Origin of the sequence: Paraburkholderia strydomiana (genome assembly GCF_031456815.1) — a bacterium.
GTDB classification, from domain to species: domain Bacteria; phylum Pseudomonadota; class Gammaproteobacteria; order Burkholderiales; family Burkholderiaceae; genus Paraburkholderia; species Paraburkholderia caledonica.
The window spans coordinates 344021-457279 of record NZ_JAVDVL010000001.1; the positions used below are offsets into that span (position 1 = coordinate 344021).

Annotated in this window: 107 protein-coding genes and 3 pseudogenes (1 of these 110 running past the window's edge); 59 read left to right on the forward strand and 51 right to left on the reverse strand. The window is 61.6% G+C overall.

What is annotated here, in order from left to right; translation table 11 throughout:
* Positions 1 to 200 precede the first annotated feature (200 nt).
* Genes J2W46_RS01510 through J2W46_RS01525 form a run of 4 tightly spaced genes read left to right on the forward strand, consistent with a single transcriptional unit; the run spans position 201 to position 4446 of the window.
* Positions 201 to 1256 carry an ABC transporter ATP-binding protein gene (locus tag J2W46_RS01510; RefSeq protein WP_310350692.1) on the forward strand — a complete coding sequence of 352 codons (1056 nt, stop codon included), beginning with the start codon at positions 201 to 203 and terminating at the stop codon, positions 1254 to 1256.
* A gap of 44 nt (positions 1257 to 1300) precedes the next feature.
* Positions 1301 to 2602 (forward strand): ABC transporter substrate-binding protein, encoded by a 1302-nt coding sequence (locus J2W46_RS01515; protein WP_020067994.1) that lies wholly within the window; start codon positions 1301 to 1303, stop codon positions 2600 to 2602.
* A 31-nt stretch (positions 2603 to 2633) separates the two neighbouring features.
* On the forward strand, positions 2634 to 3548 hold the full coding sequence (locus J2W46_RS01520; RefSeq protein ID WP_214880269.1) for an ABC transporter permease: 915 nt from the start codon (positions 2634 to 2636) through the stop codon (positions 3546 to 3548).
* A gap of 1 nt (position 3549) precedes the next feature.
* Positions 3550 to 4446 (forward strand): ABC transporter permease, encoded by an 897-nt coding sequence (locus J2W46_RS01525; RefSeq protein WP_310350695.1) that lies wholly within the window; start codon positions 3550 to 3552, stop codon positions 4444 to 4446.
* A 42-nt stretch (positions 4447 to 4488) separates the two neighbouring features.
* Here the strand turns inward: J2W46_RS01525 and J2W46_RS01530 are convergent, their stop codons facing one another.
* The 5 genes from J2W46_RS01530 to J2W46_RS01550 form a co-directional block, all read right to left on the reverse strand.
* Entirely contained in the window at positions 4489 to 5202 is a 714-nt protein-coding gene (locus J2W46_RS01530) for a TetR family transcriptional regulator (protein WP_310350697.1), read from the reverse strand.
* A gap of 75 nt (positions 5203 to 5277) precedes the next feature.
* Entirely contained in the window at positions 5278 to 6195 is a 918-nt protein-coding gene (locus tag J2W46_RS01535; RefSeq protein ID WP_310350700.1) for an ABC transporter permease, read from the reverse strand.
* Positions 6192 to 7310 carry an ABC transporter permease gene (locus J2W46_RS01540; RefSeq protein WP_310350702.1) on the reverse strand — a complete coding sequence of 373 codons (1119 nt, stop codon included), beginning with the start codon at positions 7308 to 7310 and terminating at the stop codon, positions 6192 to 6194. Before J2W46_RS01540 ends, J2W46_RS01535 begins: the two co-directional genes overlap by 4 nt.
* Complete coding sequence (locus J2W46_RS01545; protein ID WP_310350705.1) at positions 7307 to 8887, reverse strand: ABC transporter ATP-binding protein; 1581 nt, start codon at positions 8885 to 8887, stop codon at positions 7307 to 7309. The genes J2W46_RS01540 and J2W46_RS01545 overlap by 4 nt, the downstream gene beginning before the upstream one ends.
* Positions 8884 to 9909: a BMP family protein gene (locus tag J2W46_RS01550; protein WP_088173768.1), complete on the reverse strand. Its 1026-nt coding sequence runs from the start codon at positions 9907 to 9909 to the stop codon at positions 8884 to 8886. Before J2W46_RS01550 ends, J2W46_RS01545 begins: the two co-directional genes overlap by 4 nt.
* 196 nt (positions 9910 to 10105) lie before the next feature.
* Between J2W46_RS01550 and J2W46_RS01555 the strand changes: the two genes are divergently transcribed.
* The 5 genes from J2W46_RS01555 to hpxZ are packed head-to-tail and all read left to right on the forward strand — an operon-like array spanning position 10106 to position 14058.
* A complete protein-coding gene (locus tag J2W46_RS01555) occupies positions 10106 to 10912 on the forward strand; it encodes a cysteine hydrolase (protein ID WP_087754913.1) in 807 nt (268 codons plus the stop codon).
* The gene (locus J2W46_RS01560) at positions 10909 to 12060 is read left to right on the forward strand and encodes an amidase (protein ID WP_310350709.1); all 1152 of its coding nucleotides are present in this window, start codon (positions 10909 to 10911) and stop codon (positions 12058 to 12060) included. Before J2W46_RS01555 ends, J2W46_RS01560 begins: the two co-directional genes overlap by 4 nt.
* Before the next feature lie 11 nt (positions 12061 to 12071).
* Positions 12072 to 12263, forward strand: a complete 192-nt coding sequence (locus J2W46_RS01565) for a DUF4089 domain-containing protein (protein WP_087754915.1) — start codon at positions 12072 to 12074, stop codon at positions 12261 to 12263.
* Positions 12260 to 13681 (forward strand): AtzE family amidohydrolase, encoded by a 1422-nt coding sequence (locus J2W46_RS01570; RefSeq protein WP_310350712.1) that lies wholly within the window; start codon positions 12260 to 12262, stop codon positions 13679 to 13681. The genes J2W46_RS01565 and J2W46_RS01570 overlap by 4 nt, the downstream gene beginning before the upstream one ends.
* The gene (hpxZ, locus tag J2W46_RS01575; protein ID WP_020068006.1) at positions 13678 to 14058 is read left to right on the forward strand and encodes an oxalurate catabolism protein HpxZ; all 381 of its coding nucleotides are present in this window, start codon (positions 13678 to 13680) and stop codon (positions 14056 to 14058) included. Before J2W46_RS01570 ends, hpxZ begins: the two co-directional genes overlap by 4 nt.
* A 123-nt stretch (positions 14059 to 14181) precedes the next feature.
* Here hpxZ and J2W46_RS01580 read toward each other — a convergent pair whose 3' ends face one another.
* The gene (locus tag J2W46_RS01580) at positions 14182 to 15369 is read right to left on the reverse strand and encodes a GGDEF domain-containing protein (RefSeq protein ID WP_051120965.1); all 1188 of its coding nucleotides are present in this window, start codon (positions 15367 to 15369) and stop codon (positions 14182 to 14184) included.
* Between the two features lie 186 nt (positions 15370 to 15555).
* Between J2W46_RS01580 and J2W46_RS01585 the strand changes: the two are divergent.
* From J2W46_RS01585 to J2W46_RS01595, 3 genes and pseudogenes are all read left to right on the forward strand, one after another.
* Positions 15556 to 15672, forward strand: a pseudogene (locus tag J2W46_RS01585) (ABC transporter substrate-binding protein); the annotation flags it as partial.
* A gap of 348 nt (positions 15673 to 16020) precedes the next feature.
* The gene (locus tag J2W46_RS01590; RefSeq protein WP_087754404.1) at positions 16021 to 16254 is read left to right on the forward strand and encodes a hypothetical protein; all 234 of its coding nucleotides are present in this window, start codon (positions 16021 to 16023) and stop codon (positions 16252 to 16254) included.
* Positions 16255 to 16379: 125 nt separating this feature from the next.
* Positions 16380 to 16613: a hypothetical protein gene (locus tag J2W46_RS01595; RefSeq protein WP_310350720.1), complete on the forward strand. Its 234-nt coding sequence runs from the start codon at positions 16380 to 16382 to the stop codon at positions 16611 to 16613.
* A gap of 298 nt (positions 16614 to 16911) precedes the next feature.
* On the opposite strand, the gene J2W46_RS01600 is transcribed toward J2W46_RS01595, so the two are convergent.
* Entirely contained in the window at positions 16912 to 17679 is a 768-nt protein-coding gene (locus tag J2W46_RS01600; RefSeq protein WP_310350722.1) for an SDR family NAD(P)-dependent oxidoreductase, read from the reverse strand.
* Between the two features lie 237 nt (positions 17680 to 17916).
* A complete protein-coding gene (locus J2W46_RS01605; RefSeq protein WP_310350724.1) occupies positions 17917 to 18711 on the reverse strand; it encodes an alpha/beta fold hydrolase in 795 nt (264 codons plus the stop codon).
* A 114-nt stretch (positions 18712 to 18825) separates the two neighbouring features.
* Here J2W46_RS01605 and J2W46_RS01610 point away from each other — a divergent pair, with 114 nt between their 5' ends.
* The 10 genes from J2W46_RS01610 (at position 18826) to J2W46_RS01655 (ending at position 26968) form a co-directional block, all read left to right on the forward strand.
* On the forward strand, positions 18826 to 19734 hold the full coding sequence (locus tag J2W46_RS01610; RefSeq protein ID WP_310352001.1) for a LysR family transcriptional regulator: 909 nt from the start codon (positions 18826 to 18828) through the stop codon (positions 19732 to 19734).
* A gap of 225 nt (positions 19735 to 19959) precedes the next feature.
* On the forward strand, positions 19960 to 20925 hold the full coding sequence (locus J2W46_RS01615) for an AraC family transcriptional regulator (RefSeq protein WP_310350726.1): 966 nt from the start codon (positions 19960 to 19962) through the stop codon (positions 20923 to 20925).
* A gap of 188 nt (positions 20926 to 21113) precedes the next feature.
* Positions 21114 to 21650 (forward strand): carboxymuconolactone decarboxylase family protein, encoded by a 537-nt coding sequence (locus J2W46_RS01620; RefSeq protein ID WP_131318671.1) that lies wholly within the window; start codon positions 21114 to 21116, stop codon positions 21648 to 21650.
* 47 nt (positions 21651 to 21697) lie between these two features.
* Entirely contained in the window at positions 21698 to 22522 is an 825-nt protein-coding gene (locus tag J2W46_RS01625; protein ID WP_310350728.1) for an isocitrate lyase/PEP mutase family protein, read from the forward strand.
* 40 nt (positions 22523 to 22562) lie between these two features.
* Complete coding sequence (locus J2W46_RS01630; RefSeq protein ID WP_087751211.1) at positions 22563 to 22955, forward strand: RidA family protein; 393 nt, start codon at positions 22563 to 22565, stop codon at positions 22953 to 22955.
* A 266-nt stretch (positions 22956 to 23221) separates the two neighbouring features.
* Positions 23222 to 24073 (forward strand): ABC transporter substrate-binding protein, encoded by an 852-nt coding sequence (locus tag J2W46_RS01635; protein ID WP_020070852.1) that lies wholly within the window; start codon positions 23222 to 23224, stop codon positions 24071 to 24073.
* Positions 24074 to 24086: 13 nt separating this feature from the next.
* Complete coding sequence (locus J2W46_RS01640; protein ID WP_310350732.1) at positions 24087 to 24803, forward strand: amino acid ABC transporter permease; 717 nt, start codon at positions 24087 to 24089, stop codon at positions 24801 to 24803.
* A gap of 10 nt (positions 24804 to 24813) precedes the next feature.
* Positions 24814 to 25458 (forward strand): amino acid ABC transporter permease, encoded by a 645-nt coding sequence (locus tag J2W46_RS01645; protein WP_131318667.1) that lies wholly within the window; start codon positions 24814 to 24816, stop codon positions 25456 to 25458.
* Positions 25455 to 26207 (forward strand): amino acid ABC transporter ATP-binding protein, encoded by a 753-nt coding sequence (locus J2W46_RS01650; RefSeq protein ID WP_310350735.1) that lies wholly within the window; start codon positions 25455 to 25457, stop codon positions 26205 to 26207. Before J2W46_RS01645 ends, J2W46_RS01650 begins: the two co-directional genes overlap by 4 nt.
* 11 nt (positions 26208 to 26218) lie before the next feature.
* Positions 26219 to 26968 carry an IclR family transcriptional regulator gene (locus tag J2W46_RS01655; RefSeq protein ID WP_310350738.1) on the forward strand — a complete coding sequence of 250 codons (750 nt, stop codon included), beginning with the start codon at positions 26219 to 26221 and terminating at the stop codon, positions 26966 to 26968.
* A 110-nt stretch (positions 26969 to 27078) separates the two neighbouring features.
* Here J2W46_RS01655 and J2W46_RS01660 read toward each other — a convergent pair whose 3' ends face one another.
* On the reverse strand, positions 27079 to 28539 hold the full coding sequence (locus J2W46_RS01660; RefSeq protein WP_310350740.1) for a TolC family protein: 1461 nt from the start codon (positions 28537 to 28539) through the stop codon (positions 27079 to 27081).
* 76 nt (positions 28540 to 28615) lie between these two features.
* On the opposite strand from J2W46_RS01660, the gene J2W46_RS01665 reads away from it, so the two are divergent.
* The 5 genes and pseudogenes from J2W46_RS01665 (at position 28616) to J2W46_RS01685 (ending at position 34340) form a co-directional block, all read left to right on the forward strand.
* Positions 28616 to 29236: a TetR/AcrR family transcriptional regulator gene (locus J2W46_RS01665; protein ID WP_020070858.1), complete on the forward strand. Its 621-nt coding sequence runs from the start codon at positions 28616 to 28618 to the stop codon at positions 29234 to 29236.
* Between the two features lie 83 nt (positions 29237 to 29319).
* The gene (locus J2W46_RS01670; protein ID WP_310350742.1) at positions 29320 to 30435 is read left to right on the forward strand and encodes an efflux RND transporter periplasmic adaptor subunit; all 1116 of its coding nucleotides are present in this window, start codon (positions 29320 to 29322) and stop codon (positions 30433 to 30435) included.
* Positions 30432 to 33569 (forward strand): efflux RND transporter permease subunit, encoded by a 3138-nt coding sequence (locus tag J2W46_RS01675; protein WP_310350744.1) that lies wholly within the window; start codon positions 30432 to 30434, stop codon positions 33567 to 33569. The genes J2W46_RS01670 and J2W46_RS01675 overlap by 4 nt, the downstream gene beginning before the upstream one ends.
* A 31-nt stretch (positions 33570 to 33600) precedes the next feature.
* Positions 33601 to 33732: pseudogene (locus tag J2W46_RS01680) on the forward strand (oxidoreductase); the annotation flags it as partial.
* A gap of 74 nt (positions 33733 to 33806) precedes the next feature.
* On the forward strand, positions 33807 to 34340 hold the full coding sequence (locus J2W46_RS01685; RefSeq protein WP_310350746.1) for a MarR family winged helix-turn-helix transcriptional regulator: 534 nt from the start codon (positions 33807 to 33809) through the stop codon (positions 34338 to 34340).
* Between the two features lie 71 nt (positions 34341 to 34411).
* Here J2W46_RS01685 and J2W46_RS01690 read toward each other — a convergent pair whose 3' ends face one another.
* From J2W46_RS01690 to J2W46_RS01700, 3 genes are all read right to left on the reverse strand, one after another.
* Positions 34412 to 35536 carry an aminotransferase gene (locus J2W46_RS01690; RefSeq protein ID WP_310350749.1) on the reverse strand — a complete coding sequence of 375 codons (1125 nt, stop codon included), beginning with the start codon at positions 35534 to 35536 and terminating at the stop codon, positions 34412 to 34414.
* A gap of 104 nt (positions 35537 to 35640) precedes the next feature.
* Complete coding sequence (locus J2W46_RS01695; protein ID WP_310350751.1) at positions 35641 to 36885, reverse strand: NAD(P)/FAD-dependent oxidoreductase; 1245 nt, start codon at positions 36883 to 36885, stop codon at positions 35641 to 35643.
* Between the two features lie 93 nt (positions 36886 to 36978).
* Positions 36979 to 37767, reverse strand: a complete 789-nt coding sequence (locus J2W46_RS01700; protein WP_027805069.1) for an ABC transporter substrate-binding protein — start codon at positions 37765 to 37767, stop codon at positions 36979 to 36981.
* Positions 37768 to 38003: 236 nt separating this feature from the next.
* Here J2W46_RS01700 and J2W46_RS01705 point away from each other — a divergent pair, with 236 nt between their 5' ends.
* Positions 38004 to 38975 carry an ornithine cyclodeaminase family protein gene (locus J2W46_RS01705; RefSeq protein ID WP_310350754.1) on the forward strand — a complete coding sequence of 324 codons (972 nt, stop codon included), beginning with the start codon at positions 38004 to 38006 and terminating at the stop codon, positions 38973 to 38975.
* 121 nt (positions 38976 to 39096) lie between these two features.
* Positions 39097 to 39741 carry a helix-turn-helix transcriptional regulator gene (locus J2W46_RS01710; protein ID WP_310350756.1) on the forward strand — a complete coding sequence of 215 codons (645 nt, stop codon included), beginning with the start codon at positions 39097 to 39099 and terminating at the stop codon, positions 39739 to 39741.
* Positions 39742 to 39781: 40 nt separating this feature from the next.
* On the opposite strand, the gene dhaK is transcribed toward J2W46_RS01710, so the two are convergent.
* The 12 genes from dhaK to J2W46_RS01770 all read right to left on the reverse strand — a co-directional run bounded on the left by dhaK (position 39782) and on the right by J2W46_RS01770 (position 49982).
* A complete protein-coding gene (gene dhaK, locus J2W46_RS01715) occupies positions 39782 to 40771 on the reverse strand; it encodes a dihydroxyacetone kinase subunit DhaK (protein WP_310350757.1) in 990 nt (329 codons plus the stop codon).
* Between the two features lie 2 nt (positions 40772 to 40773).
* Positions 40774 to 41415: a dihydroxyacetone kinase subunit DhaL gene (gene dhaL / locus J2W46_RS01720; RefSeq protein ID WP_088173794.1), complete on the reverse strand. Its 642-nt coding sequence runs from the start codon at positions 41413 to 41415 to the stop codon at positions 40774 to 40776.
* On the reverse strand, positions 41412 to 42449 hold the full coding sequence (locus J2W46_RS01725) for an ABC transporter ATP-binding protein (RefSeq protein ID WP_020070869.1): 1038 nt from the start codon (positions 42447 to 42449) through the stop codon (positions 41412 to 41414). The genes dhaL and J2W46_RS01725 overlap by 4 nt, the downstream gene beginning before the upstream one ends.
* The gene (locus J2W46_RS01730; protein WP_310350760.1) at positions 42442 to 43545 is read right to left on the reverse strand and encodes an ABC transporter ATP-binding protein; all 1104 of its coding nucleotides are present in this window, start codon (positions 43543 to 43545) and stop codon (positions 42442 to 42444) included. Before J2W46_RS01730 ends, J2W46_RS01725 begins: the two co-directional genes overlap by 8 nt.
* A gap of 4 nt (positions 43546 to 43549) precedes the next feature.
* A complete protein-coding gene (locus tag J2W46_RS01735) occupies positions 43550 to 43744 on the reverse strand; it encodes a hypothetical protein (RefSeq protein ID WP_020070871.1) in 195 nt (64 codons plus the stop codon).
* Positions 43741 to 44694, reverse strand: a complete 954-nt coding sequence (locus J2W46_RS01740; protein ID WP_027778467.1) for a carbohydrate ABC transporter permease — start codon at positions 44692 to 44694, stop codon at positions 43741 to 43743. Before J2W46_RS01740 ends, J2W46_RS01735 begins: the two co-directional genes overlap by 4 nt.
* On the reverse strand, positions 44691 to 45647 hold the full coding sequence (locus tag J2W46_RS01745) for a carbohydrate ABC transporter permease (RefSeq protein WP_027778466.1): 957 nt from the start codon (positions 45645 to 45647) through the stop codon (positions 44691 to 44693). Before J2W46_RS01745 ends, J2W46_RS01740 begins: the two co-directional genes overlap by 4 nt.
* Before the next feature lie 66 nt (positions 45648 to 45713).
* Entirely contained in the window at positions 45714 to 47045 is a 1332-nt protein-coding gene (locus tag J2W46_RS01750; protein ID WP_020070874.1) for an ABC transporter substrate-binding protein, read from the reverse strand.
* A gap of 113 nt (positions 47046 to 47158) precedes the next feature.
* Positions 47159 to 48178, reverse strand: coding sequence for a LacI family DNA-binding transcriptional regulator (locus J2W46_RS01755; RefSeq protein WP_214880210.1), 1020 nt, complete (start codon positions 48176 to 48178; stop codon positions 47159 to 47161).
* A gap of 224 nt (positions 48179 to 48402) precedes the next feature.
* On the reverse strand, positions 48403 to 48579 hold the full coding sequence (locus J2W46_RS01760; RefSeq protein WP_310350767.1) for a hypothetical protein: 177 nt from the start codon (positions 48577 to 48579) through the stop codon (positions 48403 to 48405).
* Complete coding sequence (locus J2W46_RS01765; protein ID WP_020070877.1) at positions 48576 to 49409, reverse strand: class I SAM-dependent methyltransferase; 834 nt, start codon at positions 49407 to 49409, stop codon at positions 48576 to 48578. The genes J2W46_RS01760 and J2W46_RS01765 overlap by 4 nt, the downstream gene beginning before the upstream one ends.
* A 138-nt stretch (positions 49410 to 49547) precedes the next feature.
* Positions 49548 to 49982 carry a GFA family protein gene (locus J2W46_RS01770; protein ID WP_310066729.1) on the reverse strand — a complete coding sequence of 145 codons (435 nt, stop codon included), beginning with the start codon at positions 49980 to 49982 and terminating at the stop codon, positions 49548 to 49550.
* A gap of 146 nt (positions 49983 to 50128) precedes the next feature.
* On the opposite strand from J2W46_RS01770, the gene J2W46_RS01775 reads away from it, so the two are divergent.
* On the forward strand, positions 50129 to 51211 hold the full coding sequence (locus tag J2W46_RS01775) for an AraC family transcriptional regulator (protein ID WP_310350769.1): 1083 nt from the start codon (positions 50129 to 50131) through the stop codon (positions 51209 to 51211).
* Positions 51212 to 51318: 107 nt separating this feature from the next.
* Here J2W46_RS01775 and J2W46_RS01780 read toward each other — a convergent pair whose 3' ends face one another.
* On the reverse strand, positions 51319 to 51894 hold the full coding sequence (locus J2W46_RS01780; protein ID WP_088173799.1) for a DUF308 domain-containing protein: 576 nt from the start codon (positions 51892 to 51894) through the stop codon (positions 51319 to 51321).
* A gap of 77 nt (positions 51895 to 51971) precedes the next feature.
* Positions 51972 to 52586, reverse strand: a complete 615-nt coding sequence (locus tag J2W46_RS01785; protein WP_020070881.1) for a hypothetical protein — start codon at positions 52584 to 52586, stop codon at positions 51972 to 51974.
* A gap of 154 nt (positions 52587 to 52740) precedes the next feature.
* Here J2W46_RS01785 and J2W46_RS01790 point away from each other — a divergent pair, with 154 nt between their 5' ends.
* Entirely contained in the window at positions 52741 to 54231 is a 1491-nt protein-coding gene (locus tag J2W46_RS01790; RefSeq protein ID WP_310350772.1) for an HD domain-containing phosphohydrolase, read from the forward strand.
* A 29-nt stretch (positions 54232 to 54260) separates the two neighbouring features.
* Here J2W46_RS01790 and J2W46_RS01795 read toward each other — a convergent pair whose 3' ends face one another.
* The 7 genes from J2W46_RS01795 to J2W46_RS01825 form a co-directional block, all read right to left on the reverse strand.
* On the reverse strand, positions 54261 to 54602 hold the full coding sequence (locus J2W46_RS01795) for a cupin domain-containing protein (RefSeq protein WP_310350776.1): 342 nt from the start codon (positions 54600 to 54602) through the stop codon (positions 54261 to 54263).
* A 151-nt stretch (positions 54603 to 54753) separates the two neighbouring features.
* A complete protein-coding gene (locus tag J2W46_RS01800; protein ID WP_310350778.1) occupies positions 54754 to 55602 on the reverse strand; it encodes an isocitrate lyase/PEP mutase family protein in 849 nt (282 codons plus the stop codon).
* A gap of 129 nt (positions 55603 to 55731) precedes the next feature.
* The gene (locus J2W46_RS01805) at positions 55732 to 56157 is read right to left on the reverse strand and encodes an OsmC family protein (RefSeq protein WP_020070885.1); all 426 of its coding nucleotides are present in this window, start codon (positions 56155 to 56157) and stop codon (positions 55732 to 55734) included.
* A 212-nt stretch (positions 56158 to 56369) separates the two neighbouring features.
* Complete coding sequence (locus J2W46_RS01810; protein ID WP_310350780.1) at positions 56370 to 56924, reverse strand: carboxymuconolactone decarboxylase family protein; 555 nt, start codon at positions 56922 to 56924, stop codon at positions 56370 to 56372.
* A gap of 61 nt (positions 56925 to 56985) precedes the next feature.
* On the reverse strand, positions 56986 to 58338 hold the full coding sequence (locus J2W46_RS01815; protein ID WP_310350782.1) for an aspartate aminotransferase family protein: 1353 nt from the start codon (positions 58336 to 58338) through the stop codon (positions 56986 to 56988).
* A gap of 145 nt (positions 58339 to 58483) precedes the next feature.
* A complete protein-coding gene (locus J2W46_RS01820; RefSeq protein WP_310350783.1) occupies positions 58484 to 59338 on the reverse strand; it encodes a MurR/RpiR family transcriptional regulator in 855 nt (284 codons plus the stop codon).
* Positions 59339 to 59635: 297 nt separating this feature from the next.
* The gene (locus tag J2W46_RS01825) at positions 59636 to 59845 is read right to left on the reverse strand and encodes a hypothetical protein (RefSeq protein ID WP_020070887.1); all 210 of its coding nucleotides are present in this window, start codon (positions 59843 to 59845) and stop codon (positions 59636 to 59638) included.
* A gap of 365 nt (positions 59846 to 60210) precedes the next feature.
* On the opposite strand from J2W46_RS01825, the pseudogene J2W46_RS01830 reads away from it, so the two are divergent.
* A pseudogene (locus tag J2W46_RS01830) lies at positions 60211 to 61370 on the forward strand (permease).
* Between the two features lie 248 nt (positions 61371 to 61618).
* Positions 61619 to 61966, forward strand: coding sequence for an H-NS histone family protein (locus tag J2W46_RS01835; protein ID WP_020070889.1), 348 nt, complete (start codon positions 61619 to 61621; stop codon positions 61964 to 61966).
* Between the two features lie 622 nt (positions 61967 to 62588).
* Here the strand turns inward: J2W46_RS01835 and J2W46_RS01840 are convergent.
* The gene (locus J2W46_RS01840; RefSeq protein WP_310350787.1) at positions 62589 to 62984 is read right to left on the reverse strand and encodes a DNA-binding transcriptional response regulator; all 396 of its coding nucleotides are present in this window, start codon (positions 62982 to 62984) and stop codon (positions 62589 to 62591) included.
* Between the two features lie 312 nt (positions 62985 to 63296).
* On the opposite strand from J2W46_RS01840, the gene J2W46_RS01845 reads away from it, so the two are divergent.
* A complete protein-coding gene (locus J2W46_RS01845) occupies positions 63297 to 63806 on the forward strand; it encodes a hypothetical protein (protein WP_088173807.1) in 510 nt (169 codons plus the stop codon).
* Positions 63807 to 64288: 482 nt separating this feature from the next.
* Here the strand turns inward: J2W46_RS01845 and J2W46_RS01850 are convergent, their stop codons facing one another.
* Positions 64289 to 64870, reverse strand: a complete 582-nt coding sequence (locus tag J2W46_RS01850) for a TetR/AcrR family transcriptional regulator (protein ID WP_310350792.1) — start codon at positions 64868 to 64870, stop codon at positions 64289 to 64291.
* A gap of 116 nt (positions 64871 to 64986) precedes the next feature.
* Here J2W46_RS01850 and J2W46_RS01855 point away from each other — a divergent pair, with 116 nt between their 5' ends.
* Positions 64987 to 65976 carry an SDR family NAD(P)-dependent oxidoreductase gene (locus tag J2W46_RS01855; RefSeq protein ID WP_310350794.1) on the forward strand — a complete coding sequence of 330 codons (990 nt, stop codon included), beginning with the start codon at positions 64987 to 64989 and terminating at the stop codon, positions 65974 to 65976.
* A gap of 1256 nt (positions 65977 to 67232) precedes the next feature.
* Here the strand turns inward: J2W46_RS01855 and J2W46_RS01860 are convergent.
* Positions 67233 to 67571 carry a hypothetical protein gene (locus tag J2W46_RS01860; protein ID WP_087751178.1) on the reverse strand — a complete coding sequence of 113 codons (339 nt, stop codon included), beginning with the start codon at positions 67569 to 67571 and terminating at the stop codon, positions 67233 to 67235.
* Positions 67572 to 67836: 265 nt separating this feature from the next.
* On the opposite strand from J2W46_RS01860, the gene J2W46_RS01865 reads away from it, so the two are divergent.
* Together J2W46_RS01865 and J2W46_RS01870 are read left to right on the forward strand one after the other, a co-directional pair.
* The gene (locus tag J2W46_RS01865; RefSeq protein WP_310350797.1) at positions 67837 to 68145 is read left to right on the forward strand and encodes a hypothetical protein; all 309 of its coding nucleotides are present in this window, start codon (positions 67837 to 67839) and stop codon (positions 68143 to 68145) included.
* Between the two features lie 52 nt (positions 68146 to 68197).
* Positions 68198 to 68449: a hypothetical protein gene (locus J2W46_RS01870; RefSeq protein ID WP_020070899.1), complete on the forward strand. Its 252-nt coding sequence runs from the start codon at positions 68198 to 68200 to the stop codon at positions 68447 to 68449.
* Positions 68450 to 68494: 45 nt separating this feature from the next.
* On the opposite strand, the gene J2W46_RS01875 is transcribed toward J2W46_RS01870, so the two are convergent.
* From J2W46_RS01875 to J2W46_RS01885, 3 genes are all read right to left on the reverse strand, one after another.
* On the reverse strand, positions 68495 to 69673 hold the full coding sequence (locus J2W46_RS01875; protein ID WP_310350800.1) for a fumarylacetoacetate hydrolase family protein: 1179 nt from the start codon (positions 69671 to 69673) through the stop codon (positions 68495 to 68497).
* A 78-nt stretch (positions 69674 to 69751) separates the two neighbouring features.
* Entirely contained in the window at positions 69752 to 71536 is a 1785-nt protein-coding gene (locus J2W46_RS01880; protein ID WP_310350802.1) for an IlvD/Edd family dehydratase, read from the reverse strand.
* A 197-nt stretch (positions 71537 to 71733) separates the two neighbouring features.
* On the reverse strand, positions 71734 to 72789 hold the full coding sequence (locus tag J2W46_RS01885; protein ID WP_310350805.1) for a LacI family DNA-binding transcriptional regulator: 1056 nt from the start codon (positions 72787 to 72789) through the stop codon (positions 71734 to 71736).
* A 256-nt stretch (positions 72790 to 73045) separates the two neighbouring features.
* On the opposite strand from J2W46_RS01885, the gene J2W46_RS01890 reads away from it, so the two are divergent.
* The gene (locus J2W46_RS01890) at positions 73046 to 74398 is read left to right on the forward strand and encodes an MFS transporter (protein WP_087751174.1); all 1353 of its coding nucleotides are present in this window, start codon (positions 73046 to 73048) and stop codon (positions 74396 to 74398) included.
* Between the two features lie 130 nt (positions 74399 to 74528).
* Here J2W46_RS01890 and J2W46_RS01895 read toward each other — a convergent pair whose 3' ends face one another.
* Both J2W46_RS01895 and J2W46_RS01900 read right to left on the reverse strand, forming a co-directional pair.
* Entirely contained in the window at positions 74529 to 74864 is a 336-nt protein-coding gene (locus J2W46_RS01895; protein ID WP_020070904.1) for a hypothetical protein, read from the reverse strand.
* Positions 74865 to 75252: 388 nt separating this feature from the next.
* Positions 75253 to 76038: an EAL domain-containing protein gene (locus J2W46_RS01900; protein WP_310350807.1), complete on the reverse strand. Its 786-nt coding sequence runs from the start codon at positions 76036 to 76038 to the stop codon at positions 75253 to 75255.
* Positions 76039 to 76380: 342 nt separating this feature from the next.
* On the opposite strand from J2W46_RS01900, the gene J2W46_RS01905 reads away from it, so the two are divergent.
* From J2W46_RS01905 to J2W46_RS01915, 3 genes are all read left to right on the forward strand, one after another.
* Positions 76381 to 78792: a putative bifunctional diguanylate cyclase/phosphodiesterase gene (locus J2W46_RS01905; protein WP_310350809.1), complete on the forward strand. Its 2412-nt coding sequence runs from the start codon at positions 76381 to 76383 to the stop codon at positions 78790 to 78792.
* A gap of 205 nt (positions 78793 to 78997) precedes the next feature.
* On the forward strand, positions 78998 to 80572 hold the full coding sequence (locus J2W46_RS01910) for a diguanylate cyclase domain-containing protein (protein WP_310350812.1): 1575 nt from the start codon (positions 78998 to 79000) through the stop codon (positions 80570 to 80572).
* 310 nt (positions 80573 to 80882) lie between these two features.
* A complete protein-coding gene (locus J2W46_RS01915; RefSeq protein WP_310350814.1) occupies positions 80883 to 81167 on the forward strand; it encodes a hypothetical protein in 285 nt (94 codons plus the stop codon).
* A gap of 88 nt (positions 81168 to 81255) precedes the next feature.
* Here J2W46_RS01915 and J2W46_RS01920 read toward each other — a convergent pair whose 3' ends face one another.
* The gene (locus tag J2W46_RS01920; protein ID WP_020070909.1) at positions 81256 to 83538 is read right to left on the reverse strand and encodes an amylo-alpha-1,6-glucosidase; all 2283 of its coding nucleotides are present in this window, start codon (positions 83536 to 83538) and stop codon (positions 81256 to 81258) included.
* Positions 83539 to 83948: 410 nt separating this feature from the next.
* On the opposite strand from J2W46_RS01920, the gene J2W46_RS01925 reads away from it, so the two are divergent.
* Positions 83949 to 84350 (forward strand): hypothetical protein, encoded by a 402-nt coding sequence (locus J2W46_RS01925; RefSeq protein ID WP_020070910.1) that lies wholly within the window; start codon positions 83949 to 83951, stop codon positions 84348 to 84350.
* Between the two features lie 25 nt (positions 84351 to 84375).
* On the opposite strand, the gene J2W46_RS01930 is transcribed toward J2W46_RS01925, so the two are convergent.
* The 3 genes from J2W46_RS01930 to J2W46_RS01940 form a co-directional block, all read right to left on the reverse strand.
* Positions 84376 to 85164 (reverse strand): alpha/beta fold hydrolase, encoded by a 789-nt coding sequence (locus J2W46_RS01930; RefSeq protein WP_310352004.1) that lies wholly within the window; start codon positions 85162 to 85164, stop codon positions 84376 to 84378.
* Between the two features lie 247 nt (positions 85165 to 85411).
* Positions 85412 to 86464: a rod shape-determining protein gene (gene mreB / locus J2W46_RS01935; RefSeq protein ID WP_020070913.1), complete on the reverse strand. Its 1053-nt coding sequence runs from the start codon at positions 86462 to 86464 to the stop codon at positions 85412 to 85414.
* Between the two features lie 224 nt (positions 86465 to 86688).
* Positions 86689 to 87348 (reverse strand): alpha/beta hydrolase, encoded by a 660-nt coding sequence (locus J2W46_RS01940; RefSeq protein ID WP_027805079.1) that lies wholly within the window; start codon positions 87346 to 87348, stop codon positions 86689 to 86691.
* 388 nt (positions 87349 to 87736) lie between these two features.
* Here J2W46_RS01940 and J2W46_RS01945 point away from each other — a divergent pair, with 388 nt between their 5' ends.
* A complete protein-coding gene (locus J2W46_RS01945) occupies positions 87737 to 89323 on the forward strand; it encodes a DHA2 family efflux MFS transporter permease subunit (protein ID WP_214880152.1) in 1587 nt (528 codons plus the stop codon).
* 105 nt (positions 89324 to 89428) lie between these two features.
* Positions 89429 to 90343: a glutaminase gene (locus tag J2W46_RS01950; RefSeq protein WP_131318608.1), complete on the forward strand. Its 915-nt coding sequence runs from the start codon at positions 89429 to 89431 to the stop codon at positions 90341 to 90343.
* Between the two features lie 126 nt (positions 90344 to 90469).
* Here J2W46_RS01950 and J2W46_RS01955 read toward each other — a convergent pair whose 3' ends face one another.
* Positions 90470 to 91339 carry an NmrA family NAD(P)-binding protein gene (locus J2W46_RS01955; RefSeq protein WP_310350818.1) on the reverse strand — a complete coding sequence of 290 codons (870 nt, stop codon included), beginning with the start codon at positions 91337 to 91339 and terminating at the stop codon, positions 90470 to 90472.
* Positions 91340 to 91624: 285 nt separating this feature from the next.
* On the opposite strand from J2W46_RS01955, the gene glmS reads away from it, so the two are divergent.
* The 7 genes from glmS to J2W46_RS01990 all read left to right on the forward strand — a co-directional run bounded on the left by glmS (position 91625) and on the right by J2W46_RS01990 (position 100015).
* Positions 91625 to 93454: a glutamine--fructose-6-phosphate transaminase (isomerizing) gene (gene glmS / locus J2W46_RS01960; protein ID WP_310350821.1), complete on the forward strand. Its 1830-nt coding sequence runs from the start codon at positions 91625 to 91627 to the stop codon at positions 93452 to 93454.
* Between the two features lie 132 nt (positions 93455 to 93586).
* Positions 93587 to 95113 carry a N,N-dimethylformamidase beta subunit family domain-containing protein gene (locus J2W46_RS01965; protein ID WP_310350823.1) on the forward strand — a complete coding sequence of 509 codons (1527 nt, stop codon included), beginning with the start codon at positions 93587 to 93589 and terminating at the stop codon, positions 95111 to 95113.
* 477 nt (positions 95114 to 95590) lie between these two features.
* Positions 95591 to 96331: a helix-turn-helix domain-containing protein gene (locus J2W46_RS01970; RefSeq protein WP_087751163.1), complete on the forward strand. Its 741-nt coding sequence runs from the start codon at positions 95591 to 95593 to the stop codon at positions 96329 to 96331.
* A 12-nt stretch (positions 96332 to 96343) separates the two neighbouring features.
* Positions 96344 to 96556: a hypothetical protein gene (locus J2W46_RS01975; protein ID WP_020070922.1), complete on the forward strand. Its 213-nt coding sequence runs from the start codon at positions 96344 to 96346 to the stop codon at positions 96554 to 96556.
* A 158-nt stretch (positions 96557 to 96714) separates the two neighbouring features.
* On the forward strand, positions 96715 to 97668 hold the full coding sequence (locus J2W46_RS01980) for a GlxA family transcriptional regulator (RefSeq protein WP_020070923.1): 954 nt from the start codon (positions 96715 to 96717) through the stop codon (positions 97666 to 97668).
* Between the two features lie 46 nt (positions 97669 to 97714).
* Positions 97715 to 99019, forward strand: coding sequence for a flippase (locus J2W46_RS01985; protein WP_310350826.1), 1305 nt, complete (start codon positions 97715 to 97717; stop codon positions 99017 to 99019).
* Between the two features lie 36 nt (positions 99020 to 99055).
* Positions 99056 to 100015, forward strand: coding sequence for a glycosyltransferase family 2 protein (locus tag J2W46_RS01990; protein ID WP_020070925.1), 960 nt, complete (start codon positions 99056 to 99058; stop codon positions 100013 to 100015).
* Positions 100016 to 100115: 100 nt separating this feature from the next.
* On the opposite strand, the gene J2W46_RS01995 is transcribed toward J2W46_RS01990, so the two are convergent.
* A complete protein-coding gene (locus J2W46_RS01995) occupies positions 100116 to 100967 on the reverse strand; it encodes a LysR substrate-binding domain-containing protein (protein ID WP_020070926.1) in 852 nt (283 codons plus the stop codon).
* A gap of 104 nt (positions 100968 to 101071) precedes the next feature.
* Here J2W46_RS01995 and J2W46_RS02000 point away from each other — a divergent pair, with 104 nt between their 5' ends.
* Positions 101072 to 101998: a DMT family transporter gene (locus tag J2W46_RS02000; RefSeq protein ID WP_310350828.1), complete on the forward strand. Its 927-nt coding sequence runs from the start codon at positions 101072 to 101074 to the stop codon at positions 101996 to 101998.
* Here the strand turns inward: J2W46_RS02000 and J2W46_RS02005 are convergent.
* Complete coding sequence (locus J2W46_RS02005) at positions 101979 to 102779, reverse strand: FadR/GntR family transcriptional regulator (protein WP_310350830.1); 801 nt, start codon at positions 102777 to 102779, stop codon at positions 101979 to 101981. The two genes, J2W46_RS02000 and J2W46_RS02005, sit on opposite strands and share 20 nt — an antisense overlap.
* Positions 102780 to 103172: 393 nt before the next feature.
* Here J2W46_RS02005 and J2W46_RS02010 point away from each other — a divergent pair, with 393 nt between their 5' ends.
* Genes J2W46_RS02010 through J2W46_RS02035 form a run of 6 tightly spaced genes read left to right on the forward strand, consistent with a single transcriptional unit; the run spans position 103173 to position 109617 of the window.
* The gene (locus J2W46_RS02010; protein WP_087751159.1) at positions 103173 to 104210 is read left to right on the forward strand and encodes an ABC transporter substrate-binding protein; all 1038 of its coding nucleotides are present in this window, start codon (positions 103173 to 103175) and stop codon (positions 104208 to 104210) included.
* A gap of 40 nt (positions 104211 to 104250) precedes the next feature.
* A complete protein-coding gene (locus tag J2W46_RS02015; RefSeq protein WP_310350831.1) occupies positions 104251 to 105735 on the forward strand; it encodes a sugar ABC transporter ATP-binding protein in 1485 nt (494 codons plus the stop codon).
* Positions 105732 to 106667 (forward strand): ABC transporter permease, encoded by a 936-nt coding sequence (locus J2W46_RS02020; protein WP_310350833.1) that lies wholly within the window; start codon positions 105732 to 105734, stop codon positions 106665 to 106667. The genes J2W46_RS02015 and J2W46_RS02020 overlap by 4 nt, the downstream gene beginning before the upstream one ends.
* Positions 106664 to 107635, forward strand: coding sequence for an ABC transporter permease (locus tag J2W46_RS02025; protein WP_310350835.1), 972 nt, complete (start codon positions 106664 to 106666; stop codon positions 107633 to 107635). The genes J2W46_RS02020 and J2W46_RS02025 overlap by 4 nt, the downstream gene beginning before the upstream one ends.
* 28 nt (positions 107636 to 107663) lie before the next feature.
* Positions 107664 to 108572, forward strand: a complete 909-nt coding sequence (locus J2W46_RS02030) for an SMP-30/gluconolactonase/LRE family protein (protein ID WP_310350838.1) — start codon at positions 107664 to 107666, stop codon at positions 108570 to 108572.
* A gap of 58 nt (positions 108573 to 108630) precedes the next feature.
* Positions 108631 to 109617 carry an ABC transporter substrate-binding protein gene (locus J2W46_RS02035; RefSeq protein WP_310352006.1) on the forward strand — a complete coding sequence of 329 codons (987 nt, stop codon included), beginning with the start codon at positions 108631 to 108633 and terminating at the stop codon, positions 109615 to 109617.
* Between the two features lie 77 nt (positions 109618 to 109694).
* Here J2W46_RS02035 and J2W46_RS02040 read toward each other — a convergent pair whose 3' ends face one another.
* The gene (locus J2W46_RS02040; RefSeq protein WP_310350841.1) at positions 109695 to 110408 is read right to left on the reverse strand and encodes an SDR family NAD(P)-dependent oxidoreductase; all 714 of its coding nucleotides are present in this window, start codon (positions 110406 to 110408) and stop codon (positions 109695 to 109697) included.
* Positions 110409 to 110539: 131 nt separating this feature from the next.
* Between J2W46_RS02040 and J2W46_RS02045 the strand changes: the two genes are divergently transcribed.
* Positions 110540 to 111481, forward strand: a complete 942-nt coding sequence (locus tag J2W46_RS02045; protein WP_310350843.1) for a LysR family transcriptional regulator — start codon at positions 110540 to 110542, stop codon at positions 111479 to 111481.
* A gap of 156 nt (positions 111482 to 111637) precedes the next feature.
* On the opposite strand, the gene J2W46_RS02050 is transcribed toward J2W46_RS02045, so the two are convergent.
* Both J2W46_RS02050 and J2W46_RS02055 read right to left on the reverse strand, forming a co-directional pair.
* Positions 111638 to 112570, reverse strand: a complete 933-nt coding sequence (locus tag J2W46_RS02050; protein WP_310350846.1) for an amidohydrolase family protein — start codon at positions 112568 to 112570, stop codon at positions 111638 to 111640.
* A gap of 2 nt (positions 112571 to 112572) precedes the next feature.
* Positions 112573 to 113259, reverse strand: the 3' portion of a protein-coding gene (locus J2W46_RS02055; RefSeq protein WP_310350849.1) for an MFS transporter. The gene runs 636 nt beyond the window's last position; the window shows 687 of its 1323 coding nt (coding positions 637-1323); its start codon lies beyond the right edge, outside the window — the gene reads right to left on this strand; it ends in the stop codon at positions 112573 to 112575.

Here is a 113259-nt window from a genome sequence, read left to right on the forward strand (position 1 = left end):
GGGCCTGCGATCGTGTGCAATATGCGCGCCAACGTGTCGACACATGCGGTCAGCAGGCACGTTGGCGCTCGCTGTTGGTCTCGCGCGCGGTCGACACCATCGCGAATGGCATACGACTTGCAAAAGCCCCCGGGCTGCATGCGCCGTGCCCCTGCACGCTCGCCGTATTCCACTCGTGTCTACACTCAGGACAAACCTTCATGGTTCAGCCGGCATCCACTGTGGTTCATGCAAGCCCAGCCGACATTGAGCTCGTGCATGTATCGAAGCGCTATGGCGATTCGCTCGCCGTCGACGCCATCGACCTGCGCATTCCCGGTGGCGCTTACTGCTGCCTGCTCGGTCCGTCAGGTTGCGGCAAGACCTCGACCTTGCGCATGATCGCGGGTCACGAGTCGGTGTCCGACGGCGACGTGCTGATCGGCGGCCGCAATGTCACTCGCGAGCCGCCTGCCTCGCGCGGCACGGCAATGGTGTTTCAGAGCTATGCGCTGTTTCCGCATCTGTCCGCACTCGACAACGTCGCGTTCAGCCTCAAGATGCGCGGCGTCGCCAAAGAGGTGCGCAGAAACCGCGCCGGCGAACTCCTCGAACTCGTCGAGATGTCGGCCTACGCGCACCGCAGGCCCGCCGAGCTTTCGGGCGGCCAGCAGCAGCGCGTCGCACTCGCGCGCGCGTTGCTCAACGAACCGCGCTGCCTCCTGCTCGACGAACCGCTCTCGGCGCTCGACCCGTTCCTGCGCGTGCAGATGCGAGCCGAACTGAAACGCTGGCAGAAGGAGCTCGGCATTACCTTCGTGCACGTCACGCATTCACAGGAAGAAGCGATGGCGCTCGCCGATCTCGTGGTGGTGATGAGTCACGGCCATATCGAACAGACGGGCACACCGTTCGAGGTCTTCAACCAGCCGCGCACGGAATTCGTCGCGCGCTTTCTCGGCGGCCATAACGTGCTCGGCGCGAACGGCCGGCTCTTCACTGTACGGGCCGACCGTCTGCGCATCGCGCCGCAAGGCGTCACGCCCGGCACGAGTGCGAGCGAAAGCGGCTTGAGCCGCATCGGCGGGCTCGCGTGCACGGTGCGCGAAGCGGAGTACCAGGGCACGCACCTGCGCATCACGCTCGATCCGCTGGATGGTTCTCCCGCGCTGGTCTCGCTGATGAGCGACGCCGACTACGACCCGCAACGTCTCGGACCGGACGCGCGCGTGACTGTCTGGTGGGACGAGCAGAACGCCCATCCGCTCGCGGCGTAATGCCCAAAATCACAACCCAACGATAATCCTTCGAGGAGAAAGCAATGAACGACGACAAGCTGGCAGCACCCGCGCAACACGTTGAAGAAGAGACCGTCAGCAAGGGCATGTCACGCCGCACGTTCGTCAAGGGCGCCGTCGCGGCGGCGGGCATCGCGGGTTTTCCGTATGTGCACGCACAAGAAAAAATCACGCTGCGCTACCTGGGCACGGCCGTCAACCAGAGCGCGGAGATTGCCAAGAAGTTCAAGGCAGACACGGGCATCGAGATTCAATACATCCCCGTGACTACCGACGACGTCACCAAGCGCATCATCACGCAACCCAATTCATTCGATATCGTCGACACCGAGTACTTCGCGCTCAGGAAACTCATTCCCGCCGGCACGCTCGCGGGCATGGACGCGAAGCGCATCAAGCTCGCCGACAAGATCACCCCCGTGCTCACGAAGGGTGAAGTGGACGGCAAGAAGATCGGCGATCAGGGCACCGCGCCGAAGAAGGTGATGTTCCTCAAGGGCGCGCGCTCCACGGAGTTTTCCACCACGCCGACGGAATGGATGACGCTCATCCCGACCACGTACAACGCCGACACGCTCGGCATTCGCCCTGATCTGATCGCCCGTCCCGTGACGAGCTGGGCAGACCTGCTCAATCCGCAATTCAAGGGCAAGGCGGCGCTGCTGAACATTCCCGCCATCGGCATCATGGATGCGGCCATGGCGATCGAAGCGACGGGCCGCGTGAAGTACGGCGACAAGGGCAACATGACCAAAGCCGAAATCGACCAGACCATCAAGATACTGATCGAAGCGAAGCGCGCCGGCCAGTTCCGCGCATTCTGGCGCGACTTCAACGAGAGCGTGAACCTGATGGCCTCGGGCGAAGTCGTGATCCAGTCGATGTGGTCGCCCGCCGTCACGAAAGTGCGCACGATGGGCATCGCCTGCAAGTTCCAGCCGCTCAAGGAAGGCTATCGTTCATGGGCATCGGGCTTTGGCTTTCCACGCTCGCTGCAAGGCAAGAAGCTCGACGCGGCGTATGAGTTCGTCAACTGGTTTCAGGACGGCTGGGCGGGCGCCTATCTGATGCGCCAGGGCTACTACCCCGGCGTCACGGAAACGGCAAAGTCGCATATGCAGGCCTACGAATGGGACTACTGGATGGAAGGCAAGCCCGCCGCGCAGGACATCAAGGCACCCGACGGACAGTTGCTCGAAAAGGCGGGCAGCGTGCGCGATGGCGGCTCGTACAACCAGCGCATGGGCGCCATTGCGTGCTGGAACGCCGTGATGGACGAGAACATCTACATGGTGCAGAAGTGGAACGAATTCATCGCGGCATGACGGTCCTCACGCATCAGCCCGGAGTGTAACGATGGCCTCGGTCGACTATCTGCAGCAAACGAAGCGAATGCCCGCGCGCCATCGACGCGTGAGCGCCTGGCTGCAAGCCACGCCGCTCACGCTGACGTTCGCGTTCTTCTTCATCGTGCCGCTCTTGATCACGTTGATCGTGAGCTTCTGGGACTTCAACGAGTATCAGATCATCCCGGCCTTCACGTTGAAGAATTACGCGGCGATATTCGACGGTTGCGGCTCGCTGACGGATGTGTGCGTCACCTTCAAGACCTACTGGTCGACGCTCAGGTTCTGCGCGATCGTCTGGGCGGTGACGCTCGTGCTCGGCTTCGCGATCGCGTATTTCCTCGCGTTTCACGTTCGCACGACCGCGATGCAGACGGTGCTGTTTCTCGTCTGCACCATTCCTTTCTGGACCTCCAACGTGATCCGCATGATCTCGTGGATTCCGCTGCTCGGCCGCAACGGGCTCGTCAATCAGGCGCTGATGTCCGCGCATCTCGTCGATCAGCCGCTCGACTGGCTGCTGTATTCCAGCTTCTCCGTCGTGCTCGCGTTCGTGCATCTGTACACGTTCTTCATGATCGTGCCGATCTTCAACGCAATGATGCGCATCGACCGCTCGTTGTTCGAAGCCGCGCGCGACGGCGGTGCGAGCAGCTGGCAGGTGATCCGCGACGTGGTGTTGCCGCTGTCGAAGACAGGCATCGTGATCGGCTCCATTTTCGTCGTCACGATCGTGATGGGCGACTTCCTCACCGTCGGGGTCATGGGTGGACAACAGATCGCTTCGGTGGGCAAGATCATCCAGGTGCAAACGGGATATCTGCAATTCCCCGCCGCGGCAGCCAACGCGATCATTTTGCTCGCCGTCGTGCTCATGATCGTATGGACGCTGACGCGCGCCGTCGACATCAGAAAGGAACTGTGACATGCGACTTCTCGCCCGCCACCGCGAGCAGCGGCCCGCGAGCTTCTACTGGCTCGCCCTGCTCTTCGGGCTCTTCGTGCTGTTTCTGTACGGCCCGGTCATCACGATCTTCATTCTGTCTTTTCAGGGTCCGGAGGGCGGCTTGACCTTTCCAATGCGCGGTGTGTCGCTACACTGGTTCGCCGTCTTGCGCGACGGCGTCGGCGATGTCGATATCTGGGCCGCATTCGGGCGTTCAGTCAAACTCGCTCTTGCCGTCACCGTGTTGACGGTCCTGTTCTCGGTGAGCGCGGGCCTCGCATTCAGGCGCCGCTTTCGCGGCGACACGGCGGTTTTTTACGTGTCGGTCGCGAGTCTGATCATGCCGTCGATCATCGTGTCGCTCGGCATCGGGCTGACGTTCCGTCTGCTCGACACGCTCATCAAGTATCTGGCGAACGCGTGGGGCTTCCCGTCGTTCGCAGACGGCTGGACGACGTCGATGGGTCTCTACACGTCCGCGCTCGGCGCGCATCTCACCTGGACCCTGCCGTTCGGCCTGCTCGTGATGTTCGCCGTGTTCAACCGCTTCAATCCCGCATTCGAAGAAGCCGCGCGCGATCTCGGGGCCTCGCCGTGGCAATCGTTCAAGAATGTCGTGCTTCCCATCATCGGGCCCTCCGTCATCGGCGTCGCGATGTTCGGCTTTACGCTGTCCTGGGACGAAATCGCCCGCACCTCGCAGGCAATCGGCGATCAGAACACGTTGCCGCTGGAATTGCAGGGCTTGACGACATCGGTGACCACCCCCGTCATTTACGCGCTCGGCACGATGACGACCCTGATCTCGCTGCTGGTAATGATTGGCGGGCTGCTCATCGCGAGGTCGATCGCGCGCAAGCGGGCAAGCGTTCGTTGAAGCGCGCCGCACGCAACCTGCGGCATCCGCTCAGGCATCCGCTCAGGCATGCGCCGCCAGTTCCGGCACGTGTGCGCCGGCGAGAAACGCGCGCACCAGTTCGTGCGCCTGCGCCTTGTGCGCAGCCTGCCATGAAGGCTCGAGCATTTCCGTCGCGAACATGCGCGAGAGCGTGTACGCATTGGACTTGTGAAAGTACGCGAGACTCACGAGCGTCACGTACATGTGCAGCGGGTCGATCCCCTTGCGCAGCGTGCGCGCGGCCTCGCCGCGCTTGAGCAGCGTGCGCAGCTTGTCGAGCACGGGCGACGACATCTCCGGAATGGCCTTCGAACGTTTCAGGTAGCGCGCGCGGTTGAGGTTCTCCCACGACAGCAGACACAGCAGTTCGGGGTGCGCGGCGAAGTGTCCTTCGATGAAATCGTAAAGCTGGACGATGCCCGCTACGGGTTCGACCGTCTGCACATCCGGCGCAACGGCGAGCTCGGCTTCGCGCAGCCGCTCGAGCACATGCTCCAGCACTTCGACGTACAGCATCTCCTTGCCGCCGAAGTAGTGATAGATCATGCGGATGTTGACCTTCGCGCGGCTCGCGATGCCTTCCACGCGCGCGCCGCTGAAGCCTTTGTCGGCGAACTCCTTGATCGCGATCCGGAAGATGCGCTCGCGTGTCTTCGCCGCAAGCTGCTGGCGACGCGTTGGCGCTTCCTTCGTGTCCCGGGAGCGTGCGCTGGATGCAGGGGCGTTGCGTGGCATGGTATCGATCAAAGTGGGAAGATGGCGCGGCGAATCGCTATGGTACTCCGCCGCGCCCCGAGCGCTCGCGCCGTGTCAGCGCCGGAACGGCTGGGTGAGCGCGGGCGGCGCGGACTGGCGGCCAATCAGGCCGGCCACGGCCACCAGCGCGAGCAGATACGGCAGCATGATCAGCAGCGCCGTCGGCACATGCAGGCCGAACATCGGCAGCTGGAATTGCATGGCCGTCGCCGCCCCGAATAGCAGGCACGCAAGCGCCGTGCGGCCGACCTTCCAGTTGCCGAAGATGATCGCGGCAATCGCCAGATATCCTGCGCCGTTGGTCATGCCTTCCGTGAACGTGTGAATGTCGCCGATCGACAGAAAGCAGCCCGCCGCCGCCGACATCACGCCCGAAAACACCACGGCGCCGTAGCGGAGCCGCGCGACGCCGAGTCCCGACTGATCCACCGCACGAGGCGCGACGCCGGTCGCATGCAGCGCGACGCCCAACGCCGTGCGCCGCATCACGACGGATGTGCCGATCAGCACGGCAAGCCCCGCATACAGCAGCCAGACCTGCCCGAAGACCGGCTCGCCGAGTACGGGAATCTTGCCGAGCACGGGCGGCGACCAATGCGCGAGCCCCGGGATCACCGCGCTCGACCGTTCGCCGAATATCATCCGGTACGCGAGCGTGGTGCCGCCGAGCGCCAGAATGTTGATGCCGATGCCCGTCACGATCTGGTTCGCGCGCATCGTCACACTGAGAAAGGCCTGCAGCAGCGCGAGCGGAATCACGCCGAGCATGCCGCACAACAAGCCGATGACGGGATTGCCCGTGAGCCACGAAAACGTCGCGCCGAGAAACGCGCCCGTCAGCATCATGCCTTCGACGCTCATGTTGAGCACGCCCGCGCGCTCGCTCACGAGTTCGCCCGTCGAGGCGAGCATCATCGGCGCAGCAAGGCGGATCGACGCGCCCGCGAATACCGCGAGAAGTTCGAGATTCATTGCCGTGCGTCTCCCCTGTCGAGCCACATCGCGCCGCCCGCGAGCGCGATCGTGACGATGCCCTGCACGATCAGCACGAGCGCCGACGGCACCTGCGCGATCATCTCCATGTTGATGCCGCCCGAGCGCAGAAAGCCGAACAGCAGCGCCGCCGCGAACACGCCTGTGATCGAACCGCGCGCGAGCAGGCCGACCACCAGGCCGTCGAAGCCGTAGCCCGACGAGAAGCCTGCTTTCAGCGAGTACTGGTCGCCTTGCAGCATCAGTGCGCCGGCGAGGCCGCTGAACGCACCAGCGAGCGCGAGCGCGCCCACGATCGACGAGGTGATCGGCAAGCCCGCGCGTTTAGCCGCGATCGCGTTGAGGCCCGCGGCGCGCAGTGACAGTCCGAAGCGTGTGCGCGTGAGAAGAATCGCGGAAGCGAACGCGAGCGCGACGCTCACCGGCAGGCCGATATTGAGGTTCATTCCGCTCGCGGCGAAGATCGCCGGGAGCTTGGTCAAGTCGGGGATTTCGAGCGATTCGGGCAAGGTCGCCGCGTTGCTCATCGGCTGGCGCAGCAAGGCTTCGCTCTGCACGCACCAGTAGAGCAGCCACACGGCGATGAACGACAGCAACAAGGTGCTGATCACTTCATTGGTGCCGGCCTTCGCTTTCAGCACGCCGGGCACGCCGCCCCACACCGCGCCCGCCATCGCCGCGCCCAGCATCGGCACGATGAACGACAGGCCCAGCGGCAGGTGCGAGCAACCGCCGTAAAGACTCAATGCTGTCGCGACGATGCCGCCAATCGCGATCTGTCCTTCGCCGCCCACGTTGGTGAGCTTCGCGCGGTTTGCAATCACAAAGCCCGTGCCGACGAGCGCGAACGCGAGGCTGCGATTGATCGACGCGCCGATCGCATACGGCGAGCCCCATGCGCCGTCGGCAAAGGCCGCGAGTGCATCGCCGACGGGCACGCCCATCAGCGCGATCAACAGCAGCGCGGCAAGCATCGCGACCGCCACGGCCGCTGCGATCACGCCGGCGACGCGCCAATGCGGCAAACGCGTGCGCCAGCCTTGCGCGCCGTGCGCGGCGCCAAACAAGGTCTGCGACTTCATATGCGGATTCATGAAGGTTCTCCCGCGCCCGCCATCCATGCGCCGATGCGGCCGCGATTGCTCGCCTCGGGCGTGCAGGTGCCCATGATGCGGCCGCGATACAGCACGACGATGCGATCGGCGACGCTCATCAGTTCGTCGAGTTCCGAGGAAATCAGCAACACGCCCACGCCGCGATCGCGCGCGGCGCGAATGTGCGAGTACACGGCGGCGACCGCGCCGACATCGAGTCCGCGCGTCGGCTGCGCGGCGAGCAGGAACAGCAGCGGATCGAGTGTCAGCTCGCGCGCCAGCACGGCCTTCTGCTGATTGCCGCCGGACAGCCCGCCGAACAGCGCGTCGGGCCCGCTTGCCCGCACGTCGAACCGCTGCATCAGATCCAGCGCGGCGGCGCGCATCGCACGGCGGCGCAAAAAACCGGCGCGCGTGTAGCGATCCAGATGATTGAGCAGCAGGTTGTCGACGACACTCATGCCCGTCACGCAACCCACCGCGTGACGGTCTTCCGGCACGATGCCCACGCCCGCCTGCGTGAGTTCGCGCGGGCTCGCATGCGTCATGTCTTGCCCCGCAACGAAGAAGCGCCCCGCAGATGCGCTCGCCATGCCCGCCAGCACCGCACCGAGTTCGCTTTGCCCGTTGCCCTCCACGCCCGCTATGCCGACGATCTCGCCGCGATTCACGACGAGCGTGCAATGCTCAAGACGCGTGACGCCTTCGGCATCGCGCGCGCTCAGTCCGTCGATCTGCAGCACTTCTTCCGTCAGCGGTCGCGAATACGGCGAGCGCGATTCCGCAAGCGACAGGCGGCTTGCCATATCGTCGTCCGTCTCGCCAAGCTCGTGATCCGGACGATGAATCATCGCGTGCACGAGCCGGTCGATCTCCGCCGATGGCGCCGCCGAACGCGCGACCACCCGGCCCGACTGCAACACCGTCGCATGCGTGGCGATCCGGCAGATCTCCTTCAGCTTGTGTGTGACCAGCACCACGGCGCAGCCCCGCTTCGCGACACGCTCACAGGTATCGAGCAAGGCGTCGATCTCGGCAGGCAGCAGCACCGCTGTCGGCTCGTCGAGCAGCAGAAGACGCGGTTCGCGCATCAGGCACTTGACGATTTCGATGCGCTGCCGCTCGCCCACCGACAGATCCGCGACCTTCGCATCGAGCTGCAACGTCAGCCCGACGCTCTCCAGCACTTCGCGCAGCCGCGCCGCCTCGCGCTGACGGTTGAGCCAGCCGCGCGCCTGCCCGAGCAGCAGGTTGTCGAGCACGCTCGCGTCGTCGACGAGACTGAAATGCTGATGCACCATCGCGATGCCGTGCGACAGCGCCTCGCGCGGATTCTTCGGGCGATAGGGCGTGCCATTCACATGCATCGCGCCCGCATCCGGCTGATGAACGCCGAAGATCACGTTGCACAGCGTCGACTTGCCCGCGCCGTTTTCGCCGAGCAGGCAGTGCACATCGCCCGGCATCAGGTCGAGCGACACGCCTTCGAGCGCGGTAAACGAGCCAAAGTGCTTGCCGATATCCGTCAGGGAGAGAATCGGCTCCGCGCGCGCGGCGGCGGCAGGGAGCGCGCTCATCCTTCGGAGACCTTGATCTTGCCGCTCAGGATGTCTTCTTCGATCTGCTTGAGCTTCGCATCCATCGCGGGTGTGGATTTGCAGATCACCATGCCGGATGCCTTGGGACCCATCGCGAGGCCGAACGCCTTGTAGCCCGGCTGCCATTGCCCTTTCTCGAGCTGCTCGATCGCGTACTGCGCCTGATAGCCGACACCCGTGATGCTGTACGCGACGTACAGCGGATCGCTGCCGCAACGGTCCGTATAGCTGCCGATGATATGCGTGTTCTTCTCCTTGGCCGCCTGCTCCAGCCCGCGCAAACCGAGATTGAGAATGTGGTAATGCACGTCGGCGCCCTGCGCGACCGCAGCGGCGGTTGCTTCACGCGCTTTCGCGACGTTGTCGAAGTCGCCGGTATAGCTCTCAAAGTACTTCACCTTCGGGTTCACGTAGTGCGCGCCGTTGCCGAACTCCTTGCCTGCGTTGACGATAGACGGAATCTCCATGCCGCCTACATAGCTCACCGCGCCGTTCTTCGACAGCATCGCGGCGGCAGCGCCCGCGACGAATGCGATTTCAGCCTGCTTCACGTCGTACCCGGCCACGTTCGGCGGCATGTTGTCGCCCTTGTTGCCGCCGACGATCGAGAACTTCACATTGGGAAAGCGCTTCGCGATCTTCAGCACGGCGGCCTGCGTCTGTCCGCCGATGCCGATCACCAGTTGATTCCGGCTCGCGAGATTCGTGAGCGCCTGCTCCATGTCCGCGTAGTTGATGTTCTCGATGACCTGGGTCTTCAGCTTCGGGCCGAACTCTTTCTGCGCGGCCACGACGCCGTCATAACCCGATTCCATCCAGCCCTTGTCGGTCTTCGAACCGGGAATCAGCACGCCGACGCGCATCGCGTCATCGGCGGCGTGCGCGGCGGGAATGAAGAACGAAGGCGCGGCGAGCGCGACGATCCCTGCCGTGACGAGGCAGCGGGACACGAGATGGCGGCGCAGTCTCGCACGCGACGCCTGTTGTGAACTGACCATCATTGGCACTCCTTTTGCGTTGAATTTCGGTAAGTAGGTTATTCATGACTGAAATGCACGTTGCAACTTCGATGCCAATGCGCGATCCGTCTCGCCCGAAACGCCAGGCGCCCGCCGTCTGGTTGATCGGGTGGACTCCGTGCAAGGCAATCGTCGACCGACGTTCGAACAACACCCGCAAGACGCTCCGGAGAACTCCATGAACCTCGCTGCAAACCCAGACCTGGCAAGCACGGAAGGCACACTCGGCGCCTTCGCTCACACGCGCTGGACCGCGACCGGCACGCTCGTCGACATGGCTGCGCCGACGCCCGCGCCGCGCATTGGCGTGCTCGATTCCGAACCGCAAAAAGTGCGCTTCGACATCGGCAAATCGGCGCTCGTGATCATCGACATGCAGAACGACTTCTGCACCAAAGGCGGCTGGGTCGATCACATCGGGGGCGATTTCGGTGCGGATCGTGCGCCGATTGCACCGTTGCAGCGCCTGCTTCCCGTGGTGCGCAACAGTGGCGTGCCGGTGATCTGGGTCAATTGGGGCAACCGGCCCGATCTCGCCAACATGCCGCCGAACCAGCTTCATCTCTACAAGCCGACAGGCACCGGCATCGGCCTCGGCGAGCCGTTGCCGGAGCATGGCGCGAGGGTGCTCGAGAAAGATTCGTGGGCCGCCGCCGTGGTCGACGAACTGAAGATCGAGCCGCAGGACATCTGCGTGGACAAGTACCGCATCAGCGGCTTCTGGGACACGCCGCTCGACAGCATCCTGCGTAATCTCGGCACGCGTACGGTGTTCTTCGCGGGCGTCAATACCGATCAGTGCGTGATGCACACCCTCACCGACGCCAACTTCCTCGGCTATGGTTGCGTGATGCTGAGCGATTGCTGCGCGACCTCGTCGCCCGCGTTCTGCACGGAGGCGAGCATCTGGAACGTGAAGAAGTGCTTCGGCTTCGTCGCGGATTCGCTGCAATTCGGCGCTGCGCTCGAAGGGGCCGCCGCATGAGCGCGTTCATTCCAGGCACGCGTTTGCAGGTTGGCGCGACGATGAGCGGTCCGCTCGACGGCTTGCGTTTTGCCGTCAAGGATCTGATCGACGTTGCGGGTGCAACGACCGGCGGCGGCAATCCCGACTGGCTCGCCACCCATGGGCCCGCGCCGCGTCACGCGCGCTGCGTCGCCCGGCTGCTGGCAGCGGGCGCCAGCGTGGACGGCAAGACCATCACGGACGAACTCGCCTACAGCCTCGAAGGCGTGAACGCGCATTACGGCACGCCGCTCAATCCGCGCTGGCCGCACGCGTTGCCGGGAGGCTCGTCGAGCGGCTCGGCGTCAGCCGTCGCGAGCGCCGATGTGGACTTCGCGCTCGGCACGGACACAGGCGGCTCGGTGCGCGTGCCTGCCGCGTTCTGCGGGCTCTGGGGTATCCGGCCGTCCTACGATGCCGTGGCGCTCGAAGGCGTGTTGCCGTTTGCGCCGCGCTTCGACACGGTCGGCTGGTTCGCGCGCACGGGCGAGATGCTCGCGCGTGTCGCGGACGTATTGCTCGATGGAGCGCCTGCTGTGGAGGTGCCTTTGTCCCTCGTACATTGCAAGGAAGCATTCGAGGCCCGCGCAGCTAACGAGCCGGGCGATGCACAGCGCCTGCGCGATCTCTTCCCCACGCGCGACGAGGTCGAAGTCTTCGCGGGTGAGCGATCGCACTGGCTGCATGTGTACCAGCAACTGCAGGACGATTCGATCGCGGCGTCGCTGGGCGCGTGGATCGACGCTAACGCGCCGCGCTTCGGCGCCGACATTGCGGCACGCTTCGCGCGCCTCAAAACGCTTGACGCCGCCGAAGTCGAACGCTGTCGCGCGATGCGCGAAGCGTTCGCGCAACGCATCGAGCGAATCGTGGGCGATGCGCTGATCGTGCTGCCGACCACACCACGTTCGCTGCTGAGCAAACAGGAAAGGCCTGAACTAATCGACTCGTTCTATCGCGACGCGCTCACCATGAACACGATCGCCGCGTTTGCTGGCTTGCCTCAAGTCAGCGTGCCCGTCGCGAACGACAGCGAACGTCCGCTTGCGCTGTCGCTGATCGGGCCTCGCGGCAGCGACCGTGCGTTAATCGCTCGCGCGCGCGAACTCTTCCCCACTCTTTCCTGAACGGATACGTCATGTCCTCTTCTTTCGACACCGCACTCGAGCGCTACGTCGACGCCGCGCTCGCACTGCATTTCCCGGTGCTTCCCGCCGAAGCCGCCGCGCAGGTGAAAGCCCAGTTCGCGCGCATCGCGCAGCTTGCAGCGCCTGTCCTCGCCTATCCCGTCGACACGAATGACGAACCCGCTCCGGTATATCGCCCATGACACCCTCTAGCAGCGGCGCCGAAAGCGCCCTCTCCATTGCGCGGGCGTATGCCCAAGGTGCGTTCAGCGCACGCGAGCTGATCGAAGCGACGCTTGCGCGTATCGACGCCTACGACACGCAGGTCAACGCATTCACCACCGTCACGCGTGAACGCGCACTCGCCGAAGCCGACGCGCTCGATGCCCGCCGCGCCAGCGGCCACAACTTGCCGCCGCTGGCAGGCGTTCCGTTTGCGGCGAAGAATCTGTTCGACATCTCTGGGGTGACGACGCTTGCCGGTTCGCGCGTGCTGGCCGGCGCACCGCCCGCCGCGGCAGATGCGACTCTCGTCGAACGCCTCTGCGCGCAGGGGGCGATCCTCGTCGGCGCGCTCAATATGGACGAGTTCGCATACGGCTTCACGACCGAGAACCATCACGCTGGACCGTGCCGCAATCCGCACGACCTGACGCGCACGGCGGGCGGGTCGTCGGGCGGCAGCGCGGCGGCTGTCGCGGCAGGGTTCGTGCCGCTCACGCTCGGCACCGACACAAACGGCTCAGTGCGCGTGCCCGCTTCGCTGTGCGGCGTGTTCGGCGTCAAGCCCACCTATGGCCGCCTGTCGCGGCACGGCACATGGCCGTTCGTCGCGAGCCTCGATCACATGGGCGCTTTCGCGCGCACCGTGGACGACCTCGCGGCCGTCTACGATGCGCTGCAAGGCACGGACGCGCTCGACCCGGCCTGTGCGCAGCGCGGCTTCGAATCCGTTGACACCCGTCCGGGCCCGCTCCGCGTTGCGCGTCTCGGCGGCTATTTCGACACCTACGCAAACGATGATGCGCGCGAAGCCTCGCATGCCTCCGCGAATGCGCTGTCGGCCACGCATACCGTCGAGTATCCGGACGCCGACGCGGCACGCGGTGCAGCGTTCCTGATCACTGCCGCGGAAGGCGGTCAACTGCACATGGAAAACCTGCGCACGCACTATGGCGCTCGCGAGCCGTTATCGCGCGATCGGCTGATAGCGGGTGCGCTGCTGCCCGCCGCGTGGATCGTGCAGGCGCAGCGCGTGCGCGCGGCGTTGCGGCGCCGCGTGCTCGAACTCTTCGAGCGTTATGACGTGCTGATCGCACCGGCCACGCCTGTCGTTGCGCCACGCATCGGCGACGAGTTCATGGAGGTCAACGGCGAGCGGCTCGCGGTGAGGCCCAATCTGGGCATGTTGACGCAGCCTGTTTCATGTCTGGGCTTGCCTGTCGTTGCGGCCCCAATGCGAACCCGCGGCGGACTGCCTGTCGGCGTGCAACTGATCGCCGCGCCCTGGCGCGAAGATCTCGCTTTCGAAGCGGCGCGGCGTCTCGAAGACGCACAGCTTGCCGTGTCTCCTCCGCCGCCGTTCAGCGAGTTGGCCGCCCATGCGGGAGCGCAGCGATGAACGACATCAACCGGCCCGACGTGCTCGCCGAAGTCAACGCGGCCTTTGACATCTATGAGCAGGCTCTCGTCACCAATGACGTCGCCATGCTCGACACGCTGTTCTTCGATTCGCCGCACACGCTCCGATACGGCGCGACGGAAAACCTGTACGGATACGACGCGATCCGTGCATTTCGCGCCGCGCGCCCCGGCAAGGGGCTCGCGCGGACTGTCGTGGCGCGTGTCGTCACTACGTATGGCGATTCGTTTGCGGTCGCCAACATCGAGTTTCGGCGCGATAACGAGCCGCGTGTCGGCAGGCAGAGCCAGACCTGGATCAGAACGCAGGACGGATGGCGCGTGGTGAGCGCACATGTCAGCTGGATGGACGCGTAGCTGTTGCAGGGAGCCGGCTTCGTGATCGACTGGCGCGAGATGTTGCCGACTCCTGCCCCTCGGCGGGGTGTTTGGCCGTAGCTGGGTCCGATGCCGCCCATCCGTGAGCGACAGAAGCACCCTCTAAACCGGACGCCTGCCCCTTCCGTCAAGCAAACTATCCGCCTGAATGTTGTTCCGCCCTTCTGTCTTCGCACGATATAGCAGCTTGTCCGCAGCAGCGATGATGGCTTCTTCTGTGACCTCTGCGTCACCGGATGTGAGATCCACCGCCAGTACCCCGAAGCTCGCCGTGACTGCAACGCTCTGTCCGCCAACTTCGATCGGCGTTTGCGCGCAAGAAAGCCTCAAGCGCTCGGCAAGACGCACCGCGTCCGTCTTGTCCATTTCAGGCAGCAACAGCAAGAACTCCTCGCCACCGTAGCGAACGACGCAATCGACCTGCCGACGAACACAGTTGTGGAGGACCGCAGAGCAATTCTGTAAAACAGCGTCTCCGCACAGGTGGCCGAACGTGTCGTTGATGGATTTGAAGTGGTCGATGTCGCACAGGATGACGGCGAACGAAAGCCTGTGGCGCTGTGCCCGCTTGAGTTCGGTCGGAAGAAGAACATCATGCAAATGGCGCCGGTTATAGCACCCGGTCAGATGGTCCTTCATTGCCTGATCAGTCAAAAGCGCTCTCACGCGATATTCATCCCGCCACAGTCGATGGTAACGGCGCGCCGCCACCAGCCCGAAGCTGTTTGTCAGCAGAAGCAACATGGACATGGTCAGCATGTCGGAGAACCTGAGCGTCAACATGCTCGAAACGACGATGATGAAAAGCGCCGTCGCGGAAAAGGCAATGGTCTGCGAGACGATCAGCCGGTTCGGGATGAAGACATAGACAACGATCAGCATGATGCTGAAGGACATCGCATGCCAGGGTATCTCGCCGGGCCGATGCTGCACGATGAGCATGAACGTACCCATCCCGACGATCTCAGCGGCAGTTGCGGCGAGCTGAAGCACGGCACTCGATGCCGGCCGCGTGCGCGCCAGATACAGCCCGGTCATCGCGGTGACCGCGACGAACATCCGGGCGAAAAACAACAGCAGCGTCTCGCTCGTATAACCGAGAACACTGGCATCGGTCAGAGCGAACGCCAGGTAGAAGAAGGAACAAAAAACAAGCGTCGTACGCAATGTTGCCTGATTGCGTGGCAAGTGATGAGCCTGGAAATTCCGTTCGACATCTTTGTTTCGAAACTCCACTCGCAGCGGGTGAATATCGAATTCAGCCGGTAATGGGGCAATGATATTTTTCATGTCTTTTTACTTACCGATGGCGCGATAGCACTTTAAGGCATTTTGCCGATCGCCGTCGGGCGGATTCGGAAAGCTTTGCCCACTCGCTACAGCCCCGCGGCGAGCGCTATCGAACACGCGAGGCAGCGCTTGCATCTGCTCGAACTGCCCGAACGTGAGCGCAACGAAAAAGCGTCTGAAGCAACGGCGGCGTTAGCGCTGCGTGACTTCGTCGAGGACATGAAGGCGTCGGGGTTCGTTGCGGATGCGCTCGCGCGGTGCGGGATTGCGGGAGCATCGGTTGCGCCGGCGTGCGGCTCGTGAATGTCGTCCTCCCACCACGATCGGCAAACGCAAATGTCCCTTGTGTGCCGTCGGGGCTGACGAGTGCCCGTCATTCGAACGAATAAGCTGCCTGAATCCGCGGCCGTTCACTCAAGGCAGACACTCAGCCAAAACCTGTTTGCTATCCCACGACACCTTTTGCTGCCTCACGCCCCGCAACCGCATGAAAAGCTTGCGGACGATTCTATTTTTTTCTTTATATTCATCGACTTAGTGAGTGTTGGTAACTCAGCAGGTTCACGTTGGCACACCCTATGCGAATACCCCTGTGAGCGCGACAAATAGTGCTCTTCCATCCAGACCGAAGACCTTCACAGGAGATTTACCATGAGCTCGCTGACCATCAAAGACATCGCCCACACCGAAGAACTGTCCGCCAAGGCTCTGTCCGCTGTACGCGGCGGCAGCAACTACAACGCAGGAAACCTCAACCTTGCCTACGGTGGCGGCTTCGCCAGCCCGGGCGTCGTGGTCGCACCCGTCACGCAGACGGACACGTACACGAAGGTCGAGATCCCGACGATCCAGAACTTCGGCGGCCTGCAGTTTGCCAAGGCGTAAGTTAAGCGCCGCGGAGAGTCGTGCTGACAGCGGATGCCGTTCGATCCCGTCGAGGTGCGCTCTCCCCGCTTGCACGTCGAACCACACTCGTTAAACCGAACTGAAACAGCTCCAGGAGACCTACCATGACCTCACTGACCATCAAAGATATCGCCCATACCGAAGAACTGTCCGTCAAGGCCTTGTCCGCTGTACGCGGCGGCAGCAACTACAACTTCGGCAACGCCAATGTTGCCTATGGCGGCGGCTTCGCCAGCCCGGGCGTCGTAGTGGCACCCGTCACGCAGACTGACACGTACACGAAAGTCGAGATCCCCACGATCCAGAATTTCGGCGGCCTGCAGCTTGCCAAGGCGTGAGTCCACGGATCGGGAGTCGTAATCCCGGATCGCATGACGGATGCACTGCAGTGTCTGACAGCTTCATACGAGGGAAGCGCAGTGGCAAGACCAGGCGGTTGGTCCAGCCATTGTAGTTCGTTATCCTTCCGAATCTTCCGGACTTGTCACCGAGGTTCGGATCTCGGAGCCCGCCGGCCACTCCGCCCGGCGGGCTCTTTTCACGCACTTTCAGTCAGCACGCGTTGGCACTCTTACCCGTTCGACGCTTTCCGAAATGCACGCGACATTCGAATAGCACTCAGCTTGGCAGCCCGGTTCAGGCAATCCATCCACCGTCGACCGTCAGGCTCTCGCCGGTCGTATAACCTGCTTCCGGACTGGCAAGATAAGCTACGGCCGCCGCGATTTCCGCCGGCTTGCCGAAACGGCCCACGCTTGCGAGCTTCGTCATCGTTGCGTGGTCTTCCGTGCCGGGCTGCGGAGCAAGTTCTGTGTCGATCGGACCAGGCTGCACGGCGTTCACGGTCACGCCGTACTTGCCGACTTCGCGGGACAACCCGCGAGTGAAGCCTCTGAGAGCGAACTTCGACGCTATGTAGAGCGTCACGCCAGGTAGCGGCGCGGCTTCGCCAAAGGCCGAGCCCACGTTGATAATGCGTCCCCAGCCCGCCGCCACCATTCGTGCCGCCGCGTCTTTTGCCAGCTCAATCGGCGCACGAACATTCAGGTTGAAGTGCGTGTCGTACGACGTTTCGGAAGACTCGAGAAACGGTCCATACTCGACCGTGCCTGCGTTATTCACGAGGATGTCGAGCCGCCCCTCAAAGCGGCCACCGAACGCACCGTTCAACGAATCGATCAGTGTTTTGACGCCTTCCGGCTCCGACAGGTTGGCGCCCACAGCTTCAGCCTCGCCGCCGGCATCGCGGATCTCCTTGACGACCGCTTCGGCCCGCGCCTGACTTGACGCATAGTGAACGATCACCGATGCGCCGTCATGCGCAAGACGTGCCGCAATGGCTGCGCCGATTCCGCGCGAAGCGCCCGTAACGAGGGCGAGTTTGCCTTTCAGAGCTTGGGTCATGGTTTTCCTCAACAGATAGGTTTGGAAGCGATCCTCTCGCCTGGGCGGCCGAAAGGTACTGCTGCATGAGAGCCAATGATTTCGTGCATTGGTTGATGCGTATCCTCCGCTTGCGCGACCTCACGCGGAAGTAGCGGGCGGGGAATAGCTCCTATTCCTGCTGCGAGGGAAAGACCGTGAGCGCCGACGCCTTCGTGGTCGTCGTGATGCTGTTCCCGTCAATCGTCGTCGACACGGTCACACGACAAGCTCATCTACGACTGCCTTAACGAATCCGGCAATGATTTGCGCTACCTCTTTCGGAGCTTCCAGAGGCGACAAATGCCCGGTTGCGGGGATAACCTGCATGGCCGCATGGGGGATGCGAGTGAGCAGTTCAGCCTGCAACGTTGCGATGCGATCGACCTGGTCAAGCTCGCCCGAAATGACAACCGTCGGCACGTTGATCGACGCGACTTCTTTTGTAATGTCTTCGCTCATGGCGACGTTGGGCCATGCCGCCTTCGCCTGCGGCGCGCCTCTCAGGCTATCGTCAATCACCTGTGCCCGGAGTTCCTCATCAATCCTCCTGGAGGTGAGCACATGATCGATTACAAACTCGACTGACTCACGGGATTGATACGCGCCTGCCAAAGTTGCACGCGCCTCTTCGGTAAGCAAAGTTGGAGACGGAGGCGACGGCGCAACGAGGACCAGACCTATCAGCCCGGCTGGCCGTCTGGACGCGATGAGTTGCGCTACCTTGCCGCCCATCGAATGTCCGACCAACACATAACGCTGCAGGCCTAACGCCGCAATTACACCCTCGGCGTCGTCGGCAAGGTCTGCGATCCGGTAACCGGTTGCTGGTGCAGAGGAACGGCCCCAGCCGCGGTGATCAGGCGCGACGACACGGTACTGATCCGACAATTCGTCAGCAACCCGATCCCATGTCCGGGATGAGCCGCCGTAGTAATGCAGGAAAATCAGCGCCACGTTGCCACTGCCACGCAGCGACACATGAATCCGCGTGCCGTTCGTTTCGATTTCCATGTTCGAACCTTTTTCTGTTTGGGAATGTACGAATCGTAGATTCAAACCCGCAGCTTGATAATTCCCGGTTCCGTACGTACAGTCGATAACCTGATTATCGAATTGGAATGGCGAATGGACCGATTGACCAGTCTTGGTGTTTTCGTTGCCGCCGTGGAGGACGGCAGCTTCGCCGCAGCCGCGAGACGTTTCGGACTATCGGCAGCCATGGCGGGAAAGCATGTCAGTGCGCTGGAGACGGAACTGAACGCGCGGCTGTTTCATCGCACAACGCGCCGCCTGAGTCTTACCGATACGGGGCAGACATACTACGAACGCTGTAAGCACATTCTCGAGTCTTTCGACGAAGCAAACCGGGAGGCAAGTGACTCACAAGTCGCTGCGCGAGGCGTGCTGCGCGTTGCGGCTCCCGTCACTTTTGGCGCGATGCATTTGGGTGCGGTCGTCGGACGCTACCTGGACGATCATCCCGAAGTGAATGTGGAAATACAGCTTGAAGATCGTTATATCGATCTCATCGATGCCGGCGTTGACGTGGCGATCCGTATCGGACGCCTGCGCGACGAGGGTCTTGTGGTGCGGCGTCTCGCGCCCTGCAAAATGGTCGTGTGTGCTTCGCCTGACTACCTGGAACGACACGGAACGCCGCGGACACCCGATGATCTTCGTCGCGCGCAGCGCCTTGCATTCAGCGAAGCTGTGTCGACAGGTGACTGGACTTTGTTCGACGCAAAGAAACGCGCGCATTTGATCGATGGGCCTTGCAGAATGGCTGCCAACAACACTCAAATGCTGCTCGCCACCGCAGTTGCAGGAACTGGAATCGCGTACGGCCCCACGTTTGTGTTTGGCGAGCATATCCGCCGGGGCGAACTGGTCGCGCTCTTACCGAAATATCATGCTGCTGAACTTGCAATCCAGGCGGTGTACCCGAGCGCGCGGCGCATACCGGAGAAAGTGCGCCGCTTTGTCGATTATCTGGCAGAAGCGTTCGGCGATGAGCCACCTTGGGATCAGCGATGAAGGAATTAGCCCTAAGGCGAGTTCTCGATGGGATCGCCGGACTGGTTAGGAAGAGCCGAACCTAAGACACTACTACCTTGACATTGCTCGGTTACATACGCTGATGCCAGTAGCCGAAAAACGAGCGTTGAATGGCTCGTGCGCGTCGGGTTCAGCGCTGCAGTCGTGCGACAATCCGTCATCGCCTTCCAGCTTTGGCCGGCATTGCCGCGTTCTTTCGAACGAATGTCCATCTCAACGCCCTTGTCGTCGTTCGCGCGCATCAGCGCAGCACACCTCGATGAACTCATCGCGCTGCTCGAGATTCGCGTCCTTGGCCTGTCCGAGTGTCTCGTCAGCGAGGGGTTCGTGCTCGAACTCGACGGCAACGAAGCGCCCGGGATCCACTACATTCTTTCGGGCAGCGGGCTTCTACACATCGGAGGCGCCGATCCGGTACCCCTTACGCCGCACACGCTGCTGATCGTCCCACCGCGGCATCCGCTGAAGCTCGAGGTGCCCGCAAACCGGGCGGGCATCGCGCCGGTCGTCGTATCCGGCCGCGAGCATAAGCGTGTCGTCGATTCCATCAACCGGTTCCGCGCCGGATCGACTGAGCCCATGACCGTGATGATCTGCGGTTACTTCACAGCGGCTTTCGGCGCCTCGATCAATCTCTTCGAAATGCTCTCGACGCCGATCGTCGAACAATTCGATCCGTCCGACCGGCTCGACGTCTATCTGCGCACGGCTTTCGAGGAGTTGATGGCACAGGAAATCGGCGCCGGTGCAATGTCGGGCGCGCTGCTCAAGCAGGTGATCGTTGCGCTCGTGCGCCGCTCGCTCAAAACAAGCGCGCTGTGGATGGAACGCTTTGCACTGCTCGGTGACCCCCAGATTGCGCGCGCGTTCGCCGACATGACCGCAAGGCCTTCCGCGCCGCACACTGTCGAAAGTCTTGCGCAGATCGCCTGTCTGAGCCGCTCCGCGTTCATGGCGCGCTTCTCGGCGGCCTTCGGCCAGGCGCCGATGCAGGTGCTTCGCGACATCCGTATGCGCCAGGCCGCCGCCCAGTTGCGCGCCGGGGATCTCGCGCTCGACCAGGTGGCGCACAACGCCGGCTACGCGAGCCGCGGAGCTTTCATACGCGCCTTCCGCGAAATTTATGGCGCGGCGCCCGCCGAGTATCGGGCAACACCTTCCTCATCCTGATCCGCGCCACGCGGATCGACTCGCCCGCTCGACGCCCGAAGCGCTGACTGGCGACCCGCGAGCCGGACTTTTGCGCACATTTGCCGGATCCTGTGCACGGCGATCGCTCCTAGACTGCTTCTCAATGCAGGAACACCTGTTCCCGCAGCCATCATCCGCAGTTCGAACCGAACCCAAGGAGCAGTACTATGAGCCGCATCGCAATTCCGCAGAATATTCCCGCCGAGTCCAAGGCCGTCGTCGACGCCGTGTCGCGACAACTCAAGCTCACGCCGAACCTCTTCCGCATCATGGCGCAAAGCCCCCAGGCGCTGAACGGGTGGGCCGGCCTGCAGGGCGCGCTCTCCAAAACACTCGACATGAAAACGCGCGATGGCATTGCACTGGCCGTGTCGCAGGTCAACGGCTGCCATTACTGCCTCAGCGCCCACAGCTACGTAGCCACCGAATTTGCCGGTCTTTCCAGCGATGAAGTTCGCCGCAACAGACTCGGTGAGTCAGACGTGCCCCGCGTGGCGGCCGCAGTGGCGTTCGCGCGCAAGCTGATACAAACGAGCGGCAAAGTAGCGACGGGCGACCTCGACGCGGTGCGAGCCGCCGGGTACACCGATGCCAATATCGTCGAGATCATCGCGCTGAGTGCGCAGTTCATGCTGACGAATTTCGTCAATAACGTGTTCGACACGGAGATCGACTTCCCGGTGGTCGAAAAGGAAATCGCCTGACGCGTTTGGAAGCCCGCCAGGGCTTCCCCCACTTCCTGGAGTTCGCCATGCCACGCACCACTGCCGAAAAGCGCGCCGCGTTCCGGGCGCTACACGAATCCGGTTGTTTCACGCTGCCGAACCCTTGGGACGCCGGCAGCGCACGTTATCTCGCGAGCCTCGGCTTCCAGGCTATCGCGACCACGAGTTCCGGCTATGCGTGGTCGACCGGCCGCGCCGACAACCAGGTAAGCCGCGACGACATCCTCGCGCACTTGCGCGCGATGGTCGAAGCCACCGATCTGCCGGTCAATGCAGATTTCGAAAGCGGCTTTGGCGACGATGCGGCCGGCGTTGCCGGGAGCGTGAAACTCGCGGTCGCCACCGGTGTGGCTGGCCTGTCGATCGAAGATGCGACCGGCGACGCCGCCGCGCCTCTGTTGCCGATAGAGATCGCCGTGACGCGGATCGCAGCGGCGCGGCAAGCGATCGACGATAGCGGAGGCGATACGCTGCTGATCGGCCGCGCGGAGAATTTTTTCGTGGGTGTGCCCGACCTGAACGACACGCTCGAGCGTCTGAAAGCTTACGCAGCGGCCGGCGCGGACTGCCTGTACGCCCCAGGCATCCGGACGCGCGAGCAGATCGAGGCCGTCGTCGCGGCGGTCTCGCCCAAACCGGTGAACGTACTGGTTGGCGCGAACTCGCTCCTGACATTGCCGGAACTGGCAGCGCTGGGCGTGCGGCGCGTCAGCGTGGGCGGCGCACTCGCGCGGAGCGCCTGGAGCGGCCTCATGCGCTCCGCCCAGGCGCTTTCGGAAGGACGTTTCGACGGCTTCGCAGATGCCCCATCGGGTTCGGAACTCAATGCGCTGTTCGCTGGCGACGCCTGACGCGCGCCATTAACATCGATCTTCACTCAAGGAGAAGCACATGGCTCGCGAAATCATCCGTGTCGAACCATTGTCCAGCTGGCTCGAGCGTTGGAAGGCCCCCACCTCCGTTGCCACGCGTCACGGCGACACGCTTTACGTGTCGGGCTTGCCGCCATTCGATCCGCAGACCGGCGAGGTGCTGGATGCGCCGATCGAACAGCAAACTCGACGCGTGCTGGAGCAACTGAAGCTCTGTGTCGAGACGGGCGGATCGTCGCTCGACCAGGTGCTCAAGTGCAACGTCTACTGCACATCCGTCGAGATGTTCCCGATCGTCAATGAAATCTATGCAGAGTTCTTTGGCCCGCAGCCACCGGCACGGATCTTCGTGAACGTGCCGGCATGGCCCGGCCGTTTCGATATCGAAATAGATTGCATTGCAGCGGTTTGAGCCGTCAGTCGATCTATCTGCCGTAGCGCCCGCTCATGGACAAACGCGCGAACGCGATGGTTAGCTAGCCCGACAAAATTCCAGAAGCAATAAGGGTTCGGGCCGCTTGCGCGGCCCTTTTTAGCGTCCAACACTGGGCCATCAATCCGGCTCGCCAGATAACTGTCCGATATATCGGACAACCTAGTGCTTCGACGGTAAATGTCGCGAACGCGAGGCCACGCTGGGAGCGGTTCTCAGACCAACCCCTCGATCAGGACCTGAACATGAAGCTCGCCACCAAAGGCGCCAAGGCCGCCTTGCTGTTTGCCGCAACCGCTGTGAGCGGACTGCTCGCGCTCTCCGCCTGCACGAAAGTGGCGACGCCCGAGCAAGGTCCAGCGGCGGCGGCGCCTGCATCGACGCTTCAAGCCGTGCTTCAGCGCGGCACGCTGCGCGTCGGCGACTGCCTTACGTTCGCGCCGTTCGGCTTCTACGACAAAGACGGCAATGCGGACGGCTACGACGTCGACCTCGCCAAGGAACTGGCGAAGCAAATGGGCGTGAAGCTCGAAGTCGTGAACACGACTAGCGCGAACCGCATCCCGAACCTGCAGACCGCCAAGGTCGATGTCGTGTTCTGCAACTTCACGCGCAACCTCGAACGGGCGAAGGTCGTCGAATTCACGTCGCCGTACGTTGTGGCGAGCGAAGCGATGCTCGTGAAGAAGAGCAGCGGCATCCAGTCGGCGAAGGACATGAACGGGCGCACCATCGCCACGGTGAAAGGCTCGACCAACGGCGACGAAGTCCGCTCGATGGGCATCCCGGTCAAGATTCAGGAATACGACAGTTCGCAGGCGGCCATTCTCGCCGTCAAGCAGGGCCAGGCCGATGCGATGATCGAGGACAACAACTTCCTTGCGTATCAGGCGAAGCTCGATCCGGAACTGACCGTGACGAACGAAGCTCTCGTGCCGCTCGAGTACAACGCGTTCGGCGTGAAGGCGGGCGACCAGGCGTGGCTCAACTATCTGAACCTGTTCCTGTTCAACATCAATGCATCGAAGCTGAATGCGCAGTTGTACAAGAAGTGGTTCGGCGTCGATCCGAGATATCCGCTCAATCCGCAGTTCTGAAGCGGAGGCGCAGATGAACTATCAATGGCTGACGCTATGGGGCTACGTCCCCGAGTTTCTGAAGGCCGGCTGGCTGACCTTGCAGGTCACGTTGCTGTCGTTCGTGCTGGCGCTCGCGCTCGGTCTGATCGCGGCGCTTGCCAGCATGTCGCCGTCGGCCATCGTGCGGTTCATCGCGAGAGCTTACGTCGAAGCCATTCGCAATACGCCGGTGCTGCTGCAGATTTTCATCGTGTTCTTCGGCTTGCCGTCGATGGGCATTGCGCTCGATGCATATTGGGCCGGTGTCATCGCGCTGGGCGTGAACGTGGGCGCGTATCTGTCGGAAGTGTTTCGCGCGGGCATGCAATCGGTGCCGCGCGGACAGATTGAAGCAGCCGGCATTCTTGGGCTGGAACGCGGGCAGATTTTCAAGGAGATCGTGATGCCGCAGGCAGCGCGTGCGGTGTATCCGGCCATCGTCAATTATCTGATTCAGTTGTTGCTCGGCACTTCGCTGTTGTCGGCAATTGCGTTGCCCGAACTCACCGGCACCGCCACCGTGATCAATTCGCGCACGCTCCTGTACGTCCAGACGTTTGCGGTCGTGCTCGTCGCGTATCTGGTGCTGAGCAATGTGCTGTCCTGGATCGCCAGTCAACTCGGCGCACGCATGTTTCATCCGCCGCTCATCGTGAGGCCGGGTGCGCGTTGGACCGGCTTCACGCTGCGTCGTGCGAATCGTGCATGAGGATTGAGTCATGTCACTCGAACTGCTGAAAAACAGTCTGTCGATTTTGCTGCAAGGTCTCGTGACGACGCTGCTCCTATCGATCGCGGCGATCGTCGGTAGCACGCTCATCGGCCTGCTCGCTGCGGTGTTGCGCTCGTTCGGGCCGTGGGGCACGGACCGGATCGCGAAGCTCTATACGGAGTTGTTTCGCGGTACGCCCGTGCTCATCACGCTGATGTTCATCTACTTCGGCGTCTCGTACTTCGGCTATGCAATCGATGTCTTTGCCGCGGGCGTGATCGGGTTGAGCGTGTATCAGGGCGCGTATATCGCGGAAGTTTTTCGCGCGGGCATCGAGTCAGTGCCGAAGGGACAGTGGGAAGTCTCGCAGATTCTCGGCTTATCGCGCACACAGACCTTCACTTCGGTCGTGTTACCGCAGACCGGACGCATCGTGTTGCCGCCGCTCGTCGGGCAGTATTTGTCGCTCATCAAGGATACGTCGATCGTCAGCATGATCGGCATGTCCGAACTGATGCACGGTGGCCAGGCGATCGTGGATCGCGTCGGCAAGCCGGTCGAGATTTACGGACTCGTCGCGCTGATCTATTTCGTCGTGTGCTTCCCGCTTTCGCAATGGGTGCGCCATCATGACCGCCGGAGACTTACGTGAGCGATTCCATTCAGAACAAACCCCTCATTTCGCTGTCGGGCGTGAGCAAGTCATTCGGCGCGACGCGCGTTCTCAACGACATCAATCTCGACGTGCGCGCAGGCGAAGTACTCGTGTTGATCGGCGCATCCGGTTCGGGCAAGAGCACGGTGCTGCGCATCATGGCCGGACTGGAGACGACGGACTCCGGCGAAGTGTGGGTCAACGAAGTGCCCCTGCACGATCCGAAGCGCGCGCGCGAAATTCGCGGGCACGTCGGCATGGTGTTTCAGCAATTCAACTTGTTCCCGCATAAGACCGCGCTCGGCAATGTCACCCTTGCGCTGATCAAGGCGCGCGGCATGTCGCCCGCCGATGCCCGCAAACGCGCAATGGATTCGCTCGACCGCGTGGGGCTCGCGGATCGCGCATCGCATTATCCGAGCCAGTTGTCGGGCGGACAGCAGCAGCGTGTCGCGATTGCGCGGGCGCTGGCGGTCGAACCCGGCATCATGTTCTTCGATGAAGCCACGTCCGCACTCGATCCCGAACTCGTCGGCGAAGTGACGGAAGTGATGCGCGGCCTCGCGCGCGACGGCATGACGATGGTCGTCGTGACCCATGAAATGGGCTTTGCGCGCAAGACGGCGGATCGCGTCCTGTTCATGGACAAGGGCGTAATTGCAGAGCAAGGCGACCCGGAGCAAATCTTCGTCAACCCGTCGAACGAACGCACGCGGCAGTTTCTCAGCCGTGTGCTCGATCATTGAAGGGTGAACGAATGGCAGTAACGGAATCGTCGCGCGCGCGAGGCGTGGAGCGTGTCATCGATATCTTCAGGAAGCTGCATCAGGCGCAGCGGCCCATGACCATGCGCGAGCTGATCGAAGCGACCGGTTCGCCGCGTTCAAGCATCTACGAACTCGTTGCCATTCTCACCGAAGTGGGCTGGCTCGAAACATCGGCGGATGGCAATGTGTTCTTCGGGCGCGAGATGCATTACTACGGCTCGGACTACGCGACGCACAACGACCTCATCAGCCGCGCGCACCAGTCTATTCTCGCGCTCGTTCGCAAGTACGACGAGACCACGCAGTTGTGCATGCTCGAAGGGAACAAGTACTCGGTCGTGTTATCGGAGAACAGTGCGCGGCCGTTCAACATCAGCTCGGATATCGGCGTGCGCGTGCCGATTCCGTGGACCGCGACGGGACGCCTGCTGCTCGGTCACATGAGCGCCGACGCCATCCGCACCCTCATTCCTGCAGATGACTTCGTGCTCGACAACGGTGTGCGCATCGATTTCGATGAATTCATGCGCGATGTGCAGAACGCGAAAACACTTGGCTATTGCTGCACGGAAGGCCTGTCCAACGCGTTCCGGCTTTGCATGGCCGCGCCCGTTCGCGACCGCGCGGGCATACCGATCGCGGCGCTGTGCTTCATGACCGGCCGCGACACAGACCCCGACCGCCGTCAGTCGATGCTGGAGGATCTACTTCAGTCGGCGCAGGCGCTTTCGCATCGCTGACATGGATACACAGCTTCAACTTATCGGTGAGTTGGAACACGAGAACGCGGCGCTCAAGGAGGCCTTTTGCAAACGGAAGTGCCGACTGCAGCCCGCTAGCAGCGGTAGTCCTATCGGCTTGCAACGGCCGCCGGATCGGTAGGTTGCCACCCTCCTCCGAGCGCCTTGAACGCGGCAACCGCTGCGCGTGCCGATTCAGTTTGCGCCTGCACCCGCGCATCCGACGCGCGTAGCAGGTTGTCGTCGGCCTGCAGGACCTCGATCAGGCTGACGACACCTTTTTGGTAGGCCGCAAACGAGGCGGCTCGCGCACGGCCGAGCGAGTTCACACCCTGCGCGAGAACGGCGGCCTGCTCCTCGCGCTTCACGAGTGCAGAGAAAGAATTTTCGACGTCCTCGGTAGCGTGCAATGCGGCAAGCCGATATGCAGCGAGCAACTCGGCGTCCTGTCCTTTGGCTGCATTGATCTGCGCATTGATGCGGCCGAAATCGAACAGACGCCAGCGCAGGCCCAGCACGCCGGCGCCCTGACTGGCGCCGCCACTGAACAGGTTGCCGCTGGCGACCGAGGTGGCGCTCCCAATCAGTCCACTGAGCGACAGCTTGGGGTAATACTCAGCGATTGCCACGCCGATACGCGCGTTCGATGCAGCGAGGCGCCGCTCGGCCACGATCAGATCGGGGCGACGCCTGAGCAACTCGCCTGGCGATCCGGTGCCTGCGATTCGCGGAGCGGCCGGGATATCGCCGCCTTCGAGGAGTTCCGCCCGATGCGTGCCGGGCTGTGCACCCAGCATCACGTCCAGCGCGTTCATGGCCGCATCGAGACCGGCCTCCAGCACCGGGATGGATGCCTTCACCTGCGCCAGCGCGCCTTCTGCCTGGCTCACCTGAAGATCGGCCGCAAGCCCCTTTCCGTACAAAAGGTTGATGGTCGAGAGCAAATCCTGCTGCGTCTGCAACTGCTTGCGGGCCACCTGCAGACGAGCCTGCAATCCGCGAATCGTGATGTAAATGTCGGCGGTCTGTGCTGCCACAGCCAGGCGCGTGGCCGCTTCGCCCGCCTCTGAAGCCTGATAGTCGGCAAGTGCCGCTTCCCGCCCGCGGCGCAGGCCGCCAAACACATCCAGTTCCCAGCTCGCGCTGAGATTGGCTTCGTAGTCGTTGCCGTAGCGATCGAATCCGGGCGTTGAATTCAGGACACGTCCCAGCGGAGTTTCAACCGACTGGTAGACCCGGGCCGCCTGGCCGCTGACATTGCCAGAAGGCAGCAGCGCCGCATTCGCTGCCCCGAGTCCCGCGCGCGCCTGCGAGACGCGCGCGGCGGCTTGCGCGAGGTCCAGGTTCTGCTCCAGCGCGAGCGTAATGAATCGTGCGAGTTGCGGATCGCCGAAACCCGTCCACCACGTGATCAAGTCTGCACTCCCGGCTGCCTGGCGGTGATCTACCGCGGCCTGGCCCAGGAAATGGTCCGGCATGGCTACATCAGGCCGGCTATAGTCGGGACCGACAGCGCAGCCCGCCGACAGGCTGGCAGCAATGAGCGCGGCGAGGAGATGTTTGGGTAGCATGAGCGTCTCTGCGTGATTCTGACTGTGACTATAATACCAAATAGTCACTAGTTGTCCATTCCTGTATGCTTAGTCCATGAAAAACACTCCCACGCCTTCCGCAGTTCCCGCGCGCGGCCCGGCTGATCACGAAGTACGGGACCAGATCGTTGCCGCCGCTACCGAGCACTTCAGCCGGTATGGCTACGAGAAAACAACGGTCTCCGACCTTGCCAAGGCAATCGGTTTTTCCAAGGCCTATATCTACAAGTTCTTCGAGTCCAAGCAGGCCATTGGCGAGATGATCTGCATCAACTGCCTGCGCGAAATCGAAAGCGAGGTGCGTGCAGCCGTCGCAGAGACCGATCTGCCGCCTGAGAAGTTACGACGGATCTTCAAAGTCTTTACCGATGCGAGCCTCAGGCTGTTTTTCCGGGACCGCAAGCTCTATGACATCGCGGCGTCGGCCGCCACGGAAAACTGGCAGGCCGTGCAAGCCTATGAAGCACGCGTCCAGCAGTTGCTCCAGGAAATTCTGCAGGAAGGCAGGCAAAGCGGAGACTTCGAGCGCAAGACACCATTGGACGAAACCGCGATGGCGATCTACCTGGTATTGCGCCCTTATCTCAACCCGTTGCTTCTGCAGTACAACCGCGACACCACCGATGTCGCGCCTGCACAGCTGTCCAGTCTGGTACTGCGAAGTCTGTCGCCCTGACGCGATCGCTAGTTGTGACTCTTGACTTAATTGGTCACTAGAACCAGAATGAAGTCCTTCATCACCTCACCGATGGGACTTTCATGTTCTCGCGTCGCCTCGCCACTTCCGCACTCGCCTGTGCGCTCCCGTTTGCGCTAGCGGCCTGCGGCGAAAAAGCACCGCCCGACCCGCGCACCGAGGTGCCGCTGGTGCGCACCGCCATCGTCCAGCGCGCCGTGCCCGCGTCCCGCTCATTCACGGGGACCGTCGCGGCACGCGTCCAAAGCGACCTGGGTTTCCGTGTTTCCGGCAAGGTGCTGGAGAGACGGGTGGACGCCGGCCAAACGGTCAGGCGCGGCCAGCTGCTGATGCGCCTCGACCCCATCGATCTCAAGCTGGCCGCAAAGGCCCGGCAGGAGGCGGTCACCGCTGCGCGGGCGCGAGCGCAGCAGACCGCGCAGGACGAGGCGCGGTATCGAGACCTGCGCGGCACGGGTGCGATTTCGGCTTCGGCCTACGACCAGACCAAGGCGGCCGCCGACGCAGCCAAGGCGCAGCTCAGCGCGGCCGAGGCTGACGCCGACGTGGCGCGCAATGCGACGGGCTACGCCGATCTGGTGGCGGACGGCGATGGCGTCGTGATGGAAACGCTGGCCGAACCGGGCCAGGTCGTCAGCGCCGGACAGCCCGTGGTGCGACTGGCCCACGCGGGCCGCCGCGAGGCTGTGATCCAGCTTCCGGAAACTCTGCGTCCCGTCATCGGGTCGGTCGCCCAGGCGGCCCTGTTCAGCGACAGCGGCGCCAGCGTGCCAGCCACGCTGCGCCAGCTTTCTGATACGGCAGATCCGCGTACCCGCACCTTCGAAGCGCGTTACGTGTTGCAGGGTGCGCTGGCCGACGGGCCGCTAGGCGCGACCGTCACGATCGAGATACCGGACGCACGTGTGGCGCTCCAGGACGGCATGCAGGTGCCGATCGGCGCGGTGCTCGACGCGGGCAAAGGGTCTGGCGTGTGGGTCGTCAACGGCGAGCCGGCCAAGGTTGCATGGCGGCCGGTGACGGTCCTTCATCTGGGCGACGACAGTGCGCGCGTGTCCGGTAAGTTGGAGCAAGGCGATCGCGTCATTGCCCTCGGTGCCCATTTGCTGCGCGAAGGCGAGCAGGTCCGCGTGTCCGGACAGGCCGTAGCGATGGCGAACGAAGGAGCACGTCCGTGAGCGAAGGCCGATTCAATCTCTCGGCGCTCGCCGTGCGCGAGCGTTCCATCACCCTGTTCCTGATCTGCCTGATATCGCTGGCCGGGCTCCTGTCGTTCTTCAAGCTGGGCCGCGCCGAAGACCCGGCGTTCACCATCAAGGTGATGACCATCGTCAGTGTATGGCCGGGCGCCACCGCTCAGGAGATGCACGATCAGGTCGCCGAGAAAATCGAAAAGCGCATGCAGGAGCTGCGCTGGTACGACCGGACCGAGACCTACACGCGGCCCGGCCTGGCGTTCACAACGCTGACGTTGCTCGACAGCACACCTCCGGCGGAAGTGCAGGAGGAGTTCTACCAGGCCCGGAAAAAAATCGGCGACGAGGCAGCCAACCTTCCCGCTGGCGTGATCGGCCCGATGGTCAACGACGAATACGCGGATGTCACGTTTGCGCTTTTTGCACTGAAGGCGCGGGGCGAACCGCAACGGCTGCTCGTGCGCGATGGCGAGACGCTGCGCCAGCGGTTGCTCCACGTGCCGGGGGTGAAGAAGGTCAACATCATTGGCGAGCAGGCCGAGCGCATCTACGTCCAGTTCTCGCATGACCGGCTGGCAACGCTCGGGGTCAGCCCGCAGGACGTGTTCGCCGCGCTCAATGGCCAGAACGCGCTGACGCCGGCCGGCTCGGTGGAGACCAAAGGTCCGGAAGTGTTCATTCGCCTCGACGGCGCCTTCGACAACCTGCAGAAGATCCGCGACACGCCGGTCGTCGTGCAGGGCCGCACGCTGAAGCTGTCGGACATTGCCACCGTCGAGCGCGGTTATGAAGATCCGGCGACATTCCTGATCCGCAACAACGGCGAACCCGCGCTGCTGCTCGGCATCGTCATGCGCGACGGCTGGAACGGGCTCGATCTCGGCAAGGCACTGGACAGCGAGGTCGGCGCAATCAACGGCGGACTGCCGCTGGGCATGAGTCTGACGAAGGTCACCGATCAGGCCGTCAACATTCATTCGGCGGTCGACGAGTTCATGCTCAAGTTTTTCGTCGCCCTGCTAGTGGTCATGTTCGTGAGCTTCGTGAGCATGGGCTGGCGCGCGGGCCTCGTGGTTGCCGCCGCCGTGCCGTTGACGCTGGCCGTCGTGTTCGTGGTGATGGCCGCGACCGGCAAGAACTTCGACCGCATCACCCTGGGGTCCCTGATTCTGGCGTTGGGCCTGCTGGTGGACGACGCGATCATCGCTATTGAAATGATGGTGGTGAAAATGGAGGAAGGCTACAGCCGTGTGGCCGCCTCCGCCTATGCCTGGAGCCATACTGCCGCACCCATGCTGTCGGGCACGCTGGTGACGGCGGTCGGCTTCATGCCCAACGGCTTCGCGAGGTCCACCGCAGGCGAATACACGAGCAACATGTTCTGGATCGTCGGCATTGCGCTGATCGCATCCTGGGTCGTGGCCGTGGTCTTCACGCCCTATCTCGGCGTGAAGATGCTGCCCGACTTCAAAAAGGTCGATGGCGGGCACGACGCAATCTATGACACGCCGCGCTACAACCGCTTCCGTCAGGTGCTCACGCGCGTCATCGCACGCAAATGGCTGGTCGCCGGTTCGGTCGTTGCCCTCTTCGCCCTGGCCATCCTCGGCATGGGCGTGGTCAAGAAGCAGTTCTTCCCGATCTCCGACCGTCCCGAAGTGCTGGTTGAAGTGCAAATGCCCTACGGCACAGCGATTTCACAGACCAGCGCCGCCTCGCAAAAGGTGGAGGCATGGTTGTCCGGACAGAAGGAAGCCAGGATCGTCACGGCTTACGTCGGGCAAGGTGCGCCGCGCTTTTTCCTGGCCATGGGACCGGAACTGCCCGATCCATCGTTCGCGAAAATCGTGATCCGCACTGACAGTCAGGAGGAACGCGATGCATTGAAGGCGCGACTGCGGCGAGCCATCGCCGACGGTCTTGTTCCCGAAGCACGCGTGCGCGTCACGCAACTCGTGTTCGGGCCGTATTCGCCGTTTCCGGTCGCCTATCGCGTCACCGGCCCGGACCCGGACAAGCTGCGTGGAATCGCGGCTGAAGTTGAGCGGGTGATGCAGGCAAGTCCGATGATGCGCACGGTCAATACCGACTGGGGCACGCGCTCACCAGCGTTGCATTTCGTCTTGCAACAGGACCGCTTGCAGGCGGTGGGACTGACGTCCAGCGCCGTCGCACAACAGTTGCAGTTCCTGCTCACCGGCACACCTGTCACTGCGGTGCGTGAAGATATCCGTACCGTGCAGGTGATCGCCCGTTCGGCCGGCGATGTGCGTCTCGACCCTGCCCGGCTCGGCGACTTCACGCTGGCCGGCGCGAACGGGCAGCGTATTCCGCTGTCGCAGGTGGGTAAAGTCGATGTACGCATGGAGGAGCCGATCTCGCGTTGGCGAGACCGTGTGCCGACAATCACGGTACGCGGCGACATTGCCGACAACCTGCAGCCACCGGACGTCTCAACGGCTATCACCACGCAGCTTCAGCCGATCATCGCGAAGCTTCCGAGCGGCTATCGCATCGAGCAGGCGGGCTCCATCGAGGAATCGGCCAAGGCAACGACCGCCATGTTGCCGCTGTTTCCGATCATGCTGGCGATCACGCTGGTCATCATCATCTTTCAGGTGCGTTCGATCTCTGCGATGGTGATGGTGTTCATGACGAGCCCACTCGGCCTGATCGGCGTAGTGCCGACACTGATCCTGTTCGGGCAGCCGTTCGGCATCAACGCACTGGTCGGACTCATTGCGCTCTCGGGCATCCTGATGCGCAACACGCTGATCCTGATCGGGCAGATTCACCAGAACGAAAATGCCGGACTCGATCCGTTCAATGCGGTCGTCGAAGCCACTGTGCAGCGTGCACGCCCGGTGATCCTCACGGCGATGGCGGCGATCCTGGCCTTCATCCCGCTGACGCATTCGGTGTTCTGGGGAACCCTCGCTTACACGCTAATCGGCGGCACGTTCGCCGGGACGATTCTCACACTCGTGTTCCTGCCGGCCATGTTCGCGATCTGGTTCAAGATCCGCCCCGGCAGCCCTGCGAGTGCGCACAAGAGCCGGGATCACCTGTCATCGCGTTATGAACCGATAACGCAGGATGTAGTCGACGCGCGTTAAACAACCATCAGTTCACCAAATGGAGTTGTTCATGTCGAATTCCACGGTTGTCGTTGTGACCGGCGTGTCATCGGGTATCGGACGCGTCGCCGCCGGAAAGTTTGCGAGGCGAGATTGCCGCGTGTTCGGCCCAGTGCGCCGCTTCATGCCCTCCGGCCCCGTCGATGCAAGCTTGAGGAAGACTTTCGGGCTCGCGTGATGTCCTCTTTTTGTCGCAAGATGGCCGGAATCGCAGATATGGAAAGTCAGAATTGCGAGTCGTCGATGCCCGCAATCGCAGAGATCTCCGCGCTCGCGCTCAATCACTTTTTCGCCCAGCGGGCAATGCGCGCATTCGGGGCTCATATCGACGAAGCACTGCGGCATACGGACGTCAACGCATCCCAGTTCTGCATGCTCGCTTTGCTACATCTGCGCGAATCACTCGTTTTCGGCGACATGGCAGCGCAACTGGAAATGGACCGATCGAATCTCTCGGCCAATCTGACGCCGTTGTTCCGCCGCGGTCTTATCGCCGCTATCGGCCACGAAGGAGATCGACGCAAACGCCAGCTCGTCGTGACGAGCGAAGGCCGACAAGCCGTGGCTTCAGCAATGATCCCCTGGATGCGTGCCTATCAGGACACCTTTGCGTTTGTGCGACTGATCGATCTCGATTCAATGCGCGAACTTTTTCACGTGATTCGGGATATGAAAAGGCTCGACAACGTGAACGACGCCAGCCGCGCTTCTGCCTGCCCGGAACCTCGACTGCTGCTGCGCATTGACTAGCCCGGTCATTCAGGCTCGCATGTCATGGGGCCCCGCGGTCACCGAGGTGCGATCTAGCGCACCTCGCCAACTCAATGACTCTGACCAGCGAGAAATTCCGACAACCTACCGAGCCCCGCTTCTAGCACGCTGCGGTTATTGGCGTAGCCAAGCCGCACGTAGCCTTCCATATCGAGCGCACTGCCAGGTGTCAGCATTACACCCGTCTGCTCGATCAACGCGGTGCAAAACTCGCGTGACGACATGGGCAGGTCATACTTCAGAAGTGCAGTTGTTCCCGACCTCGGCTTTAGATAACTGATAGCAGGTTCTTTTGCGATCCACGCATCCACGATAGCAAGGTTCGTCCGCACGATGTCCTGGTTGCGGGCAAGAATGGCCGCGCGATTCTCCAGCGCGATCGATGCAAAATGATCATCGATCATCCCCACACTAATGGTGTTGTAGTCCCGATGTATCGCTACCGCGCGGATAAGATCCTTCGGCCCGGCGATCCAGCCGAGACGCAGTCCGGCGAGCGAATACGTCTTCGACATACTGCCCGTGCTGATGCCGCGCTCGTAGAGGTCGGCCATCGACGCCGTATAGCCGCTGCCTTGCTGATCCGTGCCGCGATAAACCTCATCGCACAAAACATACGCGCCGCACGAGCGCGCGATGTTTCCCACCTCTGTTAGAAATTTCTCGTCCATCAACGAACCGGTGGGGTTGTTAGGATTGTTGATAGCTATCAGCCGTGTCCTGTCATTCACCAGACTGCGCAGTTCCGCGAGATCAGGAAGAAAACCGTTCTCTTCGCGCAGCTTCAAAATGCGTACATCAGCACCGTAGCTTTCCGGAATCGAGTAGTGCTGCTGATAGGTGGGCAGCACTGAAATCACGGTGTCCCCCGGTTCGACCAGCGTCTCGTACACCAACGCGTTTCCGCCAATCGCGCCATGCGTCACTATCACATTCTCGGGCGACTGACGGTCGTACATTGTCGAAATTGCTTCGCGCAAGCGCGCCGATCCTTCAATCGCGCCATAGGTGAGCTTCAGCGAGCGCAACTCGCCCAGGATGCTGTCCTGCTTGTGTGCGAGCGTGAGCAACTGATCGACCGTCAGCGACTCGACGCACGTCTCCGCAAGGTTATAGGTGCATTTCGTTTCATACTCATCCATCCAACGCTCAACCCCGAAATCCTTGATCTTCATCTCACACTCCCAGGACATACATGGAATAGCCGTTTCACCGAAAGCGGTAAAACGATCAGGACATCTCGCCACGCTGCCCGTCGCAGCGAAGCGTTTCCATAGCGCTAACGACTGAACCGTTCGACACGGAACGGATGCGGATCTGCAAATGTCGGTTCCCCGGTCATCATTTCCGCTAGCAATCGCCCAGTCGCGGGCCCGAGCGTCAGCCCGTGGTGGTTGTGTCCGAAGGCAAACCAGAGCCCGGTGTGACGCGGTGCGCGTCCGATCACAGGACGCATGTCGGGCGTGCAAGGCCGCAGGCCGAGCCATGGACTGTCATCGAGCCGCTCACCGAGACCGAAGCTCGGCCGCACAAAACGTTCCGCCCTTCCAAGCTGGATGCCTGTCGGTTCCGCGTCGCGCCGCGCGATCTCCACTCCGGTGGTCAGCCGCAGACGCCCTTCCATCGGCGCCACTACATAACCCTGCTCTGCGTCGACGATCGGCATCGAGAGCATGGGCCGGGTCGGGCGGTAATGCATGTGATAGCCGCGCTTCACGCGAAGGGGGATGCGATAGCCAAGCGGCGCGAACACGCAGTCCGACCACGGACCGAGCGCCACCACGGCTTCCTTCGCGCTAATTCGCCCCGACGTTGTCTGGACCGTCCATGCGCCCGCTCGTCCGATTAACGTGGCAGCGTCTCCAGTAAGGACCACTCCGCCGCTCGCTTCGAAAAGGCGTGCGTAGCCCTTTGTCAACGCGCCGGGATTGACGACGCTCATTGGGTCCTGCCAATGCAGTGCGCCACAAAATCCGCCAACCGCGCCCGGTTCCCGCGCGGCGAGCGTCGCACCATCGAGTACTGAAACGCGCAAACCGTAACTACCGGCCGTGGCCTCGGCCGCCGCCGCCTCGCGCGCCAATCTTGCTGGCGTGCGATAGGCGTCGATCCAGCCCGTAGCGCGCACGAGATGTTGAAGCTCTGCACGCTTGATCAAGCGCTCATGTTCCGTGACGCTTCGCTCAATCAACGGCAACATGTCCCGCGCGGCAGCCATCAATCGCTCGGCGGAAGACTCCCACCAGAAACGCGCAAGCCACGTCGCGAAATGCGGCACGGCACGATAATCCCAGTACAGGTCGGTCGAACGATTTTTTGCAAAGCGCAGCAACGTTCTCAGGTCCCGCGGGAAACCGTACGGAACCACGGCGGCCCTCTCAATCAGCCCCGCATTGCCGAAGCTGGTCTCTTCGCCGGGAGCGCGCCGGTCTACGAGTGCCACGCGGCGGCCGCGGTCCTGAAGATGTAGCGCGCACGACACGCCCACTATCCCCCCGCCCAGCACGATGACGTCGAAATCCATAGAGTTGCTTTCGTGTCCCTGACGGCGCACGGCGAAAGATTCGTGCGTCTGGCAGCGGGCTGCGCGATGACCTTCCGCCGGCTCGTCGATGCGTTATCTGGCGATGATGTCCTGCTTGAAGTACTTCTGCGAAAGACTGCTCAACGTGCCGTCTTTCTTCAGCGCATCAAGCGCGGCATCGACTTTCGCGACCAACACCTTGTCGCCCTTGCGAAGGCCCCAACCGGTGCCTTCTCCCAGAGTAGCAGGATCGCTCAGCGGCTTGCCGACGATCGCATACTCGTGGCCTGCGGGCTTTACGAGAAATCCATCCTGCACCGTTTGTGCTTCCTGAACCGCGGCGTCGAGGCGTCCGGCAACGAGATCGGCGTAGACCTGATCCTGGTCCGCATACGGAACGACGGTCACGCCGGCAGGCGCCCAATGACGCTTCAGGAAGTCTTCCTGTGAGGAGGCCTGCAGCACGCCAACACGTTTGCCCTGCAGACTCTTCACGTCCGGCAGCAGGCCGGAGGCACGTCGGGCCACCATCACGATCGGCACTACGTAGATTGGTTTCGTGAATTCAATCGACTGCTTGCGCTTCTCAGTGATGTTCATCGCCGAATTGATCACATCGAATTTTCGCGCTTGCAATGCCGGGATCAGTCCATCGAACGCGTTCTCGACCCACACACACTTCATGCCCAGCTTTGCACACACTGCGTTGCCCACATCGACGTCGAAGCCTTGCAGTTGACCAGTGGGGGACTTGCTTTCAAACGGCGGATAGGCCGCCTCTATGCCAAAGCGCAGGGTTTCCTGGCTCTGGGTGGTAACGGTGCTCAGAGAAGCTGCGGTGGCAGCGACAAGGAGAAGTGAGAGCTGGAGCTTCCGGAACATGAGAGGTCCCCTGTGTGGTCGGGCGGCGACGGTTGACTGCATGGACAACGGCCGATAGGCCTGGTTTGAGACATCGGATGAAGCGGCAGGATCGTCGCCTCACACTTGCTCTGGAATGACAGTCTATTCTGGACAAACAGAAAATCAAGTGTTTTCTAAAATAAAAGTCCAGTCTGGACGTTTTGACTTAGAATGCCTTCATCGCCGACCCCGGCAACATTGCGGAGCGCAAGTCAATGAGCATGTCAGATAGAGGGTTACCCCTGATCGTCGATCAACACGCAGTGCTGGAAGCACTGCCTTATCTCGACGTGCGCAACGTGCTTGCACGCATGTTTCGCGCGCTTGGCAGTGACATGGCCGTGCAACCGGAGCAGACGCTGACTCCGTTTCCGCAAGGCGCCGGTGACTTCATTACCTACCTCGGCGTGATGGCGGATGCGAAGGTGTTCGGTGCAAAGCTCTCGCCGTACATCGTCACGCAGGGGAAGCCCGTCATCACCGCATGGACGGCCCTGATGTCCATGGATACGGGACAACCGCTGATGTGGTGTGACTCGGGCCTGCTGACGGTGGAGCGCACAGCCGGCGCAACGGCACTGGCTGTCGAACAGCTTGCCAGCGGCACGGCGACACGCCTTGCGATCATTGGTTCGGGCGCGGTAGGACAGGCTCATTTGCGCCATCTCGCACCGGTCAGGCCGTGGGAGTCGATCCGGATCTTTTCGCCGGAGCTTGCCAGCGACACAACGAAGTGTGCGCAGTCGGCGGCGCTCGATCACAGAGTCGCCATTTGTGAACGAATTCAGGAGTGTGTCGCTGCCGCTGACGTGATTGCGCTGTGTACATCCTCCGGCACACCGGTTCTGCACGAAAGCATGCTGGACAAGCCAGCGCTTATCACGTCTATCAGTACCAACGTGGCGAACGCTCACGAAGTCCCACCCGCCTGGCTTGCCAGCATGGACGTCTACTGCGACTACCGCAACACCACACCCTCGAGCGCGGGCGAGATGAAACTCGCCGCGGAACACCATGGCTGGCGCGCCGAATCGATTGTGGGTGATCTCGCGGAACTGATGTGTGGCAAGGCGGCCAAGCCATCGTACCGAAAGCATGCGTTCTTCCGCTCGATCGGTCTGGGCCTTGAAGACGTCGCCATTGCCTATGAACTCTTTACGTACCTGAATAAGCGAGCTCGCGTGTAAGTGGCTGCCAAATGAAGACGATGAAGGCACCTGCTCGCTGGAATGATGGGGGCGCCCATCGTGGCAAAATGCGGACTCTGTGCCCGTGCGAATCTTGAGAAAATTGCGAGCAGTCACCCAAATGCGAAAACCTAAGACAACGGCCAGCCGTCGGCTACTCCTCGACCGATACAGTCGCGTTGCTGATGGCATTGCCCTACTGTTCTTTCCATACGTCGAGATCGCGATCCACGACCTCGCTAGCCAGACGGTCGCCTACATCGCCAATAACCTTTCAAAGCGCGAACTGGGCGACGACTCTGCACTGGAAGAAATCGATCACTCGGCGGACTCCGGTACGGTCGGTCCCTACGAGAAAACCAATTGGGACGGACGGCGGATGCGCTGCGTGAGCACCGTCCTGTTCGACGACGCCGGAACTGCTGTTGGCATGATGTGCGTGAACTACAACATCTCGGTGTTCGAAGACGTCAAGAGTGTCATAGATCGCGTGATTTCCGGCGCCGGCGTGGTTAAACAGCCCGAAGAGCTATTCAAGGACGACTGGCAGGAACGCATCAACACTTTCCTTCACGCGTGGCTTCAGGAGCGTCAGCTGGCACTCAATTCCCTGACTCGAGATCATCGCCGCGAGATCGTCGAGGCGCTTTGGGCGGAAGGCGCTTTCAAAGGTAAAAGCGCGGCCAACTACGTCGCGAATGTGCTGGGAATGGGACGCGCTACCGTCTACCAACATATCAGGGACTTGCGAGGCGCGGCGGCTTGAAGCGACAACAAGGCGCGGCGGCTCACGCCGCCGCCTTGTGTTACACGCCCCACCTCAGCGCCGGCGTATGCACCGCGCTGTCCCAGTGCTTCGTCATCTGTTCGTCGAGCATGCAAAGCGTGATTGAAGCGCCGGCCATCTCGAGCGACGTGGTCAGCGACCCAACCTGCACACGGGCGATTTTCAGATCCCGCTTTTCGAGCCACGCGCGCGTCGAATTGAAGAGCAGATAAAGCTCGCCAAGCGGCGTGCCGCCAAGGCCGTTCACCAGCACCAGCAAGCCCGCGCCCGCAGCCGGCTTCAAATCGTCGACTATCGCGGTGAGCAACTCCGCCGCGATCGTATCAGCGGACGCAAATTTCGCACGCCGCCTGCCCGGCTCGCCATGTATGCCGACACCGACTTCGATTTCATCGTCGCCGATCTTGAAGGTCAGCGTGCCGGCTGCCGGCACTGTGCAACTGGAGAACGCAACGCCCATCGAAGCCGTACGTTTGTTGATGCGATCACCAAACGCCTTGCATTCGTCGAGGCTCGCGCCGCTTTCCGCGAGGCTGCCCACCAGCTTCTCGACGATGACCGCGCCCGCGACCCCACGGCGCCCGGTCGTATAGCTGGAGTTCTCCACCGCGACGTCGTCGTTGATCAGGACCATCGCGTTGGGCACCTCGGACATCTCCGAGGCCATTTCGAAGTTCATCAGATCGCCCGAATAGTTCTTCACGATGAACAGCACGCCCGCGCCGGTATCGACGGCCTTGGCGGCAGCCATCATCTGGTCGGGTGTCGGCGACGTGAAAATCTGGCCTGGGCACGCGGCGTCGAGCATGCCGTGGCCGACAAATCCCGAATGCAGCGGTTCGTGCCCGGAGCCGCCGCCCGAGACAAGCGCGACCTTTCCCGGCTTCAGGTCCTTACGCCGCACGAACACCGGTTCACGATTGAGTACGACCAGGTCGCTATGCGCCGCGGCGAATCCCGCCAGGCTCTCGGCGAGAAAATCGTCCACATGATTGATGAATTTTTTCATCGTCATGCTCCTTGTCCGTTGTGTTGCGCGAGTCGCGCGCATACCGAGGCAATCATGATCTGGCTGGAGCGCGCGCCCGGATCGATATGCCCGCGGGAGCGCTCTCCGAGAAACGATGCGCGTCCCTTGGTTGCCAGCATGTCGCGCGTTGCCAGCATGTTTTCCTCGGCGACTCGCGGCAAGGTGTCGAGCACCGTTCGCGCCGCTGCGTTTTCTGCCGCCAACTGCTCGAAGCGCTGCGCGACCGGTATCAACACGTCCATCATCGTCTTGCTGCCGACGCCGGTCTTGCCTCGTTGCCCAACGGCCTCCACCCCCGCCGCAAAGATGCGAGCGAAGCCAGCCACATCCATTGCATTGTTCGCGGACGCTTTCGCCATACCGTTGAGCAATGAGAAGAACAATGGACCCGACGATCCGCCCACCGTGGACAGCACCTTGGACGCCGCGATCTCGAGCGCGGGGCCGAGAGGTTGCGCCGCGATCTCCGCGCGCACCGCAAGGAGCGCTTCCATGCCGCGCAGCAGATTGAAAATGTGATCTCCATCGCCGATCTGCTGGTCGAGCGACGCAATCTCGTCGGTGTGCTCCTTCAACGCCGCATACGCGGCGTCGATGCACGCCATGACCGTTTCGCCGTTCATGTCGGGATCCTCCTGCCGTCGGCATGGAAATATAAAAGGCTGCGTGGAGGCAATGACACGCCGACCCGTTGCCCCGGTGAGAAACTGCGCTCAGTGACGGTCGTGGCGACCACGGCGGTTCCGGCGCGATCCAGAATCAGCAGATGACGCAGCGGCGAATATTCGAGCACCGTGAGATCGAGTGCATCCTGTGCGCCGCTCGCGTGACCTTCAGCCGGGTCGTGCAGCACGATGTCTTCGGGACGAATCCCGACGGTCGCCGTGCCCGCCGGCATGTGTGCCGAGTCGAACAGTGTGGGCGGCAACAGGTTGATCGGCGGAGAGCCGAGCCGTTGCGCGGCGCTCAGCGAGACCGGATTGCCATACACCTCGCGCGGCGTGCCGAGTTGCACGAGACGACCATGATCGAGAATACCGATGCGATCCGCGAGCGTAGTCGCTTCGACCTGATCGTGCGTGACATAGACGATGGTGGCACCAATCGTACGATGCAGGCGCTTCAGTTCGATGCGCAACTCCTCACGCAGCTTCGCATCGAGCGACGACAGCGGCTCGTCCATCAGAAACGCCTTGGGCTGCCGCACGAGCGCGCGCCCAATCGCCACACGCTGCATCTCCCCGCCGGACAAATGTGTGGCCATGTTGTCGAGTTTCGCTTCCATATGCAGCATTTCCGCGACCGCGTGAACCCGCGCACGCACATCCGCCTCGCTGCTGCGCCGTCTCGGCGAGCGCAGCGGAAACGCGAGGTTGCCGAACACGGTCAGGTGCGGATAAAGCGAGTACTGCTGGAAGATAAAGGCAACATCGCGATCGGACGGATGCACACCCGTCGCAATCGTCCCGTCGATCAGCACGTCGCCCGCGTCGGGCCGCTCGAGTCCGGCGATCAGACGCAGCGTCGTGGTCTTGCCCGCGCCGCTCGGTCCGAGCAGCACCACGAACTCGCCGTCGGCCACGTCGATCGAAATATCGTCCACCGCCGCGATGTCGCCGAAGCGTTTGGACACGTTGCGCAACTGGATTTCAGCCATGAGCTTCTCCATGTGCAGGAATCGTGCGAGCGGCGCCCGGCAGCAACCGGCCGCTCTGCGCGTCGTACAGCAGCGTGCGATCCTTGCGGAATGACAAACCGACCGGCGATCCGGCCGGCAAGCCATCGTCTTTGCCGACTCGCACCCGCACGACGCCCAGCGCGGTTTCCACCACCAGCACCTGATGCGAACCGAGGTATTCGTCGGCAATGACCTTGCCGCGCAGCGGGCCGTGCTCATCGATCGTCACATGCTCGGGACGAATGCCCAGCAGCACGCGTTCAGCGCCAGCCTCCGAGCGCGGCACCGGCACTGCTGCGCCGTGCAGCAGGACTTGTTCGTCGCCCGCGTCCACACCGCCATCTGCCGCGAGGAAATTCATGGGCGGACTGCCGATAAAATTGCCGACGAACACCGTCGCCGGAAAGTGGTAGATCTCGTGAGGGGGTCCGGCTTGCAGTAACTCGCCTTTGTTCATCACGACAATGTCGTCGGCCATCGCCATCGCTTCGCTCTGATCGTGCGTGACATAAACGGTCGTCGCGCCCAGTGCGTTATGTAGCTTGCGCAACTCGAGACACATCAGTTCGCGGAAATCCGCATCGAGCGTGCCGAGTGGTTCGTCCATCAGAAACGCTTTCGGCTGCCGAACGATCGCCCGGCCCAGCGCCACGCGTTGCCGGTCGCCGCCGGACAGGCCGCCTGTTTTGCGATCGAGAATGTTCTCGATGCGCAGCATGTGCGCGGCGGCATCCACACGCGCCGCGATCTCCTTGCGCGACACATGCTCGTTCCTGAGCGGAAAAGCGATGTTGTTACGCACGGTCATATGCGGATAGAGCGCGAACATCTGGAACACAAATGCAATGTCGCGTTGACGCGCGCGCAATTGCGTCACGTCGTCACCGTCTATCAGGATCTGGCCGGAGGTGGGCAACTCCAGGCCCGCTATCATGCGCAGCGTCGTAGTTTTGCCGCAGCCCGACGGACCCAGCAACACGACGAAGCGCCCCGCGCCAATAGTCAAACTGGTGTCGCGCACAGCGACGAAGTCGTCGAAACGCTTGTGAAGGTTGGCAAGAACGATCGTCGACATGGCGTCAGTCCGGGAAATGACTGGTCACGACAAACGCCAGGGCACCGACCAGGACCACGGGAAACGACCACGTGAACAGTGTCAGCGAAAACGGCTGCACCAGCATTGCCATGCCGAGACCGATCAGTGCGGTCGACACTGCCTCGCTGTAACCGCGGCGCAGATAGTGTCTTTGTGGCAGAACGGACTCTCGTTTCATTTGCGCACCGCTCCAAAGGTGATGCCGCGCAGCAGGTGCTTGCGCAACACGACAGTGAAGATGAGGATAGGCACCACGAAAAGCGTCGTCGCGGCCGCGACGGCCGGCCAGTCCTGACCGCCCTCGCCAATAATGAACGGAATGAACGGCGGCATGGTCTGGGCATCGCCGCTCGTGAGTAGCGACGCGAATGCGTACTCGTTCCACGCGAAGATCAGGCAAAAGATGGCGGTCGCGGCAATGCCCGTAATGGCCTGCGGCAGCACGACCTTAACGAACGCCTGAAGCCGCGTGTAGCCATCCACGAGCGCGGCCTCTTCGTACTCGCGCGGAATCTCGTCCATGAAGCCCTTCAGGAGCCAGACCGCCAGCGATACATTGACCGCTGTATAGAGCACGATCATGCCGACGTAACTGTCGCTCAGGCCGAGAGCCCGATACATCAGGTAAATCGGAATGGCGACTGCAATCGGCGGCATCATGCGCGTCGACAGAATGAAAAACAGCAGGTCGTCGGCAAGCGGCACCTTGAAACGGGAGAACGCATAGGCCGCCAATGTGCCGAGAAATACCGCGAGAAAAGTCGAGCCAAAACCGATCACCAACGAATTGACGAAGCGCGGCAATACTTTGGACGGGCCGGCAATCACCATGTTTCGCTTGCGTACGTCGCGCTCATACCAGGTCTGCGCGGGCGGAAGACTCGCAATGAATTCCGGCGTTTGCCGCGAACGGATCGTGAACAGATTCACATAGCCTTCCATCGACGGTTGAAACAACACGACAGGTGGATAGGCAATGGCATCTTCCTGCGTCTTGAAGCTGGTCAGGCAGATCCACAGAATCGGCAAGATCGCGATCAATGCGTAAGTGATGACAATCGCAGCGGCAAAGCGCTTGCCGCGTGGCGAAGAAGCCACCACCGAATGTTGAGCGGTAGTCGGTCTCATCGCTGTTTCACCCGGTTGAGCGCCTTGACGTAAATATTCGCCGCACCGAATACCGTCACGAACAGAATGATTGCCAATGCGGATGAGTAGCCTGTCTGCCATTTCTCGAAGGCAGCGCGCTTCAGTGTGATCGATACGGTTTCGGTTACTGAACCGGGTCCGCCCGAAGTCAGCAGGTTCACCATGTCGAACATCTTGAAGTTCTCGATACCGCGAAACAGCACGGCCAGCATCAGGAACGGCAATGTCATCGGCAACGTGATCGACCAGAACTGCCGCCACGGTGTGGCGCGATCCACCTCGGCGGCTTCGTAGATATAGTCGGGAATCGAGCGCAGGCCCGCTAGGCAGATGAGCATCACGTACGGCGTCCACATCCATGTATCGACCATCACGATGGTCCACGGCGCGAGCGACACGTCGCCGATCATCTGAAACGAGCCCGGCGCAATGCCGGTGAAGAAGCCGACGATATCGTTGAACAACCCCGTTTGCGGTTGCAGCAGAAAGGTCCAGAAGTTACCGACCACCGCCGGCGACAGCATCATCGGCAGCAGGATCAGCGTGGTCCAGAAGCTGTGGCCGCGGAACTGCCGGTTGATGAGCAACGCGAGGCCGAAACCCAATAGCACTTCGAGACCGACCGACCAGAACACGAAACGCGCCGTTACCTGCATTGCGTACCAGATGTCTTCGTCGGTGAGAATGTCGACGTAGTTGTCGATTCCGACAAAGCGCGCCGGCACGCTCGGCATGTTCGACTTGAAGTTCGTGAACGACAGACGCAATGCCCAGATCAACGGAAAGATGTTGATCGCGAGCAGCAGCAGGATTGTTGGAAGAATGAACAGCCACGCAATGGTCCTGTCCGACAATCCAGTCAGACGCGTGTGCGCGCGCGCCGCCGCCGGCGACTTCATTCCCGCCGACGAAAAAGGCTTGTTTGCCAGCATGCCTCGCTCCTTTAAAGGCATCGGCGGCATCCGTGCAGGCGCCGCCGGTCCCGTCCTCGATACGCGCTAGTTCTTGCCTTCCGCCTTGAAGACCTTGTTCCAGTCTTTGACGAGCAAGTCCAGCGCTTCCTTGGCCGTGCCCTTGTCGGCCACCACGTAGTCGTGCACCCGCTTCTGCATGTCGAGCAGGAGTTCCGCATAAGTGGGCTCGGCCCAGAAGTCTTTGACGATCGACATCGACTTCAGGAACGCCGGCGCAAAGGGCGCGCTTTTCGGAAAGTCGGGCGCATCGACCACTGATTTCGCCGCCGAATAACCGCCAAGCTGCCACCACTTCTTCTGGACGTCCGGTTGCGCGAACCACTTGATGTACTCGAGCGCATCGTCTTTATGATCCGAATAAGCGACGACAGAAATGCCCTGTCCGCCGAGCTGCGTGTACTGCTTCGTTTCGCGCGGGTTGACGAAGAAACCGATCTTGTCGCCGCCCACATTCGGGTCTTTGTAGAGTCCGGGGAAGAATGCAAACCAGTTCATTTGCATGGCCACCTGGCCGGACTTGAAGGCATCCAGCCCTTCCTGCATGTACGCGTTGGTCATGCCCGGCGCCGTGCAGCACTTGTAAAGCGCCTTGTAGTACTCCAATCCCTTGACCGCGCCCGGCGAGTTGACGAAGCCGTCGAGGTGGTACGGCTTCTTCGGGTCCTGATACTCGAAGCCGAAGTTGTAAAGCGCATTGGTCACGCCCATTGTGATGCCTTCGGAACCGCGCTCCGTGAAGATGTAGACACCGTAGACCGTCTTGCCGTCTATCTTGCGGCCCTGGAAGAACTCCGCGGTTTGCTTGAGTTCGTCCAGTGTGGTGGGCGGTTCGAGTTCGCGTTTATATTTCTGCTTGAATTCGGCACGCAGTTCAGGACGAGCGAACCAGTCCTTTCGATACGTCCAGCCCACTGCGTCCGCCATGGCCGGCAACGCCCAGTAATTAGGCGTGTTCTTCGGCCACTCCGCGTATCCCACTACAGTCGCCGGCACGAAGTCGTTCATCGAAATCTTGTTCTTCGCGAAGAAATCGTTGAGCTTCACATAGTGCCCGTTGACTGCCGCGCCGCCGATCCATTGGCTGTCGCCGATGATCAGGTCACATAGTTTGCCATGCGAATTAAGTTCGTTAATGAAGCGATCCGCGTAACTCGTCCACGGCACGAACTCGAACTTCATTTTGATGCCGGTTTTCGTGGTGAAATCTTTCGACAATTCGACGAGTGCATTGGCCGGGTCCCATGCTGCCCAGCATAGCGTCAACTGCTTGTCCTGTGCCTGCGCGCCCGGTGCCATGCCGAGTCCCAACGCAATGATGCCCGCCGCTATTACCCTTGCTGACGTAAGACGTAACATTTGTCTTCTCCTTGTCTTTCCCGGGTCTCCAACCTGCTGTGGAACAGCGCCCATGCGCCGGGTGCTGTATTTGAGCTCAGCGGATTCGCACTGCAATCCGCGTGTCGCGAGCTTCAGGCATGCGCATTCTCACGAAGATAGATTCTGGTTTCCGGCGTTGGAATGGCGAGCGCGCCACGCACGTCGTTAAGACAATTGATCGCAACGAGGCCCGACCAGTGGACGATGCCGCGCACGTCCTGATCGAGGATCACGTCGATAGCACGTTCTGATAACTGCGTGCGCGTCGCCGCAGTGCATTGATGGCCGACCAACACGAGGCGAGCCTTGTCGCCGGATTCCTGCAATGCTTTCGCGATGCCCGAAATGCCGCCGCCCGTTGCATAAACGCCAACCAGATCCGGGTGACGCGCAATGAGACCTTGCGCGGCGAGGCCCGCGCCGTCGTCGTCTTCGGTGAAGTCCGGTTCGGCGATCCAGCGCAGATTGCGGAAGTCTTCTTCGAGCACCTGTGAAAACCCGGTGCGCCGTTCGAGTTGATCGTGCAGGCGCGATGAGCCCGACAGGACCGCCACCGTGCCGATGCGCGCACCGAGAAAGCGGCCCATCAACGCACCGGCCATGCGTCCTGCGATCCGGTTATCGACGCCGACATATGCTGCGCGACGGCTGGCGGGCAAATCGGAGAAGACCGTGACAACGGGCACGCCTGCATCGCTCGTGTCTTCGATAAGACGTTCGACCGCTGGATAGTCAAGCGGCACGAGTACCAGCGCGTCGTAGTCGATGACCTGCTGCGCGAAAGCAATGGTGTCGCGATGAGATGAGAAGTCGCACCGGTAAAACGACGGAATGATCCGGTGCTCGCGGAAGAAGCTCGCGGACAGTGCGATGTCACGCTCGACGTGATCGAGAAAGCGCGAATTGACTTGAGGGAGAACGAAGGCGACGCGATAGGAATTGAGCTTGGCGGGACGACCGCGACTCGCGCGGTCGTCCCGCAGCGCCGCGAGTGCCAGATGCACGCGCTCTGCCGTTTCGGGACGCACGGCCTGGTCGTCGCGCAACACACGATCGACCGTGGCAACGCTCACGCCCGCGCGACGCGCAATCATCATACGTGTAGCCGGCATGTGTCTCCTCCGCTGCCGAGCCCGAACTGCTTTGTTTAATCAAGGTAGTTTTTCCCGCGTGAAATGCAAGTTTTTTCGCAGCAGTAAACGCATCATTTTTGACAGCACGAATGCGCTGCGTCTCCCCATGAGCGTCATGCGTGGCGCGCGTGGTATGAGGAAATGAATTGAGCTTTACCGCGCACGAAGGCGCGGTAAAGCAGCAGATTGCAATGAAGCGGCAGTCAAGCCGCAAGACCCAACACCGTCAGGACGAACCGAAGACCGAAAAAGCACGCCGACGAGCACAGTGGCAACGCAATCATCACCGAACCGTGCCGGAGACCGATCACGCAAGCGATCGACCAGAGGCGCGAGGCGGATCCGAGCAGGACGGCGACGCTGCGCTCGACGCCGTTCATGATCGTTCCACCACCACTTCGAGATACTCACTCGGCAGCACGAGCGTCGCGTCGCCGGACCGGTTGCGGCTCTTTATCAAGGTCATCAGATCGCTGAGAAGCGCTGCTTGCCGCTCGCCGTCGAGTGCGCCAAATGCCTTGTTCACCGGTCCATAAAACGTGCGGAAGACTTCGACGAAATGTTCTGGGGAGCGGTAACGGAACGTGAAATGGCGGCTGTTCGCGTCGATCTTCCGGGTCTTCCCTTCGAACAGTGTTTCCAGCCGCGCCTTCGTGCCCCACAGCGCAGGCGATGCTACGCCCACGGGTGGCGGAATGTGCATGCCGATTGTCTTGAACACCTGTCCGATGAAGCTATCCGGTGTCCAGTTCGCGAGGCCGATGCGGCCGCCCGGTTTGCACACACGCGCCAGTTCAGCCGCTGCCTTCTCCTGGTCCGGAGCGAACATCACACCGAACGTCGACATGACGATATCGAACGAGGCGTCCGGGAACGGCAGCGCTTCCGCGTCCGCTTCCTGAAACTTGACGGCAAGACCCTCTGCTTGTGCCCGGGCACGGCCGGCGTCCAGCAGTGAGGCGACATAGTCAGTGGAGGTGACATCGCACCAGCGGCGCGCGGCCGCCAACGTTGCATTGCCATTGCCTGCTGCAACGTCGAGCACGCTCGAACCGGCGCGTAGGTCTAGCGCTTCGCACAGAGTTTCACCGACGATCTGCAGCGTCGTGCCGACGACAGCATAATTGCCGGTCGACCACGCGGCCTGTTGACGGACCTTGACGGCAGCGAAATCTGCGACGGGCGAAAAAGAAGAATCGACTGCGGACATAAACGACTCCTGAGAACCAAGGGCAGCGGTGAGTCAATGCTCGAAGTTGCTGCCATTCAGATGACGCCGCGAACTTGCACTGCGAGAAGGCCCGCGCGACGATCGGGCGAATCGAACCTGAACCGCGAGGTGCAATGGTTATTCGGCGACGCTGATACCCGAGCCGCCCATTTCCCCCGGCAGATCTTTTTGCTTGGGCAGACCGTCTTGCATTCGAAGGCGCGACTCCGTGTAATGAACGTGCACACCGGGTTCATATGGGAAGTCGGCGATGACCGCGGCGTACACGTCGATCAGTTCGAGCCCGGGATGTTCGGTAAAGAGATGTCCACCACATGACTTGCACCACTTGCGGTAGCTATGCGGCGTCTTGTTGTAAGTGCCGATATCATCGGCGCCGCGAGTAACGTTCAGCGCCTCGGGCTTCCACAGCGTGAACGCATTGACGGGCGCCGCCGACCAGCTTCGGCACGACTCGCAATGGCAATAGCCCATGCCCGCGGGCTCCCCGGTTACGGTGAATTGCACTGCGCCGCAAAAGCATTGACCGCGATAGGTCTCTGGGTAACTCATGTCGTTCTCCTGATGGTGTAATTCGACGCTCTACCGTTCGTTGTTGCGGATTCGCGTGAGTGCTAGTATCGGGACGCAAGCCATATCGGTGAATGACCGGTCGTCCAGATGTTTTGCGCAGGACGCCGAAACTGATGGACAACACCATGGATGCTCTTTCCGACGTACTTCGCCTCGTGCATCTAAGTGGAGCGGTGTATCTAAGCGCAGACTTCACTGCACCCTGGTGTGTTTTCGGCGAGGCGACCCGGGAGTTGTGCGTGTCGTTTCTTCCGCGTGCGGAGCGCATCGTCTCCTATCACCTCATCACCGAAGGAAGCTGTCGCGCACGACTCGTCGACGACCCCTCATCCGCTATCTGCGTCGATGCCGGAGAACTTCTCGTGGTACCGCAGGGTGAAGCGCATCTAATGGGCAGCTCTCTAGAACTCGAACCGGCGCCCTCTCACCAGATGCTGTCGCAGTATCTGGAAACCACACCGGGCGACGTGATCAGGTTGAGTTACGGTGGGGGCGGTGCGAAAACGCGGCTCATTTGCGGCTTCCTCGCCTGCGACGACACGCTGACCAATCCGGTGCTGTCGGCATTGCCCCGTATGTTCAAGATCGACATGCGCAACGACGCGAGATCCGCGTGGCTGGAGTCATCGTTGAAACTCGCGGCTTTGGAAGCAGCCGAATGGCGCGTCGGCAGCGCGATCGTGCTCGGTCGTTTGTCAGAACTGCTTTTCGTGGAGGCGGTACGGCGTTGTGTCGATTCGCTGCCCGCAGACCGCAAAGGATGGCTGGCCGGCGTCAGCGATCGTTTCGTGGGACGATCGCTCGCGTTGATGCACGCGCAACCGGCGCATGGCTGGACGGTCGATGAACTTGCCCGCAAAGCGGGCCTCTCGCGTTCGGCGCTCGCACAGCGCTTTACTCAATTGCTCGGCCAGCCACCGATGCAATATCTGGCGCGCTGGCGTCTGCAAATCGCGGCACAGGCGTTACGTGACGGAGCGCAGTCGCTTACGGCTATTGCGGAGCGGGTCGGCTACGAGTCGGAGGCGGCGTTTAATCGCGCATTCAAGCGTGAATTCGGTTTGCCGCCCGCCAGTTGGCGACGCAGCCACTTGACGACGGACGGCCACGATTCGATGTCCGACTCGGCCGATGCGGGTTTTCTCTCAGGCGAACGTTCGCCCGACGTCGGCGGCAAGGCCGGCGTCAGCGGAATCTCGCCTCTATAAAGCGGTTCTAGGTGCGGCGGAAAAAGAACATCCGGCCAATATCGAACGACTCATGAAGCACATGCAGAGCGAATGGCGTCGTGAGAATGGCCAGTTCTTTCCGCCGTTCAGGCGACCTTGCGGCGCAGCCGGCGTGCATAGAGCCAAACAGCGGAAACCAGATAATAGATTGCGCCCACCGCGGCGTATCCCGCTATGCGTGAGATAGCCGGGGGCATCGCCACTCCGGCTTGCACGATGAAGTAAGCACCTGCGAGCGCCGATTGCGCGCCGCTCAGAACCATCGCCCATTGCGCGGAAGAGCGCTTCCAGCGGCGCAACGCAGTTCCGAGTTGCAGGAGCCCTGACAGTATCGCCCACGCCCCGAAGACGCCAAGCACCCAGCTCATACTGGTTCTCAACGCCAGAATTACCGCGATCGCCGTGATGACGCTGATGACAATGTTGATTGCCTGCGTGCGGCTTTCCGCCATTCCGCCGCTGCGCGACATGTCGAAGTAATTGGCCAGCGCGTCCCACGCGGGATAGACGAGAAGCAGAGCCGCTGTCGCCTCCGGTGAGCGTTGCCCGACCGAAAAAGCAAGTGCGACCCAAACCGCTGAAAACGCGGTCCGCATAAAGTAGTAACGCGTTAGCCAGTGTTCTTCTCGAACGCTATTGGCATTCATGGGATGTTCATTCATTGCAATTCCTTTTCTGATCTCCGCTACGGTGGCGCCTCGTCAGCGGCTTTCATACGTAACCCTCGTGACGGCCCAACTTACATCGGGGGCGCCACTCCGTCCTTCTCCACGACGATCTGCAGCCCTTTGTAGGCGGCACCTGCGCCGTGGCTCGCCACGACGAACACCCGCTTGCCCGAGGTCAGTTCGTCGCGTGTAGCGGGAATGAGCGTGACGACCGGCGCGTTCGCGGGCACCGTAACGGTGTTATTGCCGCCCTTGTACGAAAGCTTGAGGTCGCGACCGCTGGTACCCTGCACGACCGTATCGACGTTCGCGTTTGTCATCGAGCTGTTCGCGCCCAAGTCCCAGGCATAGTGACCTTCGGCAGTTCCTCGCGCGGCCTCGGGAAACACGAGCACTTCCTTCGCCACGAGCTTGCCGTCGGCGCCTGGCATTGCGGCGGCCCCTACGTAAGTACCGGGTTTGATATCCGAAAGCTGTACGGCTTTCACCGCATTCAGGCCGGTCGAATCGTCTACTGCGATGCTGACCGTTTCGCCGCTGCGCCGGTGTACCTGGAGCGTGCCGGCCGAATACGACTGGATGGTGCCCCTGATCCGTTCGGGCTTGTCCGCCGAGGGTTGAGCGAACGAGGCGTTAGCGAGCGTGAGGGCAATCGCCGAAACGACGAGTTGAAGTCGGAAGGACATGGATACTCCGTGTGTAGTCGGGTCTGATCGGTGGTAACAATCGCATGACAGCATCGCATTTCGCGCTCTTCGGCGGCATCGGTCAGATGACCGACCCTTCTTCAAAACGCGGGATCGCATATAGTTACCAGTCGTTCCCAAAGTGATTGTTCACATGACCCCAACGATCGACGACGATGCTGGTCACACGCCGCTGCGCGTATTCGATTCCGTGAAGGCGCTCGCCTTCATCGGCGATCTGAGCATGGGCCAGCCAACCGACCATTCGCTGCGCACGGGGTGGCTCGCAGCGCGCCTTGCCGAGGCCGCCGGCATCGACGCGACGGCATGCGACACCGTCCGCGAGGCGTCGATGCTGCGCTGGTCAGGGTGCACCGCGAACGCCGCGGGCTTCGCAGACGTTTTCGGCGACGACATCACAAGCCGCGTCGCCATGCTCGAAGGTCGCGTCGACTGGATCGAGCCGCTCGAGGCGCTAGGCGGCGTTGCCGCGGTGCTCACGCCGCTCGCGCAAATTCATTGCGAGGTGTCGGGCGAAATCGCGCGCATGCTGGGCCTCGCACCCGCAACCGAAACTACATTGCGGCACATCTTCGAAACGTGGGACGGCAACGGGCTCCCCGCGCGTCTGGAGGGAGCGGCGGTGCCGGTTCCGGTGTACGTAATCGGGCTCGCCGGCGATCTGGAGGTCTTCGCCCGCACGTATGGTGTGGAACGGGCGCTCGGGCTGCTTGCACAACGCGCCGACACCCGCTATCCGGCGCGGCTCGTCGACACCGCCGCGCGCCAAGCGCCCTCCTGGCTGACGGAACTGGATCAGCTCTCCCCTGCCGATCTCGACGCCGCGTTGACGACGTCGCGAATGCAACAGGCGACGTCGGCGGAATTGATCGCCGACGTGATCGACCTGAAGCTGCCGTGGATGACCGGCTTCTCGCGCGCAGTGGCCGCGACGGCAGCTGCTGGCTGTGCGCGGCTCACTCCGGACGAAGCGACGCACCGGCGCGTCTATCGCGCGGGTTTGATTCACGGTATTGGCCGCGCGGCGGTTCCGAACAATGTGTGGAACATGGCCCGAGGCCTGCCGCCGAGCGCCTGGGAAAAAGTGCGCCTCGTCCCTTACTGGACATGGCGCGCAGGCCAGCAGGCCGGGGCGCTCGGCGAAGCGGCCGAGCTTGCGTCGCATGCGTACGAACGGCTGGACGGCTCCGGCTATTTTCGTGCGGCCCGCAATGCGGCGTTATCGCTCGAGGCGCGGATACTGGCGGCGTCGGTGGTGTGGGTGGCGTTGCGCTCGGCGCGTCCGTGGCGTGCGGCATTCTCCGCCGACGCAGCGGCGAAGCAGTTGCGTGACGAGGCGGCAAGCGGCCGGCTGGATGGCCACGCGGTGGAGGCAGTGCTGGGTGACGGCGCGGCCGTCGCCCGACGCGCCCCCAGCGGCACGTCTCAAGGCGCACGCCTCTCTGCCCGCGAGATCGACGTGCTGCGCGCCATTTCGCGAGGCGCGAGCAACAAGGAAGTCGCGCAGGAGTTGGGGCTCAGCCCGAGCACGGTGCGCACGCACGTGGAGAGCGTGTTTCGCAAGCTCGAATGCTCAACGCGCGCGGTAGCCACGCTCAGGGCATCGGCAATGGGCTTGCTGTGATCGCTCGACCCGTGCAGCGGCTCCGACGCTCAACCTGGAGCCGCGGCTAGCACGATGTCCGGGGCGCCTCCCGCCTGAACCATGATGTAGACGACATCTTCTTCCGTCTCGTTCTTGACGTGATGAACGACACCCGGATCGACGTTGAAGAAATCACGCACTTTTGTGCTCTTGACCAGGCCGCCGATTTTCGTCTCCACAGTCAGCACTCCGCTGACTACGAGAAAGCGGTCACTGACGTTGCTGTGGTGATGCCATTGCGTCTCGCCGCCCGCGCGGACAGTCGTTTTAGCGACGGTGTAGCCGTTCTCCCGTAGCAAGGTTTGATATGCGACGTTGCTATTGGCAAGAGGAATGTCCTTATCGTCCATCCTGATGGTTCCGTGAAGAGTTAGAAGAGAATGCGAGCGCGGCGGCAACGGCAAAAGGATCTCATGTCAACAACCGCGGCGGTACCGGTCAAACGACCGATAACTTCCGCATTGCCGTTACGCTGACTGTCAATCAGGGACAGCAGCGCGCCTAGCCCGGCGTCGGCCACTTTTCTTCGGCCTTGGCGAAAAGCTGGTTGAGTTCGTTGCCGCTCGCCGCGTCTTTCGTGTAACCGAAGGTGCCGTGATCGCGTATCTCATGCGCGGCGCGCAGTAGCGCGCCGAGGGCCGCGCGCGCGAGCGAGCCGCCGACGCTCACGCGCCGCACGCCCATCGCGCGCAATTCGTCGACGCTGAGCAGAACGCCCTGCAAACCCATCAACACGTTGACGGGACGCTTCAGCGCGCCGACCACGGCGGCGATTTCCTCGCGCGTCTTGAGGCCTGGCGCGTACAGCACGTCGGCGCCGACGGCCTCGTAGGCCTGCAGGCGGCGAATCGTGTCGTCGAGATCCGGACGGCCAGCGAGGTAGTTCTCCGCGCGGGCGGTCAGCGTGAAAGGAAAAGACTGTGCGCGGGCCGCTTCGACGGCGGCGCGCACGCGTTCGACAGCGGCCTCGAATGGGTAGATCGGTTCGTCGGCGCGACCGGTCGCGTCTTCGATCGAGCCTCCCACCACGCCTGCCCGGGCCGCCTGGCGGATGGTTTCCGCGCAGTCTTCCGGCGCATCGCCAAAACCGTTTTCCAGATCGGCGCTGACCGGCAAATCGGTCGCGGCCACGATTTCAGCGAGGTGAATCATCATCTGCGCGCGGCCCACGGCGTTATCCGGCAAGCCGCGCGAGAACGCGTAGCCTGCGCTGCTGGTCGCGAGCGCCTTGAAGCCGGCCAGCGCGAGGAGCCGCGCCGAACCGATGTCCCACGGGTTGGGAATAACGAACGCGTCCTGCGCTGCATGCAGCGCCTGGAATTGCGCTGCTTTTTCGGCCTGGGTTGTCATGGCGATGCCATTGGAGAAGCGCCGCGCCGGCGACAGATGCCGGCACTGCGGCGTGGGTTGCGCGGAAGTTTCGATGCGCGGCGAACAATGCAGGGCAGCATTGCGCACCGCCGGTTGCCGATGCCCGGCTCAGGTTTCGAGCTTCGCGTCCATTGTGATGGTGGCGTTCAGCACCTTCGACACCGGACAACCCGCCTTGGCGTCCGCGGTGGCTTTGTCGAACGCAGCCTTGTCGCCGCCAGGAATTTTCACCGCTACGTCCAGATGCACGGCGGTGATCGTGAAGCCACCGCCGTCTTTGTCGAGCGTGACCGTTGCAGTGGTGCCGATGCGTTCCGGCGAAATGCCCGCCTTACCCAACTCCGCCGAAAGCGCCATCGAAAAGCAGCCCGCGTGCGCAGCCGCGATCAACTCTTCCGGATTCGTGCCGATGCCGTCCGCGAAACGCGTGGAAAACGAATATTGAGTCTCCTTGAGGACGCCGCTGTCGGTGGAAATGGAGCCCTTGCCGTCCTGGAGACCGCCTTGCCAGACTGCTGATGCCTTGCGCTTCATCGTTCTCTCCTGTTGTGCCCTGCTTCACGCGCTGCACGACTGATCGCAATGCCCGCCGCAACGGTCCCGCCCGGATGTTCCGCGGCTTTGGCATGGGTCGCGAGTGCGGCGCTGCGTGACAGGCGCGGACGTGGACCGACCTTCATGATAGGCGCTTCCGTGTGCCAATGCCGTGACGGTGACATACGCCGCCGCGCCGCGGCCGTTGAAGGCTACTCGGCGAACGGCAGGCTTTGCTGGCCGATGGCGCGCATGCCGAACACGTTCAACGTCATCGCGACGAGCGCGTAGTAGCCGAGCAGCCCGACGAGGTTGATCACCACCGTGTGCCCGAAACGCTCGACCGCCTTTGCATAGGTCGCGTCCGACACGCGCCTGGTGTCGTACAGCTCGCTTGCGAAGTCGTGAATCAGCGCGTCGTCCGGGTTCGCGAAATCGGGCCGCCGGCCTGCGCGGATCGCCTCGGCGTCCGCTTCGCTAACGCCCGCTTCCAAGGCGATCGGATAGTGGATGTACCACTCGGCCTGCGCCTGCCAACGAGCCGCCGTCACGAGAATGGCGAGTTCCGAAAGGCGCAGCGGCAGGCCGGTCCGATAACGGCAGAACGCGCCGAGACGCTGCGCCTGCTGCGCGAGTTCTGGGCTATGAATCCAGCCGAGAAACGGTCCGTTCAGATTGCCGCGCGGACCGGACAAAATCTCGTCGAGAACGGCCTTCTGTTCGGGCGTGGCAGCGCCGACATCGAAAGGGGGCAAACGCTCGGTCATTGTCGGTCTCGCAAGTTGAGGTGAATGGCTGAGATGGTCAACGGCGGATCGCCGCGTACGGTTATCGCGCGACGGGAGCAACGGCCAACGCGGCAACCAACGCAGCATCGATCGCATCGGCCAGCCGGCTGACGATCTCGTCGATATCGCTCGCGGTGCAGATAAACGGCGGCGCGAGCAACACATGATCGCCGATCTTGCCGTCCACCGTGCCGCCCATCGGATAGACCATCAAGCCGCGCGCGAACGCCTCGCGCCGGATTGCGGCATGCACTTTCAGGCTCGCGTCGAAAGGCGTGTTGCTGCCCCGCTCCCGAACCAGTTCGACGCCGACGAAGAGCCCGCGGCCGCGCACATCGCCGATATGCGGATGTCGTGCATAAGTCTCGCGCAACAGCCCACGCAGTTGTTCGCCGCGGGCCAGCACGTTGGGGAGCAGGTTTTCGTCGGCGATCACGCGCTGTACTTCGAGCGCTGCCGCGCACGCGCTTGCGTGCCCGATATACGTGTGGCCATGCTGAAAGAAACCCGATCCGCCGACGATGGTCTGATAAATCCGGTCGCTTACGAGCGTCGCGCCGATTGGCTGGTAGCCCGCGCCCAATCCCTTGGCGATGGTCAGGATGTCCGGCGCGACGCCGTCCTCTTCGCATGCGTACAGATAGCCTGTGCGGCCCATGCCCGACATGATTTCGTCGAGAATCAGCAGCACGCCATGGCGATCGCACACCGCGCGAATCTTGCGGAAATATTCGCGCACCGGCGGCACCGCACCCGCGGTCGCCCCGACCACCGTTTCGGCGACGAAAGCAGCAACCGTATCCGAGCCGAGTTCGATGATCTTCTGTTCCAGTTCGTCGGCAAGACGCTGCGCAAATTCGGTCTCGCTTTCGTCGGCGCGCTGTTCGCGATACGCATAACACGGGCTCACGTGATGCGCTTCGATCAGCATCGGCAGGAAGGGCTCGCGCCGCCACGCGTTGCCGCCGATTGCCAGCGCACCGAGCGTGTTCCCATGATAGCTCTGCCGCCGGGCGATGAAATGGCGCCGCCGCGGTTCGTCCTTCTCCACGAAATATTGACGCGCTAACTTAAGCGCGGCCTCTACCGCCTCCGAACCGCCCGACACGAAATACACGTGTTCGAGGCCCTGCGGCGCGCTCGCAACGAGCCGGTCGGCGAGTTCCTCGGCGGGCTGGGTCGTGAAGAACGAAGTGTGCGCGTACGGCAACTGTTGCGCCTGCCGTTTAATGGCGTCGATTACGCGCTGGTTGCTGTGTCCGAGGCACGACACGGCGGCGCCGCCCGAAGCGTCGATATAACGTTTGCCCGTCGAGTCGATAATCTCGATGCCGTCGCCAGCAACGGCAACCGGTAACGACTGCTTTGGTGAGCGATGAAATACGGTGGACATGGCCTTCACCTGTAGTGGACGGCGGCGGCCGCTCAAGCTGCGCCGTGCGCTCGATCAACAACCGATACATATTTATACCGCTCAACAACATTTGTTGTCAAACGATGCGTAACCGCACCACTGGCAATTCCACAAAGGGTTCCCATCAAGGCACGTACACGCCTTTCGCGTGCAGCGACTGCTCGGCGATGCTCAACTGTTCGACGGCGTCCGCGCCTTCCAGTGCAAGAAGATGCGCAACGAGCGATTCTGCGATCGCCGTGGCCGCGACTAGCGATGGAAAGAAAGACGGGCTTTCGTGCGCGAAGATCAGCACCTTGTCCGCGTTCAGTGCAATCGGCGAAACGGCGCTGTCGGTAATGGCAATGAGCTTGCTGCCTTTTTCGAGCGCGGCTTCCGCGACGCGCGCGGCTTCGACCGAATACGGCGCGAAGCTGATGACAATGGTGGCGCTATCTCGCTCCACCGTGCGAAGTTGCATTTCGAGCGTGCCGGCCTCGCCGTTGAGCAGCGACACCGACGAGCGGAAAAACCGGTAGCCGTACACTAGTCCGAACGCGACCGGATAGCACGAGCGGAAACCGGCAACATGAACGTGCGGCGCACGCCGCAGCAAGCGCGCTGCCTCCACGATCACGCGGCCGTTGTGTGCCGCGGTGACTTCGAGATTGTGTTGCTGTGCGACGAGAAGATCGTGGGCAAGCGCGTCCTTCGATTTGACCAGCGAGCGAGCGCGGCTCGTGAGCGGTTCGGGCCGCGTGCGCACGCGCGCGACGAACAGGTTGCGCAGTTCGTTCCAGCCGGGAAAGCCGAGTTGCTGTGACAGGCGTACGAGCGACGCCGGTTGCACTTGCGCTCGCTCGGCGACCTTGCGCATCGACGAGACCGCGACCTCGTCCGGATGGTCAAGCAGGAATGCCGCGCCCATCTGAAATTGCGGACTCAGTTCGGAAAAGCGCGCCCGGATCAGGGCGGCGAGCTGGTCGAAACTGTCTGGCATGCGATGGCCCGGAGCAGAGTTGAGAAAGCGGGATGCGTGACAACAAATGTTACCACCTGGGGTGGGCCGGTTTTTGTGGTGCGTGATGCAATGGTGGCTCGCAAACAATACCTGTGCTGTCGCAATTCGACTTGTCCCAGCAAAACTTCGCAAATCAAGCTGGCCTAGGGTTCGCTAGACCAGACCAAGATTCGAAGTTCAAACTGGCCTGGGGAGCCGTAGCCCGTTGATTCGAAAGCACGCCTTCCGGGCGGAGGGAGAAGTTTCCGCAAGAGCCTGATGCATCGAGTGCGCCAACTACTCTTCCGGCCCGTCCTGGAAGCCGTTCGCCGCGTCCGGGGCTATGCCAAGCATGCGAAGCGTGTCTTCTATGAGGTCGACCTCCGCCTGCATGCGCTCCATAGACCCAACCGGAAGGTCCTCTGGCATCATCTTCCCTTGCGCCTTCCGAATGGCGTCGACGGTGACGCAGAATGCGAAGGCCGCCAGATAATCGTTGTCCTCCACGTCTTCTCTCTGTCAGTAAATACAACAGGCTAAATATCGACCAAATTTCGTCTTTCTTGATGGCACTGGAACGTCTACTCGAAAAGGTGCGGCAATTCCCCGCTCTCGGGCGATATCCGCCTTCCTCATAGACGGCATCCGGGCGTCCTCCAGTGCGCCGTACTTCAATGTGACCATGTCGGTGTCAGCATCCACCCTTCTGGCCTCTCAATCGCTGAGGGGTTTCGAAGACATCTGCGAAGCTGACGGCATGAACATCACGGCATTTACTTCTATAACCGGGCGCCGTTGGTATAGATGTCTACCAGGAGGTTGCGATGCAGATTGTCACTGCCTTGGGTCATGCGCTGTGGATGGCCTTCACGATGTTGTGGCAGATTTTCTGGGGATTGAGTCTCGGCTTCCTGTTCTCTGCCGTGATTGAAGTTGTTGTCTCGAAGTCCGAGATGTCGAAGCTTCTGCCTGACGCGTCGCCTCGCTCGCTGACGGTCGCCAGCCTCCTCGGTGCCGCGTCCTCATCATGTTCTTATGCGGCCGTCGCGATGGCCCGCTCCATTGTGCGTAAGGGGGCGACTTCACCTCCGCAATGGCGTTCCAGTTTGCAGCCACGAATCTGGTGCTCGAACTTGGCGTGCTGATGTGGGTGCTGATTTCCTGGCAGTTCGCCGCTGCTGAATTCATCGGCGGCCCCATCATGATTATCGTGCTAGTGCTGCTCTTCCGTTTCTTTCTCAGGCAGTCGCTGAAGAAGGAAGCTATTGAGCAAGCAGATAAGGGCATCGCGGGCAGTATGGAGGGGCATGCGGCCATGTCGATGGGCGAACAGCACGGCACCTGGAAGGAACGTCTCTCATCGCGAGACGGGTGGATAGCAATCAGCCATAGTTACGTGATGAACTGGGCGATGCTGTGGCGCGACATCGGGATCGGGTTGCTCATCGCTGGCGCACTCGGCGCCTGGGTGCCGGACAGCTTCTGGCAGAAATTCTTCCTTGTCAGTCATCCGACGGTGGCAATGATTTGGGGCGCTTTTGTCGGCCCCTTTATTGCGGTTGCGTCGTTCACCTGCTCCGTTGGAAATGTGCCGCTCGCTGCAGTGCTGTGGAATGGCGGTATCAGCTTCGGCGGTGTCGCCTCTTTCATCTTTGGCGACCTCATCATCCTTCCTATTCTCAACATCTACCGGAAATACTACGGCGGCCGGATGACGGTGTTCCTCGCTGTGACCTTCTATCTTGCGATGGTCTCAGCGGCCCTCGTGGTCGAAGCACTGTTCCAGTCACTCGGATGGGTCCCGACGGAACGGCATACAGCAGTCGTGGACGCAGCAATTACCTTCAACTACACCACCGTGCTGAACATCGTTTTCGGCATCGTATTCATCGCTCTCGGCATTGTCTTTTTCAGAACCGGCGGTCCCCGCATGATGCGCATGATGGAGGGAGGCGAGCACGAACACGGCGCTCATGGGCATCACGCCGCTCATGACAACGCGCATCACCATCATCACGACCCGTCCAACTGATTTCACTGCAAGTGAGCTTCAGTATGAAAACTTACGTTTTCTCAACGCAATGTCCGTCTGTGCTGGCCATGCGTTCGATTACTCACGAAATCACTTCAAGCGATCGCTATGGTTGTCGGGCTGGCGACACCGCTGCCCTCTTTTCGTATCGCTCGACCGTATCACGTGCGGGCATCTAAACCGCCTATACTTGCAAACCATCCGCCGAAATCGATCGACGGGGAAATCGGCAACAGAGTTCAGAACATATGGCATATCAGGGTATTGAAATCGCTCAACTGCGCGCGCAACAAGAAGCATTGGACAAGCAACTGGCTGAAGCCAGGGAACGAGAGACCCTCCTCGTGTTGAACGAAATCGTGCAAAAGATGGGTGAGTATGGCATCACCGTCTCCGAGCTGACGGGGCGCAAGGTAGGCGTTCAGGCAAATGAGCTGGAAGCAAAGTACCGCGACCCCATAAGCGGCTCGACGTGGAGCGGCCGTGGGCGAGCACCCGCTTGGATTGCAGGCAAGGATCGCAATGAGTTCTTAACGGACAAGAAAGCCGCTTCGCACGCCAGCGCGCAAGGCGTGCTGTTTTCTGAAGGGCATTGAACAAGTCGCGTTGCTTTACCGTTTCGTCTGGGGTTGTAGCCTCTGGATACGCCGACGTATCGCTTCGCTGACGCAGGGACGTCGCTGCGCACGGAGCGCAACTCGGGGCGTGGACAACATCAATTTGCGCTTCGCAAATTGCGCGATTGGGTGCAGCCAACGCGCACCGCGTTGTCGCTTCGCAACTTGGAGCGCGCTGCCTCGCCGCCCACGCCGCGAAGCCGTCAAGCGGACGTCGTCTCAGCAGGCAGCGCCGTCGCGCCCTGTCATTTCTTGGCGCGTCTCCATCGGCGGTCAAGCCGGGATTTCGCGTAAGACACGGCGTATTCGCATGCGGCTTTTTCGGTAGGAAAGCGTTTCAGCGGCCCATAGGCGCGCTGTTTGCCGAGGCTGGTGGTAACGATGGCAATCGCGGCATAACCGTTCCCGGATAGGGACGCCACGGGCACTATGGTTGCGCCCGCGTACTCGACCGGCGTTGCGTGCATGGCTAGGTACCTCCCAAGTCTGCAAGGCTAGCAATGGGTGGCGGCGAATTATGTGCGCACCCTCACAAACTCGTCCGGCACTCACCAGCGAGTTCGCATTACGACAACAAAGCCCACACGATCATCCGCAGACTTCAGCGTGATCTGATGTCGATACTGCTGTCGGAACTCAAATTCTGTCTCTCTATTGTCAGTTGCGAAACCAGCGATAGCAACTGCTGAACATCCACCGGCTTTTGAACGTAGGCGTCGACAAGGGACGCGCGGGTGTCGGTCGGCTGCGGGCCATCGGAGAGCCGGATGACACGAAAGCGTTCGCCCGGCTGCGCGTGTCGTTGCAACTTACAAAGGGCGATTGCGTCTACCGTCTTCGAGTCAGTGACAACGATGTCGGGAAGTCTCCCTGACACCATTTCCAACGCCTCCAGGCAATCGAGCGCCGTCATGACGTGATGACCGTCGGTCTCCAGAGAAAGTCGCACGACCTCAATCAGATCAGGCTCTTTGCCTACCAACAATATTCTGCTCATGGACTTCCCCGCATAACTGCTTTGCAGGCGCGCATGGGTCGTGCCTGGAGCGCTCCGTATGCGAGAACTTGTACTGAAGCTTCAGTGACTGGGTCCCGCCTGCGCACCGCGCGACAACGATATGCGTAATCCGGCTAGCGAGGTCCCGTACCTCTCGCCTTGTCTACGGGGCAGCGGAACTCAGTTCTTCAACCGGAGCATGGCGTCGCAATTGGCCGACGATGACGCGCAAGGATAAGATGCTGCGGGACGAAGCGTTGCGCCGGAAAGGCTGATCTATTCTGAAGCGGATGCAGCGAATGGAGATATTCGATGGACGACCGATTTGACAGACGAGAACTGCTACTCCACCTCGGAGACATGCTCGAAGCTCTGAGCTGCCTAAGCCGCGCCGGTACACCCGACACGCCGGTGGTACAGCTTGCGGCGGAACTGCATTTGTTCCGGGATTTTGGGTTCCTGCGAACGCTTGCGCCGAAGATGACGGTGGCCGATTTCAGCACACGCGTCGCCAGCGCGTTCTTCCTGTGGCCAAAGGAACTGCTCGATACCGAACTCAACCGCAAAGCTCTTGCGTCGACCGTTCAGCACGAGCTCTTTGACGGGAACCCCGACGGCTGGAACACTTATGTCGGCCACCTTCGGAAAAAGGTCGCATGGTTTGGGGACGGGCTTGCCGGCAAAGCGGATGACGCGGGGGATGCACGATCGCATGACGACGCGAAGGCGGTAACTTCAGTCGCGCCCGCGCCGTCCGACGAGCAGAATGCGCCCCAGGCGCGAAAGGGTTGGCCCTGGCCCGACCCGAAGACAACGCGTTGACCCACTGCCCTCGCGGCGTTCAAGCTACTGGCCGCCTTGCTTCGGGGCGTTCCGCGGCATGTTGACGTCGCTGTTCGCGCCACTACGAGTGCCCATATTGAGACCATTAGTCTTGCTGTGAGTGGAACGACCTATCGACGGACCAATGCGCGCCTCATTGGCGCCAGTGCCCTTGGCATCAGGGGAGCTGTCCGTGCTCGCGGTTGGGGACTTTGCCAAACCGGCGCCGGCACCGGGCGTTGCCGTCCCGCCAGCAGGTCGGCCGGTTTGTGCGTACGCTGCGACCGACAGCGCGACCGCGAGAACTGAAGCGCAAAAAGTCTTAACGATATAGTTCATGATGCACCTGGAAGAAAACGTCTCGTGCAAGCGTTTGCCATGCACATGACCCTAGGCGCATAGTTCGTGCCTTATTCCGCTGATTGTTTGCGGATACGCAAGCGCTTGCTGACGCATGCGGAAAACAGCCAGATATGAAGGTGTCAGTTACCCGGTTTTGACCCGAGCAACAGAATGTCCACCAATCGCTTCGCACTTTGCTGCCAGTCGGGAGCCGAAGCGACATTCGACACGCCGACCAGTGCACGCAGCAAATCAAGCGGTTCCAGGTCTGCCCGGACGTCTCCACTCTCGACCGCACGCGACACAAGCGTCTGAATTGCCGCCTTGATTTGCTTTCCGGAATACTCGAACAGCTCGCTCGTCGCCCCCCCGACGATCGAGTTCAGCGCCGGCGCAATTATTTTTTTGGTCGCAATGTAGTCGACGAAGAGCAGCATCCATTCTCTCAGCGCCTCGTCGGCCGGCAACTCCTGGGTAATCCGTCGCTCCTCTTCCGCCAGGCTTTCGACCTCGGCGCGGTAGACGCTCTCAAGCAAGGCCTCGCGGGTTGGGAAGTGGCGATAGAGCGTCCCGGGGCCCACACCAGCCTGCCGCGCAACCTCCTCGAGGCTAATGTCACCTCCTTCACTGGTGAAGGCTTTCTTTGCCTCTTCAAGGATGCGCTCACGGTTGCGTAGCGCGTCGGCTCGGGGCTTTTTCTCTTTGGGCGTGGACGCAGTCATGGTGCAATTCGCACTTGCAAACGGAGGGTCACTCCGCTTAGTATATTGAAAACGGAGACATCCTCCGTTTTGTTGAATTGTAAAAGTGGCCTCATCTTACAGTGACGGGAGAAGGCATGACGAAGCAGTTAGGAGCGACATCGACGACTGACGATGTGTTGTCGGGCATACGGCTCGACGGAAAGCGGATTCTCGTCACGGGTGCATCCGCGGGACTTGGCGTTGAGACCGCGCGGGCCCTCGCGGCACACGGTGCGACCGTGGTCGGCGCTGCGAGAGATCTGGACAAAGCAGCACGTGCAATCTCCGATGCGCGGCAGGAAGCCGCTGCGGGCGGTGGCAGCATCGAACTGGTTGAACTGGACCTGGCGAGCCTTGCCAGTGTTCGGGCCTGCAGTGACAAACTGCTCGCCGAGGCCAAGCCGTTTGACATCATCATCGCCAATGCGGGCGTCATGGCTACACCTCCGGGAAAGACCGCGGACGGCTTCGAGACGCAGTTCGGCACCAATCACCTCGGGCACTTCGTGCTCGTGAACCGGCTCGCGTCGCTGCTCACGGACGGAGGACGCTTGGTGATGCTCGCATCTTCGGGGCACCGGTTCGCGAATGTCGACCTCGATGACCCGGGCTTCGAGCGCACGCCCTACGACCCGTTCGTGGCATATGGCCGATCCAAAACAGCAAACATTCTTTTCGCGGTTGCGTTCGACCAGCGTCATCGAGCCCGAGGCGTACGAGCGGCGGCTGTCCATCCTGGTGGAATTCAGACTGAACTGGGACGACACATGGGCGAAGAACAGCTGACAAATATGGTGGAGGCGATCAACAAGCAGCTCGCATCTGAAGGGAAAGCGCCTTTCCAGTTCAAGACCATCCCCCAGGGCGCAGCGACGTCTGTGTGGACTGCTGCAGTCGCGTCGGCCGATGACATCGGCGGCCGGTACTGCGAGAACTGTCATGTGAGCGGGGTTGTTCCTGACGATGCAGTGATTACCCCTGTTAGCGAGGGCGTTCGAAGCTATGCGCTCGACCCGGCCAACGCAGCGGCGCTCTGGCGTAAGAGCGAGCAGATGGTAAACGAAACGTTCGCTGCACCGGTCTGAGCACAGTGGAAGGTCGGCTCGCCGGCGTGCATCGAAGCTCCCTCGTCTTATCGCAGTCGATTCCGGGAAATGGTTTTCCCCTCAGTGACGTTGAAAGACTCTGCGAGCACGCACTAAAGACACACGCATCAATGCTGTCCGGCGTTCAGCAGCATCCAGATCCGCCGCGTCGGCGGACCCGCGAGGATTCGCGCAAACACACCGCGACAACGAAGGCACGTGTAGTGTTCCTCGGCTCGCGCGTCTTTAACGGCGCCCGCACCGTTGAGCGTCAGGTCCTGATGCGGGGGCTCGGTCGCCGGCATTCCGTAGAGGTCGGCGCACCGTGCACAGGGTTGAATCCAAAGGTCCATTTGTCAGTTGTCGATGATTTGCGAGGAGTCGCGCGGGCCGCCCTTGCTCGTTACGAAGGTTGTTCTCGCCTTGAGAAGGCGACGCTGCGCACCCGCAAGCTTACTCGTGTGCCGGGGTTCGCGGCTTGATGACGGTTCTCTTGCGACCGTTTATCAACGACGCTTAGGCGAGCCGCCACTTCGCTTACGACGGATGACAAACGCGCCAAACGCGGCCGCGATGAGGACAAGCACCGTCAGTGCGGTTGCCAACCCTGTCGCACTTCGAGGTTCGCGGGCGCCTGTGGCAACCGCAGCGGCCGCCGGCGCGGACGCCTGACTGGCGACAGGTTGCGGAAGCGCTACGCCGGCCGCACTGCCTTGACGCACGAGCGATGCCTCGGATGTTGGCGATGCCTGTGACGCAGGCAACGTTCCGGCGTCGGACGCGAGAGCGCCTGCATCGGATGCCGGTCCGACAGGAGCGAAATCTGTTGACGAAGCGATCGCCGGAGCAGCCGCGGCGTTCGCTGAAATGGACCGGGCCATCGTTTTCCATTGCGCGAACACTGTGTCGATGCAGTGGACGTCGGTGCAAGCATTGCGCGCTTGCCGCCATTGTGCGAGTTGCCCGGATGACAGCTTTCCGCTGCTAAGCAGCGCTTGCTGCTTAGCGACGATATCGTCGTACTCGTTATTCAGAATGGCGTGGTCGCATATGACGCGCTCTGCCGGCTGCCGGGTTGCAGCGCATTGAATGTCACTCGCCCACGCACGCGTCGAAGCGAGGGCTGCCATGAACAGCAGAAGGCCGAAATACTTTCTCGAACGCACCAATCCTCCTTTAACCGATCAGGCGCATGACGCCATTTGAAACGATCACCGAGCGTTGCTCGACGGTCAAAAGCAACGCCGCGAGCAACATCATTCGGTTGAAAAGACAACAGCCGCCACGCCGCCGACCTCGGTGAAGCTGCGAGCAAAGCGATACGTCTGCCCGTCGATCTGCATGAGATTCACCCCTGAAGAGGTCGACTCGAGCATCTCATTGGCAAGCGCCGTGGATATCGCGCCGATCTGCCTGAGTTCCTCACGCGGCCCCTCGGGATTGCCCAGATAGACGGTACAGAGATCGTTCGTGTGCCGCATCATGACGACGCTGCTAGCGCCGTCAAGAGACCGTTCCAGGTATCCAGCGAGTGTCTGTAGCGCTTCCGGTATCTGCGCCGACTGCTCGCCCAACACATTGTCGTCATTCGTCACTTTTGCCTCCCTTGCCCGATTGGCCACGTGACCGTCTTACGCCTTCTCTTCTGTTGCCATCATGGCACATCGGCAGGCGAAAGTTGTGGCGCCGTGACGTGACATTGCAACAGGCTTTCTGCGACGCGGGCCGGCAGTCCCGATGAGCGCGTAATGTCGTGTTACCAATCTCGCAGAGCCGTTGCACCTGTGTCCGGACTCGTCTCCTACACTTCGAGCCATGTTCACCGACACGGCACGCAACGCGTGCAAGGGAGTAGCGAAAATGAATAAGAAGATTTTCGGCGTAGTACTCGGTCTTGCTGCATTGGCAGCGTCGACGGCCGCTTCGGCTCATGTCAACGTCGGCGTTGGAATTGGCATCCCGGTGGGAGTCTATGCGCCGGCTGAACCGGTCTACGCACCGCCGCCTCCAGTCGTATATGCTCCCGCCCCTGTCGCCGTCGCATACGGCGACGAGGGCTGGCGGGCGCGTGAATGGCGAGAGCGTCGCGAATGGCGTGAACGTGAGTGGCGTCGCCACGAATGGCGCGAGCACGAATGGCGCGAGCGTCATGAATGGCGCGGGTATTGAAATGGCGCCCTAAAGCGCCAGATCCCACCATCCAACTTTAGAGTATCTTCGAATGAAAGCTAGGCCGATAAGAATTGCCCTCGTTGCAACCGCGCTGGTCTTCGGGGCGGCAGGCACGGCGAACGCCGCGGGCTGCATCAAGGGTGCGGTAGTGGGCGGCGTCGCCGGGCATTACGCGGGGCACCATGCTGTCGTCGGCGCGGTCGGCGGCTGCATGGTGGGCAGGCACCTCGCCAAACAGCGCGCTCAGGAGCAGGCCGCACAACACCAGGCCGCTCAACGTCAGGCCGCACAGGCGCAATAAGACGTCCCGGCTTCGTGCGCCCGCACGAAGCCGCTCAAAGGTAGCTTAAAGCACGCCCCGGGAAGCCAGATTGCGATAAAGCGCGCGCACACCGAAAGTCCATGGCGCGACCTCCGTGCTCAGTCGCACGGTATTGATCAGCGCGCCGAGTTCGGGAGCCGAAATGGTCACCTTGTCGCCAAGATGATGCGTGAAGCCGCCGCCCTTCGTGTCGCGGTCCTTGATCGGCGAGAACATCGTGCCGAGGAACAGCATGAAACCGTCCGGGTACTGGTGATGACGTCCCCATGTCTGCGCGACGAGATCCGCCGGGTCCCGACTGATTTCGCTCATATGGCTGACGCCTTCCAGGACGAAGCCGTCGTCCGCACCTTCCACGCGCAGGGAAACACTGGTCTTGCGAACGGAGTCGAGGTCGAACGAGTCGTCGAACAGACGCACGAAAGGACCAATAGCGCATGACGCGTTGTTGTCCTTGCACTTGCCCAGCAGCAAAGCCGAGCGCCCTTCTATGTCGCGCAGATTGACGTCGTTGCCTAACGTTGCGCCGACAACCTCGCCACGGCTATTCACTGCAAGGACGATTTCCGGCTCCGGGTTATTCCACTTCGACGCCGCGAGCAGGCCGACGTCGGCCGCGAAACCCACTGCGGACATTGGCTGCGACTTCGAGAAAACTTCGGCGTCGGGCCCGATGCCGACTTCCATGTACTGAGACCATGCGCCGCGTCGTTCGAGTTCCGCCTTGAGTTTCATTGCTGCTTCCGAACCCGGCTTGATTTTCGACAGGTCGGTGCCGATGGTAGCGGCGATGGTTCCTCGGACCTCTTCGGCTTTAGCGGGATCTCCGCCCGCCTGCTCTTCGATCACCCGCTCAATCAGGCTAACGGCAAACGTGACGCCACATGCCTTGATTGCCTGTACGTCATTGGGAGCAAGCAACCGGGGCGCGTCCTCTTGCACCGCGCCCAGGTTTGCTTCGACCAGTTTCTCAACGGAGCCAAGCGCCTCACCCGCAACCGTCCGGGCAAACTGAACGACGTCTTCACGATCGAACAGGTCGGCAGTGGTCGGCGCACTCGCGGTGATATCCAGTACTTCGCCGTTACGCACCACTACGACAGACGGCCCTTCGTATGCGGCCGTTTTGCGCCAGACACGACCGACAAGCAGCGCCCGCTGCAAGTCGTCAGGCAGATAGCTGGTGGGGTTTTGTGACGTCATGATGAGGGTTGTCTCCGTTCACACAGGCAGATCGAGTCGGCCGGACTGGCATCGCGATACGATGCCAGCGCTGCCGGTTTAGTGGGAATGTCGCGGGTTGCCGCGTTCTGCTATGACTTTGAGGTAAAGCGTTGCGGGCTCGAGGCATCCGCCCGTGGACAACTGACCGACGGTCTGCCGATATAGCTCTTGCCACGGGGTCTGCGCCGGCGGAATGTCGAAGCTCACTGTCTCACGACGACGTGCAAGCTCGTCTTCATCGACCAGAACATTCACGGTCCGCGTATTCAGGTCGACGCGAATGCGGTCGCCCGTTTGCAGAAGAGCGAGCCCGCCTCCAATAGCCGCTTCCGGCGACATGTTCAGAATCGACGGGCTTGCCGACGTTCCGCTTTGCCGGCCGTCGCCCATTGTGGGCAGCGAGGTTATACCTTTACGCACGAGCTCGGCAGGAGGCGCCATGTTCACGACCTCGGCACTGCCTGGGTAACCCACGGTGCCCGCACCGCGAATCACCAGAATGCAATGCTGGTCGATGTTGAGCGACGGATCATTGATGCGGGAGTGATAGTCCTCGGGTCCGTCGAACACGATTGCCCTTGTTTCAAAGCTGTTTTCTGCACCGGGTTCGCTCAGATAGGTATTTCTGAACGCATCGCCGACCACGGACATCTTCATGATGGCGCTGTCGAAGAAGTTGCCGGAGAGCACGATGAATCCAGCGCCGTGCTTTAACGGCTCGTCGGTCGTCTTGATGACGTCGCGGTCGGGTTGAGCCGCATTGTCAGCGAGAGCGCCAATGACCTGGCCCGAAACGGTAAGGCAGTCACGATGCACGAGCCCAGCGCGGTCGAGCTCGCGCAGCACCGCCGGAACACCGCCCGCGCGGTGAAAGCTCTCGCCCAGATACTCGCCGGCCGGCATGCAGTTCACGATGAGCGGTACTTTTTCGCCGACACGTTGCCAGTCGTTCAGACTCAACTCAACGCCCATATGACGAGCAATCGCGATGAGGTGGGGCGGACAATTGCTCGATGCGCCTAGCGCCGAAGCCACGACAATCGCGTTCTCAAACGCGGCCTTCGTCATGATTTTTGACGGCCGCACGTCGTCTCGCACCAGGTCGACGATACGCTTGCCCGTTGCGTACGCCATCTGTCCGCGCTCCCTGTAGGCTGCGGGGATGCTCGCACAACCCGGAAGCGACATACCCAGCGCTTCGGCGAGACTGTTCATCGACAACGCGGTTCCCATCGTATTGCAATGCCCAATGGACGGAGACGATGCGGTGGTCAGTTCCATGAACCCCTCGTAGTCGATCTCGCCCGCCGCGAGCAGATTGCGCGCATGCCAGATCACCGTTCCCGAGCCCACTCGTTTGCCTTGATGCCAACCGTCCAGCATCGGACCGCCTGACAAGACGATCGCCGGCATGTCGACCGTTGCGGCGGCCATCAGGCACGCGGGCGTAGTCTTGTCACAGCCTGTTGTCAGCACGACGCCATCCAGAGGAAATCCATGCAGGATCTCAACGAGACCAAGATAAGCGAGATTGCGGTCGAGTGCGGCAGTAGGACGGCGGCTTTGTTCCGCGAGCGGGTGAACCGGAAACTCCATCGGAATTCCCCCTGCGTCACGAATGCCTGCTTTAGTACGCGCCGCAAGTTCGATATGGTGACGGTTGCAGGGCGCCAGATCGCTGCCTGTCTGCGCAATACCGATGATGGGCCGCCCGGACTGCAGCTCCTCCCGCGTGAGGCCATAGTTCATGAAGCGCTCTACGTAAAGCGCGGTCATGTCCGCGTTGGCAGGGTCGTCGAACCATTCCTGGCTGCGCAAGCGCCTGGCATTGAGCTGAGTCATGCGTTGTACTCCGTCGTGTCCATGTCGTGGCGATGTCGTGCAATCCGATAGCGACTATCGCCGTTGCTGCGACAGCGTTAGCGCCGAGGCGCTCGCTGCGGTCTCCGTGCAGACAGATCGGTTAGATTGGTCAGATCTGTTATCGGTAACATCGATTGATGTTATCACGCTGCGCAGACGCTGTGCACCAGGAAAGGTTACGCGCTTTCGCGCGAAATCACCGTGTAATCGATAGTGAATTTGCGGCGCTCGGGTATCGCGCGCGGAGTAACCGACGCGACTGACGACAGCAATAGTTGCCCCGCGCGCGAGCCGATACCGTAGGCGTCGACTGACACCGTCGTAATCGTCGGGTTACAGCAAACGGACACTTCGAAATTACCGAAGCCCGCCACTGCGATATCGTCGGGAACGCGAAGTCCGCGACGGTGGCATTGCATGATGGCGCCAAACGCGGACATGTCGCTCACGCACATGACAGCATCCGTATCGGGCCATCGTTCGAGAAGAGCATCTAGCGCGGGAGCGCCGTGACTCATGGTGATAGGCGATTCGCCAAAGCGGATCACCCGGGGCTCGCCGAGCCCTTGTGCCTTCATCTCCTGCTGGTAACCCTTCAGGCGCTCCAGACCGCGTCGATCCAGGTCACTCGCGCCGGCCAGAAAACCGATTTTGCGGTAACCCCGGTCCTTCAGATATCGCACCATCTCACGCGCTGCCCGGGCGTTTGAAAAACCGACCGCCATGTCGATCGGGTTGGTTGGCAAGTCCCACATTTCCACCACGGGAATGCGCGAGCGCTCGAGTACTTGCCGCGTTCCTTCAGTATGCTGCGACCCGGTCAGCGCGATGCAGCGAGGCTGATATCTGAGCATCGAACGAACCAGTCGCTCTTCGCGAGCGAGGTCGTAGTCGGTGTCTCCCAGAAGAATCTGCAGGCCATGAGGCTCTAGCGCGGCGGATAGCCCACGCACGGTGTCCGAGAAGTTCGAGCTAGCGAGAGACGGTACGAGCACGGCGACGAATTCCGACTTCCCGGACGACAGCGCGCCGGCGGCGGCGTCGGCCACGTAGCCGAGGTCGTCGATTGCCTGCTGTACGCGCTCCCGGGTTGCCGGCGCCACGCTGTGCCCCGCCAGTACGCGAGACACCGTCATCTTCGAAACGCCCGCGATACGCGCGACGTCCGACATGCGAGGTGGACCAGGATGCCGGTCGCTGACGGTACGGTCGTTGATGCGGGGATTGCCCATCGGTCTCGGGGTGGTTTGCTTTCATGAGCGAGTCAGCCGGAACTGCGGCATAAACGACTCGCAACGACTCAGCATGATACGGCACCCGATATTGCGCGCCTAGGTAGATTCCCCTGGCTTGCCGTTCGAGGGCGCATCATGCTACCTTCGTTACCGATAACATTTTCCCACGGGGGAAAGCTTTGCCCGCCGATGTTATCGGTAACATCAAGTCGGGCATTCCTCGCAGAGGACATACCAAAAGGAGACAGTCCCAATGCCAACCCTTACTCAGGCAGCGGCGGCACCCGCCGTAGCCAGCGAGGCCGAAGAACAGTTGTATCGAAAGGTATTGAAGCGCATCCTGCCGCTGCTGCTTCTCTGCTACGTGGTCGCGTATCTGGATCGTGTCAATGTGGGATTTGCGAAGCTGCAGATGCTCGACGCGCTCGGCTTTAGCGACAGCATTTACGCCGTGGGCGCCAGCATCTTCTTCTGGGGGTATTTCCTTTTTGAAATGCCCAGCAATCTACTTCTCCACAAATACGGTGCGCGGTTCTGGATTGCACGCATTATGGTGACGTGGGGCATTGTCTCCTCGTCACTGGCGTTCATCTCGCCTCTTTCGCATTTCTTCCATGTACAGACTTCGACGATGTTCTACATTCTCCGGTTTCTGCTGGGAGTGTGCGAGGCCGGGTTCTTCCCGGGGATCATCCTGTATATGAACTACTGGTTTCCCGCGAGGCGCCAAAGCGTGGCGATGTCGGGCTTCCTGATTGCCATTCCGGTCAGCCTGACACTCGGCGGCGTCATCTCCGGCTGGCTGATGGAAAACACGCACGGCCTGCTCGGCATGGGAGGCTGGCAATGGATGCTTCTGCTGGAGGGTATTCCTTCTATTCTCGTCGCCTTCGTCGTGCTTTTCCGCATGGGCAATGGCATTCAATCGGCGAACTGGCTGACGGCTTCCGAGAAAGCTCTGCTGCAAAGGAATCTTGAACAGGAAAGCTCGAAAAAGACCCACAGCGTTGCAGCGGCGTTGAAGAGCCCACGTGTCTGGTTGCTGACCTTTATTCTTCTCACGTTCAACACTGGCTTCTACGGCTTGGCCTTCTGGCTGCCCTCAATCATCAAGGCTTCTGGTGTAAAGAGTACTTTGAACATTGGTCTCTTGACCGCTATTCCGTACCTCAGTGCGGTTGCGGCAATGATCTGGAACGCCTGGCACTCGCGTAAGACCGGGGAGCGCAGACTGCACGCCGCTATTCCTGCCTGTATTGGTGGTATCGGCCTGATCCTGAGTGCCGCGTTCGCGAACAACGTTGCTTTGTCGATTGTTTTCCTGACGATTGCCACGTGTGCGATTCTTGGTCTGATGCCGATTTACTGGACGTTCCCGGGACAGATTCTTTCTGGCACCGCGGCGGCCGCGGGCATTGCACTCATCAATTCCGTTGGAAACCTGTCCGGCTTCACCGGTTCGATGATTACCAGTGTCGCTAAAGATCTGACCGGCAATATCAACAATGGCACTTATGCTCTTGGCGCGTGCCTGCTCGTCAGTTGCGTTCTCATTCTGTCGATTCCGCGAAGCATGCTGAACAGGGATTCGGTCGAGCGCGCGTGAGGAAATGGTAGCGAGTGCGGTTGAGAACAAACTGACACAATTCACCGCCAGCGGCCCACCATTCGGTGGGCCGCTGTTCTTCTACAACGCATCAGATTCGCGCACCTGCGCGAGCGACGCTAAAGGCCGCTCATTGCGCGCTGGAGGCAGCCGTATCGGACGCGCCCTTGCCCTGTGCGTTCTTCTGCGGCTTGCGGGTAGGCGCCATTGTCGAATGGGAACCCTTGGACGAGGATGTCGCTCCGCCACCCGTATTGGGTGCGCTCATTCCCGCGCCGCCCTGGCCCGCGCCGTTCGCGCCACCTACGCCCGCACCGCCTGTCCCGACACTGGTGCCGCCGGTTCCGCCACCGCTGCCGCCACCGTCACCGCCGCTCCCGCCGCCACCCGCGCCTTGCGCGAATGCGGCGCCAACAGAAGCTGCCACCAACACTGAACAGAGCATTGCTTTCTTCATAGCTTCCATGATTACCTCCCTGAGTATTCGAACGACCGAACCAGTCTCCAGGTCGGCGCTCCTTTTCGTGCACGTGAGATAGCGCCGTCGGTGCAGGCCCGACATTGCGCGTCGTCGACCCATTGGCCGCAGTCGTACTCTGATCGACCTGGCATGCATCACGTCGCATGGGCGGTAAGCGATACGCAACCGCTATGCCTGCCGTCGCATACGTGGAGCGGCACAGAGTATTGCTGGCTTCTTATAGAGAAGAGGAAGGCGCACAAGGCCGCATGCCGCTCGCAAGAGCGGCATGGGCATGAAGCATCGAAAGCGAGCGGAAGCTCGCCTCGGGTACGGCGCTTGCGGCGCCTTGGTGATGGTCTGGCCTGGAAAGTCCGCGCTGAGTTGCCCGCCGTCAGGTTAAATACGCGGCCGCATCAACGGTCGGAATGGACTTGAAACCCGGTTTAGCGAAAAAATAGCCTTGCATGAGACTGACGCCATGCGCAATGAAGAAGTCGCGCTCGCCCTTGGTTTCAATGCCCTCCGCAACCACGCGAATACCTAAATCCTGACAGATCGATAGGACGCCTCGCACAACGCGCTGACGCACACCGTCAGTGTCGATGCCGCGTAAAAGTCCCATGTCGAGCTTGATGATGTCGGGCTGGAAATCGACCAGTAGGGAAAGCCCGGAATAACCGGCTCCGAAATCATCGATTGCCGTCAGGAAGCCAAACTGCTTGTACGTCCGGAAAATGTCGACGAGATGGGAGCGATCAGTCAAATGCTCGCCTTCCACCGTCTCGAAGATAATTCTCTCAATAGGAAAGCCATGCGTTCGCGCTGCATCGAGGGTGCTCCTTATGCAAACCTCGGGCTTATAGACCGCGTTGGGCATGAAATTGATGGACAGAAATGCGTCTAGACCGAGCGCGGCTGCACTGGCAATGGCGATCTGCCGGCAGTGCTGGTCAAACTGATATTTGTTTGCGTCATCGACTTGCGAGAGCACCGAATAGGCAGATTCGCCATTTGGGCCGCGCACCAGCGCCTCGCACGCGAACACCGCGCTTGCGCTTACATCGACGATGGGCTGAAACGCGAACCCGATCTCAACGGGCGGGCGCGTTGTGTCCCGGCACCCGGAACATTTTTGCGGCTGCTCGGCCGCGTGATCGTGAATCTTGAAAGAAGCCATTTCGTATTTACCGTCATTGTCTGCTTCGGCGTCGAGCCGATAACGCCAGACGTCACAATATCTCGCCGCTCGGCGTAGAGCTTCGCTCGCTTATCCGCACAGCTTTGGACTTATCGTCCATTGTTAACCACTGCACGCATTAAGTATCTTATCGGCGGCCGGCAATAGATCTGTAGAGCGGCCCTCCAACAAAGCAGAGGCGCGCGCCCACGCGCCCCGACGAAGAACCGCCCGTTCTCAGGCACCCCGCCATTAAAGATTCGCGCAAATGGACCGTAATACTAGGGACGTAGTGGCACGCGGCATTCGAACGGTCACGCGAACAGGCAGTCGGAGAACAGCGTGAGAATCAAAGCGGCATGGCGCCCTAAACCTTCCAGTCGAGAGCGGTCTCAGGGCAATACTCACGCAGGCGTCACTAGTTCGTCGGCCCGCAACCAGCAGTTTCTCTCGTATTTTCTCGGCCAGTACGGTCAACGCAGCACTCTACCGCTTGCCAGTCTCCTCATTGCTGCCGCCGCCGGCATCGGCTTAGGCATTCTGGCGCATCGCGTCGCCAGCGAAGCGGCAACCACCGTACGTCTTGCACTGGCACTGGCCGCAGGCGTCGTCGGGCTCGTGGCTATCGGTCGAAAGCTCGCTTCTGACCACGCCCGGCAGCGCGCCGCAATTGCACTCGCGAGTGGGCTTCTCAACGCGAATCGCGACTGCCTGAAGGTGCTCGATACCGATGCAAAAATGTTGCGGGTGTCCGAGCACGGAGCCGCGTTGATGGAAGCCGAGTCGCCGGAACAACTCAGCGGCGCGGACTGGCTCAATTTCTGGAGCGGCGACGAGCGCACGGCCGCCGAGCACGCGTGGCGTGCCGCTCTTGCCGGAACGAGCGCTTCTTTCACCGGCAGTTGCCCGACGACCAAGGGACGCACCAAGTGGTGGAATTCGACGCTGACACCCGTTACTGCAGAGAACGGCGCGGTAGTCGCGCTTCTGTGTGCTTCAGAAGATGTCACTCAGCAGTGCGAGTTGCTAAAAGCACTCCGCGAACGCAATGAACTCATGCACGAGATGGAGTCGCATGTCCGGCTCGTGTTCTACTCGTACAGCGCGCATTTCGAACATTTTTATCATGTGAGTGCGGGCGTTGAGCGCGTGTTCGGCATCAAAGCTCAGGAACTCAGCACGAGGCCCTCGGCGTGGCTCGACCTGGTATTGCCCGAGGACCTGGAGCCGTTGCTGGCGGAGATGCATCGTATCGCGTCGGAAGGGGTCGAAGGCCGCTCGGAATACCGCATCCGGCGCCCCGATGGTTGCCTGCGCTGGATCAGAAGCACGGCCTACCCGGTCCGCGATGGGTCCGGAACCGTGGTGCGCATTATCGGCGTGAGCGAGGACATTACGTCGGAGCAGGAACGCCTCGCGGCACTCGACCGTTTAGCCTACACCGATGGACTCACCGGTCTCGCCAACCGTACCGCCCTCGTTCGGCGGATGAAAACACTGTGCAGACAGAACGTTCCGTTCGGCCTCATGTTTATCGACCTTGACCGGTTCAAGGTGCTTAACGATACGTTGGGTCATACGGCCGCCGACCGTCTGTTGCAGGACATCGCGAATACTATTCAGCAGGCGCTGCCCTCCGACGCATGCATTGCGCGTCTCGGAGGCGACGAGTTCGCGGTCATCATCAGCGGCGAGACTGACAAGGCTGCGTTGGCGGGGTTGGCACAGTCTCTTCTGAACGTCTTTTCTACCGACGTCCGGAAAGACAACGCTGCGCCATTCGTTACGGCATCGATCGGCATCTCTCTCTTTCCCGAGCACGGCCGGGATCACGAGGCGCTCCTCACAAGCGCGGACATCGCAATGTATGCGGCGAAAAAAGGTGGCCGCAACGGCTTCCGCTTTGCCGACAAAGCGTCGAGCGATGTACTTGGCGATTTCGAACTCGAGCGCAGTTTGCCTATGGCGCTTGCGTCAGAGCAGTTCGTCCTTCATTTCCAGGGTATTCACGAGACGGCTTCATTGGCGGTGAAAGGCGTTGAAGCACTCGTTCGGTGGAATCATCCAACACGAGGAATGGTCGGACCGGGAAGCTTCATCCCCATACTGGAGGAAAGCGGATTCATTGTCGAAGTCGGGGCATGGGTCATGGATGCGGCCCTCGCGCAACTGGCAATCTGGCGCGCTGCCGGACGCAGGGCGCTTTGCATGTCGGTGAATGTGTCGGCGCGTCAACTCAGGGACGACACGATAGTCGCGGTGGTCGACCACGCGCTGCGCAAGCATGCATTGCCGCCACGTTGCCTCGAGATAGAGTTGACCGAAAGCGCATTGATGGAAAACCCGTCGCTCGCGCAGGAAACGCTGATGGCACTCAAGCGCCTTGGCGTGCGCATTGCCATCGACGATTTCGGCACCGGTTATTCCAGCCTGCGCTATCTTGCAGACTTCTCACCCGATACGGTGAAGATCGACCGCTCCTTTACCGCGGGGTTGGGTCGCGACGCAGCCACCGCGTCGATTATCCGGGGCATCATCCAGATGTCGCACGAACTCGGTATGCAAGTGACGGCCGAAGGTGTCGAAACGGAGCAGCAGCTACGCACGCTGCGCGACGCAAACTGCGACCACGTCCAGGGGTATTTCCTGACGAAGCCGATGGATGCGGAACACCTTGTGGATGCCTGTCGTTCGCTAATGATGCGTCACGGCCCCAGCTCCATGTCCCTGTTCGCGACGCAAGGCGGCGACTGACTAACCGGACCAAGTCGTTGCGTAGCCGATAACGCGCGCAATTCGGCAACGCAACGCTGACGGGAACGAACCGCACCAGTTTCCGTTTGCAACCTGCCAAAGAACCGCGAGCGCGCCCCTCGGGCAATTCCCCATAAAGAACCGCCCCCCTTCGCCGTTAAGACAGGCAATGTAGCTCCGCCCCAGCACTGACCCCAGCGGTACCATGGCAGTAAATCTTTCCGTTTCGAAGTCGATTCTCGCGACTCCGCCCGAACTTGGCGCGGCCGTATCGCCGTCCATTCGTGCCCGGCTGCTGGCGACGCTTTTCGACAACAGGCGGCCTCTGCTCATGTCAGTGGTTGCCAGTGCATTCGTCGCCGCGGTGGCCTACGCGCGCCTGCATCAGCCGTGGGCGATTCTCTGGCTGCTCGCGGACGCGTGGGTTTTGCTAGGACGCCTGAGCATCATTCACGCGTACACGTCGCATAACCGGAACAGCCCGCTCAACCCGCGTCCGTGGGCAGCGACGTACGCCCCGTTGTGCCTCACAACGAGCCTCATGCTCGGACTGGGGACCATGGGGTGCGTCGGCACCGCCGACACCACTCTGGCATCGCTCGCCCTCATGGTCGCATCGGGCATTCTGGGCGGAGTCGCTTCGCGGAACGCTTCGGTACCGCGCCTCGCCATCGCACAGATATGCCTCGTCACGATACCCATCGGGTTGGGCGCACTGTTCTCGCCTATCGCCGGCTCGTGGATCCTCGTGCCCCCTTTGCTTCTCTACGTCGGCGCCATGATATCTATCGTGCAGCGCCACTACAGGGGACTCGTCGCCCTGATGATCGCGGAGCAGAATCACGCCGAACTCGCAGTGCGCTTCGACGCCGCGCTCACTCACATGCCGCATGGGCTTTGCACCATCGACCGGTCGGGAAAGGTGGCCATTGCAAATAGCCGCACCGCCCAGTTGTTCGGCGCGACGCTCGACACGCTGAAACTGAACGTGCCGTTACCCGAGTTCATCGGCCATCTCGGCTTTGTGCAGTTCGGCGAACGGCTGGGTCAGCAGTTCACGGAAAAATGCTCCGCGTGGCTCCGCGAAAAACGGCGCCCCCTCGCACTCGCACTGCCCAACGGCCGCCAGTTGGAATTGACGCGAAATCCTGTGCCGGACGGCAGCGCCGTCGTGATTATCGAAGATGTGACCGAGCGCAGGCACAGCGAGGCGAAGGTGCTGTATCTGGCTCGCCACGACTCGCTTACCGGACTTGCGAACCGGCGCGAACTGCGCGAGCGGCTTGGGAAGATTCTGTCGAGCGCGCGCCGCGGCAGCGATACGCGGACCGCCGTGCTCTACCTGGATCTGGACGGCTTCAAGCAGGTCAACGACAGGCATGGCCATACTGCCGGCGACGAAGTTCTCGAAGCAGTCGCGACGCGGCTTACCGAAACGCTGCGGCATGGCGAATTTGCCGCACGCCTCGGCGGCGACGAGTTTGCCGTGATCGTCGAGAATGCCGCTCTGCATGCGGTCGTTGCAATCGCCGAGCGCGTGATCCGCGAAATAGCGAAGCCCTATCCGCTAACGGCGGGCGGCACCATCCATATCGGCACGAGTATCGGTATTGCGCTGGCGGACGCCCAGGAACCCGTCGACGACCTGATCAGGCGTGCCGACGAGGCCATGTACAGCGCAAAAAAGGCCGGCAAAGGCACCTACCGCATTTCGCACGGACAAACCGAGCCGGAACCGGACGCGGACGCGGATCGGGATGCGAGCGTCGGTACAGCGTGAGTGCGCACGACGCTTCAATAGCGCCTCTCGCGACGCTTTCCTCCGTTCACACGTAGGCTAATGCCGCCCGTGTCGAAGACCTCGGCGCAAGCACTGCCTCTGCGTTCCCCCACTCGCAATCCGCATGCCGCTGCACGAAGCGCAACCTGCGCAGGCCTGCCTGCGGTGCCCTACGGCCTGCAATTAAAACGGAGTATTTCCCCCTGATTGACCCACCCTCTGCGCTGGGCTATGAATCCGATATGCATATCCGGCGATGCACATGCGTGCCGCCGCGCGCCATCGCCGATTTCAGACGGAGGAAGCCGTCATGCTCACGAGACTCGTCGCAATCGCATTGGCGCTCGCGTTCGCAGGGACAGCGCATGCACAGGGCGGCACGGCGGGCTCAGGGACCAGCCGCGCACGCACGGACGCAAGCTCGACGGGCAGCGCGAAGCCGCAAGCCCCCGCTTCCGCACCGGCGACCGGCAGTGCGTCGCTGCCGGTCGGCTCGGGCATTATCGTGGCCCCAGACGAAGGCGCCCGCCCGCCTCGTCCTGACGCATCGCCCGGCACGCCTGCCAATCCAAGCGGCCTGAAGAAGCCCGACTAAGCCGAGGCCGGATAACGGACGCACTCAGGGCGCAGAACCTGCTGCCGACCGGCGGCGGGCCGTACCGCCGCGGACGACGCAGGTGACGTCACAGAAGCGCCACGACGCGGACGTCGCCCTGCTCAGCGGAGGCCACCACCTTCTCGCCGATGCGGCGGAAGGTGATCGACACCGACGCGTCGCCGACCCGCAGATCGCCAACTTCGAGCCAGTCGATGCCCTCCGGCAGCATGGGTTGCTCGATCAGCACTTCACGGCGTTCGGCGTCGATCGTGATGCCGAGGCACGCCTCCAGCATCATGAACGGCGAACCCGCTGCCCACGCTTGCGGCAGGCAGGCGACTGGATAGGCGGTGGGCGGCTCGCCGCGTCGGCGTGGGAAGCCGCAGAACAGCTCGGGCAGACGCATGTCGAAATTGACGGCCGCCTGGAACAGCGCCTGCAACAGCCGCACCGCCGCTGCCTTGCCGCCGTAGTGCGACAGCCCGCGCGCGCAGATTGCGTTGTCATGCGGCCAGACCGAGCCGTTGTGATACGCCATCGGATTGAAACGCGACTGGCTCGCGGCCAGCGTGCGCACGCCCCAGCCTGTGTGAAACAGCGTGGAGTCGAGCGCGCGAACCACCGCTTCGCCACGCTCACGCGAAGGCAAACCGAAAGCCAGCAGGTGACCCGCGTTCGACGCCATCACACGGCACAGTTCACCGTGACCGTCGAGCGCGATCCCATAGAAGCCGGACTCTTCCATCCAGAACTTTTCTTCGACACACTCGCGCAGTCTCTTCGAACGCGCCTTGTATTGCGCGGCTGCGTCGTGCAAGCCGCGCAGCTTTGCAAAGTGAGACATGGTGTCGAACGCGGCGCTCGCATAAGCCTGCACTTCGACGAGCGCGATCGGACCATCGGGGAAGCGACCGTCGGCGTGAAACACGGAATCGTGACTGTCCTTCCAGCCCTGGTTCGCGAGGCCGCCGTCCGACTCGCGCTGATAGTCGAGCAGCCCATAACGATTCTTGTCGCAAACACCCGCGACCCAGCCTGCCGCGCGCTCCAGCGCCGGCCACAGTTCGTCGATCAGCGCGATGTCGCCCGTGCGAGCCGCATAAGCGCCGGCCAGTACGATGAAGAGCGGCGTGGTGTCGACGCCGCCGTAATACAGCGCGAACGGCACTTCGCCGGTGGCCGCCATTTCGCCCTTGCGCATCTCATGCATGATCTTGCCGGGCGCGGCGTCGCGAAACGGCGAGTTCTCGCTTGCCTGATGCTCGGCAAGAAAACGCAGCACGCCGGCCGCGAGTTGCGGCTGCAACCAGAGCGTCTGCAACGACGTAATCACGGCATCGCGCCCGAACGGCGTGGAGAACCATGGAATGCCCGCATACGGATACGGGCCGGTCGCGAGGTCGGTGGTCAGCAAACCGAGATCGGCAAGCGAACGGTCGATCCACGCGTTGAAAAGCGGATTGCTGGAACGCACGCGCGCGGTCACGCGCCGCCGTTCGCGCATGACGAGGTGCGCATCCACCAGCGCGGCGCGCACCGCCGTGCGGCCGACGCGCGGCCGCTCGGTGTCGATCTGCGACATATGTGCTTCGCTCACCGGATGGGTCGGCGACGACACGCCGGCGCTTGGCGCATCCGGCGATTGTGCGACCACCTGAACCGCGATCGACAGATAGATCGACACGCATGCCTGAGCCGGCAGCTTGACGGTGTAGTCGGCGCGGTCGGCGAACAGCTTGTCCGGCTGCGGCGCGAAAGCGATCTGCACATTACGCGCCACGTCGTCGAGACCGACGTAACCCAGCAGCACTTCGTCGTTCTCCACGCGCGGCGCCTCGATGCGCCCCTGCTTCGTGCGCTTCAGGCCGCGAACCTCGAACATGTCGCGAAAGTCGCTGCCGAACGAAATGGACAGCGGCACGATCGCGTCGCTCGCGCCGTAGTTGGTGAGTTCGATTGCTTCGTTGAGCACCGTGCCCGACAGCACGCGCACGCGCTCCACGTGGATCACGCCCTCAGGCGTGCTGTCGCCGCCGAGCGGGGGCAACGGACGGTTGGTCAGATGCGCGGTAAACGACGTGTTGTCGCTGCTGACGCTGCCCGACAGCAGCGAGGGCGCGCGGCCACCGAACGTGAGGCGCAGTTGCGAAAGCACGCGGGTGTCGTTGACGAACAGGCCGTCGTCGTGGCCGGTGATATCGCCGAGAGGATCGTTGACGATGAAGGTGTCGCCCGACTTCAGCACGTGCTGCGTGGCGCTGGCAACGTTGAGGTTTTCCGTCGGGATGAAAACGCCGTCCTGCTCGGGTTCGCGGTGATCGATTCCGCCCGAGTGGGACAGGCCGCCGAGGGCTTCAGGCTGCTGCATCAGGGTCGCTCCTATGGTTCGCTGCTGCGTTTCGCTTCACTTCCGGTTGCGGCGGGTGGTGCCCGGTCGCTTCCGATTGTAGAAGGTCTGGTCTCTTCAGACGAACTTCTCGCGGGGGAGTTTCGGTTTTTTTCGGTGGCACAGGACGTGCAGAGCGCCCCGCGTTCTGGCGCGTTGCGGACCTGTTGCACCCGCAACGTCGCGCCGCCTGGCTCGATTAGTCGCTGCCTTGAGACCTGCCTTGAGACGCTAAACAGCAACAATGTTTTGCTTTGGCAGGACTGAGTACGCAGCGACGCATCTGCGATACTGAATTCGTGTTCTGCTTGCCCGGCGGACACATCGCTGTCATGGCCCGCCGCGCTTAGGCGGGCCTTTTTTAATCAGCCAGAAGAACAGGAAGAACCCGAATGAACGCCTCTCTTGAAACGCTTTTTCCGGACCACGTCCATAGCGAAGACAGCGCCGTCAGCGCGCTGAACCATCAGGACATCGTCGTTGCCCTCTCGGCGGCTTTGAAGACGCAGGACGTCGCCGTGCTGCACATGCTGTATCCGCGCACCGACGCGCGCACGCATCGCAGCCTCGACGCGCTAGTCGACGTATTGCATGGGCACGGGCTGCACGAAGTCGCGGATCTGATCGCACATGAAGCGCACTACCTGCTGTTCAAGGATCCGGCCAAAGCGTGGAAAGCGTTTCACGAGATCCGCAACGACTCGCTCGCGATCGGCGTGCATCTCTATTATCACGGCCTGGTTGGCGAAGCGGCGGAACGCGCGCTCGACAAGGACGCGCATCGCAAGGCCTAAGCAATCCGTTTGAAAGATCCGCCGGTCACCTGGCGTTCGTCGCGCGAATGAATTCGTCGATGTAACGATTGAAGGCCGACGGATGCGCGAGATTCATGCCGTGCGACGCGCCGCGCACCGTTTCGCGCCGTGCGTCGGGCAACCACGATTGCAACGCGGCCGCCGTGCGCCGAAACATCTCCGGACTTTTTTCGCCGTCTATCAGCAGCACGGGGCAACGCACGTCGGCGGCCTCTTGGGGCACGTAAGGCGGCAACGGATCGCGCAGTTGCAGCGGCAGCGTGGCCGCGTTGTCGGTTGCCATCCGGCGAAAAGCCGGCGTGCTCATCGCCCAGAAACCGGGGCGGCTCACCGAATCCACGAACAGTTGCAGGCCCGCCTCCACGTCGCCGGCCTCGATCAACTGCGCCGCCCGCGCTCGCAACGCGTTGACTGTTTCGGGCACGCTTGCGGGTGGCCGGCCGGCGATCTGCAACGGGCCGCCCGGGTCCGCCAGGGTCAGGGTGCGTATGTGCTGCGGGTAACGACGCGCGGAATGAAACGCGACGCAGCCGCCGCGCGAATGACCGACCACGTGGGCCGCTCCCACGCCGAAACGCTCGATGAATTGCGCAACCTGATCCGCATGCGCGCTCCAGCTGAACGGGGCGTCAGGCCTGGTATCGGTCATCGGCCAATAGTGCGTGAGACTCACCGCGACGCAACGGTAATGCTTCGAAAGGCCGGCGAGTTGCGGCTGCCAGTAACGATAATCGCAAAGCGAGCCGTGCACGAAAAGCAGCAGTCCGCCTTCGCCAGCCTCGACATAGGGCATGCGCAAACCGCTTTCCAGTTCGATAAAGGAAGCGGAAGTACCGAAGGACTCAGAAGCGGATCGATTCACAGATGGTTCGCGGCAGCGCCGCAACGCCGGCCGGATGAATTGAGTGGGAGGATCGAGCGCTTGCAGGAATCTGCCAGCGCCACGTGACATGTATTGTCACATAGCCCCGTCTTGCGGTGCCGGTCGGCAGATTCGCGGCTGGAGTGCTGCCGAAAACGCGCGGCAGGCTACGGTCGACTTACTCGTAAGCGAACTCTTCCAGCAAGCCGGCGGCGGCTGCCGCGCCCGCGCCGCGCACGGCGCACGTCAGCGGCTCGTCGGCCACGCGCACTTCGAGGCCGATCTCGTTCGAGAGGCGCCGCTCCAGATTGCCGAGCAGCGCGCCGCCGCCCGTGAGCACGATGCCGTTGTGCGCGATGTCGGTGGCGAGTTCGGCGGGCGCCATTTCCAGCCCGCGTTTCACAGCGCCGATCACCTGGCGCAGCGGTCCTTCTATCGCGTCGGCAATGTCATGATTGCTCAGTTGCACCGTGCGCGGCAAACCGTCGTCCACGCTGCGCCCAGTCGCGTTCATGTGCTCGGCCGGCACGTCGCGCACAGCCGAACCGATATTTTTCTTCACGTGCTCGGCGGTCTGCTCGCCCAGCAGCACGCCATACAGATTACGCACGTAACTGATGATCGCCATGTCGAAGGTATCGCCACCCACGCGGATCGAACCGCTATACGCGGTGCCGCCGAGCGTGATCACGCCGACTTCCGTGGTGCCGCCGCCGATATCGACGACCATCGAGCCGGTCGCATCGGACACCGGCAAACCCGCGCCGACAGCCGACGCGAGCGATTCGTCAATCAGACTGACCTTCCACGCGCCTGCCGCGACGGCCGCTTCCTTGATCGCGCGACGTTCGACCTGAGTCGCGCTCGCAGGAACGCACAGCGTGAATGCTGCGCGGCGGCTGAACAATTGCCGCGGGCGTGCCATATCGACGAACTGCCGGATCATGTGCTCAGCGGCGGAAAAGTTGGCGATCACGCCATGACGCATTGGGCGCACGGCTTCCAGATTGCGCGGCTCCCGGCCGAGAAGCTGGCGCGCCTCGGCGCCCACCGCCGTGACGCGTTTTGGGCCGGTCGAGTGATCTTTTTCGAAGCAGACAACCGACGGCTGATTCAGCACGATGCCGCCGTCGTCGGTGTAAATGAGCGTATTGGCCGTGCCGAGGTCCACCGTCACGGCCTGGCGGAACAGTCGGTCGAAAAGCGGGTGATGCGGCGTCGGTTTGGCCATAAGAAGGCTCTGTTGTGTCGCTCTGTAGCGTCGCGTCGTGGCTTCGCTCAGTTGCGTCGCTTGTTTGCGTCGTTAGCGCCCATGCACGGCAGCATGAAAAATGCGCCCCCGGTCACCCCTGCCGCGGGCACTGCGCAGTCCCGCGACGGGCGTGATTTTCGTGCTATGAGCAGTTAACGGCAAATAGATCGATATCTTTAGCCCCGCTTTTCAAGCGATCTGTATCAATCGCGCGACAAAGCGCCCAGCGTGCGCTCGAGTGCCTGCTCGCCGAGCGCGACGCCGTCCGCGCTGATCGTGTGGCCCACGCCTGGCAACGCATAGGCATCGACGGTGTAGCCGGCCGCGCTGAATGCGTCGGCGGCGTATTCGAGCTCCTGAACTGGAATCACCTCGTCTTCCTCGCCGTGAATCAGGGTGAGCGGTGTGCCGTTATGCGCGCCGACGGGCGACGCAAGCCGCCCCGAGTAGGCGACGACGCATGCAGCGCCCTCGGCGCTCGTCGCCACATGATGTAGCGCCATGATCGAACCTTGCGAAAAGCCGACGAGCGCAAGCCGTCCGAAAGAAAGTTGCCAATGAGCCAGCTCGGCTTCGAGCATGCGGCGCAGCGCGGCATAGGCCGTCGCAGCGCGCGCTTCGCGGTTGCCTTCGCTAATGTCACGCAAGCTGAACCACTGACGCCCGCCGAAACCGCCGTCGAAGGGATCGGTGCCGTCGAGCGACGTGAAGGCCACGTCGGGCAAACGCTCGCTCCAGATGTCCGCGAGCGGCATCAGGTCGCGGGCATTGCTGCCCACGCCGTGCATCAGCACCACCAGTCCCTTGGCAGGCGCAGTCAGCGGCGCACGCCGCCAGCCGTGTTCGAATTGCTCCCAGGCCATATTGCTTTCCTTTGCTGTATTTGAATTGCGGTTGATGGCGGCCGCCTGCTGCGTCGCAAACTGCAGCATATGCAGTCTGGATCGGCCCTAGCCGCGAGCATACGCTGTCGGCTTTGCTCGTGCCGCCTCTGCCTGCGCGCGTCGGCGACGTCGAAAGATGAATACAGGTATCCTTTTGCGAGCATCCAGCGGACCCGCCTCACCGTATGGCGCTGCCTGTCGCATGAGCGTCGCATTGGGGCGCATGAATGGCACCCTGAGTGGCAACTTCGTGGCAACTTAGCGGCATCGTGGCGGCACATTAGCGGCAGAAAGCGGCGCATGCCCACGCAGCAGTGCTGGGGTATCGGCGCGCGAGGTCCGCGGCACATCGATCCGGGAGAATCTCTTGAGCCAACCACCGTCCGCGGCGCCTTCCGCGCCCGCGTCCGCCCCACCCGCCCCTCCACCGCCGCTGCAAGGCGGCCAACTGGTGCTCGCGACGATTGCCGTCGCGCTCGCCACATTCATGAACGTGCTCGACACGTCGATAGCGAACGTCGCCATTCCGACCATCTCGGGCAACCTGGGCGTTTCAGTCGACGAGGGCACCTGGGTCATCACCGTGTTCGCCGCGGCCAATGCCGTTTCGATTCCGCTCACCGGCTGGCTCACACAGCGCATCGGCCAGGTGAAGCTGTTCGTCGGCGCGATCCTGATGTTCGTGCTCGCCTCGTGGCTGTGCGGCATCGCGCCGACACTGCCGATCCTGCTGCTCGCGCGGGTTTTCCAGGGCGCCGTGGCTGGTCCGCTGATTCCGCTGTCGCAAGCCATTCTGCTCGGCTCGTATCCCAAGGAGAAAGCGTCGACCGCGCTCGCGTTATGGGCAATGACCGCCACCGTCGGTCCGATCGCGGGCCCGGCGCTCGGCGGCTGGATCACCGACAGCTACAGCTGGTCGTGGATCTTCTACATCAACATTCCGGTGGGCCTGTTTGCTGCCGGCGTCACGTGGATGATCTATCGCACTCGCGAGTCGCCCACCCGTAAGCCGCCAATCGACGTGGTCGGTCTGGGCCTGCTGATTACATGGGTAGCTTCGTTGCAGATCATGCTCGACAAGGGCAAGGATCTCGACTGGTTCGCGTCGCCGGTTATCGTCATTCTCGGCATTACCGCGCTGATCAGCTTCGCATTCTTCCTTGTGTGGGAATTGACAGAAGAGAACCCGATCGTCGATTTGCGGCTTTTCCAGCAGCGCAACTTTCTGGGCGGCACGATTGCGATCTCCGTCGCATACGGCGTTTTCTTCGGCAATCTCGTGCTGTTGCCGCAGTGGATGCAGGAGTATCTGAATTACCGCTCGGTCGACGCAGGTCTCGTCACCGCGCCGCTCGGGATTTTCGCCGTGATTCTCGCGCCCGTAATGGGCCGCGTGCTGCCGCGCTCCGACGCGCGCATCATCGCGACGATGGCTTTCGTCGGCTTCGCGATCGTCTTCTATATGCGCTCGAAGTACGTGATCGAAATCGACACCTGGCACCTCGTGATACCAACGCTATTGCAAGGCATTCCAATGGCGCTCTTCTTCGTGCCGCTCACGTCGATCATTCTCTCGGGACAGCCGCCCGCAAAGATCCCGGCGGCGGCCGGCCTGTCGAACTTCGCTCGCGTGTTTTGCGGCGCGGTGGGTACTTCGGTAGCGGGCAATGCCTGGAACAACCGCACAGTGCTGCATCATGAAAGGCTCACCGAACGCGCATCCGTGAACAACCCGTTGTTCAACCAGCAGATCGATTCGACGCAGTCGTTGCTGCATATGAACACGCAATCTGCGCACGCGCTATTCGATTTCACCGTGAATACGCAGGCGGCGATGATGGGCCTGAACGACATCTTCTTTATATCGGCGGTCATCTTCATTCTGATCATTCCGCTGATCTGGATCACCCGGCCCGCAAAGGGCGGCGGTCAGGACGCAGCAGGCGCGCATTGACGGCAGCGCGGGCGTCGCAGTGGCTCTCAAAGCTTCGCGCGGCGCCCGCCTCGACACATTGCGGATGCTTGCCAGTAGAATCGCGGCTCCACAGGGTTGAGCCTCATGAACTACGCATCCATCCTCGAACAGATCCATCGCGACTTGCGGCCTTTCCTCGGCACCGGCAAAGTCGCCGATTACATTCCGCAACTGGCGACAGTCCCCGCCGACAGCTTCGGCATGGCGATCGTCACGCCATCCGGCGAAGTATTTACGATCGGCGAAGCAGACACGCGCTTTTCCATTCAAAGCATTTCAAAGCTATTTGCCTGCACGATGGCGTTCCGGCTGCTTGGCGACGAGTTGTGGCAACGTGTCGGTCGAGAACCGTCGGGCAATGCGTTTAATTCACTGGTTCAGCTCGAAGCGGAGCACGGCAAGCCGCGCAATCCGTTCATTAATGCCGGCGCATTGATCGTGACCGACGTGCTGTGCCGGCGCTTCGTTCAGGCCGAAACCGCGCTCGTCGAATTCATGCGGCGCTTAACAGGCGAAGCAAGCATCGACTACGATCTGCGCGTCGCCCAATCGGAGTTGCAGCACGCCCACCGCAATCGTGCGATGGCGCATTTCATGGCCAGTTTCGGCAATATGGAAATGGCGCCGGAAGTTGTGGTCGATGCATATTGCCGTCAATGCGCGATTTCCATGAGCTGCGTTGAACTCGCGAAGGCAGCACTGTTCCTGACCAATCATGGCGTGGCGCCGTCCACTGGCGAGCGCATTCTGGACACCAGTTCCGCGAAACGTCTTTCCGCGCTGATGCTAACGTGCGGTACTTACGACGCAGCCGGCGATTTCGTATACCGCGTCGGCCTGCCCGCCAAGAGCGGCGTGGGCGGCGGAATCGTCGCGGTATTGCCCGGAGAAATGGCAGTGTGCGTATGGTCGCCAGGGCTCGATGCAAACGGCAATTCACTGGCCGGAGTTCTCGCACTCGAATGGTTGACGACCTATACGGGCCAATCAATTTTCTGATTGCCAATGAGCGTTGGCGCACAGACATTCAGGGTGAATTAACGCAGTGCGAATAACGCGTCACCGCGCGACCTTGAAACACTGCGCCGCGCTATTCGCCGTTTGCGTTGCAACCTTTCGAACCGATCAGCCAGCGCGCTTGACGAGTTCGGCGAGCACTGTCTCATGGGCAGTGTTGCCCACTACGTGCTCGTTTACGCCTGGCTCGAAATCGATCCAGCCCGAGTTGAAGCCGTCGAGCATTTCAATGCGCGGCGCCGGCCAGGCCGTGCCTTGCGCCTGAAACCGCGCTTCCCATTGATCGCGAGGCACCGCTTGCGCCTTCACGTCACGCTCCAGTACCCGCCCAAGCAGCGCCGCGATTTCGTGCTGCGTGTAGCGCTGCGGGCCCTCGATCTCGATCACGCGCCGCCCTTGCCAGGACTGTGCAAGCGTATCTGCGACGACGCGGCCAATATCGGCCGTCGCGACCATCGGATACGCGCGCTCGAGCGGATGAAGGAAACTCGACATGACGCCCGTGTCGCGAGCCGGCGCGATGTCCCACAGCGAGTTTTCCATGAACCAGGCGGGCCGCAGGATGGCGGTGGGCAACGGCAGGTCAGCGAGCGCCTCTTCGAGAATATGAACCTGCGTGATCAGGCCAAGGCCGGACACACGCTGGCCGCCAACCGAAGACAATACCGCAACGCGCTCAGGCCGCGCCTGTGTCAGCGCTGCTTTGAGTACAGCGGCTCCCGCGTGTGCACCTGGATAACCAGGCTCCGGCGCGAAGTTCGGCGCCATCATCACGAATACGCCTGCCGTGCCGCGAAAGGCTGCGGCGAGCGCTTCGGCGTCCTCGAACGATGCGATCGCCACCTGGGCGCCACGCTCCTCCCACTGCGCGGCCTTTTTCTCGTCGCGCAAGACAGCGCGTACTTCATGTCCGGCAGCTAATAAAGCGCGCGCCGCCGCGCCACCAACCTGCCCTGTCACACCGGTAATCGCATACATGTTCGATCGCTCCTTAAATGGTAAATGCGGTAGTGCGACGCATTCTCACCGTTTAATCGGCATTTCGCGATAGCATCGATATCATTTGTTCAATGACGAAATAGCATGCTTATGTTTCATGTTTGTTGCGCGTGAAAGCTGCGTGCTTATTTACCGGACAACGGTTCAACGTTTCGCGCCGCGCTCAACGCGGTTTGCACTGCGGTGTCTATGCTTGGTTGCAATGCAACAGACTTGATAGTTCAGTCCGTTGGTGTTTGAACCGCTGCGAACAAGGGGCTTTTCATGTGCGGAATCGTAGGAGCAGTGGATCGGCGCGATGTGACTTCGATGTTGACCGAGGGATTACGACGCCTCGAATATCGCGGCTACGACTCGTGCGGTATTGCCGTTCTTCAGCAAGGCGCGCTACGGCGGGTGCGAAGTGTTGCGCGCGTTGCGAATCTCGCCGCAGAAGTTGCGCAGGCAAACTTGTCCGGAATGATCGGTATCGCACATACAAGATGGGCCACACATGGTGCGCCCGTCGCAAGGAATGCGCATCCGATCTTCTCCAGCGGCGAAATCGCCATCGTCCATAACGGCATCATCGAAAATCACGAGTCGCTGCGCGAAGAACTCAAAGTACTCGGCTACGTTTTCGAATCGGATACGGATACGGAAGTCGTCGCTCACCTGATTCATCATGCCTGGCAGAAGGAGTCTTCGGGCGACCTGCTTTCGGCCGTGCGCCATGCGCTTGCACGGCTGCATGGCGCATACGCCATTGCGGTATTCGCGAGAAATGATCCGCACCGCGTGATCGGCGCGCGCGCGGGCTCGCCGCTCGTCGTCGGACTCGGCGACCAGGGCAACTATCTGGCGTCTGACGCAATGGCGCTCGCCGGTACGGTCGAGAGGTTCATTTATCTGGAAGAAGGCGACATGGCGGAATTGACGCTGGACGGCGTGCGGGTCGTCGATCAACGCGGCAATACCGTCCAGCGCGAGATCAAGCTCCAACATTCGAACACCCACGCGGTGGAGCTCGGCCCGTACCGGCATTACATGCATAAGGAGATCTTCGAGCAGCCCAGCGTGATTGCGGACGCAATTGAGGCGGTTCATTCGATCTCGGCTGACTTATTCGGACCCGGCGCAAGGCACGCTTTCCGCGAAATCGACTCATTACTGATTGTCGCGTGCGGCACGAGTTACTACGCGGGCATGACCGCAAAGTACTGGTTCGAATCGCTTGCCAAAGTACCGACGCAGGTAGAAGTCGCCAGCGAATACCGGTATCGCAGCAGTGTCGCCAATCCTCATACGCTAGTCGTGGTCGTGTCGCAATCGGGCGAAACGGCGGACACCCTCGCGGCTCTGAAACATGCGCAATCGCAGGGACACCGGCACACGCTGGCTATCTGCAACGTCGCAAGCAGCACGATGATGCGCCAGGCGCAATTCCAGCATCTGACGAGTGCCGGACCCGAAATCGGCGTTGCCTCGACGAAAGCCTTTACAACACAACTGGTCGCATTGTTTCTGCTGGCGCTTACGCTCAGTAAGCAGCGCGGGCGCCTCCCGGCGGCGCAGGAGGCGGAGTATCTGGACCAGTTGCATCAGTTGCCGGCACGTCTGAACAGCGTCCTCGCGCTGGAAGCGCAAATCATTGCCTGGGCCGAAGCATTCGCGCGGACCGAGCATGCGCTTTTTCTCGGGCGCGGCTTGCACTATCCAATCGCTCTGGAAGGCGCTTTGAAGCTGAAGGAGATCTCATACGTACATGCGGAAGCCTATCCGGCCGGCGAGTTGAAGCACGGACCGCTCGCGCTGGTGACAAGCCAGATGCCGGTTGTGGCGATCGCCCCCAACGACGCACTGCTCGACAAGCTGAAATCGAACATACAGGAAGTGCGGGCCCGCAGCGGCCAATTGTATGTATTCGCAGATCAGGATTCGCGGATTGCGAGCGAAGATGGCCTAAGGGTAATCCGCATGCCGAACCACTACGGCTGTTTGTCGCCGATCCTGCACGTGGTGCCGTTGCAACTGCTTGCTTATCACACGGCCTGCGCGCGCGGCACCGACGTCGACAAGCCGCGCAATCTGGCGAAGTCGGTCACTGTCGAATGAGGCGTAGCGCACAGATGGGTTGACAGTTTGTGTGTACAAGCAAACGGATGCATGACGACGAACGTGCGCCGCACATGTAATTGAAATTCATTGAGCCGGCCAACGCCGGCTTGATAGCGCGAGGAAGCAAGCATGCAGATTTATCCGATCAATCCGAGCTTTACGGCGGGAGCGTGCTTCGAACTCGCCGTGCAGCCGAACACGCGCTTTAGCGTTGCTCTTTATCAGCAACAGGACGACGACTCGCTGACGAGTCTGTGCGGCGTTGTTGTCGAAGGCAAAAACGGTGTGACGGCCACGTTGAAGGACGGCAAGTACTTGTTCGAATCGACGGGCAATAACGTGCGGATGCGCTTCGACGAGGACTGGAACTGGCCGACAATCACAATCCGGCCGAACGTGACGGACCTGGAGACCGGCGCCTATGTAGCGATCGCCTATGAGGTCGATGCCGACGGCAAGCCCGTTCACGAGCTTGGGCAGTCGTGCGCCGCGCATCGGCCGATATTCGCGGCACGCCCCGCCAGCGACAGCATGGCGCTAGTCATCGCGCGTCCGCGCAATCCGACGGCGGCTCTTGCGTACATCGTGCCTACGGCTACCTATCACGCGTACAACTCGACGGGCGGCGGCAGCTTCTATGACGATCGCGTCCACCGCTATCGGGCAGCGAATAAAGTCAGCCTGCATCGCCCCGGCGGCGGGCTAGGTGCACGGCTCGGCGAACCGGTCGATCCGTACGATACGCGCTCGACCCGTCAACAGTTCCCACATTGGGACGCCAAGTTCATCCGATGGCTGCGCAAGGAAGGCATTGCTTGCGACTTCTACACGGATCTCGATCTTCACAGCGCGACTGCTCTCGATCTGACACGCTACCGCTGCATGCTGAGCGTCGGTCACCACGAGTACTGGAGCGAAGAAATGCGCGCGCATGTCGCGTATTTCGTCACGCAAGGCGGAAACCTTGCGGTTTTCAGCGGCAATACGTGTTATCGGCCCGTGAGGTTCGTCGGCTCGGAGCCCGGTCAGCTCACCGAGATGCGCAAGCTCGCGGACAACTGGGACGTGCTCAAGGAGCGGATCGATCTCGATCCGCGTGTAAGCGGCAATGAAAGCAATCTGATAGGACTGACTTATAAGCACGGCGGCGGCCACTGGGGCACATGGTCACGCTGGCGTCGCCGGTGGGTCAAATGCGAGCGTCGAGCGGTCGGCTTTACCGTCAAGCGGCCAGAACATTGGATATTCGCCGGTACTCAGTTGCAAAAGGATGACACGTTTGGCGCGGAAGATCGTCTCGTCGGATATGAAGCCGACGGCATCCCGCCCGAATGGAGTGACGATGCGTTCGAAACGCTGGCGACTACAGATCCGCTTGCGGGCTGGGAGATGGGCGGAGCAGGCGCGATCGGCATCTTCCGTCCGTTGCTTCGTGACGGTCGCCGCAGCGTGGGAGAAGTGTTTAACGTAGGCACGACCGACTGGGCTCGCGCGCTAATGGATAGCGCGGCGAAGAGCAATGGCGTAGTTCAGCAGATTACCCGCAACGTGATCCGCAAATACGCAGGACTCGAAGCGGCAAATGAATTGCCGCTACCTGCTTCGGAGACGGCCAGCGCCACAAAGGAGGCTGCATTGCACACCGACGCCGGTTGAGCGGTACACCGTGTACGGAATGAAAGCAATGACCGATACACACCCGATGTTGTCGGAAGGTGACACGATCGGGTAATACCTGGCTTACCCATGCGGCGGCAGAAATTACTTCGGTTTCCTACTCATATTTCTTTAAGGTTTATGGATGACACTCTCTTCATGCCGCGTTTTCAGCGGATCTAGAGGCTTTTTCAGGGCAATGAAGTTGAACTTTCAACGCCTCGGCGTTCGCTCTCCCGCACTGAGCGGCAGGTTTTAACGCACGTCTGCGTTGTCAGCCAAGGTTGGCTGTTTGAGGCTGAATTTAGGTGAGCACGCAACCAGCCTTACAGCGTATCCTTTCATTCAACTCCCAGCGAAGAAAGATTGCGTAAGCATCGTCCTCGACGCTTCTTCGCCCACGTCCCTATAAAGCACTGTCATACCTGACCGGCATTCAACCAATAAATAGTTAGACCTTGAACAACAGGAGACAGCATGAATAAAGTCGGCCCCGCTAGTTGCCTCCTACCAACGGATAATGCGGCACAAGTGCTTCGTCTAATTAATACGAATGCACATATAGATATCGTTTCGAGCCGTGATCTTGAAGCCGGCCTCGACGAAATCGATCTCGAAAGCGTCGCTGCCGGAAGTACTGCGGCAATTCGCCGCCGCGCACACGGTGGCACCGATCAGTTGCAAATGCTTATTGCGCCCGATACGGATGCAACGCTTGCGTCTATCGTCAGGTCCACTCTGGATTGTCAAGACTTAATTGCTCCCGTATGGATCCTGGACCACACAGAGCATGGCGCAGTCATTGCGCGACCTGCGGAAATACGCATCAGCTTCTTTCCATACTCAAGTCCCTTAAGTTCTGCAAAGTCGGGAGCACCGAAAAAGGAAGACGAGAAAATCCACGCTTCGGCGCAATGGCTCACCGAAAACTGCGAGCACGACATCTCGATCGCCGAGGTCGCTCAAGCCGCTGCAATGAGCGAGCGGACTTTTCTGCGCAGGTTCCGCCAGCAGATCGGCACGACACCCTCCGAGTATTTGCTGAGAGCACGTCTCGAGCGCTCGTGCCGCTTGCTGGCCGAGGGCGATTTGCCCGTCGACAAGATTGCGCGCCGCAGTGGCATGGGCAATGGATCGCAACTCGCGAAGCTTTTTCGCAAACGTTTCAGGGTCTCGCCAACAGAATTCCGCCGCCGCGCCCGCACAGGTACCGCCTGAGCGAGAGTAGCCATGGAAGAAGGCGGGCCGCACGGCAATTGGCGTGATCTGCCGTTGGCATCGCGTGCCGAAAGGTTCGCGTTCACGTCGATATTGATTGGGTTTGCAACTGTTTATGTATTGGCGGTGATTGTCGTTTTCGCGGTCGTGGCGATCGTAATGATTCCGCTACGGATCGTCTCGACGATTGCAGCAGCTGTCAGGGCCGCAATGCGGCGTGAATGACGGCGTTTCGAAGGGCCGCGTATTGGCGATGCGCGACAAGCAATTGGCGGCTGTGCCGCCGATTGGGCGGAAGTTTGTCGAATCAGCTGTTACTACAATGCAGCTATCGTCTGACCGGCTATGTGCATTTGATAAATATATTGGGAGCCCTAATCGTGATGGATCTTGTTGAATTCTCAAGTCTGCGTGTCAATGAGAAAATCGACTACTCACAACCGTCGAAGCACATTGGCCTTCTCGTTTCCCAGAACTTCTTTACGGCGACCGCGGGCGCCATTGGGGACGCTTTCCGTCTGGCTAACGCGGCGGAACTCGCCCGGGGCGAGCAGGCGCCCTACCGTCTAACGGTATTGTCCGACCAGGGGGGGCTTGTCACCAGCTCCTGTGGCATTTGCATTGGCACGGAACAACTTAATCATTACAGCATCAGCGACTTCCATGCGTTCTTCGTGGCCTGCCGCGACTCGGCGGTGACAACCGAGCCGACAGATCGCCTGCATTCGTGGATCACCCGTCAGGGAGCCATTGCATCGCTTCGCATTACGCAAGGCTCGAAGCTCGCGGTGGTTTATAAAAACGCTTCGCGGCTGGCAGTACCCGTCGTTCTGTTCGACGACGAGGTTGCGGGACCGCGCGCGAGCGGAGCGACACCAGCTGAACTGGCCGTCGCCCAGATCGAGCGCGACCTCGGCCCGCAGATTGCCCGCAAGGTCGCGCTCGACCTGCAGACCAATGCGGTCAAGCCCACGAGGCCCCGCGAAGGTGACGCGAAGTCGCTCACCACGACGAGCAAGGTTCGAGAGTCGGCGCGCTGGATAAAAGAAAACTACAGCAAGCCTATTTCCGTGGCACAAGCAGCGGAATCCGCAGCGATGAGCAAGCGTAATTTTCGGCGACGCTTCAAGCAGGAGTTCGGCATGACGCCGCTGGAGTACCTGCTGCGCACGCGGTTTGAAGTTGTCCGCGCAATGCTGAGTTCCACCAACGTTCCTATCGGGAAGATTGCACGCCGGTGTGGAATGGGCGACGGCAACCGGCTTGGCCGTCTTTTCAAGGAAAGGTACGGCATGTCGCCCACCGAATTCCGCGCACAGCGTCACCTGATCCTGTAGAGCGGCTCGCGCAGGAGGAAAGCCACATCGCATCAGACCAATTTTTATGACTACTCCGATTCGTAAGACGCTGCTTTATCTCATTCTTATCCAGGGCGGCAACTATATCGTACCGTTGCTGATGTTGCCGTACCTGGGTCATGTACTCGGTGCGAGAGAGTTCGGGGTCCTCGCCTATTGTCAGGCGGTTGCCCAATACATGGTCTTGTTGACCGACTACGGTTTCAACTTCACGGCAACGAGGCACGTCTCCGTGAACCGCGGCGACCCTCGCGGTTTGGCAGAGGTCTACACGAGCACTTCCGCTGCGCGACTCGTGCTCGTCATGGGAGCACTCGTGCTGATCGTTGCGGGTGTGTTGTTCGTGCCGGACCTGCGAGAGCATGCCGACGTGCTGGCCGCGTTGTTTCTCGGGATCGTCGCCAACGCCGTCACGCCGATATGGTTGTTCCAGGGCCTGGAGCGCATGCGCGCGCTAGTTTTACCGACGTTTCTTTCGCGGCTCGTCGGACTGGTCTTCGTGTACCTCGCAGTAAGAGGCCCGGGCGACGCGGCGCTCGCCGCGCTTGGTGTGAGTCTCGGCAATGTGCTGCTCGCGATCTGTGCGCTGTGGATTCTCCATCGCAATCGACTGGTGAAACTCGTCGGTACATCCACGAGCAAGATCGTCGAGGCGCTGAAAGACGGGTTCCCGCTTTTTCTCTCTTTCGTATTGATCAGCTTTTATGTGAACTTCAATTCCATTCTGCTGAATTACTTTCACGGACCGGAAGTAGTCGGCCAGTTCGCAATGGCGGACAAGATCCGCGTGGCGGCGCAAGCCATGTTCATGGTGATCAGCCAGGCTTTCTATCCACGCATCAGCCAATACCATGCGACCGACCCTCAAGCCGCGCAGCGTCTCATGCGTATGGCAATGCTTGCCGTGTTCTCGACTTCGATCAGCCTTTTTATCGGTATTGAATTGCTCGCGGCGTGGGGCATCGAAACGTGGATTGGGCCGCAGTTTCACGCGTCGATTCCTCTGTTGAGACTAGAGGCCGTGTTGCCGCCGATCATCAGCGTGGCAGTTGTATTCGGCGACCTGGGACTGCTCGCGCAAGGACGGGCGCGCTCACTGACCAATGTGTTTGTCGGCGCAACCGTTCTGCATCTTCTCTATGTCGTTCCACTCACTCGCTACGGCGGCGCCAAAGGGACGATCGTGGCCGTGATCCTGACCGAAGTGGTCGGCGCAGTGGCCTTCGTGTGGCTGTATTTTCGCGGCGTCGCTCCCTCTTCGCGCGGTGCGGGTCGGTCGCCTGTTGCGCCGTCGGCGGGTCAGGAGCCACGCGGCGCGGATGCGGGTTGAGTGCGGTTCTGGTTCATCAAACAATCAAGGTGCCCTATGTCAGCTTTTTCCATCATCGTGCCGGCTTATAACGTGCAGGCCTATCTCGACGATGCGCTCGCAAGCATCGCCGGCCAGTCCTTCACGGATTTCGAAGCGATCATCGTGGATGACGGCTCCACGGATGGCACCGCCGCGATTGCGCAGCGCTATTGCGATACCGACCCGCGTTTCACCTATGTCTATCAGCCCAATCGCGGGCAATCCGCGGCGCGCAATCTGGGCACCTCGCTCGCGACCGGCTCCTATGTGTACTACATGGACAGCGACGACATTATCGACACCGACACGTTGAGCGTGTGCCATCGGGAATTCAGCAATCCCGAGATCGACGCCGTCATGTTCGAGGCTGCTGTGTTCCCGAACGACGCGCCCATGTACAAGCAGGAAGTGAATGGTTACCGGCGGCCGCTCGGAACCGCGACGTTCTGGTCGGATGAGTTCGTCGTCGAGTCGTTGCGGCAAGGACGTTATTTCGTATCGCCATGCTGCTTCATTACGCGACGTTCGGCGATCGGAAGCCTCCGCTTCCTGGAAGGCATCGTGTACGAAGACAATCACTTCTTCGCGGCATTGCTGCTGCAGCAACGGATCAAAGTGGCCGTGCTGAATCAGGCGCTATTCAAAAGACGCCTGCGAATGGATTCGACAATGTTCACGACAAAAACGCTGCACCATTACAACAGCATGTACCGGCTGCTTCACGAAATGTCGGAACTGTCGTTCATTGCGCTCGACCCGCCGGCGCGCGCGAGGATCAAGCAGGAGATCATCGGCAAGACGCTGGGCGATCTGCATTTCGCAAGCGCGATGGTCGGCCCCGACTTCAAACTGCGAAGCATGAACGTGGCAGCGACATGGTACGTCGCCACCCATATCTCGCCTCGCCTCTTTTCCGCGAAGCGTCTGTTGCTCGCGCTCGTGCCGGAGTTGTATCGGCTGAAGCCTGAACTTTGATCGATCGTGGATAGGTGTGCGCCGCAATCGCCATAACGGCGCACACCCAGAAGTCCCGAGAAAAACATGTTGTGATGCCTGTTGATGGCGAATGCCTTCGTTAAAGTCTGAATCGTTGCCGCAGCGTGGTTGCGAGGAGTTCCATTGCTTCCGTTGTGCGGCCCCTATCGCCGCGCATCAGAACCACATCGTGGTCTTCAATCTGCGGCAGGCCGTCGAGCACCCGCATATCGGCGCTGACCCGTGCACGGTCGAGAAGCGTCACGGCCAGACCGGATTCGACACACGCCTTGATCACCTGAGTCGAGCCGCTGTCGAGGATCACCCGCCACTTCCTTCCTGCTGACTGCAGTGAACTCGTCATTGCTGCACGATAAGGACACGGCTCCGCATAAAGCGCCAACGGAAGCGGACGGGTGTCATCGACGACATAACTCGGGCTGCCGACCCAAACCGGCGTCGTCACGGTCAGTACATCCGCAGACCTGCTTTCCTTTGCGGGCTGAACGACTATCGCCAGATCGAGCTTGCCGCGACTGATCTGATCGCGAAGCTTGAAGCTCGGTGCAGTCTTTACTTCGAGAACCACGTTGGGCCAACTGGTCGCGAAGCCCGGCAAGATATCGCGGATCACATGCGCAGCGTATTCATCCGGTATGCCGAATATGACCCGGCCGGCCAGTCTCTTCCCCTTGATGTCTTCCACAACGCGATCGTGCGCCGCAAGCACCTCGCCCGTACTGGACAGAAGCCGCTTGCCGAGCGCCGTCAACGTGACCGACTGATTGTCCCGTTCGAGGAGCCGCCCGCCCGCGATAGCCTCGAGGCGCTGGATCTGGACGCTCACGGCCGCGGGGCTCCTGTTGACCAGTTCTGCCGCCGCGCGAAAGCGTCCCAGCCGGGCAACAGCGTGAAAGGTCCGCAGCAGATCGATGTCGAGAACGGTACTCATGGTTTAATTCTGTTAAATGACTGAATCAGTATATTTCAATTTTCGAATCCATCCCGGCGGTCTAATCTGCATGAATGGCGAGAACATCGACACACAATGCAAGCTTGAACCCCAATTCGCGCGACGCGAATCGCGTGCCGCTGCCCATGCTCGAGGCGGGTATGGTCCTGACGTGGAGTTCCGGCTTTGTTGGAATGCGGTTCTCCGCGGATTACGCTCCAGTACTTCTGGTGCTGCTGTGGCGGTTCATAACACTTTCGCTCTGTCTTTTTCCCTTCGTCGCTCGCGAGATTCGGAGTGCGCCTTTGCCCGTATTGATCCGGCAGTCGATCATCGGGGTATTCGCGACGGCGGGGTATCTCGCCGGCGTCGCGAGAGGAATCGAGCTTGGTGTTCCGACCGGTCTCGCCGCCCTTATTGCAGACTTGCTTCCAGTGGCCGTAGTAATCATTTCCACCTGCGTCTTCCGTGAGCACAGCCCGAAGAGTGTGTGGGCCGGACTGGCGCTTGGCCTTGCAGGAATGTTGATTGTCTGTCGCGACGCGGTCGCGCTCGGAAAAGCGCCGGCATGGGCATACGCACTGCCGGTTGCAGGTATGGTTTCACTTGCAGCGGCTACGGTTTGGCAGCAACGATCAACGGCTCGCGCGGGAAGTTTGAGTCCGCTGTGCATGCTTTGGCTGCAAAGCGTCGTCTCCTGCCCGGTCTTTCTATGGCTGCAGGCATCGCATGGCAACGTCATGCCGATCGCAACCGTGGGGTTTGCTGCCAGCGTCGCCTGGACTGCCATTCTGGCGACGCTTGGCGGATGGGGGCTTTACTGGACGTGTCTACGGCGCTCGTCGTCTGCTCGTGTCACGAGCGTACTCTTTCTGAGTCCTCCGATCACGCTGATCTGGGCATGGGCGATGTTTCGCGAGCCACTGTCATGGCCCATGGCTATCGGAATGGGGATTTCCGGCCTTGGAGTCCTGCTCGTTGTGCGACGCGACCGTGCCGGAGGCAGACTGTTCAGTGACAGACTTCGGTGAGCCGAACGATTGCAGCCGTGCCGGCAACGCTTCGGGTTGTATCGATTGCGACGAGTACAGCGCTAACCCAACGCCGTTCGCTAGGCCGCGAAGAGACGGCGATGCACGTTGCGCAGGTGTGCCCGCATCGCGGTCTTCGCGGCGCGCGCATCGCGATTGAGAATGGCCTCGCCAATCCTGCGTGATCCGCGTTCATCGCCAGCGTAATCTGCTTGTCAGCGTAAAAAGCTTCGAGGTGCGTGAACACGGGGCTATAGCGCTTGTTCCATAGCATCGTCATCACCTCGGTCAGTAGCGGGTTGCCCGTCATCTCGCTGATGAGCAAATGGAAGCGCCTGTCTTCTTCGAGAAACGCGGCGTCGTTCACCGACTGCGCCTCCAGGTCGCCGATGATGCGCGTAAGCAAGCGCCGCTGCTTGCCGGTGCCGTTCTTTGCAGCAAGCGCCGCGATTTCGCCTTCTATCATCGCGCGTGCGGAAAGCAGATCGGCAACGCTGAACGCTGCCTCTTGCACCGGCGCCTGTTCGCGTGACTTGTCCAACTGGCGCACGAAAACGCCGGTCCCCGTGCGTATCTCCACTCGCCCCGCGATTTCGAGCGCAATCAATGCCTCGCGCACGGAAGAACGCCCCACGCCGAGTTGCCGGGCCAGATCGCGTTCGGCAGGCAGCGCCTGTCCCGGCTCGTAAGTTCCGTCTTCGATGAGCCCGATGATCAGGCTCGAGATTCGCTGATACAGACGCTCGGGTTTGAGAGTGGGCAGGTCCATTGGCAGGTTCATTCGCGCTCCTTTACCCGTTTCGTCGATCGAATTGCATCACTCAAAGACAGTCGCTATACTGCCTCGGCGGTCCGGTGGCCTGACCACCCGTATGGCCTGACCGCAATGAAATTGAAGGCAGTCCCTGGAAGCAACCGTTTGAAAGCATAGCATCGGCGATTTCGCGGATGCGCTCAAAAAAGGCGTGCTCATGACGATGTCATTTCAGTGCTTCAGCACCGGCGCTTGCCGCCTTGCCCGCATGCGGTCCGCTCGAGTCACGCACGTACCCGCCCCCTCCCGCTTTTCGTCCAGCTTTCAATCAGCGCCGCCCTGAAGGCGCTTCCGCGCGCATTGAATCGACGAAGCCGATCCGAGCAGTCCGAGCAGTCAGCAAAACAACAAGGAGACACCATGTTCCGCTCAGCCAAGCAGGTGACGATCACGCTCGCCGCAGCGTCATGTATGTTCGCGGGCGCAGCGCACGCGCAAGTGGCCACCGGCGATACGTCGCAAAAGAAGATCGCGCTGTCGAATAGCTTTGCGGGCAACTCCTGGCGGCAGTCGATGTTGAAGAGCTGGAACACGGTCTCGCAACAGGCCGTCGCGGACAAGAAAATCGGTGCGGCTCCCGCATTTACCACTGCCGAAAACCAGGTGACGGAGCAGGCGCAGCAGGTGCAGAACCTGATCCTGCAAGGCTATAACGCGATCGTCATCGACGCCGTGTCGCCAACCGCGCTCAATGGCACCATCAAGAAGGCGTGCGCAGCGGGCGTGGTCGTCGTGTCCTTCGACGGTATCGTCGACGAGCCGTGTGCGTATCGAGTGAACTTCGATTTCAAGGGCTGGGCTGAGCAGGGTGTGGACTATCTCGCGCAACGGCTGAACGGCAAGGGGAACATTCTCGAAGTGCGGGGCGTGGCGGGCATTTCCGTCGATAACCTGATGCATGAAGGTGTGCTCGATGCGATGAAAAAGCATCCCGGCATGAAGCTCGTGGGATCGGTGAACGGCGACTGGACGCAATCGGTTGCGCAAAAAGCCGTTGCGGGCATCTTGCCGACGCTGCCGCAAGTCGATGGCGTCGCGACCGAAGGCGAGATGTCGTTCGGCATCGCGCAGGCTTTCAAGGCCGCCAATCGCACCACGCCGCCGATGATCATTGGCAGCACGTATCCCGAACTCAACTGGTGGAACGAGCAGACAAAGAACGGCTATCAGTCGCGGTCGCTGTCCAATCCGCCGGGCGCGGTCACATTCGCGTTCTGGGTCGCGCAGCAGGTTCTCGCAGGAAAGAAAATCCCGAAGGACGTGACCATCAACGTGCCGCTGCTCGAAATTTCGCAGCAGGAGTTGCCGGCGAAGCTGGCGGCGACGCCGCCGGGCGGCATCAGCGACGTCACCTATACGCTGCCTCAGACGGTCGCGCTTCTGGACAAGAAGAAATAAATCTTTTGAATCGAAGTATCGCCACGCATGGAGCATGTGAATGGGCGGAACAGGAGACGCGATTGCCCGACGTGAGGCGCTGATTCGCTTCGAAGGCATTAGTAAGAGTTTCGGGCGCGTGCGCGCGCTCAACGACATAGACTTCACCTTCATGCAGGGCGAATGCGTCGGCATTGCCGGACATAACGGCGCGGGAAAATCGACGCTCACGGCCGTCTTGGCGGGCGTCCATGCGCCGACGCAAGGGCGCATCGAAGTCGAAGGCAAAGACGCGCCGCATTACGACGCCAACGCCGCACGCGATGCCGGCGTACGCTGCGTGTTTCAGGAGTTGTCGCTATGCGCAAACCTGACGGTCGCCGAGAACATGTGCATCGTGCATCCGCAACTGCGTGGGCGCGGATGGCGCCGCACGGCCACGAAGCTGATGCGCGAGAAGCTCGACGAGATCTTCCCGGGCAACGGGGTAAAGGGCAACGAACTGGTCTCCGACCTCACGCTGACGCAACAGCAGATGGTCGAGATCGCGCGCGGCTTTACCGTCACCGACACGCCCGTGCGTCTTGTGATTCTCGACGAGCCGACGTCCTCGCTCGATGCGCATACCGCCGAACAGTTGCTCGCGTTTGTGCGCAAGGCGGCGGCAAGCGGCGTCACCTGCCTGCTCATCACGCATATGCTCGGCGAGATCGAGCGCGTGGCCGACCGCGTGGTGGTCATGCGCGACGGCAGCATCGTCAGCGTGCTTTCGCGTGAACAGTCGAGCCGCGAGTCCATTATCCAGGCGATGGGGCAGCATCTCGAAGCGGACAAGGCGTCTGTCGTGACTCGCGTCCAGGCGGATCGCGAACGGGAGCGGCACTTCATATGGAACATCGGCGCAAAGCGCCATACGTCGATTGAAGCGTCGCGCGGCGAAGTGATCGGCTTTGCGGGACTGGCGGGCCAGGGGCAAACCGAGGCGCTTATTGCGATCTATGAAGCCGCGACGAAGCGCGGAGCGAGCCGCGCGAAGGTGGCTTTCGTCGCCGGCGACCGCGGGCGCGACGGCGTCTTTCCGATCTGGTCCATCGCTCAGAATCTCGACTTGCGCTGGCTCGCAGGCGGTGCGCCGCGCAAGCGCGGCCTCGTCGATTTCGCGGCGGCGCGGGCCATCGTCGAGGAGTGGCGCGCGAAGATCGGCATACGCGGGGCGGCGATGAGCGCGGGTATTCTGTCGCTCTCGGGCGGCAATCAGCAAAAGGTACTCTTCGCGCGCGCGCTTGCATCGGACGCGGAGCTGATTCTGATGGACGATCCCACGCGCGGCGTCGATGTCGGCACCAAGCGCGATATCTATCAACTGGTTCACGACGAAGCCGCAAAGGGCCGCACGTTCGTCTGGTACACCACGGAAAACGAGGAATTGTCGCACTGCGACCGCACCTACGTGTTCCGCTCGGCCGCCGTCACGCGCATGCTTCATGCCGACGAATGCACGGAAGAAGCACTGCTCGCGGCCAGCTTCGAGGAGCAGGCCGCATGACACTCGCCATCACGCAAGCGCGGTTGCGCGCGATGCTTCCCGCCATATCGCTCGTCGCGGTGCTGATACCTATCCTTGTCATGCAGCCCGCGGTAATGAGCTACTTCGGCTCGAGCCTACTGCTGAATCTTGCGGTGCCGATCGTCCTCGCGACGCTCGCGCAACTCGCGATCATCACCGTCAACGATCTCGACCTGTCGATCGGGCCGTTCGTGAGTCTCGTCGCATGCATCGGCGCGACGCTGCTGGTGAAGACACCGTGGCTCGGCGCCCTCGCGCTCGTCGGCTGCGTGTTCACTTATGCGGCCGTCGGCGCGTTGGTCGAGTTGCGCCAGATCCCGTCGATCGTCGTGACGCTCGGGTTGTCGTTCGTGTGGAGCGGCCTCGCCATCGTGCTGCTCCCTTCGCCGGGCGGCACGAGCCCGACGTGGCTCGGCGCGGCGATGAACTATCAGACGCCGTTCATCGCGGCGCCCATCGTGTGGTCGGTGCTGATTGCGATCGTCGGGCATCTGCTCCTGATGCGCTCGTCGGCGGGCGTGCGCGTGCGCGGTGCGGGCGGGAATCCGCGCGCGATGCGCCGCTTCGGCTGGTCGCTCGTGCGCAGCAAGGCGACGCTCTATGGCGTCGCGGGCGTGTTCGGCGTGCTGTCGGGCTTATCGCTGCTCGGCCTCACCACATCCGCCGATGCAAACCTCGCGTTGCGCTACACCCTGCTCTCGATTGCCGCCGTAATACTCGGCGGCGGCGAATTCATGGGCGGTCGCGTGTCGGTGATCGGCGCGGTGCTCGGCGCGATCACGCTGACGCTCGCCGCATCGTTCCTTGCGTTCCTGAACATCTCCTCCGACTGGCAGGTCGGCATGCAGGGCGCGATTCTGATCGTGGTCCTGTCACTACGCGTGCTGCTGCAACGCGGAGAGCGCCGATGAATACCCTCGCTGAAAACAATACGAGCGCATGGTCGCGCATCAAGGCGATTCAGGCGCCGTGGGTCTGGTCCTTTATCGGTGCGGTGCTGGTATGGCTCGCCATCGTCGCGATCTTCGGCTTCGGTATCGCGAGCAATGTCGCGCAAACGGCGCTCACGTACGGCGTCTTCATGGTGCTGGTGGGCCTGGGGCAAATGCTCGTCATCACATCGGGCGTGGGCAACATCGACCTGTCGGTGCCGTCGACAATCGCGCTTGCCGGCGTGGTGGGCATGCATACGATGGGCGGCGCGAACGGTCAGATCGTCGCGGGTATCGCGGCGGCGCTCGGCGTGGGCGTCGCGATTGGCCTCGTGAATTACGCGCTCATTCGCATGCTGCGCATTCCGCCGATCATCGCGACGCTGTCTTCGAGTTTCATTATTCAGTCGATCGCGATCACGCAAGGCAGACGGCTTCCGCCGCCACCGCCGGCGCTCGGCGCATTCGCGACCGGCCGCTTCCTGAGCGTGCCGTACATTGCGCTGCTCGCGCTCGCGTTGTCGATCGCGCTCGCCGTGCTGCTGCATCGCGCGGTCTATGGACGCAGGCTGTCGGCCATCGGCCAGAATGCGCGCGCCGCCTGGCTTGCGGGCGTGGACGTGCACCGCACGCGATGCCTCGCGTATGTGATGTCGTCGATGATCGCATCGCTGACTGCGTTGCTCATATCGGCGACGTCCGGCGGCGCTTCGCTCGACATGGGCGTCGAATACATGCTGATTTCGATTGCGGTCGTCGTGATCGGCGGCACCCTCGTGGCCGGCGGGAAAGCGACGATCGCAGGCGTCTGGGGCGCATCGATGTTCCTCTTTCTCACCAACGCCGTGCTCAACGCGGTTGGCGCGGATGCGGGCGTGCGCTCCATCGTGTATGGCGCGCTCATCATCGCCGTGACGGTGGCGGCGGGCGGCAAGGTCGTGCGCTGAGTCCAAACAGCAAAAAGGAAAAGGAGACATGAAAAACAACGAATACGAAGTGCATGATCCACGCTTCAGGCTGCTGCTTCAGCCGAACGCGTCGATGGACAAGCTAACCGGCGAATGTCTGTGGGCCGAAGGTCCCGTGTATTTTCCGGCGACCGATCTGCTCATCTGGAGCGACATTCCGAACAACCGCATGCTGCGGTGGGCGCCGGGAATGGGCGTCGGCGTGTACCGCGCGCCGTCGAACTACAGCAACGGCAATACGCGCGATCGCGAAGGCAGGCTCGTCAGTTGCGAGCACGGTGAGCGGCGTGTCACGCGCACCGAGCATGACGGCAGCATCACCGTCATCGCCTCGCATTTCGAAGGCAAGCGGCTGAACTCGCCAAACGATGTGATCGTCGATTCCGAAGGCGCGATCTGGTTCACCGACCCCGACTATGGAATCATTAGCGACTACGAAGGATATCGCTCTGACAGCGAGATTGGGCGATGCAACGTGTATCGCGTGTCGCCCGGCGATACGCAGGTGCGCCTCGTTTCCGACGACTTCGTGAAGCCGAACGGCCTCGCGTTTTCGCCGGATGAATCGAAGCTTTATATCGCCGACTCGGCCGCATCGCACGACGACAATGCGCCACGTCACATACGCGTATTCGATGTCGCGAGCAACGGCGCATTGGGCAATGGCCGCGTGTTCGTGGAGATGCAAAGCGGCGTGCCCGACGGCATGCGTGTCGATGAGCACGGCAACGTATGGACGAGCGCCGAAGACGGCGTGCATTGCTATGCGCCGGACGGTGCGCTGCTCGGCAAAATCCTGATTCCCGAAGTCGTTGCGAACCTGACCTTTGGCGGGCCGCGGCGCAATCGGCTTTTCATAACCGCGACTTCATCCGTATATGCGCTGCATGTAGGCGTGCGGGGCGCGGCGCGCTGATCGATAACAAAGGAGACGGTACGTGCAGACTTTCATCAAGGTAGTGACGGCGGCATGCATGGCATTGGCGGCTGCGTCCGCGTCGGCGCAAATCGCAACCGGCGATACATCGTCAGTGAAGATAGCGCTGTCGAACAATTACGCCGGCAATAGCTGGCGTCAGCAGATGCTCAAGAGCTGGGCCAACGTCGCGGACGCCGCAGTCAAGCAGAAGGTCGTCGCGGCTGCACCCAGCTTCACGACCGCGGAAAGCCAGGCGACGGAGCAGGTCCAGCAGATACAAAACCTCATCCTGCAAGGCTTCAAGGCGATTGCCGTCGACGCCGTATCGCCGACCGCACTCAACGGCGTCATCAAGCAGGCGTGCGGCGCAGGCGTGACCGTCGTATCGTTCGATGGCATCGCCACCGAGCCGTGCGCGTATCGCATCGCGGTGGACTTTCAGGGCATGGGCCGGATGCAGGTCGACTATCTGGCGAAACGCCTGAACGGCAAGGGTAACCTGCTGGAGATTCGCGGGCTTGCAGGTGTCTCTGTCGACGACGAGATTCATCAGGGCATCGTCGACGAAATGAAAAAGTATCCGGGCATGAAGATCGTCGGTTCGGTGCATGGCGACTGGACGCAGACCGTCGCGCAAAAACAGGTCGCGGGCATCCTGCCGACACTGCCGAAGATCGATGGCGTCGTCACGCAAGGCGGCGACGGCTACGGTGCCGCGCAGGCAATCAAGGCGGCTGGGCGGCCTACGCCGGTCATCATCCTCGGTAATCGTCAGGAAGAGCTAGCGTGGTGGGCGGAGCAGCGCAAGAGCGGCTATGAAACGATGTCGGTGACGATACCGCCAGGCGCGTCGTCGTTCGCGTTCTGGGTCACGCAGCAGGTTCTCGCGGGCAAGAAGGTGCCGCACGACATTCGCATGCCGGTGCTGGAAGTGAAGCCCGACGAGCTCGATGCGGTCCTTGCGAAAACGCCGAGCGGCGCACTTGCGAACAAGGAGTACACGCGCGACGAAGTGGTCGCAATAGTGGACGGCAAAAAATAGCGCGCTCCGACAGTTGCGTCCGGCTCCGAGCGGAGGGTGCCGCTCGGTCTTCGCAACGAGCGGCCGCCCCGATCGGCTCACCACCGAACGGTGCGGCCGCGATAATCGAGAAATTCCAGGCCGGGGCGGCCGCGTTTGGCCAGCAGTACATCCACGACGCCGGGAACGCTCTCTTCGACCGACAACCGCCCCTCTGGCCCGCCGAGGTCTGTGCGTACCCAGCCCGGCGCCATCAGCACCATCGCACGCGGCGGTTCCGCGCGACGCGCTGCAAAGCTGCGCATGAACTGGTTCAGCGCCGATTTGCTGCCGCGATAAACCTCGCGCTGGCCCGACTCATTGTCGGCAATGCTGCCCTGCCCCGACGACATCACGCCGATCAAACCCGCCGCATCAACGAGGTCGCACAAGGTTTCGACAACGCGCATGGGACTGAGCGCATTCGTGATCATCAGGTTCACGAAATCCTCGGTCGACACCTCGCCGATTGTTTGAGTCGGATCCGGATTGGTCGTGCCGGCGTTCACGAACAGCGCGTCGAACGTGCGGCCCGCGAGGCGGTCGCGCAGCGCCCGGATCTGGTCTGGCCGGGTGATGTCCAGCGTTTCGATCTCGACCTGTCCCGGATGCGCATCGGCTAGTTCATGCAGCAGCGTGCGCCCGCCACGTACAGTGCCCATGACGTGCCAGCCTCGTTTGAGAAATTCCGCGGCCATTGCGTAACCGAGGCCACGAGAGGCGCCGATCAGCAGGATGGAAGGAACATGAGCAGGTTGAGCGGCTTCGAGCATAGGGCTTTCCTTCTTCGTCGGTTGGTCTCAGGAATTCTGATCGCGGCGTCAGCTTTGCACCAGACGCCTCGCCTGCAATCGACGATTGCACCGCACGCCCTGCCTGGCCAGATTTGCACTATCCTCGACAGATGCCACGTGTCGACCTGAACCTTCTTCCCGCCCTGGACGCGCTGCTGAGCGAACGCAGCGTTACAGGAGCCGCCCGGCAGCTGAATCTCAGCGTGTCGGCAATGAGCCGCACGCTGACCAGGCTGCGCACCCTCACTGGAGACCGGCTGCTGGTGCAGGCCGGTCGAGCGCTGATCCTTACTCCGTATGCCGAAGAGCTTCGTGAGCGCGTCTCTTCACTGACTCGCGAAGCAGAGGCGGCACTCAGTCCCGCGGACCGCCGGTTCGACTTCACTACCTTGAATCGAAGCTTCGTCGTGCGCGCCGGCGAGGGTTTCATCGACCTGCTCGGCGCGGCCTTGATGGACAGGATTCACCGGGCAGCGCCCGGTGTGCAGCTTCGATTCACGCCCAAGCCGGACTGGGCTGCGCAGCCGCTGCGGGAAGGCGCGATCGATCTGGAAATCGGCACGGTGAGGACCACGGCTCCCGAGATGATTACGCGCCTGCTCTTCAAGGATCGCTACGTGGGCGTCTGCCGGCGTGGCCATCCGCTCCTCGACGGAACCGGAATCAGCCTCGAGCGCTGGAGTGCATACGGCCATGTACACACCTCACGCACCATTGCGGTCGATGCGGCTTTGGCGCGACTGGATGTACAGCGGACAGTGCTGATGGAGGTGCCGACCTATACCAGTGCGATGCAAATTGCTCGCCAGTCGGACCTGCTCGCCGTTGTCCCGCATTCGTGTCTGGCCAACCCGTTCACGCCCGATCATGCCTTAGCAAACGGCCTTGACAGCTTCGAGCTTCCAGTGCGCACGCCCGCCTTCAGCGTCTCGGCGATCTGGCATCCGCGCCTCGATCAGGACCCGGCCCATCGCTGGTTTCGCGCAGAAGTGATGCAAGTGTGTGCGGCGGCCTATCCTTCTGACTCCATGCCGCCGTCGCTCTGCGATTGACGTTACGTTCTGGTTCCGGTTCCGGTTGGAAGATCGGGCGACCTCGGTGGCCCTCGGTCGCGTCATGGGGTCCGCCAAGCGCCAGAGTCACGTCGAACTGACTCGCGCTCTGCCTCGCACCGCTTTGCGTCGCATCCGTGCCGAGGTCGAGGCGCGCTACGCGAATCCATATAACTTCGTAGGGTTAGCCACGAAGATCAGATGCTGCCAATCCGGCCGCCCTATCCAGTTCGCGATCGTGTCCAGCAAGCTCGCATCATCCGGCTTATGGGTCTTCTCCGTCGGATGAGGCCAGTCGGTACCCCACAGCATCCGCTCCGGCGCCATCTCGATCAGCGCTTTCGCGACAGGCTCAACGTCTTCGTATGCCGGCGCGCCCGCCTTGCTGTCGACGTACGGCCCCGACAACGTGATCCACGTATTGCCTTTCTCGACCAGGCGCCGCGCGGTGCGCGAAGCGTCCGACGACAGGCCGCCGGGTTCCGGAACATGCGCGATATGATCGATGACGAGCGGGCAAGGCAGTGCCGACAGATGCCGCTCGAGTTCCGGCAGCCGCGCGCCCTGCACCACCAGTTCGATATGCCAGCCGAGACTGGCTATGCGCGTGGCAAGCGGCGCAAGCATGTCGAGCGTCGTTGCGCCCGGATAGCTCAGGTTGAAGCGAATCGCGCGAATGCCGCCTTGGTCCAGGTTCTGCAGTTCCGCATCGGTCACGGAACTGTCGATGACGGCAACGCCGCGCGCGTTGCCGCCGAACTGCCGGATGGCCTCCAGCGTGCAGCGGTTATCCGTTCCATACGTCGACGGCGTGACGACCACATTGCGCTTCACACCCAGGCGCGCCTGCAGAAGCCGGTACTGCGCGACCGTGGCATTCGGCGGACGCAGCGTCGTGCCCGGCGCGACCGGGAAGCGATCGTCGTAAATATGCATGTGACAGTCGATGGCGCCTTCGGGCAACCTGAACGCCGGCCGCTCCGTGCCGCTCGACCACGTTTCTTCAGCGGCGGCCAGCTTCGGCAGCGCTGCCGACATCAGTGCAGCGCCTGCGAACTGGAGGAATTCGCGTCTCGTGGGAACAGTCATGCTCAAATGGTCCCCGTCTTGCTGACCAGACGGTTTGCCGAATTATTGCGGGTCAACAGCAACAAAGTCGCGACGCTGACGAGCGTGAGGATGGCGAGTGGCATCAACGCCAGCGCATAACTTCCAGTCGCCTCCTTCACCCATCCATATACGTTCACCATCAGTCCGCCGCCAAGCAGATTTGCAATCGCGTTCACCGTCGCGAGGCCTGCTGCCACGGCACTGTTGGACAGCATGTCCGTAGCGAGCGCCCAGAATGGGCCCTTGAACGAATAGGCGCCAACGAGTACCGCGCACAGCATGCAGACCGTCGGTACAAGCGAGCCGCTCAGCGACGTCGCGAACAGACCCACACCGATCAGCAGCATCGGTACTACAGTGTGCCAGCGACGCTCGCCGACCCGGTCCGAGCGGCGGCCCCAGTACACCATCAGGACGGAAGCGACCGCGTACGGCACGGAGTTCAGCAAGCCTGTCTGCATGACAGACAAACCAAACGACTTCAGCAGTTGCGGCTGCCACACGGACAGCGTGCTCCCCGCCGCCGACGCGCATGTGTCGACGAGTGCGAGACACAACACATAGCGATTGCGGAACAGTTGCGTGAGCGGAAGCGACGGCACCTTCTTCGGAGCCTTTTGCTCGCTGACGAGCGCATTGACGAGCCATGTGCGCTCGTCGTCGTCGAG

Bases quoted from the DNA above. Each gene is read 5' to 3' on its own strand.
- J2W46_RS01510 (WP_310350692.1), top strand. From the start codon at position 201: ATGGTTCAGCCGGCATCCACTGTGGTTCATGCAAGCCCAGCCGACATT.
- J2W46_RS01515 (WP_020067994.1), top strand. From the start codon at position 1,301: ATGAACGACGACAAGCTGGCAGCACCCGCGCAACACGTTGAAGAAGAG.
- J2W46_RS01520 (WP_214880269.1), top strand. From the start codon at position 2,634: ATGGCCTCGGTCGACTATCTGCAGCAAACGAAGCGAATGCCCGCGCGC.
- J2W46_RS01525 (WP_310350695.1), top strand. From the start codon at position 3,550: ATGCGACTTCTCGCCCGCCACCGCGAGCAGCGGCCCGCGAGCTTCTAC.
- J2W46_RS01530 (WP_310350697.1), bottom strand. From the start codon at position 5,202: ATGCCACGCAACGCCCCTGCATCCAGCGCACGCTCCCGGGACACGAAG.
- J2W46_RS01535 (WP_310350700.1), bottom strand. From the start codon at position 6,195: ATGAATCTCGAACTTCTCGCGGTATTCGCGGGCGCGTCGATCCGCCTT.
- J2W46_RS01540 (WP_310350702.1), bottom strand. From the start codon at position 7,310: ATGAATCCGCATATGAAGTCGCAGACCTTGTTTGGCGCCGCGCACGGC.
- J2W46_RS01545 (WP_310350705.1), bottom strand. From the start codon at position 8,887: ATGAGCGCGCTCCCTGCCGCCGCCGCGCGCGCGGAGCCGATTCTCTCC.
- J2W46_RS01550 (WP_088173768.1), bottom strand. From the start codon at position 9,909: ATGATGGTCAGTTCACAACAGGCGTCGCGTGCGAGACTGCGCCGCCAT.
- J2W46_RS01555 (WP_087754913.1), top strand. From the start codon at position 10,106: ATGAACCTCGCTGCAAACCCAGACCTGGCAAGCACGGAAGGCACACTC.
- J2W46_RS01560 (WP_310350709.1), top strand. From the start codon at position 10,909: ATGAGCGCGTTCATTCCAGGCACGCGTTTGCAGGTTGGCGCGACGATG.
- J2W46_RS01565 (WP_087754915.1), top strand. From the start codon at position 12,072: ATGTCCTCTTCTTTCGACACCGCACTCGAGCGCTACGTCGACGCCGCG.
- J2W46_RS01570 (WP_310350712.1), top strand. From the start codon at position 12,260: ATGACACCCTCTAGCAGCGGCGCCGAAAGCGCCCTCTCCATTGCGCGG.
- hpxZ (WP_020068006.1), top strand. From the start codon at position 13,678: ATGAACGACATCAACCGGCCCGACGTGCTCGCCGAAGTCAACGCGGCC.
- J2W46_RS01580 (WP_051120965.1), bottom strand. From the start codon at position 15,369: ATGAAAAATATCATTGCCCCATTACCGGCTGAATTCGATATTCACCCG.
- J2W46_RS01590 (WP_087754404.1), top strand. From the start codon at position 16,021: ATGAGCTCGCTGACCATCAAAGACATCGCCCACACCGAAGAACTGTCC.
- J2W46_RS01595 (WP_310350720.1), top strand. From the start codon at position 16,380: ATGACCTCACTGACCATCAAAGATATCGCCCATACCGAAGAACTGTCC.
- J2W46_RS01600 (WP_310350722.1), bottom strand. From the start codon at position 17,679: ATGACCCAAGCTCTGAAAGGCAAACTCGCCCTCGTTACGGGCGCTTCG.
- J2W46_RS01605 (WP_310350724.1), bottom strand. From the start codon at position 18,711: ATGGAAATCGAAACGAACGGCACGCGGATTCATGTGTCGCTGCGTGGC.
- J2W46_RS01610 (WP_310352001.1), top strand. From the start codon at position 18,826: ATGGACCGATTGACCAGTCTTGGTGTTTTCGTTGCCGCCGTGGAGGAC.
- J2W46_RS01615 (WP_310350726.1), top strand. From the start codon at position 19,960: ATGTCCATCTCAACGCCCTTGTCGTCGTTCGCGCGCATCAGCGCAGCA.
- J2W46_RS01620 (WP_131318671.1), top strand. From the start codon at position 21,114: ATGAGCCGCATCGCAATTCCGCAGAATATTCCCGCCGAGTCCAAGGCC.
- J2W46_RS01625 (WP_310350728.1), top strand. From the start codon at position 21,698: ATGCCACGCACCACTGCCGAAAAGCGCGCCGCGTTCCGGGCGCTACAC.
- J2W46_RS01630 (WP_087751211.1), top strand. From the start codon at position 22,563: ATGGCTCGCGAAATCATCCGTGTCGAACCATTGTCCAGCTGGCTCGAG.
- J2W46_RS01635 (WP_020070852.1), top strand. From the start codon at position 23,222: ATGAAGCTCGCCACCAAAGGCGCCAAGGCCGCCTTGCTGTTTGCCGCA.
- J2W46_RS01640 (WP_310350732.1), top strand. From the start codon at position 24,087: ATGAACTATCAATGGCTGACGCTATGGGGCTACGTCCCCGAGTTTCTG.
- J2W46_RS01645 (WP_131318667.1), top strand. From the start codon at position 24,814: ATGTCACTCGAACTGCTGAAAAACAGTCTGTCGATTTTGCTGCAAGGT.
- J2W46_RS01655 (WP_310350738.1), top strand. From the start codon at position 26,219: ATGGCAGTAACGGAATCGTCGCGCGCGCGAGGCGTGGAGCGTGTCATC.
- J2W46_RS01660 (WP_310350740.1), bottom strand. From the start codon at position 28,539: ATGCTACCCAAACATCTCCTCGCCGCGCTCATTGCTGCCAGCCTGTCG.
- J2W46_RS01665 (WP_020070858.1), top strand. From the start codon at position 28,616: ATGAAAAACACTCCCACGCCTTCCGCAGTTCCCGCGCGCGGCCCGGCT.
- J2W46_RS01670 (WP_310350742.1), top strand. From the start codon at position 29,320: ATGTTCTCGCGTCGCCTCGCCACTTCCGCACTCGCCTGTGCGCTCCCG.
- J2W46_RS01685 (WP_310350746.1), top strand. From the start codon at position 33,807: ATGGAAAGTCAGAATTGCGAGTCGTCGATGCCCGCAATCGCAGAGATC.
- J2W46_RS01690 (WP_310350749.1), bottom strand. From the start codon at position 35,536: ATGAAGATCAAGGATTTCGGGGTTGAGCGTTGGATGGATGAGTATGAA.
- J2W46_RS01695 (WP_310350751.1), bottom strand. From the start codon at position 36,885: ATGGATTTCGACGTCATCGTGCTGGGCGGGGGGATAGTGGGCGTGTCG.
- J2W46_RS01700 (WP_027805069.1), bottom strand. From the start codon at position 37,767: ATGTTCCGGAAGCTCCAGCTCTCACTTCTCCTTGTCGCTGCCACCGCA.
- J2W46_RS01705 (WP_310350754.1), top strand. From the start codon at position 38,004: ATGAGCATGTCAGATAGAGGGTTACCCCTGATCGTCGATCAACACGCA.
- J2W46_RS01710 (WP_310350756.1), top strand. From the start codon at position 39,097: ATGCGAAAACCTAAGACAACGGCCAGCCGTCGGCTACTCCTCGACCGA.
- dhaK (WP_310350757.1), bottom strand. From the start codon at position 40,771: ATGAAAAAATTCATCAATCATGTGGACGATTTTCTCGCCGAGAGCCTG.
- dhaL (WP_088173794.1), bottom strand. From the start codon at position 41,415: ATGAACGGCGAAACGGTCATGGCGTGCATCGACGCCGCGTATGCGGCG.
- J2W46_RS01725 (WP_020070869.1), bottom strand. From the start codon at position 42,449: ATGGCTGAAATCCAGTTGCGCAACGTGTCCAAACGCTTCGGCGACATC.
- J2W46_RS01730 (WP_310350760.1), bottom strand. From the start codon at position 43,545: ATGTCGACGATCGTTCTTGCCAACCTTCACAAGCGTTTCGACGACTTC.
- J2W46_RS01735 (WP_020070871.1), bottom strand. From the start codon at position 43,744: ATGAAACGAGAGTCCGTTCTGCCACAAAGACACTATCTGCGCCGCGGT.
- J2W46_RS01740 (WP_027778467.1), bottom strand. From the start codon at position 44,694: ATGAGACCGACTACCGCTCAACATTCGGTGGTGGCTTCTTCGCCACGC.
- J2W46_RS01745 (WP_027778466.1), bottom strand. From the start codon at position 45,647: ATGCTGGCAAACAAGCCTTTTTCGTCGGCGGGAATGAAGTCGCCGGCG.
- J2W46_RS01750 (WP_020070874.1), bottom strand. From the start codon at position 47,045: ATGTTACGTCTTACGTCAGCAAGGGTAATAGCGGCGGGCATCATTGCG.
- J2W46_RS01755 (WP_214880210.1), bottom strand. From the start codon at position 48,178: ATGCCGGCTACACGTATGATGATTGCGCGTCGCGCGGGCGTGAGCGTT.
- J2W46_RS01760 (WP_310350767.1), bottom strand. From the start codon at position 48,579: ATGAACGGCGTCGAGCGCAGCGTCGCCGTCCTGCTCGGATCCGCCTCG.
- J2W46_RS01765 (WP_020070877.1), bottom strand. From the start codon at position 49,409: ATGTCCGCAGTCGATTCTTCTTTTTCGCCCGTCGCAGATTTCGCTGCC.
- J2W46_RS01770 (WP_310066729.1), bottom strand. From the start codon at position 49,982: ATGAGTTACCCAGAGACCTATCGCGGTCAATGCTTTTGCGGCGCAGTG.
- J2W46_RS01775 (WP_310350769.1), top strand. From the start codon at position 50,129: ATGGATGCTCTTTCCGACGTACTTCGCCTCGTGCATCTAAGTGGAGCG.
- J2W46_RS01780 (WP_088173799.1), bottom strand. From the start codon at position 51,894: ATGAATGAACATCCCATGAATGCCAATAGCGTTCGAGAAGAACACTGG.
- J2W46_RS01785 (WP_020070881.1), bottom strand. From the start codon at position 52,586: ATGTCCTTCCGACTTCAACTCGTCGTTTCGGCGATTGCCCTCACGCTC.
- J2W46_RS01790 (WP_310350772.1), top strand. From the start codon at position 52,741: ATGACCCCAACGATCGACGACGATGCTGGTCACACGCCGCTGCGCGTA.
- J2W46_RS01795 (WP_310350776.1), bottom strand. From the start codon at position 54,602: ATGGACGATAAGGACATTCCTCTTGCCAATAGCAACGTCGCATATCAA.
- J2W46_RS01800 (WP_310350778.1), bottom strand. From the start codon at position 55,602: ATGACAACCCAGGCCGAAAAAGCAGCGCAATTCCAGGCGCTGCATGCA.
- J2W46_RS01805 (WP_020070885.1), bottom strand. From the start codon at position 56,157: ATGAAGCGCAAGGCATCAGCAGTCTGGCAAGGCGGTCTCCAGGACGGC.
- J2W46_RS01810 (WP_310350780.1), bottom strand. From the start codon at position 56,924: ATGACCGAGCGTTTGCCCCCTTTCGATGTCGGCGCTGCCACGCCCGAA.
- J2W46_RS01815 (WP_310350782.1), bottom strand. From the start codon at position 58,338: ATGTCCACCGTATTTCATCGCTCACCAAAGCAGTCGTTACCGGTTGCC.
- J2W46_RS01820 (WP_310350783.1), bottom strand. From the start codon at position 59,338: ATGCCAGACAGTTTCGACCAGCTCGCCGCCCTGATCCGGGCGCGCTTT.
- J2W46_RS01835 (WP_020070889.1), top strand. From the start codon at position 61,619: ATGGCATATCAGGGTATTGAAATCGCTCAACTGCGCGCGCAACAAGAA.
- J2W46_RS01840 (WP_310350787.1), bottom strand. From the start codon at position 62,984: ATGAGCAGAATATTGTTGGTAGGCAAAGAGCCTGATCTGATTGAGGTC.
- J2W46_RS01845 (WP_088173807.1), top strand. From the start codon at position 63,297: ATGGACGACCGATTTGACAGACGAGAACTGCTACTCCACCTCGGAGAC.
- J2W46_RS01850 (WP_310350792.1), bottom strand. From the start codon at position 64,870: ATGACTGCGTCCACGCCCAAAGAGAAAAAGCCCCGAGCCGACGCGCTA.
- J2W46_RS01855 (WP_310350794.1), top strand. From the start codon at position 64,987: ATGACGAAGCAGTTAGGAGCGACATCGACGACTGACGATGTGTTGTCG.
- J2W46_RS01865 (WP_310350797.1), top strand. From the start codon at position 67,837: ATGAATAAGAAGATTTTCGGCGTAGTACTCGGTCTTGCTGCATTGGCA.
- J2W46_RS01870 (WP_020070899.1), top strand. From the start codon at position 68,198: ATGAAAGCTAGGCCGATAAGAATTGCCCTCGTTGCAACCGCGCTGGTC.
- J2W46_RS01875 (WP_310350800.1), bottom strand. From the start codon at position 69,673: ATGACGTCACAAAACCCCACCAGCTATCTGCCTGACGACTTGCAGCGG.
- J2W46_RS01880 (WP_310350802.1), bottom strand. From the start codon at position 71,536: ATGACTCAGCTCAATGCCAGGCGCTTGCGCAGCCAGGAATGGTTCGAC.
- J2W46_RS01885 (WP_310350805.1), bottom strand. From the start codon at position 72,789: ATGGGCAATCCCCGCATCAACGACCGTACCGTCAGCGACCGGCATCCT.
- J2W46_RS01890 (WP_087751174.1), top strand. From the start codon at position 73,046: ATGCCAACCCTTACTCAGGCAGCGGCGGCACCCGCCGTAGCCAGCGAG.
- J2W46_RS01895 (WP_020070904.1), bottom strand. From the start codon at position 74,864: ATGGAAGCTATGAAGAAAGCAATGCTCTGTTCAGTGTTGGTGGCAGCT.
- J2W46_RS01900 (WP_310350807.1), bottom strand. From the start codon at position 76,038: ATGGCTTCTTTCAAGATTCACGATCACGCGGCCGAGCAGCCGCAAAAA.
- J2W46_RS01910 (WP_310350812.1), top strand. From the start codon at position 78,998: ATGGCAGTAAATCTTTCCGTTTCGAAGTCGATTCTCGCGACTCCGCCC.
- J2W46_RS01915 (WP_310350814.1), top strand. From the start codon at position 80,883: ATGCTCACGAGACTCGTCGCAATCGCATTGGCGCTCGCGTTCGCAGGG.
- J2W46_RS01920 (WP_020070909.1), bottom strand. From the start codon at position 83,538: ATGCAGCAGCCTGAAGCCCTCGGCGGCCTGTCCCACTCGGGCGGAATC.
- J2W46_RS01925 (WP_020070910.1), top strand. From the start codon at position 83,949: ATGAACGCCTCTCTTGAAACGCTTTTTCCGGACCACGTCCATAGCGAA.
- J2W46_RS01930 (WP_310352004.1), bottom strand. From the start codon at position 85,164: ATGCCCTATGTCGAGGCTGGCGAAGGCGGACTGCTGCTTTTCGTGCAC.
- mreB (WP_020070913.1), bottom strand. From the start codon at position 86,464: ATGGCCAAACCGACGCCGCATCACCCGCTTTTCGACCGACTGTTCCGC.
- J2W46_RS01940 (WP_027805079.1), bottom strand. From the start codon at position 87,348: ATGGCCTGGGAGCAATTCGAACACGGCTGGCGGCGTGCGCCGCTGACT.
- J2W46_RS01950 (WP_131318608.1), top strand. From the start codon at position 89,429: ATGAACTACGCATCCATCCTCGAACAGATCCATCGCGACTTGCGGCCT.
- J2W46_RS01955 (WP_310350818.1), bottom strand. From the start codon at position 91,339: ATGTATGCGATTACCGGTGTGACAGGGCAGGTTGGTGGCGCGGCGGCG.
- glmS (WP_310350821.1), top strand. From the start codon at position 91,625: ATGTGCGGAATCGTAGGAGCAGTGGATCGGCGCGATGTGACTTCGATG.
- J2W46_RS01965 (WP_310350823.1), top strand. From the start codon at position 93,587: ATGCAGATTTATCCGATCAATCCGAGCTTTACGGCGGGAGCGTGCTTC.
- J2W46_RS01970 (WP_087751163.1), top strand. From the start codon at position 95,591: ATGAATAAAGTCGGCCCCGCTAGTTGCCTCCTACCAACGGATAATGCG.
- J2W46_RS01975 (WP_020070922.1), top strand. From the start codon at position 96,344: ATGGAAGAAGGCGGGCCGCACGGCAATTGGCGTGATCTGCCGTTGGCA.
- J2W46_RS01980 (WP_020070923.1), top strand. From the start codon at position 96,715: ATGGATCTTGTTGAATTCTCAAGTCTGCGTGTCAATGAGAAAATCGAC.
- J2W46_RS01985 (WP_310350826.1), top strand. From the start codon at position 97,715: ATGACTACTCCGATTCGTAAGACGCTGCTTTATCTCATTCTTATCCAG.
- J2W46_RS01990 (WP_020070925.1), top strand. From the start codon at position 99,056: ATGTCAGCTTTTTCCATCATCGTGCCGGCTTATAACGTGCAGGCCTAT.
- J2W46_RS01995 (WP_020070926.1), bottom strand. From the start codon at position 100,967: ATGAGTACCGTTCTCGACATCGATCTGCTGCGGACCTTTCACGCTGTT.
- J2W46_RS02005 (WP_310350830.1), bottom strand. From the start codon at position 102,779: ATGAACCTGCCAATGGACCTGCCCACTCTCAAACCCGAGCGTCTGTAT.
- J2W46_RS02010 (WP_087751159.1), top strand. From the start codon at position 103,173: ATGTTCCGCTCAGCCAAGCAGGTGACGATCACGCTCGCCGCAGCGTCA.
- J2W46_RS02015 (WP_310350831.1), top strand. From the start codon at position 104,251: ATGGGCGGAACAGGAGACGCGATTGCCCGACGTGAGGCGCTGATTCGC.
- J2W46_RS02020 (WP_310350833.1), top strand. From the start codon at position 105,732: ATGACACTCGCCATCACGCAAGCGCGGTTGCGCGCGATGCTTCCCGCC.
- J2W46_RS02025 (WP_310350835.1), top strand. From the start codon at position 106,664: ATGAATACCCTCGCTGAAAACAATACGAGCGCATGGTCGCGCATCAAG.
- J2W46_RS02030 (WP_310350838.1), top strand. From the start codon at position 107,664: ATGAAAAACAACGAATACGAAGTGCATGATCCACGCTTCAGGCTGCTG.
- J2W46_RS02035 (WP_310352006.1), top strand. From the start codon at position 108,631: ATGGCATTGGCGGCTGCGTCCGCGTCGGCGCAAATCGCAACCGGCGAT.
- J2W46_RS02040 (WP_310350841.1), bottom strand. From the start codon at position 110,408: ATGCTCGAAGCCGCTCAACCTGCTCATGTTCCTTCCATCCTGCTGATC.
- J2W46_RS02045 (WP_310350843.1), top strand. From the start codon at position 110,540: ATGCCACGTGTCGACCTGAACCTTCTTCCCGCCCTGGACGCGCTGCTG.
- J2W46_RS02050 (WP_310350846.1), bottom strand. From the start codon at position 112,570: ATGACTGTTCCCACGAGACGCGAATTCCTCCAGTTCGCAGGCGCTGCA.